Annotated in this window: 92 protein-coding genes, 1 other RNA gene and 1 pseudogene; 47 read left to right on the top strand and 47 right to left on the bottom strand. The window is 55.0% G+C overall.

The genetic code is table 11. From position 1 onward, the window contains the following. Positions 1–27: 27 nt before the first annotated feature. Positions 28–1326, top strand: a complete 1299-nt coding sequence (locus tag ABD920_RS10620) for an MFS transporter (RefSeq protein WP_345158876.1) — start codon at positions 28–30, stop codon at positions 1324–1326. A 449-nt stretch (positions 1327–1775) separates the two neighbouring features. On the opposite strand, the gene ABD920_RS10615 is transcribed toward ABD920_RS10620, so the two are convergent. The 11 genes from ABD920_RS10615 to ABD920_RS10565 form a co-directional block, all read right to left on the bottom strand. Further along, positions 1776–2873 (bottom strand): family 10 glycosylhydrolase, encoded by a 1098-nt coding sequence (locus ABD920_RS10615; RefSeq protein ID WP_345158875.1) that lies wholly within the window; start codon positions 2871–2873, stop codon positions 1776–1778. Continuing rightward, a complete protein-coding gene (locus ABD920_RS10610; RefSeq protein WP_345158874.1) occupies positions 2870–4006 on the bottom strand; it encodes a carbohydrate-binding family 9-like protein in 1137 nt (378 codons plus the stop codon). Before ABD920_RS10610 ends, ABD920_RS10615 begins: the two co-directional genes overlap by 4 nt. A 108-nt stretch (positions 4007–4114) precedes the next feature. Next, the gene (locus ABD920_RS10605) at positions 4115–5599 is read right to left on the bottom strand and encodes an alpha-L-fucosidase (protein WP_345158873.1); all 1485 of its coding nucleotides are present in this window, start codon (positions 5597–5599) and stop codon (positions 4115–4117) included. Between the two features lie 45 nt (positions 5600–5644). After that, a complete protein-coding gene (locus tag ABD920_RS10600) occupies positions 5645–7129 on the bottom strand; it encodes an alpha-L-fucosidase (RefSeq protein WP_345158872.1) in 1485 nt (494 codons plus the stop codon). A 54-nt stretch (positions 7130–7183) separates the two neighbouring features. Next, entirely contained in the window at positions 7184–9649 is a 2466-nt protein-coding gene (locus ABD920_RS10595; protein WP_345158871.1) for an alpha/beta hydrolase-fold protein, read from the bottom strand. 197 nt (positions 9650–9846) lie between these two features. After that, positions 9847–10353, bottom strand: coding sequence for a SusD/RagB family nutrient-binding outer membrane lipoprotein (locus ABD920_RS10590; protein WP_345158883.1), 507 nt, complete (start codon positions 10351–10353; stop codon positions 9847–9849). A 173-nt stretch (positions 10354–10526) separates the two neighbouring features. Next, a complete protein-coding gene (locus ABD920_RS10585; RefSeq protein ID WP_345158870.1) occupies positions 10527–11045 on the bottom strand; it encodes a TetR/AcrR family transcriptional regulator in 519 nt (172 codons plus the stop codon). Positions 11046–11485: 440 nt separating this feature from the next. After that, on the bottom strand, positions 11486–12304 hold the full coding sequence (locus ABD920_RS10580) for an HAD-IIA family hydrolase (RefSeq protein WP_345158869.1): 819 nt from the start codon (positions 12302–12304) through the stop codon (positions 11486–11488). Positions 12305–12594: 290 nt separating this feature from the next. Continuing rightward, complete coding sequence (locus ABD920_RS10575) at positions 12595–13035, bottom strand: hypothetical protein (protein ID WP_345158868.1); 441 nt, start codon at positions 13033–13035, stop codon at positions 12595–12597. A gap of 41 nt (positions 13036–13076) precedes the next feature. Continuing rightward, positions 13077–14549: a SusD/RagB family nutrient-binding outer membrane lipoprotein gene (locus ABD920_RS10570; protein WP_345158867.1), complete on the bottom strand. Its 1473-nt coding sequence runs from the start codon at positions 14547–14549 to the stop codon at positions 13077–13079. A gap of 33 nt (positions 14550–14582) precedes the next feature. Then, positions 14583–17741, bottom strand: coding sequence for a SusC/RagA family TonB-linked outer membrane protein (locus tag ABD920_RS10565; protein ID WP_345158866.1), 3159 nt, complete (start codon positions 17739–17741; stop codon positions 14583–14585). 461 nt (positions 17742–18202) lie between these two features. On the opposite strand from ABD920_RS10565, the gene ABD920_RS10560 reads away from it, so the two are divergent. Beyond that, positions 18203–19252: a Hint domain-containing protein gene (locus ABD920_RS10560; RefSeq protein ID WP_345158865.1), complete on the top strand. Its 1050-nt coding sequence runs from the start codon at positions 18203–18205 to the stop codon at positions 19250–19252. Positions 19253–19612: 360 nt separating this feature from the next. Here ABD920_RS10560 and ABD920_RS10555 read toward each other — a convergent pair whose 3' ends face one another. The 10 genes and pseudogenes from ABD920_RS10555 to ABD920_RS10510 form a co-directional block, all read right to left on the bottom strand. After that, positions 19613–20770, bottom strand: a complete 1158-nt coding sequence (locus ABD920_RS10555; RefSeq protein ID WP_345158864.1) for a pyridoxal phosphate-dependent aminotransferase — start codon at positions 20768–20770, stop codon at positions 19613–19615. A 114-nt stretch (positions 20771–20884) separates the two neighbouring features. After that, positions 20885–22474: a flavin monoamine oxidase family protein gene (locus tag ABD920_RS10550; protein ID WP_345158863.1), complete on the bottom strand. Its 1590-nt coding sequence runs from the start codon at positions 22472–22474 to the stop codon at positions 20885–20887. A gap of 988 nt (positions 22475–23462) precedes the next feature. Continuing rightward, a pseudogene (locus ABD920_RS10545) lies at positions 23463–23819 on the bottom strand (NADPH-dependent FMN reductase); the annotation flags it as partial. A gap of 83 nt (positions 23820–23902) precedes the next feature. Continuing rightward, a complete protein-coding gene (locus ABD920_RS10540; RefSeq protein ID WP_345158862.1) occupies positions 23903–24742 on the bottom strand; it encodes a VOC family protein in 840 nt (279 codons plus the stop codon). Positions 24743–24789: 47 nt separating this feature from the next. Next, on the bottom strand, positions 24790–25224 hold the full coding sequence (locus ABD920_RS10535) for a VOC family protein (RefSeq protein ID WP_345158861.1): 435 nt from the start codon (positions 25222–25224) through the stop codon (positions 24790–24792). A 39-nt stretch (positions 25225–25263) separates the two neighbouring features. Beyond that, on the bottom strand, positions 25264–26145 hold the full coding sequence (locus ABD920_RS10530; RefSeq protein ID WP_345158860.1) for an SRPBCC family protein: 882 nt from the start codon (positions 26143–26145) through the stop codon (positions 25264–25266). 281 nt (positions 26146–26426) lie between these two features. Then, positions 26427–27089, bottom strand: coding sequence for a trimeric intracellular cation channel family protein (locus ABD920_RS10525; RefSeq protein ID WP_345158859.1), 663 nt, complete (start codon positions 27087–27089; stop codon positions 26427–26429). 391 nt (positions 27090–27480) lie between these two features. Continuing rightward, complete coding sequence (locus ABD920_RS10520; RefSeq protein ID WP_345158857.1) at positions 27481–28728, bottom strand: PQQ-dependent sugar dehydrogenase; 1248 nt, start codon at positions 28726–28728, stop codon at positions 27481–27483. A gap of 429 nt (positions 28729–29157) precedes the next feature. After that, positions 29158–29529, bottom strand: a transfer-messenger RNA (tmRNA) gene (gene ssrA, locus ABD920_RS10515). A 255-nt stretch (positions 29530–29784) separates the two neighbouring features. Continuing rightward, on the bottom strand, positions 29785–32148 hold the full coding sequence (locus ABD920_RS10510) for an ABC transporter permease (protein WP_345158856.1): 2364 nt from the start codon (positions 32146–32148) through the stop codon (positions 29785–29787). A 340-nt stretch (positions 32149–32488) separates the two neighbouring features. Between ABD920_RS10510 and ABD920_RS10505 the strand changes: the two genes are divergently transcribed. The 5 genes from ABD920_RS10505 (at position 32489) to ABD920_RS10485 (ending at position 41908) form a co-directional block, all read left to right on the top strand. Then, positions 32489–33868, top strand: coding sequence for a sigma-54-dependent transcriptional regulator (locus ABD920_RS10505; protein WP_345158855.1), 1380 nt, complete (start codon positions 32489–32491; stop codon positions 33866–33868). Then, positions 33858–35222, top strand: coding sequence for a sensor histidine kinase (locus ABD920_RS10500; protein WP_345158854.1), 1365 nt, complete (start codon positions 33858–33860; stop codon positions 35220–35222). Before ABD920_RS10505 ends, ABD920_RS10500 begins: the two co-directional genes overlap by 11 nt. Before the next feature lie 238 nt (positions 35223–35460). Next, complete coding sequence (gene cfa / locus ABD920_RS10495) at positions 35461–36582, top strand: cyclopropane fatty acyl phospholipid synthase (protein ID WP_345158853.1); 1122 nt, start codon at positions 35461–35463, stop codon at positions 36580–36582. Positions 36583–36837: 255 nt separating this feature from the next. After that, entirely contained in the window at positions 36838–38772 is a 1935-nt protein-coding gene (locus ABD920_RS10490) for a DNA polymerase III subunit gamma/tau (RefSeq protein ID WP_345158852.1), read from the top strand. A 175-nt stretch (positions 38773–38947) separates the two neighbouring features. Continuing rightward, positions 38948–41908 carry a M16 family metallopeptidase gene (locus ABD920_RS10485; RefSeq protein WP_345158851.1) on the top strand — a complete coding sequence of 987 codons (2961 nt, stop codon included), beginning with the start codon at positions 38948–38950 and terminating at the stop codon, positions 41906–41908. Between the two features lie 494 nt (positions 41909–42402). On the opposite strand, the gene ABD920_RS10480 is transcribed toward ABD920_RS10485, so the two are convergent. Further along, complete coding sequence (locus ABD920_RS10480) at positions 42403–44631, bottom strand: NADP-dependent isocitrate dehydrogenase (protein ID WP_345158850.1); 2229 nt, start codon at positions 44629–44631, stop codon at positions 42403–42405. A 322-nt stretch (positions 44632–44953) separates the two neighbouring features. Between ABD920_RS10480 and ABD920_RS10475 the strand changes: the two genes are divergently transcribed. Next, complete coding sequence (locus ABD920_RS10475; protein ID WP_345158848.1) at positions 44954–46312, top strand: GDSL-type esterase/lipase family protein; 1359 nt, start codon at positions 44954–44956, stop codon at positions 46310–46312. Positions 46313–46656: 344 nt separating this feature from the next. Here ABD920_RS10475 and ABD920_RS10470 read toward each other — a convergent pair whose 3' ends face one another. Beyond that, positions 46657–47295 carry a phosphoribosyltransferase gene (locus ABD920_RS10470; protein WP_345158846.1) on the bottom strand — a complete coding sequence of 213 codons (639 nt, stop codon included), beginning with the start codon at positions 47293–47295 and terminating at the stop codon, positions 46657–46659. A gap of 215 nt (positions 47296–47510) precedes the next feature. After that, positions 47511–48194 carry a dienelactone hydrolase family protein gene (locus ABD920_RS10465; RefSeq protein WP_345158844.1) on the bottom strand — a complete coding sequence of 228 codons (684 nt, stop codon included), beginning with the start codon at positions 48192–48194 and terminating at the stop codon, positions 47511–47513. Positions 48195–48325: 131 nt separating this feature from the next. Here ABD920_RS10465 and ABD920_RS10460 point away from each other — a divergent pair, with 131 nt between their 5' ends. The 3 genes from ABD920_RS10460 (at position 48326) to clpB (ending at position 52621) form a co-directional block, all read left to right on the top strand. Then, the gene (locus tag ABD920_RS10460; RefSeq protein WP_345158843.1) at positions 48326–49000 is read left to right on the top strand and encodes a hypothetical protein; all 675 of its coding nucleotides are present in this window, start codon (positions 48326–48328) and stop codon (positions 48998–49000) included. A 156-nt stretch (positions 49001–49156) separates the two neighbouring features. Continuing rightward, the gene (gene nfi, locus ABD920_RS10455; protein ID WP_345158842.1) at positions 49157–49843 is read left to right on the top strand and encodes a deoxyribonuclease V; all 687 of its coding nucleotides are present in this window, start codon (positions 49157–49159) and stop codon (positions 49841–49843) included. Between the two features lie 153 nt (positions 49844–49996). Next, positions 49997–52621: an ATP-dependent chaperone ClpB gene (gene clpB, locus ABD920_RS10450; RefSeq protein WP_345158841.1), complete on the top strand. Its 2625-nt coding sequence runs from the start codon at positions 49997–49999 to the stop codon at positions 52619–52621. A 514-nt stretch (positions 52622–53135) separates the two neighbouring features. Here clpB and ABD920_RS10445 read toward each other — a convergent pair. Then, a complete protein-coding gene (locus tag ABD920_RS10445; protein WP_345158840.1) occupies positions 53136–54197 on the bottom strand; it encodes a Gfo/Idh/MocA family protein in 1062 nt (353 codons plus the stop codon). 318 nt (positions 54198–54515) lie between these two features. Between ABD920_RS10445 and ABD920_RS10440 the strand changes: the two genes are divergently transcribed. Further along, a complete protein-coding gene (locus ABD920_RS10440; protein ID WP_345158839.1) occupies positions 54516–55085 on the top strand; it encodes a hypothetical protein in 570 nt (189 codons plus the stop codon). 85 nt (positions 55086–55170) lie between these two features. Here ABD920_RS10440 and ABD920_RS10435 read toward each other — a convergent pair whose 3' ends face one another. Next, entirely contained in the window at positions 55171–56421 is a 1251-nt protein-coding gene (locus ABD920_RS10435; RefSeq protein ID WP_345158838.1) for a lactonase family protein, read from the bottom strand. 447 nt (positions 56422–56868) lie between these two features. On the opposite strand from ABD920_RS10435, the gene ABD920_RS10430 reads away from it, so the two are divergent. Both ABD920_RS10430 and ABD920_RS10425 read left to right on the top strand, forming a co-directional pair. Next, positions 56869–57462 carry a HupE/UreJ family protein gene (locus ABD920_RS10430; RefSeq protein WP_425568604.1) on the top strand — a complete coding sequence of 198 codons (594 nt, stop codon included), beginning with the start codon at positions 56869–56871 and terminating at the stop codon, positions 57460–57462. Between the two features lie 76 nt (positions 57463–57538). Then, on the top strand, positions 57539–59875 hold the full coding sequence (locus tag ABD920_RS10425) for a M1 family metallopeptidase (protein WP_345158836.1): 2337 nt from the start codon (positions 57539–57541) through the stop codon (positions 59873–59875). Positions 59876–59963: 88 nt separating this feature from the next. Here ABD920_RS10425 and ABD920_RS10420 read toward each other — a convergent pair whose 3' ends face one another. Both ABD920_RS10420 and ABD920_RS10415 read right to left on the bottom strand, forming a co-directional pair. Beyond that, complete coding sequence (locus ABD920_RS10420) at positions 59964–61313, bottom strand: NAD(P)/FAD-dependent oxidoreductase (RefSeq protein ID WP_345158835.1); 1350 nt, start codon at positions 61311–61313, stop codon at positions 59964–59966. Positions 61314–61584: 271 nt separating this feature from the next. Beyond that, positions 61585–62256 carry a peptidase associated/transthyretin-like domain-containing protein gene (locus ABD920_RS10415; protein WP_345158834.1) on the bottom strand — a complete coding sequence of 224 codons (672 nt, stop codon included), beginning with the start codon at positions 62254–62256 and terminating at the stop codon, positions 61585–61587. Positions 62257–62330: 74 nt separating this feature from the next. Between ABD920_RS10415 and ABD920_RS10410 the strand changes: the two genes are divergently transcribed. The 13 genes from ABD920_RS10410 (at position 62331) to ABD920_RS10350 (ending at position 74046) form a co-directional block, all read left to right on the top strand. After that, complete coding sequence (locus ABD920_RS10410) at positions 62331–62717, top strand: ArsR/SmtB family transcription factor (RefSeq protein WP_345158833.1); 387 nt, start codon at positions 62331–62333, stop codon at positions 62715–62717. Between the two features lie 148 nt (positions 62718–62865). After that, on the top strand, positions 62866–63567 hold the full coding sequence (locus ABD920_RS10405) for a YjjG family noncanonical pyrimidine nucleotidase (RefSeq protein WP_345158831.1): 702 nt from the start codon (positions 62866–62868) through the stop codon (positions 63565–63567). 291 nt (positions 63568–63858) lie between these two features. Further along, on the top strand, positions 63859–65493 hold the full coding sequence (gene pruA / locus ABD920_RS10400; protein ID WP_345158829.1) for an L-glutamate gamma-semialdehyde dehydrogenase: 1635 nt from the start codon (positions 63859–63861) through the stop codon (positions 65491–65493). A gap of 209 nt (positions 65494–65702) precedes the next feature. Beyond that, positions 65703–66083 carry an NADH-quinone oxidoreductase subunit A gene (locus ABD920_RS10395; protein WP_345158828.1) on the top strand — a complete coding sequence of 127 codons (381 nt, stop codon included), beginning with the start codon at positions 65703–65705 and terminating at the stop codon, positions 66081–66083. 81 nt (positions 66084–66164) lie between these two features. Beyond that, positions 66165–66719 carry an NADH-quinone oxidoreductase subunit B gene (locus ABD920_RS10390; protein ID WP_345158827.1) on the top strand — a complete coding sequence of 185 codons (555 nt, stop codon included), beginning with the start codon at positions 66165–66167 and terminating at the stop codon, positions 66717–66719. Between the two features lie 4 nt (positions 66720–66723). Further along, a complete protein-coding gene (locus ABD920_RS10385; RefSeq protein WP_345158826.1) occupies positions 66724–67230 on the top strand; it encodes an NADH-quinone oxidoreductase subunit C in 507 nt (168 codons plus the stop codon). Positions 67231–67296: 66 nt separating this feature from the next. Then, complete coding sequence (gene nuoD, locus ABD920_RS10380; protein ID WP_345158824.1) at positions 67297–68541, top strand: NADH dehydrogenase (quinone) subunit D; 1245 nt, start codon at positions 67297–67299, stop codon at positions 68539–68541. Positions 68542–68600: 59 nt separating this feature from the next. Next, the gene (locus tag ABD920_RS10375; protein WP_345158823.1) at positions 68601–69134 is read left to right on the top strand and encodes an NADH-quinone oxidoreductase subunit NuoE family protein; all 534 of its coding nucleotides are present in this window, start codon (positions 68601–68603) and stop codon (positions 69132–69134) included. Positions 69135–69353: 219 nt separating this feature from the next. After that, complete coding sequence (gene nuoF, locus ABD920_RS10370) at positions 69354–70700, top strand: NADH-quinone oxidoreductase subunit NuoF (RefSeq protein ID WP_345158822.1); 1347 nt, start codon at positions 69354–69356, stop codon at positions 70698–70700. A gap of 178 nt (positions 70701–70878) precedes the next feature. Further along, the gene (locus ABD920_RS10365; RefSeq protein ID WP_345158821.1) at positions 70879–71859 is read left to right on the top strand and encodes an NADH-quinone oxidoreductase subunit G; all 981 of its coding nucleotides are present in this window, start codon (positions 70879–70881) and stop codon (positions 71857–71859) included. Between the two features lie 3 nt (positions 71860–71862). Further along, positions 71863–72930, top strand: a complete 1068-nt coding sequence (gene nuoH, locus ABD920_RS10360; RefSeq protein WP_345158820.1) for an NADH-quinone oxidoreductase subunit NuoH — start codon at positions 71863–71865, stop codon at positions 72928–72930. A gap of 83 nt (positions 72931–73013) precedes the next feature. Beyond that, a complete protein-coding gene (locus tag ABD920_RS10355; protein ID WP_345158819.1) occupies positions 73014–73523 on the top strand; it encodes a NuoI/complex I 23 kDa subunit family protein in 510 nt (169 codons plus the stop codon). A gap of 4 nt (positions 73524–73527) precedes the next feature. Then, the gene (locus ABD920_RS10350; RefSeq protein ID WP_345158818.1) at positions 73528–74046 is read left to right on the top strand and encodes an NADH-quinone oxidoreductase subunit J family protein; all 519 of its coding nucleotides are present in this window, start codon (positions 73528–73530) and stop codon (positions 74044–74046) included. 89 nt (positions 74047–74135) lie between these two features. Here ABD920_RS10350 and ABD920_RS10345 read toward each other — a convergent pair whose 3' ends face one another. Next, positions 74136–75173 carry a DUF6929 family protein gene (locus ABD920_RS10345; protein WP_345158817.1) on the bottom strand — a complete coding sequence of 346 codons (1038 nt, stop codon included), beginning with the start codon at positions 75171–75173 and terminating at the stop codon, positions 74136–74138. A gap of 245 nt (positions 75174–75418) precedes the next feature. On the opposite strand from ABD920_RS10345, the gene nuoK reads away from it, so the two are divergent. The 5 genes from nuoK to ABD920_RS10320 all read left to right on the top strand — a co-directional run bounded on the left by nuoK (position 75419) and on the right by ABD920_RS10320 (position 81077). Continuing rightward, on the top strand, positions 75419–75748 hold the full coding sequence (gene nuoK, locus ABD920_RS10340; protein WP_345158815.1) for an NADH-quinone oxidoreductase subunit NuoK: 330 nt from the start codon (positions 75419–75421) through the stop codon (positions 75746–75748). Between the two features lie 83 nt (positions 75749–75831). Beyond that, the gene (gene nuoL / locus ABD920_RS10335) at positions 75832–77760 is read left to right on the top strand and encodes an NADH-quinone oxidoreductase subunit L (RefSeq protein ID WP_345158813.1); all 1929 of its coding nucleotides are present in this window, start codon (positions 75832–75834) and stop codon (positions 77758–77760) included. Between the two features lie 12 nt (positions 77761–77772). Continuing rightward, complete coding sequence (locus tag ABD920_RS10330; RefSeq protein ID WP_345158812.1) at positions 77773–79224, top strand: complex I subunit 4 family protein; 1452 nt, start codon at positions 77773–77775, stop codon at positions 79222–79224. Between the two features lie 43 nt (positions 79225–79267). Further along, entirely contained in the window at positions 79268–80650 is a 1383-nt protein-coding gene (locus tag ABD920_RS10325) for an NADH-quinone oxidoreductase subunit N (protein WP_345158810.1), read from the top strand. Positions 80651–80876: 226 nt separating this feature from the next. Further along, a complete protein-coding gene (locus ABD920_RS10320; protein ID WP_345158808.1) occupies positions 80877–81077 on the top strand; it encodes a hypothetical protein in 201 nt (66 codons plus the stop codon). 171 nt (positions 81078–81248) lie between these two features. On the opposite strand, the gene ABD920_RS10315 is transcribed toward ABD920_RS10320, so the two are convergent. The 9 genes from ABD920_RS10315 to ABD920_RS10275 all read right to left on the bottom strand — a co-directional run bounded on the left by ABD920_RS10315 (position 81249) and on the right by ABD920_RS10275 (position 90617). Then, positions 81249–82019: a 3-keto-disaccharide hydrolase gene (locus tag ABD920_RS10315; protein WP_345158807.1), complete on the bottom strand. Its 771-nt coding sequence runs from the start codon at positions 82017–82019 to the stop codon at positions 81249–81251. 97 nt (positions 82020–82116) lie between these two features. Then, a complete protein-coding gene (locus ABD920_RS10310) occupies positions 82117–82797 on the bottom strand; it encodes a gluconate 2-dehydrogenase subunit 3 family protein (protein WP_345158805.1) in 681 nt (226 codons plus the stop codon). A 22-nt stretch (positions 82798–82819) separates the two neighbouring features. Next, positions 82820–84559, bottom strand: coding sequence for a GMC oxidoreductase (locus tag ABD920_RS10305; RefSeq protein ID WP_345158803.1), 1740 nt, complete (start codon positions 84557–84559; stop codon positions 82820–82822). A 598-nt stretch (positions 84560–85157) separates the two neighbouring features. Beyond that, positions 85158–86246, bottom strand: a complete 1089-nt coding sequence (locus ABD920_RS10300) for a DUF1574 family protein (RefSeq protein ID WP_345158802.1) — start codon at positions 86244–86246, stop codon at positions 85158–85160. A 1-nt stretch (position 86247) separates the two neighbouring features. Continuing rightward, positions 86248–87735, bottom strand: a complete 1488-nt coding sequence (locus tag ABD920_RS10295) for an MBOAT family O-acyltransferase (RefSeq protein WP_345158800.1) — start codon at positions 87733–87735, stop codon at positions 86248–86250. A gap of 276 nt (positions 87736–88011) precedes the next feature. After that, positions 88012–88617, bottom strand: coding sequence for a superoxide dismutase (locus tag ABD920_RS10290; protein WP_345158799.1), 606 nt, complete (start codon positions 88615–88617; stop codon positions 88012–88014). Positions 88618–88693: 76 nt separating this feature from the next. Beyond that, positions 88694–89149 carry a nucleoside deaminase gene (locus ABD920_RS10285; RefSeq protein ID WP_345158797.1) on the bottom strand — a complete coding sequence of 152 codons (456 nt, stop codon included), beginning with the start codon at positions 89147–89149 and terminating at the stop codon, positions 88694–88696. Between the two features lie 186 nt (positions 89150–89335). Continuing rightward, positions 89336–89911 (bottom strand): energy transducer TonB, encoded by a 576-nt coding sequence (locus ABD920_RS10280; RefSeq protein ID WP_345158795.1) that lies wholly within the window; start codon positions 89909–89911, stop codon positions 89336–89338. Positions 89912–90062: 151 nt separating this feature from the next. Continuing rightward, complete coding sequence (locus tag ABD920_RS10275; protein ID WP_345158794.1) at positions 90063–90617, bottom strand: hypothetical protein; 555 nt, start codon at positions 90615–90617, stop codon at positions 90063–90065. 292 nt (positions 90618–90909) lie between these two features. On the opposite strand from ABD920_RS10275, the gene ABD920_RS10270 reads away from it, so the two are divergent. Further along, positions 90910–91356, top strand: a complete 447-nt coding sequence (locus ABD920_RS10270) for a hypothetical protein (protein ID WP_345158793.1) — start codon at positions 90910–90912, stop codon at positions 91354–91356. Between the two features lie 643 nt (positions 91357–91999). Continuing rightward, positions 92000–92395, top strand: a complete 396-nt coding sequence (locus ABD920_RS10265; protein ID WP_345158792.1) for a GtrA family protein — start codon at positions 92000–92002, stop codon at positions 92393–92395. A gap of 5 nt (positions 92396–92400) precedes the next feature. Here the strand turns inward: ABD920_RS10265 and ABD920_RS10260 are convergent, their stop codons facing one another. Further along, positions 92401–94029, bottom strand: a complete 1629-nt coding sequence (locus tag ABD920_RS10260) for a glycosyltransferase family 39 protein (protein ID WP_345158790.1) — start codon at positions 94027–94029, stop codon at positions 92401–92403. A gap of 94 nt (positions 94030–94123) precedes the next feature. Here ABD920_RS10260 and ABD920_RS10255 point away from each other — a divergent pair, with 94 nt between their 5' ends. The 3 genes from ABD920_RS10255 to ABD920_RS10245 all read left to right on the top strand — a co-directional run bounded on the left by ABD920_RS10255 (position 94124) and on the right by ABD920_RS10245 (position 97428). Beyond that, positions 94124–95011 carry a glycerophosphodiester phosphodiesterase gene (locus ABD920_RS10255; RefSeq protein ID WP_345158789.1) on the top strand — a complete coding sequence of 296 codons (888 nt, stop codon included), beginning with the start codon at positions 94124–94126 and terminating at the stop codon, positions 95009–95011. A 75-nt stretch (positions 95012–95086) separates the two neighbouring features. Further along, positions 95087–96844 carry an aspartate--tRNA ligase gene (gene aspS / locus ABD920_RS10250; RefSeq protein WP_345158788.1) on the top strand — a complete coding sequence of 586 codons (1758 nt, stop codon included), beginning with the start codon at positions 95087–95089 and terminating at the stop codon, positions 96842–96844. Between the two features lie 35 nt (positions 96845–96879). Continuing rightward, a complete protein-coding gene (locus ABD920_RS10245; protein WP_345158787.1) occupies positions 96880–97428 on the top strand; it encodes a GNAT family N-acetyltransferase in 549 nt (182 codons plus the stop codon). A gap of 358 nt (positions 97429–97786) precedes the next feature. Here the strand turns inward: ABD920_RS10245 and ABD920_RS10240 are convergent, their stop codons facing one another. Further along, positions 97787–100015 (bottom strand): cytochrome c biogenesis protein CcdA, encoded by a 2229-nt coding sequence (locus tag ABD920_RS10240; RefSeq protein ID WP_345158784.1) that lies wholly within the window; start codon positions 100013–100015, stop codon positions 97787–97789. Positions 100016–100593: 578 nt separating this feature from the next. Here ABD920_RS10240 and ABD920_RS10235 point away from each other — a divergent pair. The 3 genes from ABD920_RS10235 to ABD920_RS10225 all read left to right on the top strand — a co-directional run bounded on the left by ABD920_RS10235 (position 100594) and on the right by ABD920_RS10225 (position 102890). Further along, complete coding sequence (locus tag ABD920_RS10235) at positions 100594–100905, top strand: hypothetical protein (protein ID WP_345158783.1); 312 nt, start codon at positions 100594–100596, stop codon at positions 100903–100905. 210 nt (positions 100906–101115) lie between these two features. Then, complete coding sequence (locus ABD920_RS10230) at positions 101116–102432, top strand: hemolysin family protein (RefSeq protein WP_345158782.1); 1317 nt, start codon at positions 101116–101118, stop codon at positions 102430–102432. 2 nt (positions 102433–102434) lie between these two features. Beyond that, entirely contained in the window at positions 102435–102890 is a 456-nt protein-coding gene (locus ABD920_RS10225; protein WP_345158781.1) for a hemerythrin domain-containing protein, read from the top strand. A 3-nt stretch (positions 102891–102893) separates the two neighbouring features. On the opposite strand, the gene ABD920_RS10220 is transcribed toward ABD920_RS10225, so the two are convergent. Beyond that, complete coding sequence (locus ABD920_RS10220; protein ID WP_345158779.1) at positions 102894–103412, bottom strand: gamma carbonic anhydrase family protein; 519 nt, start codon at positions 103410–103412, stop codon at positions 102894–102896. Positions 103413–103616: 204 nt separating this feature from the next. Beyond that, a complete protein-coding gene (locus ABD920_RS10215; RefSeq protein ID WP_345158777.1) occupies positions 103617–104594 on the bottom strand; it encodes a radical SAM protein in 978 nt (325 codons plus the stop codon). Positions 104595–104698: 104 nt separating this feature from the next. Between ABD920_RS10215 and ABD920_RS10210 the strand changes: the two genes are divergently transcribed. The 4 genes from ABD920_RS10210 to ABD920_RS10195 all read left to right on the top strand — a co-directional run bounded on the left by ABD920_RS10210 (position 104699) and on the right by ABD920_RS10195 (position 107837). Next, entirely contained in the window at positions 104699–105091 is a 393-nt protein-coding gene (locus tag ABD920_RS10210; RefSeq protein WP_345158776.1) for a RidA family protein, read from the top strand. 172 nt (positions 105092–105263) lie between these two features. Continuing rightward, the gene (locus ABD920_RS10205; RefSeq protein WP_345158775.1) at positions 105264–105866 is read left to right on the top strand and encodes a porin family protein; all 603 of its coding nucleotides are present in this window, start codon (positions 105264–105266) and stop codon (positions 105864–105866) included. A 116-nt stretch (positions 105867–105982) separates the two neighbouring features. Then, positions 105983–106993 carry a S66 peptidase family protein gene (locus ABD920_RS10200; RefSeq protein WP_345158774.1) on the top strand — a complete coding sequence of 337 codons (1011 nt, stop codon included), beginning with the start codon at positions 105983–105985 and terminating at the stop codon, positions 106991–106993. Positions 106994–107105: 112 nt separating this feature from the next. Beyond that, entirely contained in the window at positions 107106–107837 is a 732-nt protein-coding gene (locus tag ABD920_RS10195; RefSeq protein ID WP_345158773.1) for a DUF4184 family protein, read from the top strand. Between the two features lie 131 nt (positions 107838–107968). On the opposite strand, the gene ABD920_RS10190 is transcribed toward ABD920_RS10195, so the two are convergent. Then, a complete protein-coding gene (locus ABD920_RS10190; RefSeq protein ID WP_345158771.1) occupies positions 107969–109393 on the bottom strand; it encodes a S8 family peptidase in 1425 nt (474 codons plus the stop codon). Positions 109394–109703: 310 nt separating this feature from the next. Here ABD920_RS10190 and ABD920_RS10185 point away from each other — a divergent pair, with 310 nt between their 5' ends. Further along, positions 109704–110450: a hypothetical protein gene (locus tag ABD920_RS10185; RefSeq protein ID WP_345158770.1), complete on the top strand. Its 747-nt coding sequence runs from the start codon at positions 109704–109706 to the stop codon at positions 110448–110450. 36 nt (positions 110451–110486) lie between these two features. Here the strand turns inward: ABD920_RS10185 and ABD920_RS10180 are convergent, their stop codons facing one another. Beyond that, entirely contained in the window at positions 110487–111194 is a 708-nt protein-coding gene (locus ABD920_RS10180) for an endonuclease III domain-containing protein (protein WP_345158769.1), read from the bottom strand. Between the two features lie 255 nt (positions 111195–111449). Between ABD920_RS10180 and ABD920_RS10175 the strand changes: the two genes are divergently transcribed. Both ABD920_RS10175 and ABD920_RS10170 read left to right on the top strand, forming a co-directional pair. Next, complete coding sequence (locus tag ABD920_RS10175) at positions 111450–112139, top strand: MBL fold metallo-hydrolase (RefSeq protein WP_345158767.1); 690 nt, start codon at positions 111450–111452, stop codon at positions 112137–112139. A gap of 167 nt (positions 112140–112306) precedes the next feature. Further along, positions 112307–112948, top strand: coding sequence for a DUF2238 domain-containing protein (locus tag ABD920_RS10170; protein ID WP_345158765.1), 642 nt, complete (start codon positions 112307–112309; stop codon positions 112946–112948). 235 nt (positions 112949–113183) lie between these two features. Here the strand turns inward: ABD920_RS10170 and ABD920_RS10165 are convergent, their stop codons facing one another. The 3 genes from ABD920_RS10165 to ABD920_RS10155 all read right to left on the bottom strand — a co-directional run bounded on the left by ABD920_RS10165 (position 113184) and on the right by ABD920_RS10155 (position 115222). Next, a complete protein-coding gene (locus ABD920_RS10165) occupies positions 113184–113315 on the bottom strand; it encodes a hypothetical protein (protein WP_345158764.1) in 132 nt (43 codons plus the stop codon). A 125-nt stretch (positions 113316–113440) separates the two neighbouring features. Then, a complete protein-coding gene (locus tag ABD920_RS10160; protein WP_345158763.1) occupies positions 113441–114151 on the bottom strand; it encodes a YiaD family glycine zipper/OmpA-like lipoprotein in 711 nt (236 codons plus the stop codon). 306 nt (positions 114152–114457) lie between these two features. Next, the gene (locus ABD920_RS10155; protein WP_345158762.1) at positions 114458–115222 is read right to left on the bottom strand and encodes a YiaD family glycine zipper/OmpA-like lipoprotein; all 765 of its coding nucleotides are present in this window, start codon (positions 115220–115222) and stop codon (positions 114458–114460) included. Positions 115223–115343: the final 121 nt, after the last annotated feature.

Raw genomic sequence — 115343 nt, 5'->3', positions numbered from 1 at the left:
TCTTATTATCTTAAAAGTATAAGTTCTATGGCCCAACTTGTAAAACAGCAGAAAACCGGCAACTACCGTTGGGTAGTCGTCGCCCTCCTTTTCTTCGCCACCACCATCAACTACCTCGACCGCCAGGTGATCGGCTTGCTCAAGCCTACCCTCGAAGTTGAGTTTGCCTGGACCGAGCAGGACTATAGCTTCGTGGTGATGGCTTTTTCTGCGGCGTATGCGCTGGGGCTCTTGTTCTTTGGCGGGCTCGTCGACAGGATAGGCACCAAAATGGGATACAGTATCTCTGTTTTTGGCTGGAGCATAGCAGCCATGGCGCACGCCGCGGCCAAGAGCACCTTCGGGTTCGGGGTGGCAAGGGCCGCATTGGGCCTGAGCGAGGCCGGTAACTTCCCGGCGGCCATCAAGGCGGTAGCCGAGTGGTTCCCTAAACGCGAGCGGGCATTGGCTACGGGTATCTTCAACTCTGGGGCTAACATTGGGGCAGTGGTAGCGCCGGTGATGGTACCCTGGATACTAGGCATATATGGCTGGGAGGAGGCTTTCCTGATCACAGGCGCGATCGGTTTCATATGGCTGATCTTCTGGTGGTTTCTCTACGAGATCCCGTCGCGGCACAAGCGTCTTACGGCTGAAGAGTATGAGTTTATCCACAGCGACAGCGAGCAGGTCGTGATAGGGGCAGCAGGTACTGTGAGTTGGAAGAAGCTGCTCAGCATCCGCCAGACCTGGACATTTGTGTTCGGCAAGTTGCTGACAGACCCCATCTGGTGGTTCTTCCTCTTCTGGCTGCCTTCTTATTTCTCCACTACCTTTAATATCGACCTATCGAAGCCAAGCCTGCACCTGGCAGCAGTATACACCGCTACCACCATCGGCAGCGTGGGCGGCGGCTACCTGTCTTCTTACTTCATCAGGAAGGGATGGCCCGTGTTCAAAGCAAGAAAAACGGCCATGTTTATCTTTGCCCTGTGTGTGGTGCCGATTATTGCAGCCCGGTACGCCACGGATGTCTGGGTTGCCGTGGGCCTCATCAGCCTCGCGGCAGCGGCACACCAGGCCTGGAGCGCCAACATCTTCACCACGGCCTCTGACATGTTCCCCAAGCGCGCCGTCAGCTCTGTGGTGGGGATTGGGGGAATGGCCGGCTCGCTGGGCGGGTTCCTGTTCCCGGCTTTGGTTGGTGTTATCCTGGATACTTACAAAGACGCAGGGAACCTTGTGGGAGGCTATAACGTGATCTTCACGATATGCGGCTTTGCCTATCTGCTGGCCTGGCTTGTCATGCACCTGCTTTCCCCGAAAATGAAACAAGTGGAGATATAATTCCAAGTCGCCTTAAGCCTCTTCCATATATGGCTTCCTTCTCTTCAATTCAAAGGGGATGCTAATCTTACGGTATATATGGAAGGATATATATATGATCTGGTATGAGGAGTAGTCAGCAACCCAGGCTTAATCTGCTTCAGTAGATTAAGCCTGGGCTTTTATATATAACATCTGACCCGGGCATCTCCCTGCCAACTTTACCATCATTATATATGCCTGCAAACTCAGAATCCGAGGAGACGGGTTTCCCCCGTGAGAATTATATAACTCAAGTTAATATATAAATCTGCTGACTGAAAACCCACCCCCGCCCCTCCCAAGCGGGGAATAAAAATACCTCTTCTGCAATTCTCCTCCAGGGGTTGGAGCCTTGGTCAACGGTGGGGCGGGGGTGGGTTAAGTTCAATATGATAAGTATACCGCAGCTTGGGTTATATAGAAGAAGCTTATGCTTTATACGCTTTCACAGCAGCAGACGCACGCGCTAGTGCGGCCAGCACCTCATCCGTCACATCCCCGAAAAGGGAAACGCCGCCCGCGCCGTTTTGCAGGGCATACGTAATGCCTTGCTGCAACTCCGCGTTGCTTTTGAAATCCGGCAGGTAGAGGCCGGCATATAAAGGGAAGCGACCGGCCAGGAAATGCACCCCTTCCGTTACGGCATCCCCGATCCAGCGCACATCCTCTTTGTAAAAGCCGTGGTAGATCATCGGGCAGACACCGTTCAGGTTCCAGTTCGTCCAGTCCTGCCGCACGATGCGCCGGGCAACTTCCGGCGTCGGAAACACGGCTGCCGTGATCGGTTTCTTCTTTTCCTTCGCCACCACGGCCAGTTTGTTCACCACGTTTGTGATGGCGTTGTAGCGGTACAGCCGCCACGACAAGCTCGCCTCCGGGTACTGTATATCGTCAATCGCCTGGCCGCGCCACGCTTTGAATTTTGTGCGGCACACGTCACAATAGCAGTAGTCGTACTCCGGCAGCTCTTTGGTCTGCTCGATTTTGTAGTTGTCCCACAGGTTCACCGGGAGGATCACATCGCAGAAACGCACGTAGTCCAGGTGAATGCCGTCTACGTAGTCTTTGCTCAGGATTTGGCGTACATCGTTTTCCAGGTACTGCTGCACCTCTGTTCTGGAAGGGCACAGCCAGCGGTAGTAGTTCACATAAGGAGGCTTGTCGGCGCAGGACTCCCCTTTCCGGTTGATGGCGTACCACTCCGGGTGCGCCTGCAGCAGCGCCTTTTCGCCCCGGTTCATCGTCCACATCCAGCGGTGCGCCTCCAGCTTCTGGGCTTTGGCGGCCCGGAAATGCTTCTCGCTGTCCTCCTCAAAAAAGATTCCCCTGATGCCAGCCTCATAATAGCGCTTGTACCTCTGCTGCAGCTCCGCCTCTTTATCCTCATGCTTTGGGTTGATCCAGACCCAGTGCTTCCAGCTTTTCCTTTTGCTGAAGCTGTTCTCTTCGGCCATAGCCGAAACGGGTAATCCTGCCGACAGGCCAGCCAGCATGCCGGCCTTCAGAAATGTTCTTCTTGTGCTCATAGGGTGTTGCGCATTTTTTGTATCAAACCATCCTGGTCAATGCTATATATAGAGTTACCTGCATCCTGAATGGTGGCCATAAACTGGCGGGTAGTTGCTTCCAGTTGCAGTCGGTTTTCCCGCTCCCCGATCAAGAGCGGCGTGTCGTTCCTGATGCCCAGTTCCTTCAGGTCAGCGGCGTACCGTTTATGCTTCTGGTAATGCGCCTTTTGCCGGTAATACACCAGCCAGAGGTAGTTCTTCTGTTTTTCGGCATAGGGCAGGCTGAAAGGTTTCGCACTGTTTCCGGCTTTTTGGCGGGTAAACTGCAGGTAGCCCCATCGCTCCGGGTAATGCATGTTCACCACCCCCTGCGGCGACCACACCCAGTTGTGCTCCGGAAGCGGACGGCCGTTGCTGCCTTTCCGCTTCACATAGTTACCGCCTTTTATATCGGTGTCCCACTGCACCCGGGAGAAGTTGATGCGCCAGAGGGTTCCCTCCGCCGGCACTTTCGTTTCGTTTCCGATGGTAACGGACCGGAAGGGAATGGCCATCTCCACGGTCCAGCCTTTGTCGGTGTCTTTTGGGTTATTGAGGCTGCCCTGCACCTGCACCGCCGACTGCAGTTTGTCCAGGTTCCAGGAAATCATCGCACCGCCACCGTTGCGGTAAGGCTTGGGCAGGAAAAGGTCGAAAATAGTGTTTAGCGCATTTACCTCCACCTCGTAATATTGATGCGTGCTATTTTCGGGTGAGATGAACACCTCAAAGTCGTTGTCATGGAAAACAACCTCATCCCGATGCTTCAGCGTAGCCCACACATGCGGCTCTTTCAACTCGGCAGCTATATATAAATGCGTGTCGTCCCACAGCATTTTCACACGCGTGTCCAGTGCAGGCTTCGGTTTGGCATCGCCTTCAATATCGATAAAACTTTCGCTCCATTTGGCAGCCTGCCAGGCAGCATCCGTGACATCCCCGTCAATAGCTGGTGCTGTATCTGTAAAGCAGGTCGTATAGTTTCTGGGGGCTGTAAACAGTGGCTCCAGCCCGGCAAAAGGCGACTGTGCTTTGCTTCCAAAAAACGGAAACAGCGCCAGCGCCAGACAAGCCAGCTTTCTACGCAGCTTAAAATGCACTACTTCAATCATTTATATATGTTTCACAACCGGTATTGAGGCTGCCTTCAGGAAAAGGAGGATTATATATAGCTGCACCTCATGAAGTTCTAAGCAGCTTCGTCATATATAAACTACCGCCTAATAAACCGCTACATTCGAGATCACTGGGCTGGCCTTGGAGGCGGTAATGTTGATCCTGATCTTGTCTGTGTTCACCGGGTCCAGTTGCAGGATGCGCTTGTAGCCAATGGTGGTGGCGTCTGCCACCGGCTGCCACGCACCATTCTGCCATATATCCACAGAGAAGGACTTTACCCGCTGCCCCAGTTTTATATACTCCTGCAGCAGCACGTATTTCACCGGCTGCACTTTGCCTAAGTCGATCTCCAGGGTGCCGGTGGTTACGGCATCGTCGGTAGCCCAATAGGTTTCCTTGTCACCGTCGGTTACCATCGAGGCGGCGTAGGCACCCGCATTTCCGCGATGGGAATCGGCTTTGGCTTTTGCCTTGGCAGCCAGGTTTGTCTTGAACTCCCGGTCCAGCAGTTGCCGCCACCCTTGCAGCGCCTTCAGATCCTCTTCGTGGATCAGGCCCCGCCGGTCGGGGGGCACGTTTAAAAGCAGCGTAGAGCCGCGTCCTACCGAGGTCATATAGATATCAAACAGCTTCTCCGGCGATTTCACCAGGGAGTCTTCTTTGGCATGGTAAAACCAGCCCGGCCGTATGGAAACGTCCACCTCTGCCGGGATCCATTTCGTTCCGTCTTCAGAGCCTGTCCCCAACAGGTCTTCGATGCCCGCCATGCCGGCATACAGGGTATCGTTGCTGATGGTGTTCCAGTTGGTCTCCGCCACAACACCGCGCTCGTTGCCAACCCACCGGATATCAGGGCCGGCATCACTGAAGAACAGCACCTCTGGCTTGGGCTGCAGTTTATCCACATAAGCGAGGGTGGTAGGCCAGTCGTAATATGTGGCGCGGTCGATCTTACGGACTTCCCTGGCGCCGCCGTAATAGCCGTCCCCGCCGTTGGCGCCGTCAAACCACATCTCGAAGGCCGGGCCGTAGTTGGTGAAGATCTCCTCAAGTTGGTTCCGGTAGTATTCTATATAGGAGGGCTGCCCGTAGTCTGCCCGGTTTCTGTCCCAGGGCGAAAGGTACACCCCGAACTTCAGACCATGGCGCTTGCAGGCATCGGACACTTCCTTTACCACGTCTCCCTGCCCGTTTTTATAAGGACTGTTGGCGACCGAGTGCTCGGTGTATTTGCTTGGCCACAGGGCAAAGCCGTCGTGGTGCTTGCAGGTAAGGATCACGCCTTTAAAGCCCGCCTCTTTCAGGGTTTTCACCCACTGGTCGGCGTCCAGCTGCGTGGGGTTGAAGATGGCAGGGCTTTCGTCGCCGTAGCCCCACTCGAGGTCGGTAAAGGTGTTGGTGGTAAAATGCACGAAGGCGTTCATCTCCATCTCGTGCCAGGCCAGCTGCGCCTCAGATGGCACCGGATATACCGGGGCCGGCGCAGCAACTTGTTGCGCTGCGGATGTGGTGGAATCGGTCGTGGAACAGGAAAAAAGGGTGCTAACCAAGGCCGCGGCAAGAACCAGCTGGCTGTATCTTCTCATGTATCTGTCTGTATAATATGATAAAAAATTAATCTAAAAGAGCTGCTATTCAGCGGTGAAAGCAAAGGCCAACGCAGGATAGGCTCCTGCAGTGTTCGATAAAGTCCCCGGCAGATACACTTTTACCTTCTCCCCTTCTTTCACCCACTTCACGGTTTTGCCGTTCTGCAACAGCTTCATCTTGCTTCCCCTCTTCGGCGCATTCCCGGACCACTCCAGCGTAGCCGGCACCGCTTCACCTTCCGGCAGGCAGGCGATGGCATAGCGTGTTCCTTTTTTCCCTTGCGTGAAGTAGGTGTCGCCGTCCTGATACTGCTCCGTAGCCCGGGTGTTATATATGGCATCGCCGTTCACCTCCAGCCACTTCCCGATTTCCGCCAGGCGCTGCACGGCCTCCTCCGGCAAGGTACCATCCGGCTTAGGGCCAACGCCCAGCAGCAAGCTACCGCCTTTGGCGACTATCTCTACAAGGGAATGAATGACTTTTGCCGGGGATTTAAACTGATCGTTCGGCACATAGCCCCAGTTGTTCCCCAAGGTCATGCAGCTTTCCCAGGGATTGTTGATTTTAGTATCCGGCACCCGTTGCTCCGGCGTCTGGTAGTTCTCATATGGCCCGTGCACAGTGCGGTCCACGATCAGCAGGCCCGGCTGCGCCTCCCGCGCCATCGAGGCAATGCGGGGCATATCCACTTCCTGGCTAAACTCCGGGATGGGAGCACCCCAGGCACGCACCTCGTCGTTCACGGTTTCCAGCGGCCGTACCCAGCCGCCGTCCAGCCACAGGATATCCATGGAACCGTAGTCGTGCATCAGCTCGCTGATCTGGTTGTAAGTAAACTGCTTGTACTGGTCCCAGCGCCAGGGATGTTTGCGAATATCGTAGTTCACGTTCCGGTTGGGGGTGGCGTATTTCGGCCACCAGAAGTACTCCGAGTGCCAGTCCGGCTTCGAGAAGTAAGCCCCGATCATGAAGCCTTCCTTGCGGAACGCCTCGAACACATGCTTGGCTACGTTGGCGCGCGGGTTATTCCCGAAGGGGCCGTTCGTGATCTTGAAGTCCGTTTGCTTGGTGTCGAACATGTTAAACCCGTCGTGGTGCTTGGTGGTGAACACCAGGTAGCGCATCCCCGCCGACTTGGCCGCGCTTGCCCACTGCTCCGGGTTAAAGTTTACTGGGTTAAACTCCTTGTTCAGCCCCCAGTACCAATTCTTAAAATCCGGGTAGGCGATGGTGCTGTCGCGCTCGATCCAGTCCTCGGAACAAAGCGCCCACGACTCGATCATGCCCGGCACGGCATACAAGCCCCAGTGGATGATCATCCCGAATTTCTGGTCCTGCCACTTGTCCAGCTTTTTAATGACAAGCGGATCGGTTGGCGCCTCATAGGTGGTGGATTGGCGGTGCAGGTTATCTGTTTGCGCCTGTACAGCTGTAGCGGCACTCACCGTGAAAAGCAGCGAAGCAAACGCCTTTGCCGCAGAAACTTTAATGAAAGTATTGAAAACCATATTAACCTGTAAGTCCATTATTTAATCAAGAAGATGGCCAATTTATATATGCTGCACCACCTCCATGGAAGATTAGGGCTGCGTAACGGATTGCCCTTTTTCAATGCTCCAGTCATTGCCATAGAAGCCTGCTGTCTTCACGCCCCTGTCTCCGTCTTTCAGCATGCTGAGGGAGAAGACCATATAATCCGGGAAACCGCTACCGCCGGCAAAGTATTGGTTCGCGTCTGCGGCATGCATGCCTTTTAAGCCTGTTCCGGTAACTACAGCCACAGAGGCAACCTCGCTGTCCGCGCGGGGCCACATGAAATAGGCGCCAAAATCATCGCCTTTATATTCCTTCGCACCAACCTTTATTTTACCGCGCTGAGCCTGTATCGGGCACTTCGCCAGCAGTTTCTTCCAGGCACTGTTCGAAGAAGCGTTGCCATATAGGATAACGCCTCTGTCCTTGTAAGCAGCCGGTTTAAAATCCTTATCAGCGACAATATCTACGGCTCCGTTGCCCCTGTAGTACCACACTTCCGCATCGTAGCGCGCCTTGTTGTACGACCACTCATTCTCTGCTCTGTTCCCATCCGTGCCATATATAAACACCATCCGGTGGTTGAAGGGCTCTTTGAAGGTGCCATTGCGGCTGGTGCCTTTCTGGGTCAGCGAAGGCTTCTGCCCTGGCTGCCACTGGCTGTTTTTTTGCAGGTATAAAACCTCCCCGGGCGATTGTACCTGATGATAGAAAGGCTCCTGGCCGTCCAGTGCTATCGCTACTTTATCTCCTTTCGCAAAATCCGTGAAGGCGAAGCTCAAGGCAGCGATATTTTCTGTTTTCCCCGTAATCGTTTTCAGCTTCTTGTTTCGGTCCAGTTGAACGCGGCTGTACTGAAGCGGCTGTTGCTGTTGCAGCACTGAAACCCAGTGGTAAGTGGAAGAGATGGCCGGGTTAGCCGTGCTGAAGTTAACCCTATGCACGGCACTGTCTTCCGGGATCGTGTGCCACTTAAAATAGTCAAAAAGCGGTTTCCAGTCTACGCTTTCATTGCCGAACCAGTGCGAGCCTCCCGGGTATTCGTAGTAGCTGAAGTCTTTGTGGAACGAGGCAAGCAAGGCCCTCATCTGCCGGGCATAATCCACAGACACGACTTTGTCACTATCTCCGTGGTGTATGTACACACCGCCTGCCCCGTAATTCTCAGCCAGTTCTAGCACATTACTCGGGTTACTGGCCTGCAGCAACAGGGTTTCCACACCGGACCTGCCTGCTTCCGGGATTTTGCCGTCGGCAGAACCGTAGGCTGATAGGGTGGGATAACCGGCACAGGGTGCAATGGCGGCCCATTTCCCCGGATAGGTGGCACCCAAATACCAGGTGCCGTGCCCGCCCATCGAGTGGCCGGTGAGGTAAATCTGCTTTGGATCCGGCTTGAATTTCTCCTTGGCAATTTCAAAAACCTCCAGGGCGTCCAGCCGGCCCCAGTCTTCCCAGTTAAAGCCCCTTGGCCGGCGGTTTGTTGGTGCAACCAGCGTGCCCCAGCTTTTTGGCTGATATGCCCGTGCCTGCCCGATGGCCTCTACGCCAGCGCCATGCACCGAAAGAAATAAGGCTGAGGCGTTGTTAGCAGCAGGTTGTGCCTGCGGCGCCACGCCATAGTACTGGATGCTGCCGTCGATGTTGCTGATGAATGTGCTGCTATAATGCTCGTTCGCCTCTACGGCACTCAGCTTTACTTCCTGCGCATCCAGCACTTTTCCCTTTTGCAGCAAGCTAACGGCACAGGCGTAGTCACCTTTTTGTTTTACACCGGCCGGATCCAGTTGAAAACCCACTTTACGGGTGGTCATGGGCGGAATGGCGGGCACTGAAGTCAAAAGCTCTTTGCCTTCGAGCTTTGTCCGGAAATGCAGGTTTTTGAGCGGTTGCGCAGAGGCATTGATGACAACGACAGCGCCCCAAAGCGGTTCACGCTGACTGCCAAGCACAATGTGTGGCAAAGTAGGGTCTTCTTTGTTGATGCTGACGGGTCTGGTAGTGGGGGACAATTTCGCTGTGATCCCGCCCCAGGCAGAAAACCTGGACCCTCTTATATATAGTTCGTTGATTCCCTTTTTAAGCTGTACGGGCAGGTATAACCACCCGTCGCTGTAGATGTCGCCTGTACGCGGCTGGCCGTTAAAGTACAGCATACTGTGGCCGGCGACATTCAATAAAGCCGTTTGCTCGCGGTCAGACGCATAGGTCAGGTATAAGTAGCCGTTCGCCAGCGCTCTTCCTCTGAATTTATTGGCGCTGTCTACCACAATTTCATTCCACACAATCGCTTTTCCACTATCTCCTATAGCGAACTCCTGCCCTGCAACAGGCTTTTCCAGGCTGCCGCTGTAGAGTTGATAAGCCAGCTGATCCGTATATAGCGCCTCCCTTCCGTACTGATGGCAATCTTCTACTACCAGCCCTTTTGTAAACTGATAAGCATCCTGCGCATTCGCATAAACCGAAAATGCTAAGCATAATAAAAGGAATATTCTTTTTACGTTTGCCATTGCTCTGATCTTTAGCACGCTTTACCCGATCTTCCTGGGTTGCACTTTGAAAGCACTACCAGCAGGAAATCAGAATAAATATAAATAATAACTTCCGAACCAACAGGTTTTCCACTTAGATGCATCCCAAGCCCGCCCAGATGGCTATAAAGAAGAGAGGTTACCAGAAGACTTCCGGTAACCTCTCTCATCATAAATTAATCAACATCCCAGAATATCTTTCCAGTGCGCACGTCACCAGACCGGACATTCTGATAGTTATCCGTGTTGTAGGCCACTTCGCTGCTTGGGTAAACCAGGCGGGAAGGAGGCAGCTCGTATCCCGGTAGGGTAGCCGGAGTAAAGGTCAGCATCGGGTAATCTGTTCTTCTGTACTCTGACCAGCTCTGCACAGACTGCAGGAAGCCGAAATGCACCCGCTTCTGCATCCAGATCTTCGTCAGCTTTTCCTCCTGAGATCCGCTATAGGCTACGGCCGGGTCTTCCAGAAAAGTGCTGATCTCTTCCGCCGTGGGCGGCGGCACTTTGCCGGCAGAATTGGAGCTGGAATTATTCAGGTTGTAGTAAAAGTCGATCGACTGTTGCAACGCCTTTTCGTAGGCTTCCGCCGGGTCTCCCCCGCCCCAGCGTTCATAGGCTTCCGCTTTCAGCAAGTTAACTTCTGCTGCCGTCATCACGATGCCGGGCAGGTTGCTGTTATTCAGGAAAGTGGCCGAGTCAAGAATGGCGTAGTCCTCCCTGCGCTATTTCAGCCCCGGTTCTGGATTGCGCCTCCGCCCAAGTCAGTATATATAGAACGGCACTTATCATGAGTGGCTTAACCGTGATAGGCGCCAGGCATAGGTTTGCAAAAAACAGCTCCCTGAAAACACCTCACCTACCCATTACCCCTATACTTTTTCTTTATCAGGTCCAGCATCTTCACGAAGTGGGCCTGGTCCTCGTTGGTCAGGTAGGCTCTCCACAGGCTCTCCACCAACAGCATCAGCACCTCCGCCTCCAGGTCCGGCTCCTTGTAGCCAAGTTGACGAAACGCCTCCACCAGCTTCTGCGTGACAGAGTGGGAGTAGCGGAGGTGGTGCTTCTGCGCGATTTCCTCGTCCACCAGGCGGAACTGCATCCGCCAAAACTTTGGCTCATCCTCCACCAGTTTCAGCGGCATATCCAGCACGTTGTATATAAACCTAACAGGGTCTTTCTCTTCCACCATGCTTTTGCTTTTGTCTGTGACGCGTCTGTACCCAGCTTTCACAATAGACTCCAGCAGGTTTTCCTTACTAATGTAGTGCTTGAACACCAAGCCTTCCGACACGCCTGCCGCCTTGGCGATAAGACTCGTCGGAGTAGCCTCATACCCCTTGTCTGCGAAGAGGGTCAGGGCAGTCTCTAATATCATTTCTTTTTTCGTCTTCAGCATGTAGGTACCTCTATTATGAATGATCGCCACTTAAATACAGGAACACATAAGGGGGCAAAACGGTGGTCCACGAAGGACAAGCCCGGGCAAAGTTTATAGCGCTTTGTCTTGTCCGATCAGGATAACCCTTACACGTTAAGTAATTACTAAATATAAAGCTTATTGATTGATAAATATACTAATTAATTAAAATATATTTGGCAAAATAACAATATATAAGCAAATAATAAATGAGATTCACATCTGTTTAATATCCTAACTAAAAGGATTTAGCTTATCTCATTTACAAGAATCGTAGTTCACAGGTCTAGCTGTGGATAATTTGACGCTGCCTTTACATTGCTTTATTGAAGAGGGCGGGTATTGAAGAGGCCGGGCATCCTCCGGTGAGCGAGACTACCTTACGGAATCTTAAGTTCTTACACACCAGAAGGCAAGTATTCATTCTGCCTGTGAAGCACACTATCAAACAACTCCTCTCCGAGCAGGTCACTCACTGAACTGATGATGAAATCCGGAGAATAGGCATACTGCACGAGGTCCGTTTCCTTTGTCACGCCTGACAGGGTAAGCACCGTAGTGAAACCCATTGAACCCGCCCCCAATATGTCTGTGCTCATGGTATCTCCAATCATGATGGTTTCGGCGGTCGTCAGCTGCAGCGTTTTCCTGGCCATGCGCATCATCACAGGGCTTGGCTTGCCCACACTGAACGCCTGCTTGCCTGTGGCAAACTCCAGCATGGCAACAAAGGCGCCGCAACCCGCCCGGTATTTTCCGTTTCCGACGGGGCAGTTCGGGTCAAGGTTGGTGGCAATCAGTTTGGCACCGTTCATCACCATGTTGATCGCCTTGTCCACCGACTCGAGCATGATGGTCCTGCCTTCGCCGATAATGACGTAGTCCGGGTGCTCATCGACGATGGAATAACCTGCTTTATGCAACTCGTTGAGCAGCCCGCCTTCCCCGATCACGTAGGCAGTGCCATGCGGCTTTTTGGATGCAAGGAACCTTGCAGTTGCCATGCCGCATGTAAAGATGTCTTCATCGACCACGTTAAACCCCATTTGCCGCAGCTTGTAACAAACATCCCTGCTCGTCCGCTGGCTGTTGTTGGTGAGAAACAGGAAAGGGTAATTTTCGCTCCGCAGCTTGTCAATGAATTCTACTGCGCCTGGTATTGGCTCCTTTCCCCTATATATCACCCCATCCATATCTATTAAGAATCCCTTTTTCATAGCCTTCGTTTTTAAGTTTTTTAATTGATAACGGCCTCGCAAAGTAACCCTGCTGATCAGAAAGATTGCTGATACAGGGCCTGGCAGGCGCTGGTTCCTGAGTGAGAAGCGCCCCCTGTTATACAGACTGCGCGACCATTGCAAGTGAGGCGTTGCTTTTGAGCAGCCGCGATTGGTTTTCCTGCAAACTTACCTTGCCAGGTAAGCATACCGACCATGGGGGCAGAACCTGGGCATCCCGGTGCTTTTGCAAAACGCCGCCCTGGCCCCGCCCGCTTGGTGCCGCCTTGTTACTTTACCTGTACCCGCGACTGTTTCACAAAAGCCTGCCCTTTGTAGCTCCCGGCCCACTCCAGGTTGACCACGTTTCCCTGTAAGGGCGAAGCAAGCCCCAACTCCGGCCAGGACCTGGCCAGGTTCACCTTCCCGGAAGCGTCTGTTGTGAGGTCAGCCACCGGCACACCCTGGGCTTTGAGCTGGATCGCCAGGTTGGCCAATGGTATGGAGTCAATGCCAACCGTGTGGTCTAAAATCCCGCTCTTGTCGAGCTCATACACAGTGGCAGTCACATTCACAGCCTCATCCTGCATAAAAGAGGTTCCTTCAATGGTCACGAGCACGGGGGCCTCTACCCTGTCCAGCACCATCCCGTCTTCCTTCTCGCACCCCGCCAGCGAGAAGCTCAGGAAGAAAAGCGCAGCAAGGATCCTGTGGTTATATATGATTTTCATGTTTTCTGATTTAAATTGTTAGAAGTCCTGATCTCTTGTTGTTATTCAACCCACCACATTTTTGTTTTCATGTTGTCGGGCCCGCCGTTAAGGGCAATCCCCGCATCCAGTTGCGCCTGGTTCAGGGAATACTCCGAGGAAGGGTACTGCAGCCGGGAGGGCAGCTCGCCGTCGTTCATGAATACCGCCCGCGAGTCGTGGGGCGGAAGCACAGGGAAGCCGGTTCTCCTGTACTCTGTCCAGGCCTCTACACCCTGCCCGAAAAGCGCGATCCACTTCTGCGTCATGATGCTCTCTTTCGTGGCCGGCCCCGCCGCCCCCAGGTAACCGGCGGGCACTTCAAGGCCGTACTGCCCGAAGGAGGCCGCAATGGCCTGCTCATAGTAAGCCTGCGCATCACCTGAAATGTCCCCATCCAGAGCGGCCTCGGTAAGCACGAACAGCAGCTCCGCATAGCTCATGATGACACTTGGCGTGGAGGGCTGCAGAAAAGCAGTACCCAGCACAGAACTGGAGCTCAGGTACGTGGTGGCGATGGCATCCGGCAGGCCGTTGGCATGCCCTGCGTATTCGCCCGCCTTGTTCGGCTGGGCAAAAACCGTCAGCCGGGTATCACCCAGGGCCTGCAGCTGATCCACGAGTGTGCTGCTCATGTTCCAGTCGGTGCGGCTGCCCTGTATCATCACCTGGTGCCACTCGTTGTTGCTAGGCAGGGCGGATGTGTGCTCCAGCACGGCATAATCCTCGTTGTTCGTAAAAACGGGGTACGTCGCCGGGTCGCCCAGGATCTCCGCCATCACAGCGCGCGATTCAGCCGGCTTCTTGGCCGCCTGCCGGTTCGCCAGCTTCAGGCGCAGGGAGTTGGCGAATTTCTTCCAGCGGAGAATATCGCCGTAGAACATGACGTCGCCGGACACTTTCGGCCCGCCAACCACTAATTTCTCGTTCGCCAGCCTCAGGTCCTCCAGCAGCCCGGCATACACCTGCTCCTGCGAGTCGTACTTCGGCGTGTAAACGGGGCTCTCCGCCGTGCCCTGCAGGGCCTCACTGTACGGTATGGCGCCATACAGGTCCGTCAGCAACGAGAAAACCCAGGAGCGCATCACAAGGCCGATGCCCTCGTAGTTCGTGTTCGGGTTCCGGCCACCCGGGCCGGACTGCACCACGATCCGCTGAAAATTGAGCGCGGCATCGTTGTAAAACCCCTTCCAGTTGTTGTTATGGAAAGAGGGGTTCACACTGTAGTTGTCTCCCTCGTTTGAGTAGATGTTACGGGACAGGTACTGCATCCACAGCATGCCCCCGTCCAGGTTCAGGCGCTCGTAGCGGGCATTGTGCCCCCAGTAGCGGTCCACGCTCGACTCTATGCCATTCGGCAGCAGCACCGCCGAACTCACCTCGACGGGGTTGTTGGGGCTGATGTTCATTTCTTCGAACTTGTCTGTGCAGGCGCCTGCCAGGAAAACCCCGGCCGTCAGAAAGACGGTTTTTTTTAGTTGCTTATATATATCCATGATAAAAGACAGATTAAGTGAGTGAGGAATACTTTAGAACGCCACGTTCAGGCCGGCCCCGATGCTTCTGCTGTTAGGTAACTGGCCATAGGTGAAGCCCTGGGCATTGCCTCCGTACGCGTCGATCTCCGGGTCAATGTGCGGCGTGTTCTTGAAGAGGATCGCCAGGTTGCGGCCCACCAGCGAAATGCTGGCCGACTGCGCCCTGATGCGGCTGACCAGGGAGGCCGGAATGCTGTAGCTGATGCTTACCTCGCGCAGCTTCACATAACTGGCGTCAAAAATGGCTGACTCATGGTACGTACGGGGGTTGTTATAGCCATAGAAGGCCTTGCCGTCCGCGATCACATCATTCGGCACATATACCGGCGCCTCCGCTGAACCGATGTTCCGAACGCCCTTGCCTATGACGCCTTCCTCACGGCCTACCGCCGTCTCCGCATACTGGCCGGTCCAGCGGGCAGTACCCGTGCCTTCGTCATATATGTCCCCACCCTTTTTAACATCAACCAGCGCGCTGAGGGTAATGCCCTTGAAGGTGAAAGCGTTGGAGACGCCGCCTAACCAGTCGGGCTGTATGTTTCCGAGCACCGCCTGCCCTTCGGCGATTTTCGGCAGTCCGTTTTCATATATAACCTGCCCGTCGGGCGAGCGCTTGAAGGCGTTGCCATAGAAAGTACCGTAGGGCTGCCCCACCCGCGCCTCCGAGGACACACCCTGCCGGGTATAAAGGGTGTAGGTTGTGAGGCCCTCCGCCAGTTCCTCCACCAGGTTTCGGTTGCGGGCAAAGTTTAAGGTCACGTCCCACTTAAAGCCATTGGGCATGTCCACGGGGCTGCCGAAAAGCATCAGTTCCACGCCTTTGTTCGATACCTTGCCGGCATTCAGGATGCGCTGGTGATACCCGCTGGCCTTGGAGATCTCCACCCCCAGGATCTGGTCTTTGGTCACCTGCTCATAATAGGTGGCGTCAAGCCCGATCCTGCCGTCCAGGAACCGCAGGTCCGCCCCGATCTCGGTTCCCGTAGTTGTCTCCGGCTTCAGCGTCGCGTTGGCGATGGTTGTGTTTTCCGCAAAGCTCGGGACAGAGGCGTTCCAGGGAGACCGCGCATTAAAGATCTGTGCCAGTTGGTAGGGGTCGGCATCGTTACCGACCTGTGCCCAACTACCGCGCACCTTCGCAAAAGGGAGCGTACTGCTGTTCAGATGGAGCATCTCCGTCAGCACGGCGCTCAGCGACACGGACGGGTAGAAGAACGAGTTGTTGTTTGCCGGCAGCGTGCTCGACCAGTCGTTCCGCCCCGTCACATCCAGGAACAGGTACTCGCGGAAGCCAAACTGGGCCGACCCGAAAAGGCTTTGCACCTGCTTCTCCTCTATCGCGCTGGCGTTGATGTTGGGGCTGGCGTTATTGTTGAGGGAGTACAACCCGTCGATCACCAGCTGCTCCACCTGGGCATAGTTTCGCTTGTAGTAGTTCGATCGAAAAGCGCCTCCCCCCTGTGCGGTCACCGAGATATCAGGGCTCAGAGTGCCAGCATACGTCAGGATCAGGTCGTGGTTCGTCTCCTGGTTGCGCAGCACCTCCTCGCTGTACTGCCCTGCCCGGAAGTTGCCGTTGGAAATCCTTTCAAAGCGGCTCACGTTGATGCGGGTGTCGCTCCACAGGTCGGTGCCGCTCCTGAGCAGCAGGCTGAGCTTATCGTTGAAGGCGTAGTTTAACGCCACGCTGCCCCGTATCCTGTCCTTGTCGTTTGCGTCAGTCAGGAACTCCTGCTCATAGAAGGGATTGGTGAAGAACGTGTGCTGCCAGTTCGGCGGAAGGTCGTCCCCCTCTCTCTGGATGTGCACGGCGGCATAGTCCCTCCAGTTCTTCAGCTGGTCCCAGGAAACGTGGCGGTGCGACCATATAAACTGCTGCCCGGACTGGAAGCCCCTGTTATCAGACCCGGACTCTATATACTCTCCGCTCACGACCGCCTTCAGCTTCTGCGTCAGGTTATAGGAGGTGTTCAGGCTGATGTTGTTTCGCTTGAAGTCGTTGTTGTACATGATGCCCTTCTGGTCGAGGCGGCCCACAGACAGGCGGAAGCCCCCCTTGTCGTTGCCCCCCGTCAGGGCGATGCTGTTCACGTAGGTCTGTCCGGTCTCCCAGAACTCGTCCCAGTTGTCGGACTGCGGAACCAAAGGCGCCACATCCGCGCCGGTCCACCATTGGCGCACCAGCCTTCCGTCCAGTGGGGCTCCCCAGCTTTCGTCGGTGCCGGCAGTGCCGGTCAGCGGCGCATTAGGGCCGTAGGCATCCTGGTACTGCGCTATTTCGAGCGGATCGGTGATGGTGGCGCTGCGGCCGTTGGAGTACCAGGTGCGGTAGCCGTGGCCACCCCCATAGGTGTTCTGAAAATCGGGCTTCACCAGCGGGCGCTCGAAGGTAGCGCTCGAGCTGATCGCCAACCCGATCCCTTTGGTCCCTGAGCCGTTCTTAGTCGTGACCAGGATGACGCCGTTGGCAGCACGGGCGCCATATAGGGCTGCCGCATTTGCGCCCTTCAGCACGGACATAGAGGCGATGTCTTCCGGGTTGATCTCAGAAATACCGCCCCCGTACTTGTTCGTGCTGGATTGCTGGATGGGCACCCCGTCCACCACCACCAGGGGCTGGTTGTTGCCCGACACGGAGCTGGAGCCTCTGATGACGATGTTGGAGCCGCTCCCCGGCCCCCCGTTGCTGGAGATCTGGACCCCGGCCACCCGCCCGGAAAGGCTGTTGACCACATTAGAGGTTTTCACCTCCGCCAGCTCTTCCCCGCTTACTTCCTGCACGGTATAGCCCAAGGCCTTCTTCTCCCGCTCGATCCCGAAGGCTGTCACGACAACTTCGGACAGTTGCTTCGAGTCAGGTGCCATCACAATAGTTATTTCCGTCCTGCCGCCAACAGGCACCTCCTGTTGCAGCATGCCGATAAAAGAGAAAATAAGCGTGTTGTTCTCTCCGGAAACGGGCAGGCTGAAGTCGCCTTCCATGCCCGTGACCGTCCCTATGGTGGTTCCTTTCAGTGCGACGCTTACCCCGGGCAGCGGCAACCCATCTTCCTCAGAGGAGACCTTCCCGGTAACCACCTGATTTTGCGCTATGGCATAGCTGCTATGCAATAGCCAGATAACCATTACAGCTAGTAAAGTTTTGTTCATGTCATGAAGATTAAGAGATGAAGGATAATTATTAAAGGAGCAACTGATATACAAGCGCAGGAGAGCCAGACAAATACTATTCATAATATCCAATTACAAATAGAAAAAAATTGCCGTTGTTGTTTTATCAATATTATGAGAAGCGTTTCATATTCGCAAATTTAATTTTGATTATTTTTCAACAAACATCTACAATATTTATAAATTCAATACTTATTAGCAAGATTATTTATAGTATTTTCAAATAAATGAATCTTTTTATAATAATCCGAGTGACTGCTCACAAAATAATAATGATTGCTTAATCACCCTCTTAAAACAGATACCTAATTATGTATTTTAAATAATAAATCTTTTCTATATTAATTTTTAATACTATAAAAGCTTTTTAAATATCATATTTATACCTATTATTGATTATTATTAAAAAATTAATAATTAAAACCTAAAACATTGTAACCATGTGCACAGAAATTCACAAACTCGTTTATGTTATATTTGACAAAATCAGGGAGTCTGTCCTGCTTCGCATCTGCGTTTTAGCAGTGGGGCTTGCGGCAGTTGCTGCACCCGATAGCTTCGGGCAGGAGGAAGCGGCCCCCCTTACGCTGGAGGACTACAAGAAATTCACCTCCTATAAAATGGAGAAGCCCGAGGAAGAAACCTATGCCAAGATCGAGGGCACCTATATACTGGACCGTGAGGCAAAGCCGTATGTCTTCAACTACAGCGATGGAATTGAACGGAAAATTTACTTCTACAAAATGCTGAAAGGAGCAGCCAGGGAAGAGGTGGGGACGATGGCCATATATGCCACCCCAAAAAGCGGAAAAATGATCAAAGTCTGCATTCCTGGCGCGAAGGCAGACAAGAAAGTGTGGGATTACTATATAGATGAGCTGAAGCTGAACGGGGAGCAGGAGAAAGGGTTCCTCTCTACGTTGGCGTTCGTGCTATCAAGGGAATATTCCCGGGAGCATGCCAACGCCGGCAAAGGCACAAGCACCGTGGCAAAGGAGGACGGTGACTACGACTTCTGCTTCCCGGCCGGCGCCCTCGTGGCATTGGCCGACGGCTCAGCCAGGCCAATCGAGCAGGTAAAGGCGGGCGATAAGGTAGTGGCTTTTGACGCAGCTTCCCAGTCGAGGCGCGGAACAACCGTTACTGCCGTGCAGGCGCATTATAAGGAAGCGGGTATCGGAATCACAAAACTGGTGCTGCTGCCCACAGAGGAGGTTTATGCTTCGGCCGGTGCATGGGCGCCAGCAGCCCCTATAGAAATAGAAGCCACGGGCAACCACCCGCTTTACACGAAAGAAGGCAGGAAGGAGATGCGGCAGATAGCGGAAGGGGACATCCTCTACCACTTCGACAGCTCCCGGCATGGCTTCAGGGAATATAAAGTAGTGGCGAAAATAGAACAGGACGGGCAACTGGTAAAGCGGGTATATAACCTGGAAACTGAGGCTGGCAGCTACCTGGTAAACGGCACGGTCGTGCTGGACAAATAAACCGCCTTTCTGAGCAGCAAGCGCCTAACAGAAACGGGCCCCGGGTAAACTCCCGGGGCCCGTTTCTGTTAGAGCCAGGCCAAATCCCGCTTACCTGGAGGCGCGGAAGGTAGCCCAGGCAAGAAAGTCTTTCCCCACCAGCCACGGATCCGGCTGTGCCTCTATATAAAACTCAGCCATATAGGGAAGTTAAGGCCTGCGCAGAAAACAGTACCGCGCCTGAACACTTGCCTTCTTCGCCCGGGATAGAAGCCCTGGTAACGAGAAAGCCCTTTCCATACAATGTGGAAAGGGCTTTGCATTTACTCCCAAAATAATTCCGTTGCTAGAGAACAGGTAAGGCTGCTTTTACCGGCTGTGCTACGACAGCTGCCTGAAAGCATCCGCGAACAGCTTCATGTCATCCATAGTGCCCATGCTCACGCGGCACCACTGCTGGTCGTAAAACTCCCAGCTTCGCAGCCCCACCCCGCGCTTGAGCATTTCCTCCGTAAATTTTTTGCCGTTCATCTTAAGCGGGAACATGACAAAGTTTGTGTGGGAGTCCAGCGGCGTGTAGCCTTCCTTTTTAAGCACGTCGTACGTAAAGTCTTTCGCCTCCTTGTTTTTCTGCACGCAATATTGCGTGAACTCCTTGTCGTGCAGGCTGGCGAGGGCAGCACTGGCGGAGGTGGCGCTGACGTTGAACCCGCCGTTGGTGTATTTTCCAAGCTCCTTTATCACCTCAGGCTGTGCAATGGCATAGCCCACCCGAAGCCCGGCAAAGCCGTGCACCTTGGAGAAGGTGCGCGCCACAATCACGTTCTGGCCTTTTCGCACGCAATCTACCATGGTCTGGCTCTTTGGGTCCGCCATATAGTCTATATAGGCCTCATCGATAAAAATGGGCTTTCGCTTCGAGACGGATTCACAGAAGGAGCGAAGCTTGTCGGCCGGCGTGATGGTGCCCGTGGGGTTATTCGGGTTCACGATATATACGAGGCTGGTGGAGTCGCTCACCTTTTTCGCCATGGCGTCCAGGTCATGGGCAAAGTCCTTGGTGAGCGGCACTTTCTCCCAACCGGCGCCCACATCCACGGCAGATCGCACCAAAGAAGCGTAGGTGGGGTCGGCCGACAAGATGGAGCCGCCCTTATCGGCGTACTTCAGCGCGGCCGCCAGCAACAGGTCGCTGGAACCGGCCCCCAAAAGCACGTGCTCCTCCGACACTCCCTCCTCTTTGGCGATGGCAGCCCGCAAGGCCATGATGCGCTCCCGCGGGTAGCGGCAGCTCTCGTTCACAGCCTCCATCAGCGCCTTTTTTGCTTTTTCGGAGGGCCCGAACGGGTTCTCGTTCGAGGTAAGCCTGGCCTGCATCTTCGGCAGGTCTGCCAGTATCTTTTTCAGGTCCGCCCTCGGAGGGACGAGAAAAGAGGGCGGGGCCGCTTTCGCCAGGTTAGACACACCAGCCACATATAAGCCGGCCGTGATCAGCGCACTAGACCTGATCCAATCCCTTCTGTTCATTTCTGTTGCCATTTTAGTAAAGTTTAAAGGTTCATATTGAATAGTTAAGTTGATAGAAAGCATATGAAATCGCTCCTCGTACTGCGAGGGAGCAGCGCACGGCTGGATTGGGGCGGGCCAGGCCTCTTAGCCTTTCACCTCCGCCTGGGCCTGCTGCGTGCTCATCACGCGCGCATGCAGGTCCCGCACCGAGCGCCTCGCCGACTCGAACGCACCGGCCATCCAGGCCGTTAGATAGGACGTGTGCTCGCCGGCAAAGTAAACCGGCCCGTCGGGCTGCAGCAGCGCCGGGTAAAAGCGCTCCCTGCTGTCTGAGGTATAGGTGGCAAAGGCGCCCTGGCTGTACCGGGTCTTGTGCCAGGCCAGGGAGAAGGAGGCTTCGAACTCCTCCCAGTACTGCGGGTGTATCCTGCCCCCCTGCTCCAGGGCCAGCTTCTCGCGCGCCGCAAGCGACAGGTCGCCCACCTTCACCGCCTTCTCCCCGAAGTTATAGTAGCCGACCAGCACCCCCTTTTTGGACAGGAAGTCGTTGGAGGGATAGAATATCTGGTGAATGTCCATGTTGGTGCGGGAGATACCGCCATATATATGCTCGTCCTCCTCCCAGAACCGCCGCTTGAACTGCAACCCGATTTTGCCTGCCTCATAATAAGCGACGCTGTCGATGGCGCGCAGCACTGGGGAGGAGAAGTCGGAGGCGATGCCGGAGAGCACTGGCAGCGGGATGGTGCAGATGCAGTAGTCGCCCATTATTTCTTTCACCTTGCCAGAGCCGTTGGCATATATAACACGGGCGCCCGCGGTTGTTTTCCGGATCTCGCGCACCTCGGCCCCGTACTCGATGTCCTTCCCCACCTGGCGCTCAAAGGCATCTGATATCCTGTCCATACCGCCCACGGGCTGCATCATGGTCATTTGCTGCTCATATATATAGTCGCCGATGTTATAGAAGGAGTGCCCGATCAATCCGGACCTGATGATCTCTGACAGTTCGTAGGGGTCAGCGAGTTTGCCGGGCGCGTTGCCGGCCCCCGGCGGGGTAGTATATCCCCGGCGGGGAGTTCCCTTGTAGAGTTTATCGGGGTCCAGTTCCCCTTCCGCCCGCAGGTATTCGATCAGGACCTCCTTGTCCTCCACGGTCATGGGCCTATCCAGCGCATCCTGGTCAATGGCCTTGGCAAGCAGCTCGCTGGTATAGCCCCGCATGTCGTTGTGGATCTCCCGTATCCGGACGCGCTTGTTGGCAAGAGCGCCTTCCCCGTCGTTATATATAAAGCCGGCCTCGTTGATGTTGTTGTAGGTCTCCAGCGGCACCTTCAGTTCCCGGCAGTAGTGGAGGGAGATCTCATGCTGATGCGGTATCCGGGCGGCGCCCGCGTTAAAGTACAGGCCCTGCTCCAGCTTTGCCGTCTGTTCCTCGCCTCCTATCTCCGTTTCGCGGGTGCCTTTCCTGACGGTCCAGACGCGCCCCCCGGCGCGGCTCCTGGCTTCCAGGATGGTGCACTTATAGCCCAGCTTTTTCAGCTCGTAGGCGGCTGTCATGCCGGCAAGCCCAGCCCCCAGGATGATGATGTGCTTCCCGGTCCCTTTCCCCTCCAGGTTGAACGCCTCTGCAGGCGCAGTTTTGAGAAGCCCCAAGGCCAGCATCGCCGGGTAACTGGAGCCGGCCAACAGAGATGCCTTTGATATAAAGTCGCGACGTGATATACCTGTCATGAGCGATTATTTTGAGAGTTGAACAAATGTGTAGGTTTATGAAAAACAACGTAAATCTCAAAAGTGATTAACAACTTACTAATAATTAAGCTTATATATTGTAATATATGTAATTATGTTGGCTTATTATAAATAAATTATCATTTTTTTATTCACGAAAATAACGTGCTTGAAGCGACAGCTAAGCAATAGGACACCCCGCTCTCTGGACCTCCTGGCACAGAAAGCGTGGGTTGGTATAGGAAGCTTGTTCTGGAAGGTGACCTTCTGCGTTCACCAGTAAACTGCATGGCTTTTTACAGGCGGGTTCTGAAGCGCTTGCCGGGATGGCGCGCTGCGCAGGAAATCTATTTAAATGAATAGATTATTTTGAGTAGTCCGTATTTCCCCCGAGACATAAGAGAGGTTCGGTGACATACAGCCATGCCAGTTGATTGTAGGGTTGGGGCTGGCAATCTGAGTAACCCTGCTGGAGAAAATAGTCTCCTTTGAGACGCATTTGCAACAAGGAATAGATAGCGCTTGTGGAGCAGGTGAGGGTATGCTTCTCCTCAGAAAGAGTTAGCACCAGTTGGCTTCCGAAGAGCTTTCACGGCCCAGTGTTACTTCATGCCAGTAAAACAGCTGCGGGGGGGTAATGCAATAAGCTTTAAAATGCCTCATTCCCCACCGTTGCCTATCTCTCCAACTTATCCCGAAGCTACCGGACATATTCTCTCCTACTTTCATATAAAAGTGCTGCGTGGCACAGTGTTTTGTGGCTCTGAGATACGTATGCGCAAACTTTTTGAAATGCCACAAAAAAGGCACCCCATTCAGGAGTGTGGCCGTTGTAGCGAAGGGGCGGCGGGAAATGTGTAAAGTGAGTGGCTTTTGGATGCCGCGCAAGCAGCCTAAGGAGGCATTACCCTTCCGGTGACCCGGCACGGGGAGCAGTTTTAGGGGTAAAGCCATGGAAGGATGATATATCAAACAATAAAAAGCTACATCAGGCCAGAGCAAGTACCCGATGTTCATGTTTGAGCATTTTTTCTCCGTGCACTCGCTTCAAAGCCGCTCCCCAGCTCACCACCTGGTCCAGCATGAAATTCACCTTCTTCTCATGGAAAGCAGCAGGCTTAAAAACACTGTAGTTCTCGAAGCCTGTGAACGACGAGAGCCGCACGTCGGCAGTCTGGAACTCGGCCATCGTGTTGCGCAGGTGCTCCACAGAGCGGGAGCCGCCGGTGTTGCCGTACCTCACAAAGCCAGTAGCTTTGTTGTTCCACTCTTTGTAAAAGAAGTTGGGTGCATTCTTCAGCGCCGCCGGCACGCCGTGGTTATATTCCGGGGTAACGAACACAAAGGCGTCAAATGAGCCTGTCGGCGTAGCGTGTAATGACTATCATTGGCTACGCCATAGCGTTTGTACCTACCATTTAATCCCCTTTAGGCATTCCTTAATTGCGCTATATCCAACTTGGTCATCTTCATAAATGCTTCAACTACGCGGGGCGCTTTTTCAGGGTCACTCATCAGTTCGCCTAAAACAGCCGGAACAACTTGCCAGGACAGGCCATATCTATCCTTCAGCCAACCGCACCTGCTTTCTTGGCCTCCTTCCGTGAGCCTGCTCCAGTAATAATCGATCTCTTCCTGGGTTTCGCATGTAACGACCAGGGACACGCCCTCTGTAAAGCCGAACGAATGGGACAGCGAACTGTCCATGGCCATGAAGACTTGCTGCCCCAGTTTAAACTGGGCATGCTTTACTGTTCCCTCCACGTCGCCGTCCAGGGCATCATATCTTGATACCCCAACCACCGAAGAACCAGGGAAGATGCCTGTATAAAAAGTGATGGCTTCCTCGGCTTTACCCGCCTGTTGGTTGGTGAACATAAGAGAGGGGGTAAACTTTTGCCCCACATCTTCCAGTTTCCCCAACGATAACTGCCAGCTAACCCCAAACTTATCCTGCACCCACCCGTATTGCTCGCTCCACGGGTATTTATCCAGCGGCATCAGCACCTCGCCTCCTGCTGATAGCCTTCCCCAGGCACGCTCCATTTCAGCCGTTGTGTCACATACTGCAAAAAAAGAAACGGCGGGAGTAGGCGCAAACATAGGCCCTCCGTTCAGGGCCATGAATTTCTGTCCGGCCAACTCGAAGCTCACCACCATCGGGGACTCAGAGGTAATTCTGGAATCGTTAAAGGCGGACAGGTAAAGCCCGGCTGCTTCCTTTGCCCTGCCGTCAAACCAAAGGCAGGGGTATATCTTGTTTTTCATGGCTGATTTTTACAAGCTTACAGTGTTACTCTTTGGTCAGGCATTGCTTATTTTTGGTCACAGTTAAACATCCAGCACACCCCGAATTTGTCCCGGCAGCTGCCATAGTAGTCGCCCCAGAACATGTCCTGCAACTCCTGTTCTACTTCGCCTCCGGCCGAAAGCGCCTTGAACAGTCGCTCCGTCTCCTCCCGGGTGTCGGGTTGCAGGGTGATATAGACGTTGTTGCCCATGGTCAACCGAAATCCCATCGACTCGGGTGCGTCCGTTCCCATGATCACATGGCCGCCCAGAATAGGCAAGGCCACATTCATGACCAGGTTTTTGTCGGACTCGGCGACAGGAGGCATGCCGTCGGACGGGGGAATGTCCCCGAAGCGGGCAATCTCCCCGATGAACTCAGTGCCAAAAACAGATTTGTAGAAATGAAACGCCTCCTCGGTCTGGTTAGCGAAGTTAAGATATGTGCTTACTTTTGCCATGCTCGTAAGGTTAAGGTTGGTTAGAACTGTTTTATGCGCTCAGGCTTCGCAGATTGCTTTTAGCTTTTGCAGCGCTTTCGGCCAGGCTTCCAGAAAATATGCCTTGTGTTCCTGGTTAGCCTCCATGTCCACCGAGAGCAGCGTGTTCCCGTTTACTTCGGAAAACGTATAGTTCTCCATTGCTCCCGCCCAGCCTTCCACCTCCGCACCACTGGTAACCTCGATCCCGTTCTGTACCAGCCCCAGGTGCTCGATGCTGATAAACCGGTGCGGGATGTTCTCTTTTATCCTGCTCACCATGCCTTCTGTATGTCCGTCTTTGTCTTCTCCCAAAAACAGGATCTTGCTCCCCTTTTCCCAGGAGCCTCTGTAATGGGAAGCCGGGCTGAATGCAGCAGTCCAGGCGGCATAATGTTGCTCGTCCAGCATGGTCTGGTACACTTTCTCGGGTTTGGCGTGGATGCTTATTTCAAAGTGCAGGGACTCGAGCCGGCCTGACGCTTCCACATAGTTTTTAAAATTATCCAGAATCGCCTGCCATCCCGCCCGCTGCATTTCGGCAGGGTGGGATGGCTCCGCCTCAAAGGTTTCGGTAACGCTGGTTTCGTTACCCCGAGGCGTGAACAGCACCTGCACTTTTCTTCCGTCCTCCAGGGCATATGCTATTAGCCCGTGCGCTCTGATGTTGGTGTAGGTGCCTGTAAAATCAAACCCCATACTGCCGTCTCTGGCCTCCATCCGGGAGAGAAACTTGCCACCGACGCGTAGGTCGTTCTCCGCCCTTGGGGTGTGCCAGTTGTCAGATGCGTTATTCCATTGCGTGATGTGCCGGGGCTCCGTCCAGTATTTCCATACCTTCTCTACCGGGGCCTGAATAGTAGTTTCTAATGTGATGCTGGTAATTCCTGCTGTTGTTTCCATGTCTTAAGCGTTAATGTTTGATTATTCCCATATGGATATAACAAATATAACAGGACGAGGCCATACACAGGAGGTGCATATGTGACAAAAGAAGGGGTATATGCGACAAATTAACTGCTTGCGTAATAACTGTTTTCAAAACGGCTTCAGCGTACTGTACACCTACCCCGGTCAAAGGCAGCAGCCCCAATGAATTCCCTACGGGACGTAAGTCGATTTGGCTTCCTAAACCCTCGTAACTAATTGTATTTCGCGCACTTGGCAGCCATCGCCGGTGGTAGTCATTCCTTATCTTCCTTATTGTCGGGATCAGGATGGAGGGGCTTTAAAAACGGCAGCTGGACATGATACCTCACCGCGATAATCCTGATTGAGATCACGGTCAAGGCAGCAAGCAGTTCAGTTAAGGAGGCTGACAGGCCGGATCGGTAGCATATCATATAGACAATGCCGCCCGCAATACATGCCAGGGCATATATATCCTTCCGGAACAGCAGCGGAATCTCGTTGAGCAGGACATCCCGGATAACGCCCCCCACGGAGCCGGTGATGGCCCCCATCATGATGCACACCCAGAAGGGAAACCCGGCCTCCAGGCTTTTCCCGATCCCTACCACCGTAAACAAACCGAGCCCGATGGAGTCGAACAGAAACAAGGCCCGGCCCCATCGGAAAAGCCCGTTCCGGAACAGCAGCGTCGCCAGCAGGGCCACTCCCGTGATGATCAGATAAGTGGCGTCCTGCATCCAGAACGGGGTTACGTTGAGCAGCAGATCCCTGGTTGTCCCGCCGCCGATTGCTGTCACCAGGCCAATGACATAGGCGCCGAACCAGTCAAACTTCTTGGTTGAAGCCCACCTGATGCCGCTCACCGCAAAAGCGAAAGTCCCTAAGAGGTCTAAAATGGTTGTGAAGCCCAACGCCGAGGAGTATAGCATGATCATACCTGCCTAAAAGAATGCAGCCGTGTTGCCTGCCGCTGCCCGGGGCAGCAGCAGGCAGTCCTATTCTGCGCCGTGAAGATAAGGCAGTTGGGGCTACATAGCTAACAAACCTCCTCCGGCTGTTTCTCCTTCTCCCGCAAGCACCGGAACAAGGCCCCTGAAAGCAGGTTGCGGGTACCGCTACGTTGATAATCAATGTAATGGCCACAAAACCTGCTAAATGGTTGCAGCGTTCCTAGTTCTTCGGCGGCGCAGCTACCGAAAAGGAACAGTTTGATGCCAATCTCCTGATAAGGCTTATAAACATAGTTACACACCAAGCATATATAGCCGTGCGCCAAGCATCTCAAAGGTCAAGCGTTCCGAAGACGCGACGTAGGCATTGGTCACCCTATTTTTTATATATTCGGTATAACCTCCCCTGGTCAGTAACTGTGTACAAGGCGCCGTCTTTTCCCTGGGCGATATCACGGAACCGCTGGTTCTCGCCTGCCAGCAGTCTTTCTTCGCCCACCACTTTGTTATCCTCTAGCACAAGCCTGACAACATGCATTCCGCTGAGTCCACCAATGAAAAGGTTGTTTTTCCATTCCGGAATACTATCGCTGCTGTAGAAAGTCATCCCGCTGGGAGAGACACTGGGATCCCAGTAATAAACTGGCTGTTCAAGCCCTTCTTTCTGCTGGATGCCCTCTCCCACTTTCCCACCGGCGTACTCAATCCCATACGTGATGGTTGGCCATCCATAATTTTTGCCCGGTTCAATCCTGTTGAGTTCGTCGCCGCCTCTGGGTCCAAATTCATTCTCCCAGAGATCCCCTGTTTCCGGATGAAAGGCAAGCCCCTGGACATTCCGATGACCATAGGAATAGATTTCAGGTTTTGCCCCTGCTTTGCCTTCAAACGGGTTGCCGCCAACGGGTTTCCCGTCTTTGGTGATCCGGACTATTTTCCCCAAACCGGAATCGAGTTGCTGCGCCTGCGGACGGGTGACGGTATCCGAGCGCTCTCCGGTACTGACAATGAGATTTTCATCCTTGTCAAAGAGGATCCGTCCCCCATAATGCAGCGTGCCATTGTAGGCCGGGGTGGCCCGGTAAATGACAGTTGCTCCTTCCATCTTTTTTTCATCCGCTGAAAGCCTTCCTTTGGCTACGGCAGTGAGGTTGCCCTCAGGAAGCGGCTCAGAAAAAACCCAGTAAACCATCCTGTTCTGCTCAAAATCCGGATCAAGCCTGACACCGAGCAGGCCGCCCTGACCCTCCGCGTTTACTTTCGGAATGCCGGTGATGGGGGCACTCAACTCCCCCGACAAAGAGGCTATGCGCATGGTACCGGCTTTCTCGGTGATTAGCAGCCTGCCATCGGGCATAACGGCCAGCCCCCATGGTTTTTCAAGGCCGCTTGTCAGCACCTTTCCTTCATAGGCGGTGGTTGATTTTACCCCGGCAGCCCTGGTTTGGCCCGGAAAGGCCGGCTGGTAGACTGTGTTGGGTTCTTTGGTTTCTACCGGTGGGGCCGCTGCCGGTGGAGTTGTAGGCGCGCTTTCAGCAGCCTGGGATTGCTCAGAGGCATTCTCTCCGCAGGAAGCCAAACCAAGCAGCACTCCTGTCAAAATTGTCAGTGTCGTTTTCGTCATTAAAGTTTTCTCTATGTTTTATAAAAATACTTTTAAAGGCTATAACTATCTAGTAAAATAGAAAAATAGCTGCTTCAACCCGTGTCTTTTTATTTTCGGTAATCTTACAAAAGTAACAATAAGGTAGATCATAGAAGACGATATTAGGGTTAAATAAGCGGATTGGGATGTTATACTGCACTATCAGTTTGATGAATTGATAACCTTATCTACTGTCATTATTACTTTTGCAGGATTACCCAAGATGCACACCTTCTTTACATCGTAACTATCAATTAGTTACTACTGTTTCGTTTAGTTATTTTTCCCTCCAGCGTTACTTACCGAATCACTTACCTTTTTTATGCGAAAAAGTGAATAAACTGGCCGTTCCGATAAAATAAAAAAAGCCCATAAATCAGTGATTTATGGGCTTTTTACAATAGTTAATAGTGGAGATGCAGGGATTCGAACCCTGGTCCAGACAAGGAAACCGTCGTGCCTTCTACATGCTTAGGCTTATTCAGATTGTCGGGAGCTTGCAAGTATAAGCCAGGCTTATGCGCACTCCTTAGATGCTTTAGTTTCGCCTGTGCATCACATCGCTACACAGACTAGTAAAACGGATCGAAGCCTCATATGTGCAAGCAGTTTCACGAAACCTGCACGAGACTATGGCTTAATACTTAATACCTAGATTAAGCAGCCATGGCGTAGTTAGATTCGCCATTTATTGTTTGAACGAATTTTTAACAGGTGGCACGTTCATCACCCGGCATGCTTACACGCAATCTGCGCAAGCTGTCAATTCCAGTCATCCCCATAAGTTAAAGAACGTCTTCCTGCAGTATATTCTTCAAGAAGCATGCCACAAAGATAAGAAACTAATCGGTAATCCTGTCCCGTGGCCTGTTATAAAACAGCATTTGTCGGCGTAAGGTTTCACCCGGAGTATATACCCCCACTGTTTCACCGGCTATATATAGCCGCTGACCCAACTTTATCCGGGCTGCTATTTACGGCATATATGAATGGAAGGCAGGGGCATATACTAAATTCCCTGCCTGCCATTTTAGCCTACTCGGTGCGGAGCGAGGTGACCGGATTGGCAAGGGCCGTCCGGATGGCGTGGAAGCTGAGCGTGACCGTGGCGATCAGCACCGTTGACACAAACGCCACCACGAAAATCCACCAGCTCATCTCTGTCCGGTCAGCGTAGTCGTTCAGCCAGCCGCTCATAAAGTACCAGCCCAGCGGCAAGGCAATCAGGTTGGCGAAGAACACCAGTTTCAGGAAATCTTTGCTTAGCATAAACACGATGCCCGATACCGACGCTCCCAGCACCTTCCGCACCCCGATCTCCTTGGTGCGCTGCTCGGCCGTGAACAGGGCCAGCCCAAACAAGCCCAGGCAGGAGATGAAGATGGCAATGCCGGCAAAGTATTTGGTGAGCTGCCCCATGATTGCCTCCGTTTTGTACATCATCTCGAAGTCCTGGTCCATGAAGCGGTATTCAAACGGGAAGACCGGGTTGTGCCGCTTCAGAATCTGCTCCATGGCGGTGAGCACCTCCGTCGTTTTTCCGGGGGCCACCCGTGCGAAAACTAGGTTTTCGGATTCGGGCCTCAGGCGCAGCACAAGCGGCTGAGTAGGAATGTGCATGGAGGTAGAGTGGAAGTTTCGCATCACCCCCACGATATGACCCTCCACATCCCATTGCAGCCACTCGCCTACCGGGTCCTGCATTTGCATCAGGCGGGCGGCTTCCTCATTCACTAAAAAAGCGGCGGTGTCGGTGCCATATTCCCTGGAGAAGTCACGCCCCTCTTTCAGCGTCACGCCCATGGTCTCGGCAAAGTCATAATCCACCGTCATCACGCTGAACAGAATACCGGCATCAGGGTCTTTGCCCCGCCAGTTCACGTCGCCGGTCGAGTTGCCGATCATCAGCGGGTTTTGGTTAGCCGACGTGACCGACAGGATGCCCGGCACATCCTCCAGTTCGCGCTTCACCACCTCGTAGCGGTTTTGCAGTTCCCCTTCCATGGGCACATAAATCAGGTTTTCCCGGTTCATGCCTATGTTCTTGGTGCGGATATAATGCAACTGCATATACACCACCAGCGTGCTGATGATGAGCAGCGCCGACAGGATAAACTGAAACACCACCAGGCCTTTGCGAAGCAACACACCGCCGGTGCCCATCCGCACAGTGCTCTTCAAAACGACCGCCGGCTTAAACGACGACAGAAAAAAGGCCGGGTAGCTGCCGGATAAGAGGCCCGCTAACACGGCTATGCCCAGGAGCAAGGCCATCATCGAGGGGTCTGTCAGGTCCAGTTGGATAAACTTACCGGTCAGGTCGTTGAACTGCGGCAGGAGCATCCCCGCCAGGTTAAGCGACAGGAACAACGCCAGGAAAGAAACCAGCATCGACTCTACCAGGAACTGACGGATCAGTTCGGGCTTACTGGCACCGATCACCTTGCGTACGCCCACTTCTTTCGCGCGCTTCGCGGAGCGTGCCGTGGCCAGGTTCATGAAGTTGATGCAGGCGATAACCAGTATGAACACAGCCACGACAGCGAACAGCCGCACATTTTCGATCCTGCCGCTTGCCACTTCGCCACCCCGGAAGTCGTCGTAGAGGTACATGTCGCCGAACGGCTGCACGAACAGCTCTTTTTTATAGCCGTCGTGGTGGTCCTGCACCACGGGTCGTATCTTCTTGTTGAATGCGGCGATGTCGGAGCCCGGCTTCAGCAGCAGAAAAGTCCGCAGCGCGTTGCTTCCCCAATCCTTCAGCCATTCGTTCCCGGGGCTTTTGATCCAGTCATCCACCGGCATCACGTAGTCAAACTGCATGGAAGAGTTCTTGGGCACGTCCTGCATCACGCCGGTCACTTTATAGCTCTTGCTGTTATCGATCCTGAACATCTGGCCCATCGCCTCCTCAGGAGCGTCGAAGAACTGCCTGGCCACTTTCTCCGATATCACCACCGAATTCGGCTGCCGCAGCACCTGCGCCGGATCACCGTACAGCAACGGGAAAGAGAACACCTCGAAAAATTCCGGGTCTGTGTAGCGCCCGCTCACTTTAAGCGACTTGTCGTGGTAGGCGAAAAGCTGTTTCCACTCCCAGGTAGTGCTGCGGACCGCATACTTCACCTCCGGAAACTCCTGCTCCAGTACTTCCGCCAGCGGCCCCGGAGTTGCTGACACGGTCAGGTTATCGCCTCCGGGGTAGTGCTGGAGTTGCATCACCCGGTACAGTTCCGGCTGGTGCTTATGGAAACGGTCAAAGCTCAGCTCGTCCTTCACCCACAGCAGGATCAGGATGCTGCAGGTCATACCCAGCGCCAGGCCTGCGATGTTGATGAGGGAGAAGATCTTGTGCCGCATCAGGTTGCGGAAAGCCATTTTAAGATAGTTCTTATACATAGTTTTAGGCGTTGTGCTGTGCTATAGAAATTTGTTCCCTGTCCGGTTGTCACGGTTCAGGTGCGTATCGGGAAAGCTTTAAGAAATTTAAATGCCAAAATAATAACTGATTGAATCACAGTGTTATATATAATTAATCAGGGTTGGGAGTGTTCGCTTCTGATACACTTTCCGGCGCTACACGTGTGCGCTTCTGTTACACTGCAGCGGCGGGCATAGCCCGGCAGCAGCGTGGAAATGAACAGCACATATAGGCCGCGCGCGATTTCCATATACCCGGATTTCACGATATTCCGGAGGATTTTATATCTTGGAAGTATAAAATGCACTTAAAGCACCTATGGCCGCAGTAAAGAACGCCCGGATACTGGTAGTAGATGACGAGAGCGATGTGCTCTTTGCCATCAAGATGCTACTCAAGACAGAAGTGAAGCAGGTGGTGACGGAGAAAAACCCAGAAAACCTGCTCCCGCTGCTCGACAAAGAGCGGTTTGATGCCATCTTCCTGGACATGAACTTTAAAAGCGCCCTGAACACGGGCAACGAGGGCATCTTCTGGTTGAAGAAAATACTGGCCAAAGACCCTGAGGCGACAGTGGTGCTGATTACCGCCTACGGCGACGTGGAACTGGCGGTGCGGTCGCTGAAAGAGGGCGCGTTTGATTTTATCGTGAAGCCCTGGCACAACGACAAGCTCATCGAGACGCTGCACAACGCGCTGGAGGCCCGGCAACAGAAGGCCAAAGGCGGCAAAGCAGCGGCTGCCCCGGCAAAAGCGGGCGCCGGTGCTATTTTAGGCGAGTCGGAGGCGATCAAAGACATCCTCTACAAGATCGAGAAGATCGCCCCGACCGAGGCGAACGTGCTGATCCTCGGGGAAAACGGGACCGGCAAGGAGCTGGTGGCACAGGCATTGCATCAGAAATCGTTCCGGGCAGGCAAGCCCTTTGTCAGCGTGGACATTGCCGCCCTCACCGACTCGCTATTCGAGAGCGAGCTGTTCGGCTATAAGAAAGGCGCTTTTACCGACGCCAAAGAAGACCGCACCGGCCGCTTTGAGGCGGCGAACGGCGGCACGCTGTTCCTTGATGAGATCGGGAACATCTCGCCCGCCATGCAGGCCAAGCTGCTGACGGTGCTGCAGAACCGGCAGGTCATCCCACTGGGCTCCAACACGCCCGTGCCGGTAGATATCCGGCTGATATCGGCCACCAACGAGCCTATATATGACCTGGCGGCCAGAAACCAGTTCCGGAAAGACCTGATCTACCGTATCAACACGGTGGAGATCACGCTGCCGCCCCTGCGCGAGCGCCACGGCGATGTAGAGTTGCTGGCCCGGCATTTCGCCGCCCATTATGCCGCCAAAAACCACAAGCCGGTGCCCACCTTCGCGGAGGCCACGCTGCGGAAGCTGAACCAGCACAGTTGGCCGGGCAACATCCGGGAGCTGCAGCACGCTGTGGAGCGGGCCATCATCATGGCCGAGGGCGATGTGCTGCAACCGCAGGACTTCAGTTTCTCGAAGATGGAGATGCCGGCCGCGCAGGACGCCACCGCTGTCGCGATGCCCGCCGTGTCGCTGCCGCTGCACGAGATAGAGCGGGAGACGATCCGGCGCGTCATCGAAAAGAACAAAGGCAACATCTCCCGGTCGGCCAAGGAGCTTGGCCTGACGCGCACCGCCCTCTACCGCCGCCTGAACAAGCATGATATTTAAACGATTAGAGATCGGGCTGTTCGTCCGCTTCCTTCTTTTGCTGGGCATGATGTACGTCACGCTGCACTACCTGGCGCAGTTCACGTGGCTGCAGGTGGCCTCGGGCATACTGGTGATGCTGGCACAGGTATGGGAACTGGCGCGGTACGTGACGCGCAGCAACAACGAGCTGGCGAAGTTCCTGCACGCCGTGAAGCAGCGCGATTTCTCGCAGCGCTTTAACGAGCAAACCACCAACAGTTCGCTGCAGCAGCTGCACCGGGCCTTCAACCTGATCAACGACACGTTTAAGCAGCTGCACATCGAGAAGGAGGCGCAGTTCCAGTACATGCAGACCATTTTGCAGCTCATCGACACAGGCATCATGGCGGTGGAAGAGGAAACCGGTGAGGTGGAATGGGTAAACGAGGCGCTGAAGAAGACCCTGAGCCTGCCCTATCTCAAAAGCCTCCACAGCCTGGAGCCCCGCTACCCCGCACTGTACGAGGCGGTGCAGCAGCTACACCCCGGCGAGAACAGGCTCCTGAAGCTGAAGCTCCCCAACGGCACCTCCCAACTGTTGCTCTCGGCCTCGTCCTTCACGATGCAGCACCGCCACCTGCTCCTGATCGCGGTAAAGAACGTGAGCACTACCGTAGACGAAACCGAGACGGAGGCCTGGCAGAAGCTGCTGCGCGTGATGACGCACGAAATCATGAACTCGGTGGCCCCCATCGCCTCGCTGGCCGATACCATGGGCAGGCACCTGCAGCAGGAGCGCGAGCGCTATGAGCGGGAGCCTAACATAGCCCCGGACCCGGAGCTGCTGGAGGACACCGAGGAGGGAATCGCCATTATCAAAAAGCGGAGCGAGGGGCTGTTGCGCTTCACGCACTTTTACCGCAACCTGAACAAGTCGCAGCAGCTGCTGCTGACCACGGTGTATGTGCAGGAGCTGTTCAACAGCATCGACGGGCTGATGCGCCCGCAGCTGGAGGCGCAGGGCATCCTGTTTATATGCCACCTCCAGCCAAAGGACCTGACCCTGAGCGCCGACGTGACGCTGCTGGAGCAGGTGCTCATCAACCTCCTCCTCAATGCGAAAAGGGCGGTAGAGGGCCGGCCCCAGCCGCGCATCATCCTGGCGGCGCAGCAGGCGGACGGGAAAACAGTGATTGAGGTGGAGGACAACGGCAGCGGCATTCCGGAGGAGCTTCTCGAAAGCATTTTCATCCCGTTCTTCACCTCCCACAAGGACGGCTCCGGCATCGGCCTCAGCCTCGCCAAGCACATCATGCTGCTGCACAAGGGCCATATCCAGGTGGAGAGCCAGGAAGGGGTAGGCACCGTGTTCCGGCTGACGTTCAACAGCTAAAGCGCCTGCACATCCTGTGGGCGTCTCGGGTTAGCTTCGCTACACCTCACTCGCGGAGGGCCGGAGGGCACTGCAAAGTAACACTGGCGGGCATTCCGTTTATATATACTGCAGCTTATATATGGCAGCCCGCAGCCTGCTATTTACCTTCTTCTTTCACCGCACTTAACTATTGCGTGCTGCTCCCGTTGAGAGGTAAATAAAAGCACACACCTATATACCAGCAACATATATCTCTATGAAGAGCCAGAGCCTGCAACAAAGCGTGACGGATATCTTAGCCACAGCGGATATTAAAATAAACGGGCCGGACCCGTGGGACCTGCACGTGCATGACGACAGGTTCTATAAGCGGGTGCTGAGCCAGGGAACGCTGGGTTTGGGTGAATCCTATATGGACGGCTGGTGGGACTGCGACAGCATTGATGAGTTTGTAAACAAGGCATTCCGGGCGGACCTGTACCGGAAGGCCCGGTTTGGCTGGAAAACGGTTATGGAGATTTTGCTGGCCAAGGTGACGAACCTGCAGACAAAGCGGAAAGCCGTGGACAACATCCAGCGGCACTACGACCTGGGCAACCACCTCTACCAACTGATGCTGGACAAGCGCATGACCTACACCTGCGGCTACTGGAAGAACGCAGACAACCTGGACCAGGCGCAGGAAAACAAAATGGACCTGATCTGCCGCAAGATCGGGCTGCAGCCGGGGCAGCGGGTGCTCGACATCGGCTGTGGCTGGGGCAGCTTCGCGAAGTTTGCGGCAGAGCGCTACGGGGCGACGGTGGTAGGCATCACCATCTCGCAGGAGCAACTGAAGCTGGGGAGGGAAATGTGCGCGGGGCTACCGGTGGAGCTCCGGTTCCAGGACTACCGCGACGTGAACGAGAAGTTTGACCACATCGTCTCCATCGGCATGGCCGAGGCGGTGGGATACCGTAACCTGCGCACCTATATGCAGGTGGCCGCCCGCTGCCTCAGCGACGAGGGCTTCTTCCTGCTGCACACCATCGGGCACCCTTTTTCTAAAACCTCCCCCGACCCGTTCATCGACAAATATATATTCCCGAACTGCCTCATCCCCTCCCTGAAACAACTGGGGGCTGCCATGGAGCATTTGTTCATAGTAGAAGACCTGCACAACTTTGGCGCCTATTATGATCCTACGCTGATGGCCTGGTTCCATAACTTCGACCACAATTGGGAGCAGTTAAAGGGCGAATACGACGAGCGGTTTTACCGGATGTGGAAGTACTACCTGCTTTCCAGCGCCGGCTCGATGCGGTCCCGCAACAACCAGCTCTGGCAAATGGTATTATCGAAAAAGGGCGTTGTGGGAGGATATGAGTCGGTGCGGTAGCAACACGAATTTCCCTTGTCGCTTCATCACCTCTTACTAATCTGAAAGCAGCCTCTTTCCTGCTGCCATTTGCCGGACGGGCAACTACTCCACTTTATATACCTCCCTCTTAGTGTGGCTTAGCCTGCAGAAGTTCACTATTTTGGAGGCGATAGAAGTTACGCTGTGGGGCTGGCTGACGGGTGGATAAGTAGCTGGAAAACTACTCACTCTATCCTCTCCCATCTATGCTTCAGTTTGATTATCTTTGTCCTAATGGAAAATTTTGTAGTATCAGCGCGCAAATACCGGCCGACCACGTTCGACAGCGTGGTGGGGCAGCACCATATCACCAACACCCTCAAAAACGCCATCAGCAGCCAGCACCTGGCGCAGGCATTTCTTTTCTGCGGTCCGCGCGGCGTGGGCAAAACCACCTGTGCCCGCATCCTGGCGAAAACCATTAACTGCCAGAACATCACCCCGGAGGTGGAAGCCTGCAACGTGTGCGAGTCGTGCCGCAGCTTTAACAGCAACAGCTCCTTCAATATTCATGAGCTCGATGCCGCCTCCAACAACTCGGTGGAGGATATCCGGAACCTGGTGGAGCAGGTGCGCTATGCGCCGCAAACCGGCAAGTACAAGATCTATATCATAGACGAGGTGCACATGCTCTCGAACCAGGCCTTCAACGCGTTCCTGAAGACGCTGGAAGAGCCGCCTGCCTATGCCATTTTCATCCTGGCCACCACCGAGCGCCACAAGATCATCCCGACCATCCTGTCGCGCTGCCAGATCTTCGACTTTAACCGCATCCGCATCGAGGACATGGTGCGCCACCTGGGCAGCATCGCCACCAAGGAGCAGATACAGGCGGAGCCGGATGCCCTGCACCTGATCTCGCAGAAAGCAGACGGCGCCCTGCGCGACGCGCTATCGATCTTCGACCAGATGGTGACCTTCTCGGGCAGCAACGTGACCTATAAGGCCACCGTTGAGAACCTGCACATCCTGGACTACGATTACTACTTCCGGCTGACGGACTACCTGCTGGGGCAGAACCTGTCGGGCTCCCTGCTGCTGTTCGACGAGATCCTGAAGAACGGCTTCGACGCGCACAACTTTCTGGTTGGCGTGGGCGAGCACTTCCGCAGCCTGCTGGTGTGCAAAGACCAGGCGACAGTGCAGTTGCTGGAGGTATCGGACAATATAAAGGCGAAGTACGCGGAGCAGTCGCAGAAGGCAAGCGTGTCGTTTTTGCTTTCGGGGCTGAACCTGGTGAGCACCTGCGACACGCACTACAAGAGCAGCAAAAACCAGCGTCTGCACGTGGAGCTGTGCCTGATGAAGATGGCGCACCTGAACGCCGCGCTGAGCTTTGCCCAAAACGGGGAAGCAGTAAAAAAAGCTAAGGTAGCAGCGCCGGCACCAGCCGCTACCGGTTCAGCAGGTGCCACTGCCACGCCTGCGGCAGCCATGCAGCCGCCGCAAAGGCAAGGCGGCCATATACCGTCGGAGGGGCTGCAGCAGCCAGCAGCGCCAGGCAGCGTGCCGTCAGAGCGCCTGCAGCAGCCGCACGCCCCGAATCATATACCTTCCGAAGACCTGCAGCAGCCACCCGCGCCGCAGCAGGTAACCCCGGATGCCCATATAGCCCCAGCCAATCCGCAGACCCCTCCCGGCTCAAGCCCGATCCCGAGCGCCCACACGCCGCGCGCCGGCGTGCAGTTGCCGCCGCCTAAAAAGCTGGGCAAGCTGCCCAGCCTGAAGGACCTGCAGCAGGCTCCGGCCGTCGCCCCTGAAACAGCCGTGGCCGAGGAAGAGGAGGAGACAAGCTACGGCACGGTGGTGCCCGTAGACGCCGCCCGCCTGAAAACGGTGTGGCACAGCGTGCTGCGCCGCAAGCGGGAGGAGAACATGATGGAGTACACGCTCCTGAACCGCCAGTACCACGTGAGCGACCAGAATGAGATCACGCTGCACCTCGAGAACCACGTGATGCTGGACCAGTTCACGTCCCTGCGCCCCGCGCTGCTGGCGGAGCTCAAGAAAGAACTCGGCAACCGCAGCATCAAGCTCAAGGCAGAGGTGATGGAGCTGCAGGAAGGGAACAAAATGTACACCTCGCAGGATAAATTCAACTACCTGGCCGATAAATATCCCATGCTCGTCGATATGAAGCAGCGGTTGGGCCTAGACATGGACTTTTAGTCTTAAATGTTCCTATCTTTATAAACAAGTAACGGGGTATATAGCAGAAAGCCTCCACACTTCTTTGTGGTCGTTTTAAACACACAGGCAGGCAGCGATATATAAAGCCTGCCTGCCTGTGCTGGTGGCCGTATGTCCTGATACTTTTTTCACGTTGATATATCGCAAACAAACTATGGCTACTAAAAGAGGTTCCGCTCTGTTGCTGCTGGCGCTGGGCTTAACGTTCACGCAGTGTAAGAACGAGGCGTACCAAACGCAATCGACAACCGACGCGACGGCAACAGCCCCCGCGGCTCCCGCTGAGAAAGAATACACCTATGAAACGGCGGAAAATGACCCGCTGAACGCCCGCATCTACACCCTGGACAACGGCCTGAAGGTGTACCTGACGGACTACGAGGATGCTCCGCGCATCCAGACCTATATAGCCGTGCGCGCGGGCAGCAAAAACGACCCGGCCGACGCCACGGGCCTGGCCCACTACCTGGAGCACATGGTGTTTAAGGGCACCACGGAACTGGGCACCGCCGACTGGGAGAAAGAGAAGGCTGAGCTGGCGAAGGTCGAGCAGCTATATGAGCAGTACCGCAAGACCACCGATGCGGCGATGCGCAAAAAGATCTACCACCAGATAGACAGCGTGTCCGGGGTGGCGGCCACCTATGCCATTGCCAACGAGTACGACAAAGCGACTACCGCCATCGGTGCCAAGGGCACGAACGCCTATACCTGGGTTGACCAGACGGTGTATGTGAACGACATCCCGAGCAACCAGCTGGAGCGCTGGCTCGAGCTGGAGGCCGACCGTTTCCGGGAAATGGTGCCGCGCCTGTTCCACACCGAGCTGGAGGCGGTATACGAGGAGAAGAACCGCACCCTCGACAGCGACGGCCGCAAAGTGGCGGAGGTGATCAACACCGAGCTGTTCCCGACGCACCAGTACGGCACGCAAACTACCATCGGCACCATCGAGCACCTGAAGAACCCGTCCATCACGGCGATCAAAAACTACTTTAACAAATACTATGTGCCGAACAACATGGCCATTGCCATGTCCGGCGACATCGACTTCGATGAAACTATTCGCCTGATCGACCAGTATTGGGGCGGGCTGCAGCAGCAGCAGGTGCCAGGCTTCACGGTGGCGCAGGAACAGCCCATCCAAAAGCCCATCGTGAAGGAGGTGCTGGGGCCTGATGCGGAGAACGTGTCGATCGCTTACCGCACGCCGGGCATCAACACCCGCGACGCGTTGGTGGTGCAGATGATCAGCAACCTGCTCTACAACGGTTCTGCCGGTTTGATCGACCTGAACCTGAACCAGCAGCAGAAGGTGCTGCAATCCTATGCCTACGACACGCCGATGAAAGATTACGGCACGTTCCGGATGACGGGCATGCCGCGCGAGGGCCAGTCGCTGGACCAGGTGCGCGACCTCCTGCTGGCGCAGCTGGACATGATCAAGAAAGGCCAGTTTGAGGACGAGCTGATCACGGCCGTGGTGAACAATGATAAGATCAACACCGTGCAGGCGTACGAAGACAATCAAAACCGCGCCGATGCCTTTGTCTCCGCGTTTATATATGACATGCCGTGGCAGAAGTACGTGAGCCGCCCGAGCGAGTTTGCCCAGATCACGAAGCAGGACGTGATGGAAGTCGCCAACAAGTACTTCAACAACAACTACGTGCTGGTATATAAGCGCACCGGCAAAGACCCGAACGCCCAGAAAGTGGAGAAGCCCACCATCACGCCGGTTGCCGTAAACCGCGATGCGCAGTCGGAGTACTACAAGGCTTTCCTGGCGAAGGAGGCAGCGCCGCTGCAGCCCGTGTTCATCGACTACAGCAAGGACCTGGTGGAGACGAAGCTGAAGCAGGATATCCCGCTCATCTATACTAAAAACAAAGACAACGGCCTGTTCCAGCTATACTACATCCTGGATATGGGCACCAACAACGACCAGAAACTGGGCATGGCGGTGAACTACCTGAAGTACCTGGGCACCGACAAGTACTCGGCCGAGGAGCTGCAGAAGGAGTTTTACAAGCTGGGCACCTCGTTTGACGTGTTCTCCTCCGGCGACCAGGTATATGTGAGCCTCACCGGCCTGGATGAGAACTTTGAGCAGGGCCTGAACCTGTTCGAAAGCGTACTGGCCAATCCGAAACCAGACCAGCAGGCCCTGAACGACATGGTGGCCGGCACGCTGAAAGCCCGTGAGGACGCTAAGAAGAACAAGGGCGTAATCCTGCAGCAGGCCATGGTGAACTTCGCCAAGTACGGCAAGAAGAACCCCTTCAACACGCTGCTAAGCGAGAAGGAGCTGAAGGCCGTGAAGCCGCAGGAGCTGGTGAGCATCATCAAGAGCATCCCCACATACGAGCACCGCGTGCTGTATTACGGCCCCCGTGAGACAGACGCCCTGGCTGCCGTGCTGAACGAGAGCCACAGGACGCCCGCCACGCTGAAACCCGTGCCCGCCGAAAAAGTATATGCCGAGCTCGACTTTAAGGAGCCAACCGTGTATTGGGCCGATTATGACATGGTGCAGGCCGAGATGCTGTTCCTGAGCAAATCGGTGCCCTATACCAAAGACATCGTTCCGGTGGTTCGGCTCTACAACGAGTATATGGGCGGCATCGTGTTCCAGGACCTCCGCGAGTCGAAGGCGCTGGCTTACTCTACGTACTCTTTCTACTCCCCCGCCGCCAAGAAAGGCCGCGCCAATTACCTGCTGTCCTATATAGGCGCGCAGGCCGACAAGCTGTCGGAGGCGATGGCCGGGATGCAGGCGCTGCTGACGGAGATGCCGCTGGCGGACGCGAACTTCCAGAACGCCCAAGCCTCGCTGCGCAACAGCATCTCGACGGAGCGCATCACCAAGTCCGGCATCCTGTTCGACTATGAGCGGGCCAAGCGCCTCGGCCTTAACTACGACATCCGGCAGGATGTGTACCAGAGCGCCAACACCATGACCTTCGACCAGCTGAAGGAGTTCCAGCAGAAGTACATCAAAGCCCAGCCGCAGGCCATCCTGGTGATCGGGTCTAAAGACAAGCTGAACTTCAAGGAACTGGAAAAGTACGGCAAAGTGAAGCAGCTGAGCCTGAAGGAGCTGTTTGGGTACTAACCTCCCGCTGTAGAAGGACCTCCCCCTGCCCCCTCCTTCTAAATAGGAGGGGGTATTTTTTTCCTGTAGTCTTTTATGCCGCAAGTTTAGCGCCAGCGTAACTTGTGGCTGCCCATGAGCGCAAGTTTTCAACTTGCTTTCTGCGGAGCAGAAAAGGGTACGTTGGCTGATGAGTTTTTGCTGAAGCTTATGGTATAGCTTCGGTTACTACAACCCTTGCTTTTTCAAAGCAAAGAAGTCACAGACTTCTGCCCTATATAACCACATGTTGCGCTGCGCTAAACTTGCGGCAGGGAGACCGACTTCGCGAGCCGCTATTTAAAACCTCGCTCTGCCTGATTTGGCTTTACCTGAACTCACGTTATTTATATATAAAATCCTAACGGCTACAGCCCCGCCGGTGCAGTCTCAACCCAACAAATAAGTCATATATAGAAACAAAAAAGGCTGCCCGATCTCCCCGGCAGCCTTTTTATATATAGCATAACCTCTTCTTAGAAATTCGCCAGGATGCGGTTCAGCGTTTCGCTGGGGCGCATGGCTTTTTCTGTTTTCTCTATATCCGGATGGTAGTAGCCGCCTATATCCACGGGCTTGCCCTGTGCGGCGATCAGCTCGTCCACGATTCTGGTTTCGTTCTCGCTCAGCTCCTTCGCCAGTTTAGAGAACCGTTCCTGCAGTTCCTTGTTCTCGGATTGCTCGGCCAGCGCCTGCGCCCAGTACAGCGCCAGGTAGAAGTGGCTGCCCCGGTTATCGATCTCCCCTACTTTGCGCGCAGGCGATTTGTCTTTCTCCAGGAACTCCGCGTTTGCCTTGTTCAGGGCCGCCGCCAGCACCTCCGCCTTTTCGTTTTTGGTCTTAAAAGCGAGGTCTTCCAGCGAAACCGCCAATGCCAGGAACTCCCCAAGCGAATCCCAGCGCAGGTAGTTCTCCTCTGTGAACTGCTGCACGTGCTTCGGGGCAGAGCCACCGGCACCTGTCTCGAACAGGCCGCCGCCGTCCAGCAGCGGAACGATGGAAAGCATTTTGGCGCTTGTGCCCAGCTCCAGGATCGGGAACAGGTCGGTGAGGTAGTCGCGCAGCACGTTGCCGGTTACCGAAATAGTGTCTTTGCCTTCTTTGGCGCGCTTCAGGGTATAGCGCATCGCCTCCACCGGCGACATGATCTGAATGTCCAGGCCGTTGGTGTCGTGGTCTTTCAGGTAGCGCTCCACTTTCTTGATTAGGTTGGCGTCGTGCGCCCGCTGCGGGTCCAGCCAGAAAATAGCCGGCGTGTTGGTGATGCGCGCCCGCGTCACCGCCAGTTTCACCCAGTCCTGGATCGGCAGGTCCTTGGTCTGCGTCATCCGGAAGATATCGCCTTCCTCTACTGTCTGCTCCAGCAACGTATTGCCCGCCGCATCCACTACCCGCACGGTGCCGCTTTCCGTCATCTCGAACGTCTTGTCGTGCGAGCCGTACTCCTCCGCTTTCTGGGCCATCAAACCGATGTTGGGAACGGTGCCCATGGTCGTGACATCAAACGCGCCGTTTTCCTTGTGGAAGTCAATCACCTCCTGGTAGATGCCGGCGTAGCTGCGGTCCGGGATGATGGCTTTGGTGTCGTGCAGTTTGCCATCGGGTCCCCACATTTTTCCGGACGAGCGAATGGCGGCCGGCATCGAGGCATCGATGATCACGTCGCTCGGCACGTGCAGGTTGGTGATGCCCTTGTCGGAGTTCACCATGGCCAGCGCAGGGCCTTTTTGTGAGGCGGCTTTGAGGTCAGCTTCTATCTCAGCCCGCTTCTCTTCCGGCAGGTTTTTGATCTTGGCGTATACATCGCCCAGGCCGTTTTTCGGGTCCACGCCTATCTCCTCGAAAGTGGCGGCGTGCTTGTCAAACACATCCTTGAAGAAAACCGTAACGGCGTGCCCGAACATAATTGGGTCCGACACTTTCATCATGGTCGCTTTCAGGTGCAGCGACAGCAGCACGTCCTTTTCTTTGGCGTCCTTTATCTCCTTCTCCAGGAACGAGCGCAACGCCTTCCGGCTCATCACGGCCGCATCAATCACCTCGCCTTCCTTCAGGGAAGTCTTTTCCTTCAGCGTTTTCGTCGTTCCGTCAGCAGCCACAAACTCTATCTTCACATCCCCTGCCTTCTCCACGACAACGGATTTCTCGCTGCCGTAAAAGTCGCCTTCGCGCATATGCGCCACGTGCGTTTTAGAGTCGGCTGTCCAGTCGCCCATTGAGTGCGGGTTCTTCTTCGCGTATTGCTTCACGGCGTCTGCCACACGGCGGTCGGAGTTTCCCTCGCGCAACACCGGGTTCACGGCGCTGCCCAGTATTTTGGCGTAACGCGCCTTGGCTTCTTTCTCAGCGTCGTTCTTCGGCTCCGCCGGATAATCCGGGATGTTGTAGCCCTGCGCCTGCAGCTCCTTGATCGCCGCCGTTAGCTGCGGGATAGAGGCGCTGATATTGGGCAGCTTGATGATATTGGCTTCCGGCGTCTTGGCCAGGTCACCCAGGTAAGCCAGTTCGTCGGCTTTTTTCTGCTCCTCGGAAAGATGCTCGGGGAAGGCCGCCAGGATGCGTCCGGCAAGCGAGATATCCCGGGTCTCCACCTCGATGCCCGCGGCCTTGGTGAAGGTCTTTACAATCGGCAATAGAGAGTATGTCGCCAGCGCTGGCGCTTCATCGGTTATGGTGTAAACAATCTTCGCTGTTTTTGTCGTCATTTTATCTTGTTAGTTTAAGGTTATACTACCACCAACGAGGGGGCGGCACTCAGGTTATAAACGGTACTGACACGCCAGGTTGCCTCGCTAAAATGCTGCTGCTGCATGGCCGTTAGCCGGGCAATCGGTTTCATAGCAAATATAATAGACTTTTTGATATAGGTCAGGCAAAGTCTGGCTTTACTGCCATATGTAGCAGCCAAATTTGGTTTACATACAGCCAGTTGCCCTACCACAAGGCACCTCTCTTCTAAAAAACCGCGTAACAGCACTTAAAATACTTTCTCTTGCAGAGGTTAAACACCTATATATAACTACCTATATGTTACAACTTTACGCTTTCATCAACTTTTACCTGTTTCGCTACCTGCTGGTATTCTTCTTTGCCACCACCGCCACTCCTTCCATCGCACAATACAAGCTGATGGTTTTGGGGAACTCTATCACACAGGGAAACGCGACGCACCCGGGCTACCGCTATGAGCTCTGGAAAATGCTGGTGGATGCGCAAATAGACGTAGAATTGGTCGGCTCGCATGATGTGAATGAAGGAGGTTTATCCCCGGTGCAGGGTACTGTATATAACGGAAAGACCTACACGAACCGGAATGAAGGGCACTGGGGCTGGAGCGCGGATGAAATCCTGGACGGAAGGGACGGGAAGGGCAACCTGGCGGCGTGGCTGCAAGGCTATACCCCGGACATTGTGCTGCTCCACCTCGGCACCAACGACATGTTCAGGCAGTGCGGCACGGCCGAGTCTCCGAGGCGCGCGTGTTACCAGGAAACAATCAACGAGTTGAAAGAGGTAATAAAGCTGATCCGGGGGAAGAACCCCGCCACCACGTTCTATGTGGCGAAGCTCATTCCGGCCTACGAGCAGGTAGCAGGCCCCTGGGCGGCAGGCAACATTCAGGAGCTGAATGACAGGATCCCGGGATTCGTGCAGCAGATGAACTCCGCTGCGTCGCCGGTGATACTTGTCGACCAGTACGCAGGCTTCAATGCTACCACCGGGGCAGACACCCACGACGGCATACACCCGAACGCGAGCGGAGAACTGAAAATGGCGCAGAAGTGGTTCGCCGCCATCGAACCTGCCATCACCCCCTTTCCCGTAGAACTCACCTCTTTCAGTGCCAGGAGCACTTCTCAGGGATCGATACAACTCACCTGGCATACAGCCTCGGAAGACGACAACGCTTATTTCGAAGTACAACGCTCCAAGGATGCTGCCGATTTCGCACCTCTAGGCCGGGTAAGCGGGGCAGGCACCTCCCATATACCCCGAACATATAGTTTCGAGGACACCACGGCCACAGCCGGAGCGCTCTATTACAGGCTGAAGCAGGTGGACGGGGATGGCGGCGACAGTTATTCGAAGGTGGTGTTTGCGGAAAGGGAGTTGCAAAACCAAAAACTGCAGGTATACCCGACCAGCAGCGGCGGCGGGCGACACGTCACCGTGCACTTACAGCACCATCAGCCCGGTTCAGAAGTCGGGATAAAGGTTTTCACTTCCTCGGGGCAACTGGTGAAGGAATTCAGGAAGCGGGTTAGCAGTGGAGGTAGCCTGGTTGAACATGTAAAGGTGCATGACCTGCAAGGGGCGGGCCTCTATCTGGTGAAGGTTCACTCGGAAGGCCGGCAGCTGGAGGGTAAGTTTGTATTGGAGGAGTAGCGATTTCACTTTGTCAGACAGCCTTTTATATATAATACCACTATCAGTTGGTTCATGCGCATTGCAATTTGCCTGTCTGCAAACTCCCCTCCTCGGAGGGGCAGGGGTGGGTTCTATAGAACAGCTGCGTGCGCAGTATTCAGTTGATAATGGTATAAGATTATATATAAATCCCTGAAAGGAGAGCAGCTATTGACCGTGGCGGCTTTGCAGCACCAGCGAAAAACTTAGCTCCGCCTCGAGGATATAAGGGACAGGGTCGAAATACATGTGGCGGAAGTAAAAGGCCTTTCCCACTTCCAAGATCAAGATGACACTGAAGAAAATGCGGACCAAACATCGTCTTAAGCCTTGGAGCTCTCCTGGTCCTGCAGCAGTTTAATCACCAGTTCATCGCTTACCTGCGAGAACTCCTCGTAAAACTGCCCCACCGCCTGAAAGCTCATCGGCACCAGCAGGCACACCACCTCATCCACCAGGCTGCTGATGGTATCGTAGGCGGAAGGAGACGCCACCGGCACGGCCACCACAATTGCGCGCGGCTGCTCTTTCTTTACCAGCTCTATGGTGGCCAGCAGGGTTTTACCAGTGGCAATGCCGTCGTCCACCAGTATCACCACCTTGTCCCGAAGCGGCACGTGCTCGCGCTTCCCCATATAGAGGCTGTACTTCTGGCGCAGGCCCTCCCGGATGCGTTTCACCTCGGCCGCGATGTACTCCTCGGGCACATCCGCCCGCTCGTCTACCAGCACCGAGTCGAGGCTGACGGAGCCAATGGCAAACTCCGGGTTAGCCGGGTGGCCTATCTTCTTGGAAAGCGTAACCTCCAGCGGCATGCCCAGGTGTTTGGCGATGGGCGCCGCCACGGGCACACCGCCACGCGGGATGGCCAGCACGACACCCGGTTCGCCCCGGTACTTTTCCAGCCGCTCCGCCAGCAGCCAGGCAGCTACTTTCCTGTTTCGAATAAGGTTATAGTTCATGGTTTTGTCTTGCGTTAAGTGCGTGGAGCTGAAACAGGCGACTGTCCCCCCGTCAGCGGTGCCTATATATCCGAATGAGTGGCTGGCTATATATAAACGCTGGGCATATATATACCGGCATGAAGGCGCGCGCTGGTTTCAGGTTATATGCTCTCGGCTTCCCGACCCAATACTCCCCGTGTTTCATCTGCCCGATCACATATGCGAACCCACCCCTACGGCCGGTTTTGATGCAGGGGCTGCTGCTTGTCGGGTGCGAGGTACTTCCGGAACCAGTCAGTGGCCAGCTGCGCGACCATCTCCAGCGCACCGGGCTCCTCGAAAAGGTGCGTGGCATCCGGCACGATCTCCACATCCTTGATGCATTGCATCTGGTTCTGGGCCTGTATGTTCATTTCCAGCACACTTTCGTCCCTGCCGCCCACGATCAGCAGGGTGGGCACCTGCAGGTCCGGCAGCACGGCATCTGCCAGGTCGGGGCGGCCACCGCGGCTCACCACGGCCTTAACGATATCCGGGCCCTCGGCGGCGGCGGCACCGATGGCAGCGGCCGCTCCGGTGCTGGCCCCGAAAAAGCCGATGTTCATATCCTGCGTCCTGGGGTCTCGCTCTATCCAGTAAGTGGTGTCAATCAGGCGCCGGGTAAGTTTTGGTATGTCGAAGCGGCTCCTGGTGTCCCTGTCCTCCTCCTCCGTCAGCAGGTCGAAGAGCAGCGTGCCGAAGCCGGAGCGCTGCAGGTGTTCGGCCACGAAGCGGTTGCGCTTGCTGAGACGGCTGCTGCCACTGCCATGCGCAAAAATCACCAACCCCTTCGCCCCCTCCGGAATCGCAAGGTCTCCGATCAGTGACACGCCCTGCACATCGATTCTGACAGTGTCGTTGAATTTGTAGTTTGCCATAGCTTCAGTATATAAGATGGAACAGCCGTTTTGCATACAGCTACTCTTTAATTTACGACCACCCTCCTTCAAAGTTGAGGAACGGCGACACCCGCCGCATTTTCCTGCGTACTTTCTGTATCCACTTCTATATGAGCATGCTACATCACCTCTTCCACCTCCTGCTGCTTGCGCTTTTGCTGTGTTCCTGCACATCCGAAAAGCGGCAATCCCCCGGCTCCGGCATCACCTCAAAAAGCGGCGGAGCGGACTCGCCGGAGACCGTACAGGAGGAACCGGTGCGGAATGACACCACTGACTTCCGGGCTGCCTTCAGGCGGTTTTTCACGGCATTACAGGCTGCGGACACAGCAGCGCTGAACCGGTTCATCCACCCGGAACTGGGCATCTGGCTGATAGAGCAGCCGGGGGCCTTGCCCAAAATGACACATGTGCATGATATCAGCGCATTCAAGAGAGAATATCAGGATCGCGCTTTTTTTACTGTTGCAGAAGAGGTGAAGCAGTGCGATCTATCGGAGGAGCCATTCCCGACATTCGACTGTGCTGACATGAATTATGAGGCCGGAGAAACCGGATACAGCAAAGACGGTTGCTTTGTCTGGAAGTCCGATAAGTTCCGAAGAAGCGGCTACTGGGACTACGCCAACCTCACCCCATCTCAGATCGGGCAGATCAAAGCCACGCTTCCGCTGGTCCGGCGCTCGGTGCTGCACACCAATACCTCCTTCGAATTCCATTTCGGGTTTGTAGACCAACAGTGGCGGCTGCTTTTTGCAAAGCTCATATATCCCTGCAGCGCTTGACTTTAATTTTGGAGGAGTGATTGGGAAGAGGGGTGGATAGGAATCTTGAATACCTGCATTTGAATACCTGCATTTGAATACCTGAATATAAACTGCTACAGCACCGTGTTAGTCGTAAACCATGTCTGTTGTAACTCATAATTCGTAATTCAAAACATGGCCTATTATAGAAATTTCGACACGCCTCCACCAGACCCGAAGGTGCTGCAGGCGCTTACAGAGCAGCAGCGGCAGATGCAGCAGCGGATCATCCTCCAGAAACCTGATTTCGAGTTGAAGCTGATTGCGGGCTGCGACTCCTCCTTTATCGGGGAGGACACGATATTGTCAGCGTTTGTGCTGTTGTCTTACCCCGGTTTGGAAGTGCTGGAGAAAGTCTGGCACCACGGGCCAGTGGAGTTGCCCTATATCCCCGGCTTCCTGGCTTTCCGGGAAGCGCCCAACCTGCTGAAAGCCTATGAGAAACTGCAGCAGAAGCCCGACCTGATCATGGTAGACGGGCACGGCATATCACACCCGCGCCGCCTGGGCATTGCCACCCACCTGGGCCTGCACCTGAACAAACCCACCATGGGCGTGGCCAAGAAGGTACTGGTGGGCAAGTATACCGAACCGGATGCGGCCAAAGGCTCCGTGGCGCCGCTTATATATAAAGAGGAGGTAATCGCCAACATACTCCGCACCAAGGACAACGTGAAGCCGGTGTTCATATCGCCCGGACACCTGATGGACCTGGAGTCTGCCACTGAGATTGCTCTGGCCTGCGCCACAAGGTACAAACTGCCTGAGCCGACAAGGCTAGCGGATCATTACGCGGCGGTGTTCAAGAGTGAGGTGCTTTAACCAGCAGGTACCTGCCATACTGTCTCCTTAGTAAAATACAATGTTGCCAAAACCTGACATAATTACATTATATATACCTCAAAATACCATTGGTGTACCCTTTGCTATACTGCTCGTAGAAATTAGACTGAACCAAAGGAAACAAACAAAGACATGAATTTTAACAATTATACCATCAAAGCGCAGGAGGCCATCCAAAAGGCCACGGAGATAGCGGGCGGCAATCAGCAGCAGGCGATTGAGACTGGGCATATACTAAAAGCGATTCTCCAGACAGACGAGAACGTGACCACCTTCCTGCTACAGAAGCTGAACATCAACGGCAATATTCTCAACAGCAAGTTAGACGATATTGTAGCCGGTTATCCGAAGGTAACCGGAGGTGGCGGTCCCTATCTCGCAAATGATGCCAATGCGGCGCTGCAAAAAGCCACTTCTTACCTGAAAGAGTTTGGGGATGAGTATGTCGCCATCGAGCACATGCTGCTGGGCCTGCTGGCGGGCCGCGACAAAGTTGCCGGCCTGATGAAGGACGTCGGGTTCAATGAGAAAGACCTGAAGAAGGCCATTAAGGAACTGCGCGGCGGCACCAAGGTGACCGACCAGAACGCGGAGGCCAAATACAACTCGCTGAAGCGCTACGCCAAGGACCTGAACGAGCTGGCCCGCGCTGGTAAGATAGACCCGGTGATCGGCCGCGACGAAGAGATTCGGCGCGTGCTGCAGATCCTGAGCCGGCGCACCAAGAACAACCCCGTGTTGCTGGGAGAGCCAGGCGTGGGTAAAACCGCCATCGTGGAGGGACTGGCGCAGCGTATCGTGGCGGGCGACGTGCCGGAGAACTTGAAATCGAAGACGCTGATGAGCCTGGACATGGGCCTGCTGGTGGCAGGCGCCAAGTATAAGGGCGAGTTTGAGGAGCGCCTGAAAGCGGTGATCAAGGAAGTGGTGGACGCGGAAGGCCAGATTGTTCTCTTTATTGACGAAATCCATACCCTGATTGGCGCGGGTGCCGGCGGCGAGAGCGCCATGGACGCGGCCAACCTGCTGAAGCCTGCCCTGGCGCGGGGCGAGCTACATGCCATCGGCGCCACCACGCTGAAAGAGTACCAGAAGTACATCGAGAAAGACAAGGCGCTGGAGCGACGTTTTCAGGCGGTGATGGTGGACGAGCCGAACGTGCCGGATGCCATATCCATCCTGCGCGGCATCAAAGACAAGTACGAGGTGCACCACGGGGTGCGCATCAAGGACGATGCCATCATCGCTGCTGTGGAGCTCTCTAACCGTTACATTACCGATCGTTTCCTGCCGGACAAGGCCATTGACCTGATGGACGAAGCGGCCTCGAAACTGCGCATCGAGATAGACTCGCTGCCGGTGGAGCTGGACGAACTGCAGCGCCGCATCATGCAGCTGGAGATAGAGCGCGAGGCGATCCGCCGTGAAAACGACAAAGACAAGGAAACGATACTATCCAAGGAAATCGCAGAGCTTTCCGGCAAGCGCGATGACCTGAAAGCGAAGTGGCAAAACGAGAAACAGATCATTGAAGGGCTGCAGAAAGAGAAAGAGAACATTGAGCAGTACAAACTCGAGGCCGACCAGGCTGAGCGTAGCGGGGATTACGGCCGCGTGGCGGAATTGCGCTACGGCAAGATTCAGGAGGCCGAGGCCAAGCTGAAGCAACTGCAGGACCAGGTACGCGAAATGCAGGGCGAGAACCCGATGCTGAAGGAGGAAGTGAACGCCGAAGACATTGCCGAGATCGTGGCCAAGTGGACCGGCATCCCGGTGAGCAAGATGCTGCAGAGCGACCGCGAGAAGCTGTTGCACCTGGAGCAGGAGCTGGGCAGGCGCGTGGCCGGGCAGGAAGAAGCCATTGAGGCCATCTCTGACGCCGTGCGCCGAAGCCGTGCCGGCATGCAGGACCCGAAACGCCCGATCGGCTCGTTCATTTTCCTGGGTACCACGGGTGTCGGTAAAACGGAGCTCGCCAAAGCGCTGGCCGATTACCTGTTCAACGACGAGAACGCGATGGTGCGCATCGACATGAGCGAGTACCAGGAGCGGCATGCCGTAAGCCGCATGGTCGGCGCGCCTCCGGGATACGTGGGTTATGATGAAGGCGGCCAGCTGACGGAGGCCGTGCGCCGCAAGCCATACTCCGTGGTGCTGCTGGATGAGATTGAGAAGGCGCACCCGGATGTGTTCAACATCCTGCTGCAGGTGCTCGACGATGGCCGCCTGACAGACAGCAAAGGCCGCGTGGTGAACTTCAAGAACACCATCATCATCATGACCTCAAACATCGGCTCACACATCATTCAGAGTAATTTTGAGACAATGGATGAGTCTAACCACGACGAGGTGATTGAGCGCACCAAGGATGAAGTGTTCGAGCTGCTGAAAAAGTCGGTGAGACCGGAGTTCCTGAACCGGATCGACGAGCTGGTGATGTTCCGTCCGCTGAGCCGTGGCGACATCAGAAAGATTGTCAACATCCAGTTCCGCCATATACAGGAGCGACTGGAAGAATCCGGCATCCAGCTCATTGCCACCGACGAGGTGCTTGATTACCTGGGAGAGCAGGGCTACGATCCGCAGTTCGGTGCGCGTCCGCTGAAGCGCGTGATCCAGCGCCAGGTGCTGAATGAGCTGTCAAAGGAGATCCTGTCCGGAAAGATCAGCAAGGACTCCGTGGTAGAGGCCGTGCTGGAAAAAGGGAAGATCCGGTTCAACAACGTGGATGTGGTCATACCCACGGGAGAAGAGTAAGTTTAGCGTTTAGTTGTAGAAAAGGCCACCCGGTTGGGTGGCCTTTTTGTTTTATATGCCGCCGCTACAATAGCCATATATACCCAACCCCGTGCTGGTTCCCTAAGCCTGACGGCCGCGCATGTAAGGCGGGATAGGCTGCAGCTTCGTGGTTCAGACGCTCGCGGGACCTTCGGACAACGCGAGGTCTTCCGGTTTATTTGCTTGTCCTCCTATTTAGCTCGTGGGCTAATTTATATATGGGCACAGCTTCTGGTGGGTTATGCTTATGGGAAATCCACGCTGCGGCCAATCTAAAAAATATGAGGCGTGGGCAGCTCCTGCAAGTGGCTGGGTCTCTGGCAGCAGTTGTCGCAGGCCTTGATAATCTGGCGGGCTTTTAGCACGAATTTGTATCATATCATACTTAAGCCTCCCATCGTAAAAGCTCCTGCTCGTAATAAAGCTCTTCTATACTCTTCTATATAAAGAGAGGTTTAACGATGGAAAGAGGTTCAGGCAAGTTGGCCATATATCATGTCAGCGCCACCCGCTTCCCGCTCCGCGCCGACTGCCGGGCAGCGTCCAGGATCTTCACCACTGTCAGGTTGTTCTCCAGCGACGACAGGTCCTGCGTTGGTTCGATATCGCCTTTCACCACGGCGGCGAGGTAGGATATAGGGTCCTGGTATGGGGTGGCCAGCGGCTCCACATGGTATAGGTGAAAGGCCCCGCCGGCTTCCTTTGTGGTGCGCAGCGTGTTCCCGTTCACTGCCTGCAGGTAGCCGGTCTGGCCGAAGATCTCGAGGTCTTTTATATTGAAGGGCCAGTTCCAGGAGGCTTCGATGATGCCCGTGGCCTGCGGGTACTCCAGCACAATAACAGCGTCGTCATCTACCCTGGGGTATATAGCCGGCTTTAGCTGGCGGGTGACGGCCGTCACGGCGATCGGCTCCTTCCCCTGCATCAGCCACGTCATCAGGTTAGCGCCGTAGCAGCCGAAATCCATGATCGCCCCGCCCCCGTTCCTGACCGGGTCTGTCAGCCAGTCCAGAAACTCCTTGGAGCAGCCGAGCTCCCTGGGCCCGATGTTGCCGTCGTGCACCGCCATTTTCCTGATTTCACCTACGGCTATCTGATGCGCCGCCATGATATATAGTTGCTGGTTGCTCGGGTACCAGGTGGTCTCGTAGTTGGTGAGCAGGTGAACCTGGTGCCGGCGTGCCAGCGCTGCCATGCGTTCCGCGTCTTTCAGGGTGGTTGCCAGGGGCTTCTCCACCATCACATGCACGCCCAGCGGGGCGCAGGCTTCCACCACTTCTATATGTTCGGAGATGGCATTGTAGGCCAGCACCGCATCCGGTTTTTCATATTCCAGGAGCGCGGGCAGGCTTTTGTAGAACAGCGCTTCCGGCAACTGGTAGAGCCGTCGGTAGCGGTTAACCAGTTCCTGGTTCTCTTCCGCAATCCCTACTACCAGCACATCCGCCTCTGCCAGCCGGTCGAGGGCTCCCTGCACGTGGTCGTGCGTCAGGCCCGCCAAAGCCACCTTCAGGGGCTGTTTCAACTTAGAGGAGTAGTTGTGTTTATATACCATCTGTACCTTGATACTTTCTATGTCACTATAAGGAAAGTATATATAAAGGTTTGCTCTAAAGGATAAAGTCAATGCGTTAGAGTAATATCCACTTCAACAGGCTCTTGCTAACCTGTCTTATAAGGAACTGCCTGGACCCGAATAATATGTGGTTCCTGTAAGCCCACCCGTGTACAAACCTTACTATACGCTACAATTTAATAATCCGACCGCTCTTATTATCATACAAATAAATATTATAATCGTATAACACCCATAAAGTTGCTATTCTGTAGCTCGTTAAACCATCGAATCAACCATCTCTGAAGAAAAGGCTGTATGAGAAATACCGCAATTTTTTTATTATCAGCCAGTTGCTTACTACTCCTTAACTCCTGCACAGCTGTGCAGGCACAGAGCCCGGATAAACAAAAGACCATGTACAGATGCTGGGTGTATTTTGAGGGGCCTACTCCAGTATATAAAGGAGTACTGCTTAGCACCAGCGATTCAACAATACAGGTACTGCCGAACGCAAAAAGGTACAACCTTCCTCTCACAGCTACTCAGACACCCATATCCATTCCGGCGACAGCTATCAAAGAAATCAGGTTCAGGTCAAAGGGCCGCCCGGGCCGCGGGGCGCTTTTTGGCGCCTTAATTGGTGTAGCTACCGGCGCGATTATAGGTTTTGCTGACGGTGATGATGAAGGCACTTTCTTTGCATTTAGTGCCGAAGATAAAGCACTTATAGGTAGCACATTGTTGCTACTCCCGGGAATTGGCATCGGTACACTGGTAGGTAGCGGCAAAAAGAAAATCAACATACAGGGCAACCCAATTACTTACCAGAACGCACGGAGTAGTTTACAAAAATATGCTTTGCAACCTGCTCCTCAATACGAGTGAGTTAAACTTGTAAGGTATAGAGAAGAGTAAACCAGCCACTCCGGCTGGCGCTTTGCCCAAGATGCTCAGGATTCGGACACGCAACTTACTCAAAGTCCGGCACCACCTGCAGGCACACCGGCTTGCTTACCTCGGAAGTATGGCCCGTGGCTGTCAGTTTGCCGGTTGCCTTGTCTCTTTTGAAGGCGACGATGCTGTTCGAGCGCTCGTTGGCCACCAGCAGCAGGTTTCCGCTCAGGTCAATGGTCATGTCACGGGGCCAGTCGCCGCCGCAGGGCACATTCTCCACATACGTCATGTTGCCGGTGCTGTCATCAAGGCTGTAGACCACGATGCTGTTGTGCCCGCGGTTGGACCCATAGAGGAATTTCCCGTCCGGCGATACCCTGACAGCGGCAGGATAGTTGTTTTCCGTAATGTCAGCGGGGACGGTAGGCAGGGTCTGCACCTCTGTAAACGTGCCGTTGCCGCTGTCATAGGCAAGGGCCGTCATGGTGGAGTTGAGCTCGTTGATCACATAGGCATATTTCCCGCCCGGGTGAAAAGCCATCTGGCGCGGGCCGGCACCGGGGCTGGCAACGAAGGCTACGGCCGGCTCGGCCGGCGTCAGCGCGCCGGTGCCGGAGTCGAGGCGGTAGCTGTAGATTTTGTCTACCCCTAAGTCAACAGCGTACACATACTGGTTGTCCGGGCTGGGGGCTATGTAGTGGGCGTGGGCAGCTTCCTGGCGGTCTTCGTTGGGGCCGGTGCCCTCGTGCTGTTCCACGTCAGCGGCGCTCTCCAACTGCCCGTTGTCCTTTATCGGGAAGGCGGCCACGTTGCCGCCCGAGTAGTTGGCCACCAGCACGGTTTTGCCGCCCTCCCCGAGGGATATATAACAGGGGGAGCCCCCCATGGAAGCCTTTCGGTTCATCAGCGTCAGGTTGCCGTTTTGCGGGTCTACGGAGAAGGCACTAACTGCCCCGCTTTCCTGCCCCTCGTAATTGCCGATTTCGTTTACGGCATATAGATGTTTGCGGGGCTCGTCCAGGGTCAGGAACGAAGGGTTCGCGCCAGCCCTGAAGCCGCTCACGCGGGTCAGCTCCCCGGTCTCGTGGTTCAGCTGATATAAAAAGATGCTCTCGCTGCCGGCGTCGGCGTAGGTGCCTATATATACCATAGATGTCGCTTCTTTTGCTGTCTCGGTTGCTTCTTCATTCTCCGTGGCTGCCTCTTCTGGCACGTCCGTCTCTGAGGTGTTGGAGCTGCAGGCAGAGAGCGCCACAGAAAAACTCATCACACTTGCAGCTGCTACTTGTACAAACTTGCGCCGGGTATGGTTGCGGAATTGCTTCATGTTCTTGGGTTGGTGGTTTATATACGGTGGCCGCATGCAGCGGGTAAAGCACTCCAAAGCATACGCAGCGGCCAAAAACAGGGCATCGCTGAGGAGCCGGGCAAAGCATGATCAAGGGGCCCGGAAATCAGTTTATCAACATAAAAACCCCGGTCGCCCATGCCTGCACGCGCATGCCCCTTTACCTATATAGGGTTACGCCTACTCAAAGTAAGAAATATTGTTGTATTGCCATCAAAGCACCCGCTTATTTTCATCGTCTATATAGGCTCATACCGGAACAGCCCTCCCCGAAGCAATAGGAAGGCGCTGCTGGGTGCAAAGCGCCTTAGACCACAGGGGACAAAGCGGGCCGGAGCAAGTGCGCAAGCCCTGTGCAGTTGCAAGTCTGTGGGCAAAGGCTTAATTTGCCTGCCTGAACTGCATCACCCTGACCTGACCCGAACCGTGTCTTCTGTTCTCTCGACCTATATACAGTTGGGCTTCCACCATATCTTCGATTTCAAAGCCTACGACCATATGCTGTTCCTGGTGGCCCTGAGCGCCATCTACACCCTCAGCGACTGGCGCAAGGTCATTGCGCTGGTTACCTCCTTCACCATCGGCCACTCCATCACGCTGGCGCTCGCCACCTTCAACATCATCAGGTTCGACACAAACCTGGTCGAGTTCCTGATCCCGGTCACCATTCTGCTCACCTGCGTCACCAACTTCTTCAAACTGAAGGGGGCTGCGGGCCAGCAGGCTACTATCCTGTCGCTGCACAACCTGCTGGCCGTGTTGTTTGGCCTGATCCATGGCATGGGCTTCTCCAATTTCCTGAAGGCGATGCTGGGGCGCAACGGCAGCATATGGCAGCAGCTGCTGGCCTTTAACATCGGCATTGAGCTGGGGCAGCTGCTGATTGTGGCGATACTGCTGCTGATCGGTGCGGTGGTGCTGAACGTGTTCCACGCCAAAAAGCGCGACTGGATTATGGTGCTGTCGAGCGCGGCGGCGGGCGTTGCCCTTGTTTTGATGATGGAAACTAATATATTTTAGCGTTCAAACAATTATATTTGAACTTTATACCTGAGCTTACTCCTTAAATTACATAACCTTACCAAACACCTGATTCATGAGAAACCTTTTAGCAGGTTTGGCGCTGATGGGTCTGGCAGCAGGGCCGCTGACGGCGCTGGCGCAGGACACCAAATTTGCCCAGCTGGGGCAAGAGTTGCCAACCCCTAATACCTACCGCACGGCATCCGGCGCACCCGGCCACCAATACTGGCAGCAACAGGCCGATTACAACATCAAAGTGGAGCTCGATGACAAGAACCAGTCGCTGACCGGCTCCGAGACCATTACCTACACCAACAACTCGCCCGATGTGCTGAGCTACCTCTGGGTGCAGCTCGACCAGAACATCTTCGAGCCGAACTCGATGAGCAACCTGACGAAGACCGGGGAGCTGAAAGACAAGATGACGCTGCAGGCGGTGGAGTACCTGACCCGCGAGGAGTTCGACGGCGGCTTTAAGATCAGCAAGGTGACGGACCGCGGCGGCAAGGCGCTGCAGCACACCATCAACAACACCATGATGCGCATTGACCTGCCCGCACCGCTGAAGCCCAACCAGAGCTTCACGTTTAACGTGGACTGGAAGAACAACATCAACAACCAGAAAACCCTGGGCGGCCGCTCCGGCTACGAGTATTTCCCCAAAGACGACAACTACCTCTACGAGATCGCGCAGTGGTTCCCGCGCATGGCCGTGTACGACGACGTGAACGGCTGGCAGCACAAGCAGTTCCTGGGCAGCGGGGAGTTCGCGCTGCCCTTCGGCGACTATAAAGTGAGCATCACAGTGCCCGCCGACCACGTGGTGGCCGGTACCGGCGAGCTGCAGAACGCCAGCCAGGTGCTTAGCTCCACGCAGCAGAAGCGCTGGGCAGAGGCCGCCAAAAGCGAGAAGCCCGTGGTGATCGTGACGCAGGAAGAGGCGACCAACGCCGAGAAAACCAAGGCCACAGATAAAAAAACGTGGGTATATACTGCCAAAAACGTGCGTGACTTTGCCTGGGCAAGCTCCCGAAAGTTTATCTGGGACGCGATGAACGTGAACGTGGGCGGCAAGAAGGTGCTGGCCATGTCGTACTACCCTAAAGAGGCAAACCCGCTCTGGGGCCAGTACTCGACCGAGGCCGTGGGCCACACGCTCAGAACCTACTCTAAGCGCACCATCGACTACCCTTACCCGGTGGCCATATCGGTGCACGGCCCGGTGGGCGGCATGGAGTACCCAATGCTTTCCTTCAACGGCTACCGCCCGGAGGAAGACGGCACCTACACTGACCGCACCAAGTACGGCCTTATCTCGGTGATCATCCACGAAGTGGGCCACAACTTCTTCCCGATGATCATCAACTCCGACGAGCGGCAGTGGACGTGGATGGACGAGGGACTGAACACCTTCATGCAGTACCTGTCGGAGCAGGAGTGGGAGCGCAACTACCCTTCGCGCCGCGGCGAGCCGAAGGACATCGTGGAGTATATGAAAAGCGCCAAGAACACGCAGGTGCCGATCATGACCAACTCGGAGTCGGTGCTGCAGTTTGGCCCGAACGCCTACGGCAAGCCGGCCACCGGCCTCAACATACTGCGCGAAACCATCATGGGCCGCGAGCTGTTCGACTACGCCTTTAAAGAGTACGCCACCCGCTGGGCTTTCAAGCACCCGATGCCCGCCGACTTCTTCCGAACCATGGAGGATGCCTCAGGCGTGGACCTCGACTGGTTCTGGAGAGGCTGGTTCTATACCACCGACCACACCGACATCGCCCTGACAGACGTGAAATGGTATACCGTGGACTCCCAGAACCCGGAACTGGTGAACGCGCAGCGAAGGGAGCAGCTCAACAGCGAGCCGAAAACACTCTCGCAGCAGCGCAACCTGCAGGACATCTCCAAAACGCTGGTGGAGCGCAAGCCGGAGCTGAAGGACTTCTACAACTCCTACGACCCGCTGGCCACCACGGCCGCCGACCAGCAGCGCTACCAGAGCTTTGTGAAGAACCTGTCGGCGGAGCAGAAGAAGACCCTGGAGGCAGGACTCAACTTCTACGAAGTGGGCTTCCGGAACGAAGGCGGTTTGGTGATGCCGCTCGTTGTGAAAATGACGTATGAGGATGGTGCCGAGGAAGTGGTGAACATCCCGGCGGAGATCTGGCGCTACAACAACGACGAGATCACGAAGGTGTTTGTGACGGAGAAGCCCGTGGTGAGCTTTGCGCTGGACCCGTACCTGCAAACCGCCGACACCGACCTGTCTGACAACAGTTACCCGCGCCAGCTGGCACCTTCCCGTTTCGAGCTATACCAGCAGCAAAGGCAGCAGCAGCCCAACCCGATGCAGCAGCAACGCTCCACCAGCCGCACCAGCGGCAGCGGCGCCGGCAGCTCGGCACAATAGGCAAGCGCACCCTACAGCCCTATATATAAAAAGCGCCTTCTGACTCTGGTCAGAAGGCGCTTTTTATATATAGGGTATATCCCCTGGCTCAGCTCTCTGTGTTATACTGGTCGAAGAACTTGCGCCGCTGCCGGTCGCCTTTCCGCACGAAAGGCCTGATGATCAGGCGGGTGCCGCGCTCGTAGGTAAAGAGGCGGTAGGTCCAGTTGCTGAGCACCACCAGCTTGTTCCGGAAGCCCACGAGGTAGGTGATATGCACAAAAAGCCAGATCAGCCAGGCAAAAAACCCGCTGATGTGCCTGTTGCCGGGCAGGTCGGCCACGGCACGGCTGCGGCCGATAATGGCCAGCGACCCTTTATCAAAGTACTTGAAGGGCTCCAGCTGCTCGTTCCGGATCAGCCTGTTCAGGTTTTTGGATAGTAGCTGCCCCTGCTGAATAGCCGGCTGCGCCACCCCCGGGTGCCCCTTCGGGAACTCATCGGATTTCATGAAGGCGATATCGCCGATGGCAAAAATGTCACTGAAGCCCAGCACCTGGTTAAACTGGTTCACCAGGATGCGGCCCCGCTCCACAGATTCGGCCGGAAGGCCGTCTATCAGCGCGCCGGCCACCCCCGCTGCCCATACCAGCGTATGCGTGCGGATCTGTTCCCCTCCTTTCAGGGTGGCCACGTTGCCGTCATACGACTCCACCAGCGTGTTTAGCTTAATGGAGATGTCCATCTCCTCGAGGTACTTCTTGGTTTTGGCGCTTGCCTCCGGCGACATCGGCGGCAGCACCCGGTCAAGGCCCTCCACCAGGTAAATGTTCATCTGGCTGAAGTCCAGCCCCGGGTAATCGGTGGGGAGGACGTGCCGCCGCATCTCTGCCAGCGCCCCCGCCAGCTCGACACCCGTCGGGCCGGCCCCCACGATCACGATGTTGAGCAGGCTTTGCCTGATCTCCTCGTTCTTCGTCATGCTGGCCTGCTCAAACGACTGCAGCAGCTGGCTGCGCAGGTTCAAGGCATCGGGGATCTGTTTGAGCGGGAAGGAGTACTTCTTGATCTGGTCGTTGCCGAAGTAGTTCGACTTGGTGCCGGTGGCCACCACCAGGTAATCGTAGGGCAGGTCGCCGATGAGCGTAGATACGGTTTTGGAGGTAGGGTTGATGCCCGTCACCTTCACCAGCCGGAAGTGGAAATCCTTGTAATCATCGCTCCCGAACATCTTGCGGAGTGGCTCGGCAATGGCATCCGGCTCCAGACCGGCCGTGGCCACCTGGTACAGCAGCGGCCAGAACCCGTGGTAGTTCTGCCTGTCGAACATCACCACCTGGAATTTCTCATTGTCAAGTTTCTTGGCCAGGTTGATTCCGCCAAATCCCCCGCCGATGATGACAACGCGGGGTTTGGTGGTGGCAGGTATATTAAGGGATAACAGGTCCGTTTCGAGCATAGTTTTTTCTTTAGCATGTTGGCAACCGCAGCCCCATCTACAGGAGGCCGCCCTGTGGCTGCTTTTGGCAATGCACATGGTTCCTCTCGGAAATAACGAAACCGGCACCGCTTAGTTACCAGCCGCCGGCTTTGCTTGCCGGCAATTCGGAAATAAGGCATGGGCCAAAGGCATATAATGCCCCCGGAACCTGCCATGCGCAGCAAAGCCGGCTGTGCTGTAGTGTTACGAAGGGAAATCGGAATAAGGGTAGGAAGAGGGAAAAGCGCTGTTACTTCTGCTTGAAGTCGCCGTTGATCAGCGACTTGATAAGCGCCGGTATGGCAAAGGGGCTGATGCCCGTCTGGATCATGTGGCGGTTTTGCTGTTGTAGCCGCTGTTGCTCCATGCCATACTTGAAATTGCCGGACCCGTCCATGGGTGTGGTCTTAAAAAGCTCCGCCAGGCGCTCGGGGTCCAGGTTGCGCATGGCGATGGTCCGGCCCTCATCGGGCAGCTTCACGTTGGCCACGGCCTCCCTGAACTCACGCTCGGTAGCCCATGGGAACACATCCACCGTCGGGAGCTCGGTGGGGTCTTCTATCATTTGCATGATAATGGAGTAGCTTTCGCTGCTGTATGTTTTCGGGATGATCAGGTACTGCCGCTTAAAGCCAATGGCGCTGAACAGCACGCTGTCACCGGCCAGCACGGGCACCGAGAAGAAGCCATACTCGTTGGACTGCGTGCCGCGGCCGGTGCCCGGCACAAAAATACTGACACCGGTTACGCCGTACAAGCTGTCGCCGGTGGCCACAAAGCCCGAGAGCTGCACCACGCGCGCCTGTCGCTGCGCTGCCGCCTGCTCCGGGGTGCAGAGGAAAAGCAGCAGGCCCAGAAGTGGCAGCAAGAGCCTTTTAAAAGGCTTTGCATTGAAAAGAAACGGGTGTTCAGAAAAATCCATGTGCTACAATTATACTATATTTATCTTTTATACTAGCTGCTTTTACCTAAATTTGTTCTGCGCCCGACCTATTTATGAGACTTAAGCATTTCAGTCTTTCTTTTGGCGAGCAGGTCCTGAAGGCCCTCGCCGACGAATCACGTATCCGCATCCTCCACCTGCTACTGCACCACAAGGAAATGTGCACCTCAGATCTGGAGCAGGTGCTCGATTTCACACAGACCAAGACCTCCCGCCACCTCTCCTACCTGCGCAACGCCGGCATTGTGTCGCCACGCAAGATGGACCAGTGGGTGTTTTACACCGTGAAAGACGAGGCCGTGGACTTTATCAACCAGATCTTCTCCTATATGGAGCGCGACGCGGTGCTGCAGAAAGATGCCGAGGTGTACCAGATTCTGTTCTCAAACCGCGAGCTGGCTGTGAACAAACTGCAAACCCGTCGCTGGACTGCCCAGTAGCTTTAACCTGCCCCCACATAACCCGCAAACCGGGATTATATTGCCTTCAACCAGGTGTGGTACCGCCGTGTTCTGCACTTAAATAATGCAATTCTCAAAACATCCGTTCCACCAGCGCGTTTTACCTACTCTTACGCTGCTTTTCCGCATGAAAACATACGCCCACATTTTATTCGACCTTGACCACACCCTCTGGGACTTTGAGAAAAACTCCGAGGAAACCCTGTATGCCTTATATGACCAGTTTGCGCTTGGCAGCTTTGGCAAGTTCGACTGCAGCTCCTTTTACAGAAAGTACAAATTTGTGAACATGCGCCTCTGGGACCTCTACAACAAGGGCCGCATCAAGCAGGCGGAGCTGCGCGAGAGCCGCTTCGTGAAAACCCTGACGGGGCTTGGGCTGGAGCCGCACGAGGTGCCAGCGGGCATATCGGAGGCCTATATACAACTGTGCCCTACCAAAACCGCCGTGTTCCCATTCGCATACGAAGTGCTGGAGTACCTCAAGCCCAGGTACGGCCTGCACATCATCACCAACGGGTTTAAAGAGGTGCAGCACATCAAAATGAGCTCCTCAAACCTGCACCCCTACTTCCGGGAGATCGTGACGTCGGAGTGCTGCGGCTACAAAAAGCCGGACCGCCGCATGTTCGAGCACCTGCTGGGCCGCATCGGGGTGGCGCCGGAAGCGTGCCTGATGATCGGCGACAACTACGAATGCGACATTGCCGGAGCCCGCGATGCCGGCATCGACCAGGTGTTTTTTAACCCCGAGAAGACCAGCCACAGGCGCAGCCCCCGGCCCACCTACGAAATCAGCTGCCTGAGCGAGCTGAAGCAACTGCTGTAACAACAACCGCTCCTATATATACCCCCGTCACCACCCTGGTTTACACAGGAACCTCGGCACGGCCATATAGTTGCACCCCGCCCTCTCCTTCCATATAGGGCCGTATGCAGCAAGCGCCGGCAGGACTGCTTTTTTCACTTCTGAAGCGCCTGTATGGCCGGGTTAAGGGCAGAACTGCGGCCTGAATGGCGCTTTTCCGGGCAAAAAGCCGTACCTTTGCGCCGCAAGGCAGCTGTTGTGCAGCGCCGGAAGGAATACTTTACTTATACTTTAAATCTTACGCACATACGCATGGCAACCGGATTCTTCAAAGTACCAACTCCCGTTAACGAACCCGTAAAATCATATGCTCCCGGCTCCCCTGAAAGGGAGGAACTGCAGCGCACTTACAAAGAGCTGAAGTCGAAGCAGCTGGATGTGCCGATGTACATTGGCGGCGACCGGGTATATACCGACAACAAGCAACCCATGGTGCAGCCGCACGACCACCGGCATATCCTGGGCCATTTCAGCGAAGGCGACGCGTCCCACGTGGAACAAGCCATCAACGCGGCCCTGGCTGCGCGCGAGATGTGGTCGAACATGGCCTGGGAGCACCGCGCCAGCATTTTCCTGAAAGCCGCCGAGCTGCTGGCCGGGCCGTGGAGAGCAAGGTTGAATGCGGCCACTATGCTGGGCCAGTCGAAGAATGCCTACCAGGCCGAGATCGACTCTGCCTGCGAACTGATCGACTTCCTGCGCTTCAACGTGCAGTACGCCACGGATATATACCGCATGCAGCCGGAGTCATCGCCGGGCGTTTGGAACCGCATGGAGCACCGTCCGCTGGAGGGTTTCGTGTTTGCCCTGACGCCTTTCAACTTCACCGCCATCGCCGGCAACCTGCCGACCTCCGTAGCCCTGATGGGCAACGTGGTGGTATGGAAGCCCGCGCACACCCAGGTATATGCCGCGCACATGATCATGGAGCTGCTGCAGGAGGCGGGCCTGCCGGATGGCGTGATCAACCTGATCTATGTAGACGGGCCTACGACGGGCGACGTGGTGTTCAGCCACGCCGACTTTGCCGGTATCCACTTCACAGGCAGCACCGGCGTTTTCCAGAACATCTGGAAGACCATCGGCAACAACATCCACAAGTACAAAACCTACCCGCGAATCGTGGGCGAGACAGGGGGCAAAGACTTTATCGTAGCCCATCGGACTGCTGAAGCAAAGCAGGTGGCCACGGCCATTACCCGCGGCGCCTTTGAGTTCCAGGGCCAGAAATGCTCTGCGGCTTCGCGCGCTTATATACCCAGCAACCTGTGGGACGAGGTGCGGGAGTACGTGATCGAAGACCTGAAGTCCTTCAAGATGGGGCCGCCGGAGGATTTTTCCAACTTCATCAACGCCGTGATCGACGAGAAGTCGTTTGACAAAATCGCCCGGTATATAGACAATGCGAAGGAGAGCAACGAGGCGGAGGTGATCGCGGGCGGCAAAACTGACAAGTCGAAGGGCTACTTCATTGAGCCGACGGTGCTGCTGGCGCACAACCCGCAGTACATCACCATGTGCGAGGAGATCTTCGGCCCGGTGATCACGCTCTATGTGTATGACGAGAATAACTGGGAAGACACGCTGGAGCTGGTAAACGCCACGTCGCCCTATGCCCTGACAGGCGCTATTTTCAGCAAGGACCGCTATGCCATCGAGTACGCCACCAAGAAGCTCAGCGACGCCGCCGGCAACTTCTACATCAACGACAAGCCGACGGGCGCCGTGGTGGGGCAGCAGCCGTTCGGCGGCGCCCGCGCCTCCGGCACCAACGACAAGGCCGGCTCTATGCTGAACCTGCTGCGCTGGGTATCGGCTCGCTCCGTAAAGGAAACGCTGAACCCGGCCACCGATTACCGCTACCCGTTCCTGGGCGAGGATAAGTAACCGAAGACCAGCTTATATATACCAGCGGCCATGTTCTGAAAGGAGCATGGCCGCTGTGTTGTCGGGGCCGTCCCGGTGCGGCTTTTATATATGCCTGAGACGGCCACGCTCCCAATATTTTTTGCACAATCTACGATGGATATATGCTTTTGATTGTTGGCTATTTATACCTAATTTTGCTGCCAACTTAAAAAAAGGATTACCGCCTTATGGAACCAACTGTGGATCAGTATGTACCGTCTGACTACCTGCCCATTCTCATACAGTTTGCAGCCGCCCTTGGCTTTGTGATTTTCGCGCTCACGCTCACGCACCTGCTGGGGCCCAAGCGAAGCAGCGCCGTGAAAGACGCCGCCTGGGAAAGTGGCATTGAGTCGGTAGGCGACGCCCGCACGCCCATTTCCTACAAATACTTCATGACCGCCATCCTGTTTGTACTTTTCGATGTGGAGATCATTTTCCTTTACCCCTGGGCCGTTAACTTCAAAGAGTTCGGGATGGAGGGTTTTCTGCAGATGATCGTGTTCATGTCGCTGCTGATGGCGGGCTTCTTCTACGTGATCAAAAAAGGCATCCTGAAGTGGGAATAGGACATTAAACTTTTACAAGTGCATGTGTGTTGAAACATGGGGCATCGAAGCCCACACTTGTAAGATCAAATTATCCTTCAAATGAGCGATTCAAATAACGATATCAAATTAGTGGACGCGCCGGATGGTGTGTCGGGTGCCGGCTTTTTCGCCACCTCTTTCGAGAAAGTAATCGGCCTGGCCCGCAAGCACTCGCTGTGGCCGCTGCCCTTTGCCACCTCCTGCTGCGGCATTGAGTTCATGGCCACCATGGGCTCCAACTACGACATTTCCCGCTTCGGCTCGGAGCGCCCGAGCTTCTCCCCGCGCCAGGCAGACATCCTGATGGTGATGGGCACGATCGCCAAGAAAATGGGCCCCGTGGTGAAGCAGGTGTACGAGCAGATGTCGGAGCCGCGCTGGGTGATCGCCGTGGGGGCGTGCGCCTCCTCCGGCGGTATATTCGACACCTACTCCGTGCTGCAGGGCATCGACCGTGTGGTGCCGGTGGATGTGTACGTGCCGGGCTGCCCGCCCCGCCCGGAGCAGATACTGGACGGCCTGATGCGCGTGCAGGACCTGGCAGCCAATGAGTCGCTGCGCCGCCGCAACTCTCCGGAGTACCAGGCACTTTTGGCCTCTTATAACATTAAATAAGCAAATGGAGCTTACGAACGAAAACGTACTCGGTAAAATCATAAGCAAGTTTGGGGAAGACAACATCCGGGACCCCTACAGCCCGGATGGCATCATGACGATCACCACGAACCGTGAGTCGATCATCGACCTGATAAAATACCTGTACGAAGACGAGGAGCTGCAAATCCGCTTCCTCACCACCCTGTGCGGTGTCCATTACCCCGACCAGAAAGACAGGGAACTGTGCGTGATGTACCAGCTGCACAGCCTGCGCCACAACTACCGCCTCCGTATCAAGGTGTTCTTCCCGAGCGCAGAGCCTATCATGCCGACGCTGACCAACATCTACGCCTCCTCTAACTGGATGGAGCGCGAGACGTTCGACTTCTACGGCATCATCTTCACCGGCCACCCGAACCTGACGCGGATACTCAACATCGACGAGATGGAGTACCACCCGATGCTGAAGCAGTACCCGCTGGAGGACCTGACCAGAGAAGATAAGATAGACACGTTTTTCGGGCGTTAAGTCAACCGCTGCTATATGCCCGGCACACCCGGGCAGGTAACAGCAGACAACCAAAGTATATATAGCATGGCTACTGAAAATAAAACCGCAGTGCTCACCGAACTGGAGCAGTTCCGCCAAGACCACGGGCTTGCCCTGAAGGAGGAGCGGCCCCTTACCACGCTGAACCTGGGCCCCACGCACCCGGCCACGCACGGTATTTTCCAGAATATCCTGCAGATGGACGGCGAGAAGATCGTGGACGCAGTGCCCACCATCGGCTACATTCACCGCGCCTTCGAGAAAATAGCGGAGCGCCGGCCGTTCTACCAGATCACGCCGCTCACAGACCGCATGAACTACTGCTCGTCCCCGATCAACAACATGGGGTACCACATGACGGTGGAGAAGCTGCTCGGCATCACCATCCCGAAGCGGGCGCAGTACATCCGCGTGATCATGATGGAGCTGGCCCGTATCTCGGATCACCTGATCTGCAATTCGATCCTGGGTGTGGACTCCGGCGCCTTTACCGGCTTCCTCTACGTGATGCAGGAGCGCGAGCACATCTACGATATATATGAGGAAATGTGCGGTGCCCGCCTCACGACGAACATGGGCCGCATCGGGGGCATGGAGCGCGACCTTTCTCCGAAGGCCCTGCACCTGATTGAGGAGTTCCTGAAGCGCTTCCCGAAAGTATGGGCGGAGTTTGAGAAAATGCTGACCCGCAACCGCATCTTCATCGACCGGACAACAGACGTAGGCGCTATCTCAGCGGAGCGTGCGCTCAACTACGGCTTTACCGGTCCTAACCTGCGCGCCACGGGGGTGGATTACGACGTGCGCGTGATGAACCCGTACTCGTCTTACGAGGACTTCGAGTTCGAAATCCCGGTTGGCTCCAAAGGCGACACTTACGACCGCTTCCTGGTGCGCAACGAGGAAGTGTGGCAGAGCCTGAAGATTATCGAGCAGGCCTACAAAAACCTGCCGGAGGGCTCGTATCACGCTGATGCGCCGCACTATTACCTGCCGCCAAAGCAGGAGGTATATACCAGCATGGAGGCGCTGATCTATCACTTCAAGATTGTGATGGGCGAGGCCGATATTCCGGTGGGCGAGGTGTACCACAGTGTGGAGGGCGGCAACGGCGAGTTGGGCTTCTACCTGCTCAGCGACGGAGGCCGCACGCCTTACAGGCTGCACTTCCGCCGGCCATGCTTTATCTATTACCAGGCCTACACCGAGATGATCAAAGGCGGCCAGCTGGCGGACGCGATCCTGACGCTGAGCAGCCTGAACGTGATTGCCGGAGAGCTGGACGCTTAACATTTATCAATTATCATTTTAACATTGATCATTGATAAAGGATCAATGACACCTGAAAAATGGCAGAGACTATAAACAAAGTAAAGTTTTCTGAGGCGGCTTTGGCCGAGATGCAGCGCTACATCAGCCACTACCCGGAAGGCCGTCAGAAGTCGGCCCTGCTGCCGATGCTGCACATTGCGCAGGCCGAGCTGGGCGGTTGGGTGAGTCCCGAGGCGATGGACAAGATCGCGGAGATCCTGGGCATCCAGCCGATTGAGGTATATGAGGTGGCCACTTTCTACACCATGTTCAACCTGAAGCCGGTGGGCAAGCACGTGCTGGAAGTGTGCCGCACCGGCCCCTGCTGCCTGCGCGGCGCCGATGAGCTCATCGACACGCTGAAGCGCAAGCTCAACATCGAGGAAGGCGAAACATCCGCCGACGGCATGTTCACGCTCAAGCCGGTGGAGTGCCTCGCTTCCTGCGGAACGGGCCCGATGCTGCAGGTGCGCGAGCTCTACTACGAGAACCTCGACAGCGAGGCGCGCGTGGACGAGTTCCTTGCGATGATGCGCCAGAAAGAGCACGAAGTACCAACCTGGGCGAAGTAAGAGTAGACAAAAGACCAGAAAAAACCCTGTGCCGTTGTTGGTGTTTTCGCCAACAACCAAAACGTCAGCGGCCAAACTGCTTGCTGGTGAAAACACCAGCAAGGGCGTAAGAATCAAGTTGCTCGCCTTTCGTTAGAGAGCCTTACATATATAAAACAAACAGAAAAACAGCCAGTGTGCCTATATATAAGCCACTGCTAAGTTATATATCCTGCTGAAATGGGACTGAAGATATTAACCGAACATATAAACGTACCCGGCATCGAGAAGATGGAGGTTTACCGGAAGCACGGCGGCTACAGATCGGTAGAGAAAGCCCTGAAAACGATGACCCCGGCCGAGGTGGTGGAAGAGGTGAAAACCTCCGGCCTCCGTGGCCGCGGGGGTGCCGGCTTCCCGGCGGGTATGAAGTGGAGCTTCCTGGCCAAACCCGAGGGCGTTCCGCGTTATCTCGTTTGCAACGCCGACGAGTCTGAGCCAGGCACCTTCAAAGACCGCTGGTACATGGAGAAAAACCCGCACGGGTTGATCGAGGGGATGATCACGTCGAGCTATGCGCTGGGTGCCAACACCTCCTATATCTATATCCGCGGTGAGTTGATGTTTATCCTGCGCATCCTGGAGAAAGCGATTGCCGAGGCATACGCGGCCGGTTTGCTGGGCAAGAACATCCTCGGCTCCGGCTACGACCTCGACCTGCACGTGGCGCCCGGTGGCGGCGCTTATATATGCGGCGAGGAGACAGCCCTGCTGGAATCATTGGAGGGCAAGCGCGGCAACCCGCGTAACAAGCCCCCTTTCCCGGCGGTGAAGGGTCTCTTCCAGAGCCCGACGGTGGTGAACAACGTGGAGACGATCTCTTCCGTGCCGTGGATCGTGAACAACAGCGGCGCCGAGTACGCCAAAGTGGGCATCGGCCGCAGCACCGGCACCAAGCTGATCTCTGCGAGCGGCAACATCAACAACCCGGGGGTATATGAAATTGAGCTGGGCGTGCCAGTGGAGGAGTTCATCTACTCCGACGAGTACTGCGGCGGCATCTGGAAAGGGAGGCAACTGAAGGCCGTGGTGCCGGGAGGTTCTTCCGTGCCGATTCTGCCTGCCAACCTGATCCTGAAAACGGCAGCCGGTGAAGACCGCCTGATGTCTTACGAATCTTTGTCTGACGGTGGCTTTGTAACGGGCTCCATGCTGGGCTCCGGCGCCTTTATCGTGTTTGATGAGGAGCAGTGTATCGTGCGCAACACGTGGAACTACGCCCGCTTCTATCACCACGAGTCGTGTGGCCAGTGCAGCCCGTGCCGCGAAGGAACCGGCTGGATGGAGAAAGTGCTGCACCGCATCGAGTACGGCCACGGCCATCAGCAGGATATCGACCTGCTGGTAAGCGTGGCCAAGCAGATAGAAGGCAACACCATCTGCCCGCTGGGCGATGCCGCGGCATGGCCGGTGGCCGCCGCTATCCGCCACTTCCGCGATGAGTTTGAGTGGCATATAAAATACCCGAAAGAGGCCACGGCCACGGGCGCGGTATACAGAGGCCAGTTAGACACTGTAACAGCGTAAGTATATAACAAATTTTCCTGTCATTCTGAAAGCGCCTGGTTTACGAGAAGGAGCGGCGAAATTTCCCTCCTGCCAGGACCATACAGGAAGGCAAAAGGATATATAACAAGTAAAGCTAAAATCGTTCGTTGTTCTGCTTCTCACCAAAAACGGACAACGATAAACGAACCACGAAATAATGGCTAAAGTAACAATTGACGGCATTGAGATAGAGGTAGAAGACGGAACTACCATTCTGCAGGCCGCAAGAAAGATCGGGGGCAAAATAGTGCCGCCTGCCATGTGTTATTATACCCCGTTGAAAGGCAGCGGAGGCAAGTGCCGCGTGTGCCTGGTAAAGGTAACGCAGGGCTCCGCCAAAGACACCCGCCCCATGCCCAAGCTAGTTGCCTCGTGCATCACGCAGGTGCAGGACGGCATGGTGGTAGAGAACACGACAAACGAGGAAGTGCTGAATGCCCGCAAGAGCATTGTGGAGATGCTGCTCATCAACCACCCGCTGGATTGCCCGATCTGCGACCAGGCCGGGGAGTGCAGCCTCCAGGACCTCTCCTACGAGCACGGCGTGAGCGCCACCCGCTACGAGGAAGAGCGCCGCACCTTCAACAAAGTAGACCTCGGCCCCTATATACAGCTGCACATGACGCGCTGCATCCTGTGCTACCGCTGCGTATATACGGCCGACCAGATTACGGAGAAGCGCGTGCACGGGGTACTGGGCCGGGGCGACGCCGCCGAGATCGGCACCTATATAGAGAACGTGGTCGACAACGACTTCTCCGGCAACGTGATTGACGTATGCCCGGTAGGCGCCCTCACGGACAAAACCTGGCGCTTCAAGAACCGTGTGTGGTTCACGAAGCCGCTGGACGCGCACCGCGACTGCCCTACCTGCTCCGGCAAGGTAACGCTCTGGACCCGTGGCGAGGAAGTACTGCGCGTAACGGCCCGCAAAGACCAGTACAATGAGGTGGAGGAGTTTATCTGCAACACCTGCCGCTTCGATAAGAAAGAGACGAAAGACTGGACGATCGAAGGCCCGCGCCACATCGACCGCCACTCCGTGATCTCGGCGAACCATTACGAGCTGCCGGTGCTCAACGTGCCGATCGTACCAAACCTACCAGTGTCCACGAAGAAAAACCTGCCGCAGGAATAACATATGGAGTCAGTAGACCTAATATATAAAGGCATTTACATTCTGGTGATTTTCAGTATCACGCTGCTGATAGCGACGTACTCCACCTACTTCGAGCGTAAGATCGCCGCGTTTATCCAGGACCGGGTGGGCCCGAACCGCGCGGGCCCGATGGGCTTGCTGCAGCCGCTGGCCGACGCAGGCAAGCTGTTCTTCAAAGAGGACTTTATCCCTGCCCGGTCGAGCAAGGCGCTGTTCATCCTTGGTCCCGGCATCGCAATGATCGTGGCCACCATGTCGAGCGCTGTTATCCCGTTTGGAGATATGCTGCTGGTGGGTGGGCGCGAGGTGTTTCTACAGGCAATCGAGGTAAACATCGGCGTGCTGTACGTGTTCGGGGTTGTGTCGCTGGGCGTATATGGCCTGATGATCGGGGGCTGGGCTTCCAACAACAAGTTCTCTTTGCTGGGCGCCATCCGCGCGGCATCGCAGAACATCAGCTACGAACTGGCCATGGGACTTTCGCTGATCGCGATCCTAATGATGACCGGCTCCCTCTCGTTGCGTGAGATCGCGGCGCAGCAGGCGGGCTTTAACTGGAACATATGGTACCAGCCGCTGGGCTTCATCATCTTCCTGGTGTGCGCCTTTGCCGAGACCAACCGCACGCCCTTCGACTTACCGGAGAGTGAGGCCGAGCTGATCGGTGGTTACCACACCGAGTACGGCTCCATGAAGCTGGGCATGTACCTGTTCGCGGAGTATATCAACATTTTCGTGGCCTCTGCCGTGATGGCGACGCTGTATTTCGGCGCCTACAACTTCCCGTTCATGCTGGAGTTGGAGGCGTGGCTGGCCGATGCCACGGAGAGCGCGGTAACGGCCAATAACATTGTGACCCTGCTTGGCGTGGGAGTGATGTTCGCGAAGATATTCCTGTTCATCTTCTTCTTCATGTGGGTGCGCTGGACGCTTCCGCGCTTCCGCTACGACCAGTTGATGAAGCTGGGCTGGCAGATCCTGATCCCGCTCGCCATCCTGAACATCGTGCTGACAGGCGGGGCTATCGTCCTGAAAGATTACCTGTTTTAAATTAAAGTACCTAAACTTGAATGTTGCCGGCGCCTCCCCTGTTAAGGCAGGAGACACACGACGACAATCACAAGCTGACATAAATGGAACCACTTACCAATAGAAGAAAGAACGTAGAGAAGCTGCCGATGACGTTCGCGGAGCGCGCGTACCTGCCTGCTATTGCGCAGGGGCTCGGCATTACCATTAAGCACTTCTTCAAAAAGAAAGCTACGGTTATGTACCCGGAGCAGACGCGTGAGCGCAGCGAGATTTGGCGCGGCCTGCACGTGCTGAAGCGCGATGAGAAAGGCGCCGAGCGCTGCACCGCCTGCGGACTTTGTGCCGTGGCCTGCCCTGCCGAAGCCATCACCATGACGGCCGGCGAGCGCAAGGCAGGCGAAGAGCACCTGTACCGCGAAGAGAAGTACGCCGTGACCTACGAGGTGAACATGCTGCGCTGCATTTTCTGCGGCCTCTGCGAGGAAGCCTGCCCCAAAGCGGCGATCTTCCTGCAGGACGACAAACTGGCCCCCGCCCGCTTCGAGCGCGATGAATTTATATATGGCAAAGACCGTTTGGTGGAGCCATTAAAGACTACTGAAACGAAATAATCCGATGACAGAGAACCTGTTCTATTTTCTTTCCTCGCTCACGCTGCTGTGCGCCCTGATGGTGGTGATTTCCAAGAACCCGGTGCACAGCGTGCTGTTCCTGATTATCACCTTTTTCACCATCTCCGGCCATTATATCCTGCTGAATGCGCAGTTCCTGGCTGCCGTTAACATCATCGTATATGCCGGGGCCATCATGGTGCTGTTCCTGTTCGTGATTATGTTCCTGAACGTGAGCAAGCAAACGGAGAGCCATGCCAAGGTATCGGTGCTGAGCAAGGTGGCCGGTGTAATAGCAGGCGGCCTGCTGTTTGTGGTGATGATCGCGGCACTGAAAGACTCGGTGATAGAAGGCTACAACCCCGATACCTATAACTCACAGGTGGGCATGGTAGAAAACTTAGGCCAGGTGCTGTTTACTGAGTACCTCCTGCCCTTCGAACTGGCCTCTGTGCTGTTCCTGGTAGCCATGGTGGGAGCCGTGATGCTCGGTAAGAAAGAGGCAGGCGAGCAGCACTTCTAAGAAACCAGCAAATCCATATATAACAAAAGAGCCAGCGCTGTCATAGCGCTGGCTCTTTTGTTATATATCCTGACAGGTCGCCATAAGCCCTACTGCTCCACCTCTAACTGAATCTGCAGCAGCTCGGAGCCGCCCTGGTCGTCATCCGACACCACGATCAGGTTATAGACACCGCCTTCTCCCGCCTGCACCACCAACGACTCTGCCTTGCCCTTGTAAACGGAACCGTCGGGGTTCTTAAGCTGCACCGCCGGCACCTGCATCGGGTTGGCGGCGTCGGAGGCATAGGGCAAGGCGTTCAGGTCGATCATCCCCACCAGGCTCCCCAGCACCTCCCCGTCTTCCACGGCATTGGGCGTGTTCTCCACAGAAGCCGTGAAGAAGAGCCGGTCGTTGAGCGCGTAGGCCCCGGAGAGGCCGGCCGTATAGCCCTCTACCTGCGGAAGCGCAAAGTGATACACCGCCGCAACCGGGATATCACCGTCGTTTATCACAAAGTCTTTGAAGTTACTCGAGTTAAACCTGAACAGCACATTGGTGCCCGAGCCGATAGCCCGCTGCATGATATAAGTATAAGTGTCGTCCATGGCAAAGCCCTCCAGGTTCAACTCGCCCTCCGCCTCTATCCGCAGCACCCGCCTCATAAACAGATACAGGCGGCTGAAATCCAGCTCCTTTACCGCCATTCCCTCCGTGAGGTTCACCACAAAGGCCCGGTTACGCATCTCGCTAGAGCCGGAGCCGAGCAGCAGCAGCATGTGGTCGCGGCCATAGGTGAAGTGCGCCATGCTCTCCAGATCAGGCTTGAGGGGTTTCGGGATGCGGCCCGAGGCAAACGCTGCCGTGTCGAACAGCACGTGCCGCTCCGTCAGGTTAAACTGCGCGTCCAGCTGGTACAGAAACGGGGAGTCGTCCCCCACGACGTAATAAGTGCTGTCGACCAGCTCGATGCCGGAGGCGGAGGGCAGCTGCTCATACTTCTGCGCTTGCTGCACGGTGGCTTTTAATTGGACTTCTTTCATAAGGGTTTCGGCAGAGGCCAGCCTTGAGGTGGCGGGTTGTTCGGTTTTACAGGCCGTCAGGGCCAGGATGGCAAGAGAAACAGGCAGGATACACTTCAAGTTCATATAGGGAGATCAGGTCAAAATTAACCTTAACTACGGAAACCTGCCCCGTTGGTATATAACCGGCTCCCAAACCGCGCCACGCGGGTGGCAGCAAGGGTGAAAATGCCCAAATCAGGGGGTAAAACCACTCGCTGCGCCTTCAAAGAAGATTCAAATTAAGTTATGTTTATTTGAAAATAGGGGATAACTTTGCGCCTTAGTTTTAGCAGAGTATTTAACCAGCAATACGTTCAGGCCCACAGAAAATGAACCAGATACCTGAGGTTATCAGAACCATTCCACTTGAATATTACCTGTTTTTCAGCACAGCGCTTTTTGCCATCGGAGTGATCGGGGTTCTGACCCGCCGCAATGCCATCGTGATTTTTATGTGCGTGGAGCTGATGCTGAATGCTGTGAACGTCCTGCTGACCTCCCTTTCCGCTTACCGCGCTGACGCAAGCGCACAGGCATTCGTGTTTTTTATCATGGCCGTGGCGGCCGCAGAGGTCTGTGTGGGCCTCGCCATTATCGTGATGACCTACCGTAACATCCGCTCCACGGACGTGCAACTGCTTAACTACCTGAAGTGGTAGCAGCTTCATCCCTGATCACTCAACAGCATATATAACCGACTATACAAATGCAAGAGATTGTAATGCCGAGTAATAACCAAGCCATGGCACTGCTCTGTCTGCTCGTTCCGATGCTGCCTTTCCTGGGCTTTGTCCTGAACGGTTTGGGCAACAGGAAGCTGGCCAACGGGCTGGTGAGCCTGATCGGCTGCGGCACCGTGCTGGCGGCCTTCCTCATTTCCATCTATCTTTTCCTGGATTTTACCGCCAACGGCAGCCGCGCCTACACCGTCGATTTCTACAACTGGATCTCGGTGGGCGACATGCGCATCGGCTTCTCTTTCCTCATCGACCAGCTGACGCTGCTCATGATGCTGATGGTGACGGGCATCGGCTTCTTCATCCACCTGTACTCGGCCGGGTATATGAGCCACGACGAGAACTTCGGCAAGTTCTTCTCCTTCATCAACCTGTTCATGTTCTCGATGCTGCTGCTGGTGATGGGCTCCAACTACGTGATGATGTTCGTGGGCTGGGAAGGCGTAGGGCTCTGCTCCTACCTGCTCATCGGTTTCTGGAACAAGAACACCAACTACAACAACGCCGCCAAGAAAGCCTTTATCATGAACCGCATCGGGGATTTGGGCTTCCTGCTGGGCATTTTCCTGATCTTCATCACCTTCGGCAGCGTGAGCTATCCGCAGGTGTTCGCTGAGGCGGCCCGCTACGCCGGTGGCGTCGATTCAGGGGTGATGATCGCGATTACGATGCTGCTCTTTGTGGGGGCGATGGGTAAGAGCGCGCAGATTCCGCTGTTTACCTGGCTACCGGACGCGATGGCGGGCCCGACGCCGGTTTCGGCCCTGATCCACGCCGCGACCATGGTAACGGCGGGTATTTACATGGTGGTGCGCTCCAACGTGCTGTATGTACTGGCCCCGACTACCCTGGAGGTGATCGCGATTGTGGGCGTGGTGACGGCTGTCGTGGCCGCCACCATCGGTCTGGCGCAAAACGACATCAAGAAGGTGCTGGCTTACTCCACTGTTTCGCAGCTGGGCTATATGTTCCTGGCACTGGGCGTGATGGCCTTTTCCTCTTCGCTGTTCCACGTGCTCACGCACGCCTTCTTCAAGGCACTGCTGTTCCTGGGCGCCGGTTCTGTGATCCACGCCATGAGCAACGAGCAGGACATCCGCAGCATGGGCGGCCTGCGCAAGTACCTGCCCATCACGTTCCTCACCTTCCTGATCGGCACACTGGCCATTGCCGGTATCCCGCCGTTTGCCGGCTTCTTCTCCAAAGACGAGCTGCTGGCACATGTATATGAGCACAGCAAACTGATGTGGGCGCTTGGCCTGCTGGCTTCCTTTATGACGTCTTTCTATATGTTCCGCCTCGTGTTCCTGACCTTTTTCGGCACCTTCCGGGGCACCGAGGAGCAGCGCCATCACCTGCACGAGTCCCCGGCTTCTATGACCATCCCGTTAATCGTGCTGGCCGTGCTGTCCACGGTGGGTGGTTTCCTTGGTATTCCGGCCGTGTTTGCCGAGAACAGCCATGTGCTGCAGAACTACCTGTCGCCTATATATGGCTTCGCCCGCGTAGCCAATGCAGCTGCTGTGGCGCCGCTGCACATCGACCATGCCACTGAATGGATGCTGATGGGGATATCGGTAGCCGTGGCCGTGATAGCCGCCATCATTGCCTACGTAATGTACGTGAGCAAAAAGACGGTGCCGGTGCCGGAGGGCGAGCGCCTGTCCCCTGTCCACAACCTCATTTACAACAAATACTATATCGACGAGCTTTACAACACGGTCATTGTGCGGCCGGTGATGTGGCTCTCCACTGTTCTGTACCGCTTCGTGGATACGGTGCTGGTGGACGGCGTGGTGAACGGCTTTGGCAAATTCGCGACGCAAAGCGGTCGCACGCTGCGTTACGCGCAAAGCGGGACCATCAGTTTCTACGTGCTCATGATGGTGTTCAGCATCGTGCTGATCCTATTTTTAAACTTCTTTATCGGATAAGATTCTTAGAAGATGATTACAGCTCTATTACTTTTCTGGCCTGCCTTAGCTGCACTGCTGGTGTTGCTCCTGAAAGGGCAAGCTGCCAGAACGGTGGCTTTTGTGGCGGCACTTATTGAATTCGCCATTTCCCTGGTTGCGTTGGTGGGCTTTAATTCAGCCAGCGGCAGCATGCAGATGGCGCTTTCCTTCCCCTGGATCGAGAGTCTGGGCATCGGTTTCACCATCGGCATGGACGGCATCAGCCTCCTGATGGTGCTGCTCACCACCTTCCTGGTGCCGCTCATCGTGCTTTCCTCCTTCAGGCACCCCGTTAAAAACCCGAATGCCTTTTACGCTCTTATCCTGTTCATGCAGACCGGCCTGATCGGGGTTTTCGTGTCGCTGGATGCGTTCCTGTTCTACTTTTTCTGGGAGCTGGCGCTTATCCCCGTGTACTTTATAGCCGCAATATGGGGTGGGGCCAGAAGGGTGCCGGTTACGATCAAGTTCTTCGTGTACACCATCTTCGGCTCGCTGTTCATGCTGGCGGCTTTCGTGTACCTGTACCTGCAGACGCCGGGCAACCACTCTTCCGAGGTGTTCGCCTTCTATAACCTGAACCTGTCGAGCGAGTCGCAGAGCTGGATCTTCTGGTTCCTGTTCATCGCGTTCGCCATCAAAATGCCGGTGTTCCCGTTCCACACCTGGCAGCCCGACACCTACACCGAGTCGCCGACGCAGGCCACCATGCTGCTGTCGGGCATCATGCTGAAGATGGGTATATATGGGGTGCTGCGCTGGCTGCTGCCCGTGGTGCCGTACGGCGTGAGCCAATGGGCGGACGTGGTACTGGTGCTCTCGATCATCGGGATTATATATGCCTCCATCATCGCCATCCGCCAGCGCGACCTGAAGCGCCTGATCGCCTATTCCTCCATTGCGCACGTGGGCCTGATTGCGGCCGGTATCTTCACTTTAAACGAGCAGGGTTTGCAGGGCGGCGTGATCCAGATGCTGAGCCACGGCATTAACGTGGTGGGCCTGTTCTTTATCATCGACATCATCTTCAGCCGCACCAACACGCGGGAGATCACAAGCCTGGGCGGTATCACGCAGCACGCGAAGGCCCTTTCGATCTGCTTTATGATCCTGCTGCTGGGCTCGGTGGCGCTGCCGCTCACCAACGGGTTCGTGGGTGAGTTCCTGCTGCTGTCGGGCGTGTTCCAGTACAACTACTGGTTCGGAGGGGTGGCTGGCTTAACCATCATCCTAGGTGCGGTTTATATGCTGCGCATGTTCCAGGGCGTGATGTTCGGCCCGAAGTCTGTGGCCACAGAGGTATTCACGGACCTGACCCTGAACGAGAAGGCGGTGCTGATCCCGCTCGTGATCATGGTGTTCTGGATCGGCTTGTTCCCGAACACGTTCCTGAGCATCTCAGAGCCTGCCGTGGGCAACCTGCTGAACATCATCAACCGCTAGCGGCCACGAAACAGATAAAGAAATTTACAGGAAACACGACGACATGACTTCGATCATACTTCTTTCCCTCTTTGGCATCGTGAACCTCTTTGTTGGCTTCGCGAACTCCAAGAAAATCCTGCTGCCACTGGCACTGCTTTTTCTGGCGGTGGTGTTTGGCGCCAACCTGTTTAGCTGGAACGACACCCAGAGTTACTTCAGCAACATGCTCACCATCGACAATTATTCGGTGGCCTTTACGGGCATTATGGTGCTCACCACCCTGCTGATGCTGCCCTTTTCGCAGCGCTACGTGGACGACCGGGACGAGAACCTGGCGGAGTTCTACTCTTTGCTGCTCTTCTCGCTGGTAGGCGCCGTGATGATGGTGAGCTACGAGAACATGCTGATGCTGTTTGTGGGCGTTGAGATCCTCTCCATTGCCATGTACGTGCTGGCGGGAAGCGACAAAAAGAGCCTCCGCTCGAACGAAGCCGCTCTGAAGTACTTCCTGATGGGTTCTTTTTTCACCGGCATCCTGTTGTTCGGCATCGTGCTGATATATGGCGCGACCGGCACGTTCAACATCACCGAGATCGGTGCCGCGCAGGCAGCCACCGACGGGGTGATCAACGCGATGTTCCTGCTGGGCCTGCTGATGGTCATCATCGGTATCTCCTTTAAAATATCGGCTGCACCGTTCCATTTCTGGGCACCGGATGTGTACGAGGGCTCCCCTACCTTTTTTACCTCCTTTATGTCCACGGTGGTGAAGACGGCGGGCGTTGCGGCGTTCTACAAATTAATGGCAGCTGCTTTCGGTGCCTCGTACGCCAGTTGGTTCCCGACGCTGGTCGCTATCACGACCCTGACGCTGGTGGTGGGGAACGTGGGTGCCCTGGTGCAGACAAGCGTGAAGCGCATGCTGGCTTACTCCAGTATCTCGCATGCGGGTTACCTGCTGATGGCGCTGATAGCATTTAACCAACACTCTGATTCCTCTATTCTGTTCTACTCGCTGGCTTACTCTACGGCAACGGTGGCGGCATTCGGGGTGATGGGCATGGTGAAGAACCAGCGCGGCGGCGAGGTATATGAGTCGTTCAACGGGCTGGGCAGGACAAACCCGCTGCTGGCGTTTGCCATGACGGTTGCTATGTGCTCTTTGGGAGGAATCCCGCTGACGGCCGGATTCTTCGCCAAGTTCTTCGTGTTCGCGGCGGTGCTGCAGGATGCCAATATGATGTGGCTGGTGGTAATTGCCGTGTTGCTGGCAGCCGTGGGCATCTACTACTACTTCCGGGTCGTGATCGCCATGTACCTGCACCCGGCGGAGGAACAGGAGCCTATCCAGGTAAACAGCTTTTCCTCGTTTATGCTCATCTTCATCACCGTGCTTACAATCCTGTTAGGCATAGCCCCGGCACTTGTCAGCGATATGATCTAAGGCTAAGTTTATATATCCATATATCAAAACGAAGCGGCTGCCCCAGATGGGGCAGCCGCTTCGTTTTTCATCACATATAGAGGATTGCTCTGCTTGGCTACCTGGACGATATATAAACTCACCATGATATATAACTGCTTCTGTAAAATCATTCTCCCAAAAAGTCCCAAACTGCGTACCATCCTATATAGCAAATTACTTAATTGGATAAGAAAGCAGCCTGGATATGAAAAAGAAAACGATGATAGCCTTCATGGCGTTTGCCTTTACCGCCTGTGGCGGGGAGGGCGCGAACACTGCGGCAGAGGAGATGGATACAATGGAAACAGAGGCGGAAACGCCAACGGACGTTCGGCCGGGTATAGAAGATGACTCAGCCGAAACCCTGGATCCGGATACCGCTGTGTACCACGATATGACGCTGTAGTGTTATCCGTAGCAACAATAGCCGTCTGTCGGTTTTAATAACACGTTTCCATATATGCCTCACCCACCGGCTACAGGTATACTCTTCCTGCTGCGGGTGGGTGAAGTTAATTTTTGTATTAGACTGTGTTGAAGCCAGGTTTTATATATGACCTGACTTATGCATAATCCGTTACAGTTCCCTGATCCAGATATTCCGGAAGCTGATCGGCACGCTCTTGTCGCCATGCGCCTGTAGCTTGATGGGAGCGGGACCGTGCTGCTTGTAGGATGGCTTGCCGATATACTGCGTCGGGCCCAGCAACTCCACATTGTTCTGCACCAGTACCCCGTTCAACAGCACCGTTACCCGCGCCGGCGTCTCCACGGAGCCATCCGCTTTAAAAGTGGGGGCTTTCCAGAACACATCATAGCTTTGCCATTCGCCCGGTTTTTTGGTGGGGTTCGCCAGCGGCACAAATTGCTTGTAGATGCTGCCAGCCATGCCGTTCACGTAGGTTTTGTTATCGTACGAGTCGAGCACCTGCAGCTCGTAGCCCGCATCGCCTTTGCCCGTAGAGGCCAGGAAGATGCCGCTGTTGCCGCGTGCCTGCCCCTCCAGATTAATGTTCTCAGGGATTTTCCACTCGATATGCAGTTGGTAATCCTCAAACTCCTTCTTGGTTTCGATGTTGCCGACCGCTTTGTTCACGGTCATCACACCGTCCGCCACTTTCCACTGCGCCGGCTTGCTCCTGTCCTCCACCGACACCCACTGGTCCAGGTTCTTCCCGTCGAACAGGATGGTTGCATCCGAAGGGGCTTCGATGCGCACCTCTCCCGGTGTTACCTTTTCAGGTATCGGCTCCCAAACTTCAGTGTCTTCCGGTTTTGCCTTTTGCTGTGCCTGTGCCATAAAAAAGCTGCCGGCCAGCAGCGTAGTCATTAGTATTTTAGATGTCATTTTGTGGTTGTTTATATATAATCTGTGTTTCCCCGTTTATATATAAGCTATATATAAACGGCGTCTTTTTTTGTTGAACTTAGTGGCTATAGATAGCCTACACGTTCCGCCCGTTTGTCACGCACTGGCGCAGTTGTTCCTCGGTATAAGCCAGGTTGTGCTCCTTCAGCACCTCCTCCGGCACGCCCTGCCATTGGTTTGGGCGGTTGCCTACGTACCCGATGTCTTCCACGCCCATTTCGGAGGTAAAGAAGCCGGTGGCCGTCAGGTTGCGCATCAGGCTGAAGAAGGCAACCCCTTTCTTCATTTCCGGCGCTGCCTTTTCGGGGTAGGCGATGGCATCCACTATCTCCAGTTGCTGCTTTTCGCTGCACTCCCGGAACGGGTTTTCGTAGCGGTCCTGGCACTGTATATCCAGCCACTTAAGTCCGCTGCGCATCGGCGTCTGGAACTCCGGCTTATCCTTTACGATAAATTCGATAAAGTCAGGCACGCCGGCATCAGACGCATTGCCGCTTACTTCATCCTCCGGAATGATGATGTTGGCCAGTATGGTGATGGTGGCCATTTCCGGTTCTGTGAAGAAGGTCCTGGAGGTGATCTCCTTTAAATGGGCGATCTCCTCCGGCATGCGGCCTGGCAGTGGCGCAGTCTCCGGTGGCGTGTCGAGTACTTGTGCCGCCTGCTCTTCGGTTTTGGTGTCGCCGCAGGACTCCAGCAGAAACGCCGAGGAAACAGTGCCCAGCACAATGGCCTTAAGTGATTCTCTTCTGTCCATATAGTTCAGCTTTAACCTGTGCTTAGATGTTTTGCTTTTTCATTTGATCGACAATGTACTCCGATGCCCGCATGGACAGCGCCAGGATGGTCCAGGTGATGTTCTTGTCGCCCTGCGACACGAACTGCCCTCCGTCTACGCAGAAGAGCGTCTTGCTGTCGTGGGCCTGGCTCCATTTGTTCAGCGCCGACTTCTTCGGGTCGTTGCCCATGCGCACAGTGCCTGCCTCGTGTATGATCTTTCCCGGTGCGGCAAGGCCCCAATTATTATGCGGACCGGCATCGCCGCCCGATGTGATGATGGCACCCATCTCGTGCAGGATCTCCTTGAAGGTGGTGTTCATGTGCTTGGCCTGGTTTATCTCATAGTCAGAGTACTTCACGTTGAAGCGCAGCACCGGAATGCCGTATTTATCCACCACGTTCGGGTCGATCTCGCAGTAATTGCTCTCAAACGCAATGGCCTCCCCGCGACCGGCCATCCCGACGCCCGCGCCATACATGAAACGGTAATCCGCCTTAAGCGATTTGCCGTAGCCGCCCGCCTCTTTGGTGCTGCCGTTTACCTGCAGTTTACCATTCAAACTCTCAATGCCCCAGCCAAAGCCGTAGGCCGGCTGCTGCATGCCTCCCCAATACTCTATATGATACCCTCTCGGGAAATCAAGCTTCTTGTTGTCCAGCCACCAGGGTGTGTACACGTGCATGCCGCCTACACCGTCTTCGTTGTAGCGCTTGCGGCCCATCAGTTCGGGCAGCACGCCGCTGACGGAGGCGCCGGTGGAGTCGTGCAGGTACTTGCCCACCACGTCGCTGGAGTTGGCCAGGCCGTTCGGGTGGCGGCGGGAGACGGAGTTGAGCAGCAGGCGCGCGCTCTCGCACGCGCTGGCGGCCAGTATCACCACGCGCCCGTTCACCTGATAGTCCAGCATATCCTCCTTGTTCACGTAAGACACGCCCGTTGCCAAGCCTTCCGAGTTCGTGATTACCTCCCGCGCCATCGCATTGGGCACAACATCCACGTTCCCGGTGGCTACGGCAGGCTTTACCAAACAGGAGCCAGCGGAGAAATCAGCGTATACTTTGCAGCTGCGCCCGCACTGCGCGCAGTAAAAGCACTGCCCGCGCTCCTCGTTTATTTTTTTGGTGAGGATGGACAAGCGGGAGGGGATAACCGGGATGCCAATGCCCTGGGCGGCTTTCTTTATCTTCAGCTCGTGCAGGCGCGGCAGGGGCGGCGGCAGGAAAATACCGTCCGGCTCATTCTCCAGCCCTTCGTTGGTGCCGAACACGCCGATCAATCTGTCTACCTTGTCATAGTAGGGCTTGACATCTTCGTAGCCGATGGGCCAGTCTTCGCCCAGCCCGTCAATGCTTCTGTGCTTAAAGTCCTTCGGCCCGAAACGGAGCGATATACGACCCCAGTGGTTGGTCCTTCCACCCAACATCCGGGCGCGCCACCAGTCCCATTCGGTTCCGTCTACCTTGGTATAGGGCTCGCCGTCTATCTCCCAGCCCCAGTAGCAGCCGTCAAAATCACCGAAGGGCCTGAACTTGGTGCTGGCCCCTCTCCTCGGGGATTCCCACGGGTTCTTCAGCTGTGCGGAGTCCGTGGCGGGGTCGAACATAGCGCCCGCTTCGAGCAGGCATACTTTTAAACCCGCGTTAGCCAGTACATAGGCAGCCATACCGCCACCGGCTCCAGAACCTACGATCACAGCATCGTATTTCTTAGGTTCTTCTTTGATCTGATAATCTGCCATATAAACGTATACAAGTCAGAGGTTAGAATTTGAACCCATAGCATGCCGGGGCTGAGGTCAGCAATGCCGGCTTCAGGTACAACTGCCCGCGCTGCTACAGAGTTTGCCTCTGCTATGATACAAATTTACAGCGTGAAGTGCAACGCATCAGCCATAAATGACACTTAAAGCAGGCTTAAACGCACAGTACATTCAGGTCATGGCTAACCACCTGTCATAGGGCCTGAAGGCGGAGGGGCCGCTGCAGGCACTCAGGATGGCTATCGTAAACAGAAACTATGACCGGGCAGTACGCCACCTGCCAGAATGTGGAAGGCAAGCGCGTAAACGGCTTTTAAAGGATGAGTTCTACTTGGAGCGGGACTTTGCCCTCCACCTGGAAGCCTTGGAGGTGATCGGTGAGTCAGTGGGCATCTATAGCAGTCAGCGCCCCCACCCCTCGTGTGATTGCCTGAGCGGGTGCACTTCTAGCGGGAGCAGGAGGTAAAACATTGAGAAAAAACCTCCAGCACAAACGCATCGGAGGTCTCAGATTGAAAAGTAGTTTTGTTTTAAACAAATCGACCTACTTCAGGACTCAACTTTATATATGCCGCTGTCAATTACTCGGCCTCATAACGGCGGTATGTTGCCTTTTTCTGGCTTGCCACGACTTAGAAGGCTGAGAGGGACCCTTGTGCTTGTGAAGGGTCAAGCTTGGGTTAAGAACTCCTGAAGTATATAAATCATATATAAATAGCCCGTTGAATTTTTCTACCCCGCTCTGCGAAAGGTGGTTCATATCTGAAAAGTCGGCAGAGGATATAAGTGATAACCCTTTCCTTTCGTTATAATCAAAATAAGGGATATTGTTCTCTTTGGCAATCTTGGCGATAGTGTTTGTATAATTGGCGTAATTGATGACTTTACGCTTATACTCCTTTGTGACAGGAGTCATAACCAGTATCAGTTTCTTGTTGCGGGACTCACACAAGGCAATAATCTTTTGCAGGTATTCTAGCTGCAAATCGTGAAGCGTGGCGTTCTGAGGCTCTATCTCACCAAGTTTTTTAGGATCTAACTTATTCTTTGTTATTAGCGATTCCGAAAAACCGCCTGGAATATACCTGGCGTCTTTAAATTCTTTTTGCCTGATCTCGTGAAGCGGGGTCCGCAGCCTTGTGATGCACGCTGCAAACAGGGTGCCATATACGGGCGCGTTTTTCAGATCGAACACCATCTCAAGCGTGTTCTCGTCCAGATCCGAATTAGAGACGATATCTATGGAGGGCTCCACCCCATCATTCTTGCCTACCCCCCAGTACAGATCCAGTACGATATACTCAGGATTGAGTGTTGGCAGGTATTCCTCTAATAAGTAGTATGTGTTAAAAAGCGTTTGGGCGGAAGTGCCCAGGTTGAAAGCTTTCAATCCGGAGCTTTCAAAAATCCTGACATCAAAACCCCTGTATACCTGAGACGATCCAACAAACAGAATGTCCACATCGGACACCCTTTCTGCTTCTTTCAACCGTAGCAAAGTGTACCCCCGGCCCCCAGGGATGTACAAAGCATTAGGAAGCCAGCTCCTGAAATTATTGGCCCCTACAGAAGGCACAAAGCTTGAGTAGAGAAATATAATAAATGAATAGAAGAGGAGAGTTGTTACAACTACCACCAAGCCTCTCAAAAAGAATAGCTTCTGCATCCTAGAACTGGAAGTATATAAACTCAGACTCGGAGAAACTGCCAAACAGCAAAATAGAGGCAAGCAAAAAGTTATAAGCTGCCACCCGAACGGGAAAGGGGTATCTTGAGATTCTCAGGCGCAGGCTTCCGCTCCTCTGTGAAAGTTCTATAACAACAAGCACAAGAATAGCCGCCACCCCGAGCACAAATACTTCTCTGTTTTGCCCTAGGTAAAGCAGAACGCCCCTTTCTGCGTGTTTATTTAGCACGATGGCTTGGGCGGTTTCAGTTAAGCTGCTGAAAAGATGCGTGGTAATATACAACGCATCGCCTATTGTGTTGGCCCTGAAAAATATCCAGGCTAGGCACACTAAGGCGAAAGTAGTACCAGTTTGTACGGCCTTGCAGTACGGTGCCTGCTGAACCAACCCGATGGCATCCATGGCTGCGTTGCGCCGTTCCTTTGTCAACTCCGCGATTACCAGGTAAAATCCGTGGAGTCCCCCCCACACCAGGAAGGTCCAGTTGGCCCCGTGCCACAACCCGCTCACCAGGAACACGATGAACAGGTTATAATACCAGCGCCATTTCACCACACGGTTGCCCCCCAGCGGGATATAGACGTAATCACGGAACCAAGTGGACAGGGAGATGTGCCAGCGAGCCCAAAATTCCTGAATCGACTTTGAAAAGTACGGCCTGCGGAAATTATCCATCAGTCTAAAACCCATCACTTGCGCTGAACCAATGGCAATATCGGAGTAACCAGAAAAGTCGCAGTAGATTTGGAAGGCGAAGAAAACCGTGGCCAGAATAAGCGGGATGCCCTCGTAATCTGTCGGGTTGTTGTACACCTGGTTTACCATCACCGCCAACCGGTCGGCAATCACTATCTTCTTGAACAGGCCCCACGCCATCAGCTTGAGGCCATTGGCCGCATTCTGATAATTGAAGTCGTGCCTCTCCTTCAACTGGTTTAGCAGGTTGCCTGCGCGCTCAATGGGGCCTGCTACAAGCTGCGGGAAGAAAGTTACGAACAGAGCAAAGATGCCAAAGTGTTTCTCCGCTTTGATCCTTCCATGGTACACATCTATGGAGTAGCTCATTGTCTGGAAGGTATAGAACGAAATGCCCATTGGCAGCAGTAATTCAAAGGCCGGGGCAGCGTATTCCATCCCTAAGAGGTGCGCCAGGTCGGCTGCAGCCCCATTGAAAAAGTTATAGTATTTAAAGATAAATAGGATGCCCAGGTTCGAAAAAAGGCTGAGCCAAAGCCACGGCTTTCGCTTGGATTTCTCACTGTCCATATACCGGTCCATCATCCGGCTGCATACGTAGTCAATGGAGGTGGATATAACCAGTATGATGGCATAGTCCACACGCCAGAACATGTAGAATGTATAACTGGCAATAAGCAGCAGTAACCACCGGAAGCGATAAGGCAACAGGAAATAGAGCCCTGCCACGGCCGGGAAAAAGACAAGAAACTCAATGGAGTTAAACAGCATATGAAGCCTGATTAAGTCTTGATGGTGTTACAACTACCTATCAGCGCTTATTACAAGTACCTATAGATACTAATTAGACTATTGATGAGTTGCGCACAAATTACTACTTTTTCTTTAAATAAGCATGTGCCCCGGAAATCAGATTAAAAGTACCTGAGCCGAACTGTCTTGAGTCGCGAAAACAGAAAGGCCCGAGCCATACATGGTTCGGGCCTTTCATTAAAATGTTCATAGGAGGAAATGCTCCTATGACTAAAGCTTTTTGCCTGATAAGGATTACTTCGCCTCGTTATAGCGGCGTGTCACCTCTTCCCAGTTCACTACGTTCCAGAAGGCGCTGATATAATCGGGGCGTCGGTTCTGGTAGTTCAGGTAATACGCGTGCTCCCACACGTCGAGGCCAAGGATAGGCTGTCCGCCGCAAGCCTGATCCACGTTCATGATGGGAGAGTCCTGGTTAGCGGTGGAGCATATGGTCAGTTTGCCGCCGTCCACGCAGAGCCAGGCCCAGCCAGAGCCGAAGCGCGTAGCCGCAGCTTTATTGAATTCTTCTTTGAAAGCATCAAAAGAACCGAAAGCGCTTTTGATGGCATCTGCCAGTTCGCCGGATGGCTGGCCGCCGCCGTTTGGAGACAGGACTGTCCAGAACAGGTTGTGGTTGTAGTAGCCGCCGCCGTTGTTGCGTACAGCTGTGTTGCCATTTACATTCTTCAGAATCTCTTCTATGGATTTGTTCTCCATGTCAGTTCCCTGAATCGCATTGTTCAGGTTGGTTGTATAGGCCTGATGGTGCTTTGTATGGTGGATCTCCATGGTGCGCGCGTCGATGTGCGGCTCCAGGGCGTCGTAAGCATAAGGTAGTTTCGGAAGTTCGAAAGCCATAGTTTTATGTGGTTTATAGGTTGAAAAATGATGTTCATACACTTGTTATAGGTGTACGTCTTGGTTTCAAAGTTAGTTAATTTCTTTTAGCCGCAAAGAAAGCGGCCATCAGGTCGGCGCACTCCTGCGCCATAATGCCACTGACCATTTCGGTTTTGGGGTGCAGCAGATTCCCCACCCGTCTATAACCGCGCTTGGGCTCCGATGTTCCGAACACCACCCGCTTCAGCTGCGCCCAGTAGCTGGCGCCGGCACACATCACGCAGGGCTCCACGGTTACAAACAAGGTGCAGTCGTGGAGGTACTTATTGCCCAGGTACTCGGATGCGGCGGTGAAGGCCAGCATTTCGGCGTGCGCCGTTACGTCATTCAGTTTCTCGGTCTGGTTATAGGCTTTGGCGATGATGCGGTTGTTCGCCACGATCACAGCACCGATCGGCACCTCGCCCTCCGCATAAGCCTGTTTGGCCTGCGTGTAAGCCTGCTGCATAAAGCTCTCGTCGCTGTAGATGGATAGAAAGTCTGTGGCCATGGGTTTGAGTTTAAGTGGAGCCGGCTTTTGCCGACCGCCTTATATATAGATGGGGCATACCCTGCAGGCTTTGCCCCTGAAGGCCCGGGCAGCTCGCGTACAGGTGGCATCCCCGCAAAATTAAGAGATAAGCACGGCGAATCAAAAGCCAGGCGCAGCGGCTTCGCTGGAATCTGAAACGGCTGCTTACCTGGCCTTCACCACTCCCAAACCGACGATGACAATCTCCTCCGCCAGGTAAACGGGCTGGTGGGGAGCATCGGCTAAAAGTTTCTCGTGTACTTCCGTCAGATGATCCTTCGGTAAAGGCAGTTCGTTTCCGTCTGCCCCACGCATCTGAAATGTGAAGGGGAACAGGTACGTGGAAGAAACAGGGCTTCCGTTGATTTCAGCAGGCTTCCACCGGGTCATTAACCTCAACACGCGCGCACCTTCCTTCTCAAAGTATGGGCTATCCGTGTGCGCCGCTTTTATATCACGCACTCTGCCTTCCGCATCAATGGTTACCTGCATGATGGCACGGCCAACGTTTTTGGCTATATGTGCCTGCGAAGGATACCGGGCATTCTGGGCCAGTAACTTCAACAGCCCTTCTTCTCCGCCCGGGTACTCAGGTGCTGTCACTTCATCAGCCGGTACAGAGGTGTTTTGCTGTGCCGGGGCCTGCGCGGAGGATGGTAGGGAGCTTTGGCCCTGAACGAAAGAGGGTGTTCCTGACGACAGGAAAAGCAGGAAGGCGATGAAAAGGAGAGTTGTTGGCATTTGGCTCAGTTGGCTTGGTAGTCCTGTTTAATAGAGGAGCTTACGGGGTATGAATATAGCGCTATTTAAAGACTTTGCACCGCCTGTTGCGTTTTAGCGCGAAAAAGCCCCTCCTGAAAGGAGAGGCTTTGGAATGTATAGGCCATGAACTTTACTTGATGTTGATGGAGCCCATGATCTCGCGGGCCGGCTGTTGCCAGTCGTTCTTCATCATAAAGGGCACATGCAGCGTGAAGATCATCAGTTGATTTCCGGTGATGGTGTACTGCACGATGCTGTACTTCTGCATCGGCGCCAGGTTCGTGGTGCCGCGCTCATCCTCCACCGACGATACAAACTCAAACACGATAAAGTCCTTGCCTTTGATCTGAGTCACTTCCTGCCGTATAAAGTCCACCTTGCTGAAGGTCTCCAGCAGGTTTGCCTTGTAAAACTCGCGCAGCATGTCCAGGTCCTTTTCCCTGAACTGCGACTTTTTCTGCGTCACGCTGAAGTCAACCTGGCCGTTCGGGCTCGTATATACGGCCAGCGGCTTGGTAGCGGCCGGGTATTTGCGGGCGATGCCATCGTCCGGCAGCGGCGTGAAATCCTGCGGCAGCATTACGCTAAGCTCCTTGCTGATCTGTACTTTCTTCAGCTTGGGTTGGGCAAAGGCAACACCGGCCAAAAAAATAACGGCTAAAAAAGCTATATATCTTAAGTTCATGTGTTTCGGTAGGCAAAGCTGTTAACGAGCGGGCAAGATTACCCAGAGTGTTTTTATGCAATTACTCTGCCAAAGTCTCTAACGATTTACATACCCTGCACATTGCGTAGGCAATATCTTCTGCGGCTGGATGCCGTTAATAGAAGACGTGAGACTTCGGGCGCAGCACACACTCCCATATATATAGAGGCGCTGCCATGGCAACATGGCTGCTTTGCACTGCGCGTAGCTTTAGCCTCAGGCAAAGTCTGGCAGGGGCTGTTTTATAACCAATCACTAAAACCATACAATCATGCTTGAAAACATCATCAACAATATGAAAGGGCAGCTGACAGGTGAGCTGCAGAGCAAATACAACCTGGAGCCTGAGAAGGCCAACAAGTCAGTGGACCTGGCCAAAGACAACCTGATGGACGAGATGAAGGCCCGCGCCGGCAGCGGCGATTTCGGCGGCATTATGGATGTGCTGAAAGGTAACAAAGGGGCCACTGAAAGCCCGGCCATCAACAACGCTATCCAGAAATATGTTGGCGACCTGACAACCAAATTAGGAATCCCGGCATCAGTCGCCAGCCAGGTGGCGCCGTTTGTGATGACGTTTATCATGAACAGGTTTGCGAGTAAAGTCACCTCTGAGGGCATGGGGCAATCCGACATTATGAGCAGTTTGCTGGGCGGCGGCATCAAAGACGCCGTTACCAAAGGCATCGGCGGAAAACTGGGCGGCCTGTTTAAGTAACAGGGCGTTGCTTTAGCTTTATGGTGTTATAAATTAAAGAAGCCATCCCCATGGGGGGTGGCTTCTTTGGTAACGTCATTTAGGTTGCTTGGGTCGGAAAGGCGTTTCCCCCTTGAAAAACAAGAACGCCTTATTGCCAGGACATGTATTTGCCTTCCTGCAATGCTTTTATATATAAGTTATATGCCGCGTCCTTACACGGCGCATATTGTCTCGTTCTACGCTGGCCTTGGCAGGTTTCCCGCCTGGCAAACACCACGGTATATGCCGTTCCTGTGCCCGCTTTGTACCTGCTGCATACCGCATACACGCCAGCTATTATAGAAAGCTTTTTAGGCCATATCATTATTCTGCGGGCTACAGCTACGGGGTTTCCGGGATGCGATTCCTTACTCTTTACCCCTTATAACGAGGTATTACAGCGTCTCTGATAGGTTTATGGGTTGTATTTAAAATAAATTATACCAACCAAGGGCCTTTATCTACCAACCCTAAGCACAGGTTGATATAGCACCGAAACCCATATACCAACAACATGCCTGTGGTTTAAAATTGGTTGCATGGCCGAAGTCTGCTACTTTTGCAGCTTCTGCTGAAAAGTACCTTGCGTTCAGGGCCGGCAGTAAGCGTAACGCCGGATTCGATGACTGAAAGTGTACCAAACCTTTTCTTTAAGTTCCTGAAGTTTGGACTGGTGGGTTTCTCCGGCCTGCTGCTTGATTTCGGGGTGACCTATATAGCCAAGGAAAAACTGCGCTGGAACAAGTACATCGCCAACAGCCTGGGTTTCCTGTTGGCCAGCGGCAGTAACTATTACCTCAACCGCGTCTGGACCTTTCACAGCCTGGACCCTGAGATTGGCTGGCAGTTCTCGAAGTTCCTGTTTGTGGCGGTGGTCGGGCTGCTGCTCAACAACCTGATCGTATACCTGCTCACGGACCGCGCCAGGCTCAACTTTTATATCGCCAAGTTCGGCGCCATCGTGCTGGTGTTCTTCTGGAATTTTTCGGTTAACTATATCTATACCTTCACGAGGTAGGGCGGTTAGGGTAGCACCCGGTAGATCTGCACATGCTCGTCTTTGTGCACGCGCGGGTTCAGCAGGTGCAGCAACTGGTCATACAGGGAGGGGGTGATGGTATGCTCCATCTTTAGGTTCGGGAACAGGCTGTGCAGGCGCGCCATGCGCTCTTCCAGGTCGTCGGTGCCCACCACTACCACATAATCCGGCTTGTAGGCCGAGGCGGTTATTTCCTGCTGCAGTTCCTGCGGCGTCTTGTCTTCGTTCAGGGTGTAAGCCATCACAAAATCCGCTGGGAGTTGCTTCCGGCCCTGCAGGTACTCCTCCCACACCATGTCTTCATCCAGTATATACTTGTCATACTCGGCGCTCATGTGGCCCAGGTAAAAGAGCGGTGGCTTTTTTACGCTGTGGTTACCGAACTCCAGTACCACGCCGTCCAGGTCTGGCTTCTCCGACAGGTACACCAACGGAGCCACGCGGCTCTTTTTGGTATAGGTAAAGGCCATTCCTACCGTGGCCAGAATGTTCAGCGCCCAGAAAAAGCCCCAACTCCAGGCCAGCAGCCTGCGCCGGCGGTGCCAGAATGCGGAGGTCTTCACAAACTGCTGCCACCCGATCACGCCCAGGATCATGATCAGCGGGAGCAGCGGAAGGATAAACCGCTCCTGCTTGTTCGGGAAAAGCGAGTGCGCCACAAAAAAGAGCAGACCGCCCCAGAAAAGCTTCGGTGCCAGTCTGGCGGTGCGGGCGTAGCCCAGCACCAGAAACACACTAACGGGCGGCACCAGGAAACCAAGTATCGTGAGGGCAAAGCGGTACACCGGGCCGGTGCTGAAGTTCTCCGCGTTCTCGGTGTTATACAGGAAATAGGCCACAATGGAGTGGAAGGGGTAGTCGAAGAAGATGAGGTCGATCACGCCCTGCACCAGGAAGGCGGCCACGGCGAAACCCACCAGCATCGCACCCGCCTCGCGCCACTGGCTGCGGTAGAGCAGCACCAGCCCGGCCCCGGCGCCGAACAGCACCGTGTGGTAGCGGATGGTAAAAGCGATGGCAAACAGGGCGCCTGCCCAGAAGTAGGGCATCACCCGCTTGCGAGCGGCCTGATCCTGCTTCACCATCAGGTAAAAAGCAGCCAGGTAAGGCGGTATGCACACCATCTCGACCAGGTTGCGCACGCTCATAAAGGGCATAAACCACACCAGCGCCAGCATCAGCCCCACCAGCCGCGCCTGCTGGGTGCCAGCGAGCCGCTCCGTGATCTTGTAGCCAAAGTACACCACCAGCAACGAGTACAGGCCGTGCAGCACCCGCACCACCGTCATCTTCACCTCCGGACTATAAACCCCCAGGGCCTCGAGTATATAGAGAATAACATAGTGAGCCAGCACGTACAGCATGCTGTGGCGGGGCGGCATCGGCTCGTTCAGCCACAGCGGCAGCCCGTCCAGCCAGCCCTGCGCAATCGTGATCACGTCGAAATGATCGTCGCTGAAGGCAAACCCCTTGGAGAAGAAGGCCGCGAGCAGGCGGATGACCAGGGCGAGCAGCAGGATGAAGGAGAGCGGGACCAGGTAACGGGTATGGACGGTGCCCGGGGCGGCTTTTCCGGCAGAAACCCCTGTGGTTGTTTTCGTAGAACTTTGCATGTGGCGGACGTAGTACTGCACAAATTTAAGGGGAATTAAAAAGAATTGGTGTTACCTTCGGCTTTTAAATTGAATAAAGAGCATGCTGACTCCTGTGAAGCCAAGACGAAAACGGCGGTTGCAGTTCATTCCGAAGTTGCTGCTGGCGTTAGGCGGAATGGGGCTGCTCCTATATGCAGCGCGCGAATTCTACTACGCCTCCCGCTACTCGGGTGCCGACGTGCTGGTGCTGGGCCATGCCGGCTCCGGCTTCTTTTCCCCACTGAACCCCTTCAACCCGTTGCCCCCCAACAGCAAGGCCTCCTTCTTAAAGGCGATGGCGCACGGGGCAGATGGCCTGGAAGTAGACGTGCAACTGAGCAAAGACGGCGTGCCCATCCTGTACCATGACGTGACGCTCGCCTCGTCGACCGTGTGGCAGGAGCCGGATACCATTGAGAACCTGCATGCGTCCGAGGTGGTGGGGCTGGCCTACAAGGGCGGTTTTATATATGACCTTTTCCATCAGGAAAAAATCATCACGCTGGAGGAGCTGCTGCAGCAACTCAGCGCCTACCCGGAGCAACCGTACCTGCACATCGACCTGCGCAACCACGACGACTCGCGCCACGGCTATTATGCCCGCACCCTGATGGCCCTGCTACGGCAATATGACTACCCGCTGCAGAGGCTCGCCTTTATTTCCCCGAACGCTGATTTCCTGGATGCCTTCCGCCACGAGGAGCCAAAGGCCACCTTGATGATCGACACGGGCGGCAATTTTGAGCAGGCCATGCAGACTATCCTGGCTCGCGGGTTCCAGGGGATTTGCGCCAACGGCCGCGACGTGAGTGCCGAGCAGGTGCAGGAGGCGAAGCAGCAGGGGCTGCAAGTGGTGCTGTTCGGGGGCAAGTCCAACTCCCGCATCGCGAAGATGATTGCCATGGAGCCAGACGCCATCCAGGTGAACGACGTGGCGGCCATGCGCCGGATGCTGGACTAACATCTTTTCCTGAACCAACCCATCAAAACTTACAAATCATTACATTTGCATTATACAGACACATTGATTGAAGCTATGCTCAGAACACACACTTGCGGCGAACTCCGCATATATAACAAGAATGAGGATGTTATCTTAACCGGCTGGGTGCAGCGCCTCCGCGACAAGGGCGGCATGGTGTGGGTGGATCTCCGCGACCGCTATGGCATTACGCAGCTTTCTTTCGAGGAAGGCATCACGCCGCCGGCCATCATCGAGCAGGCGCGTAACCTGGGTCGCGAGTTTGTGGTTCGGGCAACAGGCAAAGTAATCGAGCGTTTCTCCAAGAATGACAAAATACCGACCGGTGAGGTAGAAGTGAAGGTCTCGAAGCTGGAGATCCTCAATCCCTCCAAGCTTCCGCCGTTCATGATCGAGGACGAGACTGACGGCGGCGACGACCTGCGCATGCGGTACCGCTACCTCGACCTGCGCCGCGCCCCGGTGCGCCACAACCTGGAACTCCGCCACCGCATGATGCGCGAAGCCCGCCACTACCTCGACAGCCACTATTTCATCGAGGTGGAGACGCCGGTCCTGATCAAGTCCACGCCGGAGGGGGCCCGCGACTTTGTGGTGCCAAGCCGCATGAACCCGGGGGAGTTTTACGCCCTGCCGCAGTCGCCGCAAACGTTTAAGCAGCTGCTGATGGTGGCCGGTTTCGACAAGTATTTCCAGATCGTGAAATGCTTTCGCGATGAAGACCTGCGCGCCGACCGCCAGCCGGAATTCACGCAGATCGACTGCGAGATGTCGTTTGTGACGCAGGAAGACATTCTGAGCACCTTCGAAGGCTTCATCAAGCATATGTTTGCAGCGGTAAAAGGCATCGTGATCGACAAGCTGCCGCGCATGACCTACGCCGATGCCATGAAATTCTACGGCTCTGACAAGCCGGACACCCGCTTCGGCATGCGCTTCGTGGAGCTGAACGAGCTGGCCAAGCACAAAGGCTTCCCGGTGTTTGATCAGGCGGAGCTGGTGGTCGGCATCAATGCGAAAGGCGCGGCCGGCTACACCCGCAAACAACTCGACGAGCTGACCGATTTTGTGAAGCGCCCGCAGATCGGGGCCACCGGCCTGGTATATGCGCGCGTGGCGGAGGATGGCAGCATCAAATCGTCGGTGGATAAATTCTATACGGCAGAGGACCTGGCGGCATGGGGCATGGCCCTGGATGCGCAGCCCGGCGACCTGCTGCTGATCATGGCCGGTGCCGCCGAAAAAACCCGCAAGGCCCTGAATGAGCTTCGCCTCGAGATGGGCGAGCGCCTCGGCCTGCGCGACAAGAACGTGTTCTCGCCGCTGTGGGTCGTGGACTTCCCGCTGCTGGAGTGGGACGAGGCCACGCAGCGCTACCATGCCATGCACCATCCGTTCACCTCTCCGAAGCCAGAAGACCTGCACCTGATTAATTACCGGCCAGGCGATATCCGTGCCAACGCCTACGACATGGTGATCAACGGGGTGGAAGTTGGCGGCGGTTCGATCCGTATCCACGACCGGAAGTTGCAGGAGCAGATGTTCCACCTGCTGGGCTTCTCCAACGCAGAGGCAGAGGCGCAGTTCGGCTTCCTGATGAGCGCGTTTGAGTACGGGGCGCCGCCGCACGGGGGCATCGCCTTCGGCTTCGACAGACTTTGCTCGCTGTTTGGCGGCGCAGACTCTATCCGGGACTTCATCGCTTTCCCGAAGAACAACTCGGGCCGCGACGTGATGATCGACGCCCCGTCGCCGATCTCGGACGTGCAGTTAGACGAGCTTCATATCCGTCTGAAGCACCTGCACCGCTAAGCGGGGCCGGATTATATATAAATTCCACTACCAAGGTGAAAATAGCCGCGCAGGAGCACGAGTTAAAGACAGGGGAAAAGGTCCTGATCCGGGAGGGGAACGTGGCCGATTCAGGAGCGTTGCTGGAAACCGTGCGGGAATATGTGCTTACGAGCCGCTACCTGATCATCGCCCCCGAAGAGCTGGAGCAAACGGTGGCGGATGAGGCAAAGTGGATCCGGGAACTGCGCCTGAACCCGAACTCTTTGCTGCTGCTGGCCCTGCACAACGGAGAGGTGATCGGCAACCTCGACCTGACCGGAAGCGAGGAGGAGTTCGAAGACCAGTCAGGCTTGATCACCATGGGCATGCTGCAGGAGTACCAGAACAAGGGCCTGGGCTCTATTTTGTTGCGCGAGGCGGTGGCGTGGGCCCGGCAGAACCACAAGCTGCAGGTACTCTGCCTGCAGGTGGAGCGGGCCAACAAAAGCGCGGTGCGGCTATATCAGAAAGCAGGCTTCAAGATGGAGGGAAAGCAGCCGGATGTAGCGCCCGAGGACCAGGTGGACTATGGCGAGCGCATCATCATGACGCTGAACCTTTAATATGGGGCGACATTGGGTTTGATATGCCTCGGAACATTGATCTGTTAGCGGCCTATCAGGTGGGGAATGCCTTTATAGCTCCGAAACCAGTTTGCCGCCGAGGAAATGCGTTAAAGTATCAAGAGTCAGTGCCAGTGGCTGCTACCACTGGCTTCACCACCCGCTTCTACAACCGGAAAAGGAGGCATTCGGCGCTAAAATTCTTGACGCCTTGCCCATAGGAAAACCTGCTGCGCAACCAGGCTTTGGCTGCCTGAGAAAAGCCTTCGATAAAATACTGCAATTTCAAGCGCATGGTTGACCAAACACTCGCAGGAGCTGCGCACGCTCCGAGGTTTTGGCAACAGCCTATATATGTTTACTTCGCCTGCGCTGTAGGGTCATGCCTTGCCTTGTACGAGGCAACGCCGGCATCCAGAAAGCGAACGAAATTCTCTACGCTCAGGTCGTAGGCGATGGATTTTACCAGCACGTTCTCCTGCGCGTCCATCAGCACGTAATAAGGCTGCGCGTTCACATTAAATTTCGTAATCTGATAATCGGCGTTTTGCTTCCCAATGCTGGTCTTCTCTTTGTTGTCGTAGCTGCTGGTATACCATTCCACCTCGGGCAGTTCTGTTTTATCATCCACGTAGAGCGCAACAATCACGTAATTCTCCTGCAGGCGCTGTAGCACCGCCGGATCGGACCAGACATTGGCCTCCATCTCACGGCAGTTCACGCAGCCGTGGCCGGTAAAGTCAATAAAGATAGGTTTCCCTTGCTCTGCCGCGCATTCTTTCGCCTGCTCCAGGTCGAAGTACCCTTGCAGCCCGTGCGGGAGTTCGAATATATCGCCGTACTTTGGCTGACCGCACAACTGGTCGGTCACCGCGGTTGCGCCCCCGCTGCTGCTCCGGCGGAACATGCTGTTCAGGTCAAAATCGTGGGTAGACTGCGGCGGCAGGTAACCGGCCAGCGCCTTCAAAGGGGCACCGAACAAGCCTGGTACCAGGTACACCACAAAGCCAAAGGTGGCGATCGCCAGGAAGAGGCGCGGCACGCTTATATAGGGCAAGTCAGAATCATGTGAGAACTTGAGCTTGCCCAGCAGGTAAAAGCCCATCAGCGTGAAGATCACAATCCAGAGGGCGATATATACCTCCCGGTCCAGAATCCCCCAGTGGTACACCTGGTCGGCCACGCTCAGGAATTTCAGGGCCAGGGCCAGCTCAATGAAACCAAGTACTACTTTCACGGAGTTCAGCCAACCGCCGGACCTGGGCAGACTGCTGAGCCACGACGGGAAAACGGCAAATAAAGTAAAGGGGAGCGCAAAGGCCAGTGAGAAGCCGAACATGCCGGCAACCGGCCGTATGGTTTCGCCGCCGGCTGAGGCCACGAGTATACTTCCCACGATGGGGCCGGTGCAGGAAAATGAAACCAGCGCCAACGTGAATGCCATAAAAAAGACCCCCAGCCAGCCTCCTTTATCCGCCTGCGCGTCCACTTTCGTGAGCCACGAACTGGGCAGCGTAATCTCGAACATGCCGAAGAACGACATGGCAAAGAGCAGGAAGATAGCGAAGAACAGCAGGTTGGGCAACCAGTGCGTGCTGATAAAGTTAGCCCCGTCTGCCCCGAAGAGCTTGGCTACTACCGTACCGATGAGGGTGTAGATGGCAATAATCGACAGCCCGTATACCAGCGCTTTCAGTACGGCCTGCCCCCTGCTGCCGCTGCTGCCAGTGAAAAAACTCACTGTCATGGGCACCATCGGGAATACGCACGGCGTCAGGAGCGCCACCAGCCCGGAGCCGAAAGCGATGAGCATAAAGGCCCACAGCCCCTCCTCCCCGCCTACCGGCTCCGGTACGGGCGCCGTGAGATCAGCAGCAAGCGCCTCAACGGCCGGATTTTCGGGTGTGCCTGCGCCCAGCGCGAAGGCAGGCGGTGCTTCGGCCTCGCTGCTGTCGGGTATATCCTGCAGAGAGGCCGTTTCTGATTTGGATTCCTGAGGGGCCGGACGGGCCGGTACCTGCGCTGGCACGCGCTGCGCTGCTTCTCCCGCCTCCTTGCCTGCTGCGGGCCGTGAAGCTGGTGTGGCAGCGGCCGTTACGTTTATCTGCTTGTTTGTGAAGGCGAAGGTGTCGTCGAATGGGATACACTGCCCGGTGACATCGGTGCATACCTGGTACTCGTAGCTGCCTTTCACCTCCAGATCGGGCTGCAATACGCGTATCTTCTGCCGGAACTGTGCCGTGCCCGTAAAGTAGGTGTACTCCCCTTCCCATATGTCGTCGTACTTTTTTTTGGGGTTGACAGGCTTCACTTTGCCCACCAGTTCGAAGGAAGGGTGTTTCTGAAAAGTGAATTCGGTTACCATCGGCCCCAGGTCCGGGTCAAAGTCCGAGGAATACAGGTACCAGTCCTTGTCAATCTTCACATTAAAGACAAGCTCCACTTCCTCCCCCACGGCCACCTGTTTATCAGAAACATCGTAGCTCCAGGTAGCGGGTTTCAGCACTTGAGCCTGCGTCAGCAGTGCCACCAGGCAGAGCAGCCAGGTAGCCACTAACTTTATTCCTGCTTTATTCTCGAATCTCATAAAATCTGGTTCATCTGTATATCCGGCGGCGGCAGTTGCAGCCGCCGCAGTTCCCTTTGCCAATCGTGCTGCAAAAATAGGTATTTTTGTACTGATCCTGCGCCTTCGTCCGCTGTGTCCGGATAAACAACAACTATCTTGCCCTTAACGTTGCCTGCCCTGCCACATATTACCCGGTCCAAATGCGATTAATCTCTTTTCAGCGCCTGAAACCAACCTTGTAATTTAATATCTCTTTATTATTTCCCTGCCACAGTACAATTAGCAGTCGCTGCACATCCTCCTGTTTCCGTTTAAAGGGCATTTAAGCGATAATCAGAATTTTTAATACAATAAAGGGGCTTATTCTAATGCAATATTTCATAAGTATTTAACAATTATTATATAAGAAAACAACTATAGTTAAACATTTTCCGTATTAGGTTATATATACAAATGTTTCACCAGTTAAAGAAGAAGCTACACCCTCTGATGCAGGACATTCACGGAGAAAGAGCAGAAACAGCCAAACCTTTAGAATTTAATATCAAATTTCCTTGTAATATTTACATCGCTCAAAGCCCTTAACGCATCGGAATATGGATACAACTTTACACAGCTATGTTGACTTTACCCTCCAGACAGAGTGTGGCAAAACCTTCGAAAATGTTTTCAAGGTGATAAAGTTGGTGCGCGATGAGAAGCATAACTTCCATGTAGTTTACAAGACTTTTTCGGATGAATATATCTATTCCTTCTGCAATCCCTTTCAGGACGAGTTAATCTCCAATGTCTACAGAATAATCTCTGAGCCGGAGGCGAAGCAGATTTTTCTGCACCACCTGTCTCAGGACAACGCCCGCGAGTTGTTCACTACCGCCAAGGCGATCCCTGCGCAGTTGCGCTCCTGATTTACATTGCAAGTCTGAGACAAAAAGGTGCTTTGCGGCACCTTTTTGTTTTTCCGGCATCTGATAAAATCTATATATAAAATGCCCGTTTGGCGCGTGTCAGGGCAGTTTATAGAATGTTTCAGCAGCAGCGCGCCGTCCTCTTGTAGCAAAAGCACGTATTTTACTTAATTTTACACCTTTGCTGCTACATAACAGCAGACACTCCCTATGGCGTTAGATATTCTTTTAACCATATTCCTGGTCCTTCTGAACGGTTTCTTTGTTGCGGCTGAGTTTGCCATCGTCAAGGTGCGCTCCTCGCAGATCGAGCTTCGGGCGCAGGCTGGTAACACCATGGCCAAAATGGCGCAGAACATGCTCACCCACCTCGATGCTTACCTCTCGGCCACGCAGCTGGGCATCACGCTTGCCTCGCTTGGTTTGGGTTGGATCGGGGAAAGCGTCGTGTCGCAGATTGTGATCAACGTGATGGAGTTTTTCGGCTTCGGGGGAAGTGAGGAACTGGCGCACCAGATCGCCCTGCCTATCTCCTTTGCCATTATCACGGTGCTGCACATTGTGTTCGGTGAGCTTGCCCCAAAGTCGCTGGCTATCCAGCGCTCTGAGTCCACGGCGTTGGCCATTGCCTTCCCGCTCCGGTTCTTCTACATTGTGTTCAAGCCGTTTATATGGCTGCTGAACGGTTTCGCCAACTTAGTGCTGCGCGCAATGGGCATACACGCGGTGCACGGCGCCGAGGTACACTCTGCCGAGGAACTCCGGCTCCTGTTTGAGCAGAGCGTGGAGAGCGGCGCCATCCAGGATGCGCACCACCAGCTGATTGAGAACGTGTTTGAGTTTAATGAGCGCATGGTGAAGCAGATTCTGGTGCCGCGCACCAAGATGGTGGCTGTGGATGTGAACATCTCCGAGCACGAGCTGATGGAGTTGATCTTTAACGAGGGCTACTCGCGCCTCCCCGTTTACAACGGCAACATCGACAACATTGTCGGCATCCTGTATGTGAAAGACATCCTGAGCATCGTGCGCCGCGGTGAGCCCATCGTGATTGAGCAACTGATGCGGCCCGCCTACTTTGTGCCGGAGACCAAGAAAATCAACCTCCTGCTGAAGCAATTCCAGCGCCGCCATATGCACATGGCCGTCGCCACCGATGAGTTCGGGGGCGTCTCGGGCATCGTCACCATCGAGGACATCATAGAGGAGCTGGTGGGCGAGATACAGGACGAGTACGACGAGGAAGTGCCGATTGTGGAGAAGATCGGCGACTTCGACTACAAGGTGAGCGGCGCCGCCACCATCTCCGATGCCAACGACTACCTGCCCTACCCGCTGCCCGAGGGCGAAGACTACGAGACGGTGGGCGGCCTGCTCAACGTGATCTACGGCCAGATTCCCGAGAACCTGAACGAGGTGACTGACTTTAACGAGTACGAGGTGCGGGTGCTGGAGAAGTCGGAGCGGCGTGTGGAGTGGGTGCTTTTGAAAGTGCGCCAGGAAGTACTGCAGGGAAACGAAGACTAACAATGAAGCGTCACGAAAGCATTGCCCCGATCTCCCGCCAGCACCACGAAGGACTGCTGGCGGCCCGGCTGCTGCAACACGGCGCGCCGCCTTACAAAGGCATGCCCACCACGGCCGCTGCCAAGCGTGACTATATCCTGGACCTGCTGCAGCGGCACCTGAGGCTGCATTTCACGCTGGAGGAGGCAACTGTTTTTGCGCTGGCCGCCGCCTTTTCTGAGGACCTGCGCCGGCAAACCGAGGAACTGCAGGCAGAGCACCGGCAACTGGAGGCGCTGATACTAGCGCTGCCCCAAATTACTGAAGACCTGCTGCCCGACAAGCTGCACGAGGTGGGGAAACTCCTGGAGCGGCACATCCGGAAAGAGGAGCGCGTGTTTTTTGAGCAGGTGCAGGGCGATATGACAGAGCAGGAACTACAGCAGTTGCAGGAAATGGTAGCCCGGCATATGCATTAATCCTTACGCTTTGCCCGTAAACCACCCGCTGTACAGCACGTAGTTGTTTGCTGTTTTCGCCAATCCTTCCACCTGCTCCGGGCTCAGCTGCTTCACTTTCCGGGCCGGAATGCCCGCATATATATAACCTGACTCGCAGACGGTGTTTTCCAGCACGATGGCGCCGGCCGCCACGATGCAGTTTTGCTGCACCAACGCATTATCCATTACAATGGCCCCCATCCCGATCAGCACGTTATCTTCCACAGTGCAGCCGTGCACAATGGCATTATGGCCCACCGACACGTTACTGCCAATGATAGTGGCGGCCCGCTGGTAGGTGCAATGAATGACGGCGCCGTCCTGTATGTTGGACCTGTTGCCGATGCGGATGCTGTTCACATCGCCGCGTATCACAGCGTTGAACCACACCGAGCACTCATTGCCTAAAATCACATCGCCTACAATCGTAGCGTTTTCGGCTATATAGCAATCGTGCCCCATTTGCGGCTTCACGCCTTTTACCGGTAGTATAACTGGCATATTTTTAATTTTGAATAAGTTTGAATGGCTTAATTGTTGATTGTTAGTTGTTGATTGTTGTTGGTTGTTTATATATAAGATGCTCCAAACGGCTCCTGCAGCTGCCATATTCTTCTATCCAATTCATGAATCAACAATTTAACAATTAAGCCATAAAGCCATTTAACAATCAACAACTAACAATCAGCAGCCAACAACCAACCATCAAATCAGCCGCTTCCAGGTGCCTTTCATATAGTTGTACTTGAGGGTGCTGGGCAGGGCCTTCCAGAAGTATTTGTTTACCTCCACCGCGAAGCTGGGTTGCATATAGCAGTTGATGGTGCAGCCTTCGCAGGCGGGCAGCCGCCCCTCCAGCCGCTTCAGTTCCTCCACCTCCCCAGATTTATATAGTTCAAATAGCTTCCCGTTGACGGGGTAGCTTTTGGTGCCCAGGTGATAGCAGGGCAGCACCAGCTCGTTTTCGGGGGAGATAACCAGCGTGGTGCTGGCGGCCTTGCAAACCGGGTCGGCTATATGGTTGCCACCGTCGCGGCGCAGTTGCAGAAAGCCCTCGTTCATATACACGCTCCTGCGTTTACCAAACGCTGTGAGGTAATCCAGTTCCTCCTCCGTCAGCTGCTCGCCGGTTTCCACGGTGTTGTATTCAAAGGCTGGGTTGATGATGAGCAGCAGCTTGTTCGGGAGAATAATCTTTTGATACACCTCCTCCAACTGGTGCAGGTTGCTCCGGAACACCGTGAACAGGATATCGGGCCGCTCCCCCAGCGCCTTCGCCACCGCAATCGACTCCATCACAAAATCATAGCAGGCCACCCCACGGCCTTTGTCGTGCTCGTCCTTGTCCGAGGAGTCCAGGGAGAAGTGCAGCATATCGACTTTGCCCTTCAGCCGCTCGGCCAGCTTGGGGTACAGCATGCCGTTGGTGGTGAGCGTGGTGATAAAGCCCATGTCGTGCGCCAGGCCCAGCATCTGGTCTATTTGGCGGTGCAGCAGCGGCTCGCCGCCCGTAAAGTCTATTACCTGCACCCCCAGGCGCTTCAGGTCGCGGAGGTTCTGGGCCACGTCCTCCAGGGTGATATAGGGCGATGGCTTTTCCCAGATATCGCAGAACGAGCACTTTGCGTTACAGCGGTAGGTAACGTAGTAGTTGCAAAGCACAGGTTTGGAGGTCAGGCGCATGTTCAGGTGTTGTCAGCTCAAAATTAGGGATTATGATCGGGAAATAAAGCAGACGCATGCCGCTGCCGTGCGTTATATAGGAATACGAAACAGAGCCGCAAAAAATGAAAAGACAGAACATCTCCTCCGGAGCCGTGTGGGAAGGCCAGGTGGGCTATAGCCGCGCTGTGCGCATGGGCAATATGGTAGAAGTGTCCGGCACCACCGCCACCGACGGCGACGGCGTGATCGGCATTGGCAACCCATATGAGCAGACCATATATGCGCTACGGAAAATAGAGCAGGCGCTGGCGCAGGCCGGGGCCTCGCTGGCCGATGTGGTGCGCACGCGCATTTACCTCACCGACATCAGCCAGTGGCAGGACGTGGGGCGAGCGCACGGGGAGTTCTTCCGGGATATAAAACCAGCCTCCACCATGGTGCAGGTCAGTGCGCTCATCCACCCCGACCACCTCGTTGAAATCGAAGCCACCGCCATCCTGCCGACATCCGCTTAAACGCACTGTAGCTATATATAAACGCTGCCCGGGCAACCGGTGGCAGGACTCCCCTCTCTTTGAAACTTTAAAAACCACCATCCCCTTGGGTACGGCTTTTGTCGTATAATACCAATTCTTGCCTGCAGCCGTTATAGGTAGGCAAATAACATTGACTTTAACTTAAAGGGATATGAAGAGAATCTTGCTATTGCTAGCATTTGTGGCGACAAGCGTGGCCGCCAATGCACAGATACAGGCAGGTGTGAAAGCAGGTTTGAGCACCGCCAACGTGAAAATACAGGAAGTACGCAACGACCCGTGGCAATACGCCAAAGCCGAGAACGTGACCGGCTACCATGCCGGCGCCTTTGTGCGGCTGCAGTTCGGCGGCCTGTTTCTGCAACCGGAGGCTGTCCTGACCTCCACGGGGGGCAAAGTGGAGATTTCGAGCGCAGACGACACCATGCCCGTGCATGTGGAGGACATCAAGTTCAACCGCCTGGATGTGCCGCTGCTGGTAGGATATAATTTCGGCAACGTATTCCGCGTGCAGGCCGGGCCGGTTGCCTCCTCCCTGCTCAGCGCCCGGCGCGAGGGGCAGAACATAAAAGAGTATATGAACAACTCGGACTGGGGCCTGCAGGCAGGCGTGGGCATAGACATCGGCAGCATTACCGCCGATGTGCGCTACGAGCGCATCAACCGCCAACTAACCAACCCCGACCAGCAAACGGGCATGGAGTTCAACAACCAGCAGTTTATCGTGAGCTTGGGTTATAAGCTGCTCAGGTAGCCCCGGAAGTGTCATAAGCCGAAGGCCGCTGGGTTATATTCCCCGGCGGCCTTCGGCTATATATGGTATATATGACGCGAATTTAAGGCGCCACCCATATATAAACAGTAGCCTTTTTGCCTCCGACGATAGAACTCCCCGCCGGACTTTACCTGAAAAGCCATACCTTCGCCTTTCGCCCATTCGCTTGCCATATGATGATACCAGCCTTACGCCCAGGCGATCGCATCGCCATCGTTGCCACTGCCCGAAGAATAACGCTCCCTGAAATAGAACTGGCGGTACGCACTTTCGAAAGCTGGGGGCTGGAGGTGGTGCTGGGCGAGACGATTGGCGCCAGCTACAACTATTTTTCCGGCGATGATGCCCTCCGCCTGCAGGACCTGCAACGGGCGCTGGACGACGAGCACATCAAAGCCATCGTGTGCGCGCGCGGCGGCTACGGCACCACCCGTATCATCGACCAGGTTGATTTCACGCAATTCAGGGAACACCCGAAGTGGCTCGTGGGCTTCAGCGACGTGACCACCCTGCACAGCCATATCCATACCCTGGGCATCGAGAGCGTACACGCTATCATGCCGCTCCTTTTCCCGCAGGCGGGCGCCACGGACTCCATTGAAACGCTTCGCAAGGTGTTGTTTGGAGAGGAAGTTATATATACCGTTGCTCCCCACAGCTTCAACCGCACCGGCACGGCCCAGGGGCAGCTGATCGGCGGAAACCTTTCGATCCTCGGCTCCCTCACCGGCACCCGATCCGATAGCAGCACCGCCGGCAAGATCCTTTTCCTTGAAGACCTGGACGAGTACCTCTACCACATCGACCGCATGCTGGTGCACCTCGACCGCAGCGGCAAGCTGGAGAACCTGGCGGGCTTGATCGTGGGCGATATGAGCGACATGAAAGACACCACTGTCCCGTTCGGGAAAACGGCCTATGAGATCATCCTGGAGCACACCGGCAAATACAACTACCCCGTGTGCTATGGCTTCCCGGTGGGGCACGAGCCGCTGAACCTGGCGCTGATCTGTGGCCGCGAGGCGGAACTGGAGGTGCAGCAGGAGGGGGTTAAAATGGCGTATATGCCTTCGGGCGGTGTCGTTCTGCGGCAAGGAAGCATCTGACACAAACCCGGTAGAGCGTACCCCGGTTCTTATACCATGCAACCACATCAACCGCTTTTCCGGTATATGGCCTGAAAGTTGCAGCAGAGGCTAATCCCAATCATTCCAACAAATGCCCTTTACTTTTTCGCACCCTGCTCTTATTTTGCCTGTGCATGCCGTTTCCAGGCGGTGGACATCTTTGACAGGGTTGGTAGCAGGCAGCATGGCTCCTGACTTCGAGAAATTTATAACCATGTCAGCGCATGACCCCCACAGCCATACCTGGCGCAGCATTTTCTACTTTAACCTGCCCATCGGGCTGCTGATCGCCTTTATCTTTCACCTGATCGTGCGGGACGCGCTGATTGATAACCTGCCGGTGTTTATGTCCAGGCGCCTGCGCAGGTTCAAGCACACCGACTGGGTGGGTTATTTCAAGCAGCATTACCCGGTCGTTATCGGCTCGGTGCTACTAGGCGCCGCCTCCCACATTTTCTGGGACAGCTTCACGCACAAGGGCGGCCGCGCGGACGACTGGCTGCCCTTTATGCTCAACAGCATATACATCGGAGGTGAGGAAGTATCCGCTTTCTATATCATGCAACGGGTAAGCTCCCTGGTGGGTGCCTATGTCATATTATATGCGATCCTCAAATTGCCCCCGGCGCCTGTAATGCCCGGGCAAGACAGCATACTTCCTTTTTGGCTTACTGTAGTAGCCGTGGCCATAGCTGTTGCCGGCCTTAAGTTCTGGCTCGGGGAGCATGCGGACCGGGACTTGGTCTATATCTATATAGCAGCTTTGCTTGTAGGTCTGGTGGGAGCTTCACTCATTCTGAAAAGGCGCAGGATTCGGACATAAGACGGCGGGCGGGGCATATTATCGCCTGATCAGCACTGCCCGCTCTTTCCTTTGCACGAGGCGCCAAATAGCAGAAGCGCCACCCTTAAAACCATAAGGGTGGCGCTTCTGCTTAATATATCTCTTACAACTTACTGCACTGTGCCCAGGGCAGCATCCGCAGTAATAAAGCCAGCCCCTGCTTCCTCAGCTTTCCAATCGGGCAAAAGAACAGCAGCGGCCTCTAAAACACTCTCTGCCTGGTCTGCTCTCAGGGCCGGGTTCTCCTGTGCCATCAGTGCCACAATGCCGGCTACGTGTGGGCTCGCCATCGAGGTGCCGGACAGGTAATAGTAGGACAGGTTGCCACTGTTGTTTTGATAGGGGCCTACTATGTTAGAACCGGGGGCCGTTACATCCAGGTCTTGTCCTGATCGTGCAATGCTGGAGTAGGAGGCGATATAGTAGGGGTTCGGATCCAGTGTCTCTGGCACATCCAGGGCATACCACCAGGCGGGAACGCTGAACTCTGCTTTAAGACCCGCGCTTGCCACGCTGATGACAGGGGCGTACGCGCCCGGGTAACCCATCCCCGCTTTGCCGCTGTTACCGGCAGAGGCGACAATGATCACACCTTGCGCGATGGCATAATCAACCGCAGCTTTCTCGACAGCATCCAGCGCGCCGCCTCCCAGGCTCATGTTCACCACCACAGGAGAATCCTTCAATGGACCTGCTTTCAGGTTAGCCATATACACGATGCCGCGTGCGATTACCGAAGACCAGCCGGAGCCGTTCTGGTTCAACACCTTCACCGGAATGATCGTTGCTTTAGGCGCAACGCCGTTGATGGCCGTGCCTCTGAGGTTAAAGCCAATAATGGTGCTGGTTACGTGCGTGCCGTGCGAATTCTGATCATGCTCCCACTTATTTGGCTGCTCCGCCACATTACCAACATTCACTGCACCGCCCCCTCCAAACGATTTCGCGTATTGCGTGGCAATCCGCTCCTCAGGAAAGTACTGCCGCCACGAATCGAGCAGGCCGGTATCCAGCACGCCGACATACACACCGGTTGCATCCTGCTGCACCGTGCGGCCCTCGCCGAGCTCCGTCACGTTCACGGCATCCAGGTTCCAGGTATTCAGGCCGCCCGTGAAATCGGCAACAGACACGGCATCCACGGGGGCGCCCTTTCTCTCGGCGTCCGGGTTAGCCATATCCACATACGCTAAACTCTGGATAATCTCCAGCTTATCGGCTGCCACGAGCATTGTCAATGCGTTGATCTCAGGAATGACTTCCTTCACAGTGCCGTATCGCTTCAGCTCGCTCAGGATATTTTCCGTAACAGGCGCTTTGAGCAGGATGTTAACTCCCAGCATTCCTTTTGCCTGCTGCACATCCGCCAGTTGCCCCAGTTCCGTCGCAGGGGCCACTGATTCATCCGGGGCGCTTTCACAAGCCGATAGCAAAGCAACGGAGGAAGCAACCGCCAGCACAGACAGTGACCTTCTGAACAGACTGCGCTTGCCTGCATGCACGAGGTGCGATAACAATAAAGTATTTTTCTTCATAACCTTCTTTTATGTTTAGATATGAATATAAGGAAATATATCCTACTATGCATACAATATATTGCAATAATTTATTATTATAATATTATTTTTAATATATATAGAATTGCGATTTTACGACAACAAACTCAGCCGTTAATCCGGCAATTGCCTTGTCGCGGTGTGCCCGCACCCCGCTAAGCACAAAATCAGCGTAGCTTTAAATTACAAGCTTGTCTGACCGGCGAGCTGCCGCGGGTGGTTAGCCGGTTTCAGTTCAGTAGCGTAAATAAAATGCAGGGCGTGCATCAGAAAGAAGCTTGTATGACAGATGTACCCAAGAGAGCTATTTGATAAGGTAGAAGCCGAGAAGTCACTCCCGCCCGGAGATGAGGAGCGGTTTAACGGCATGGGCGTGATGGGGCTTCCGTTTGAGTCGGGGCATGTGCTGGCGCTTCGCCATTTTGTAGCCTCGTCTGTTGGGAAAGGCTACACGTCGGTTTGGCACAGAAACCCGGCAAAGGAGTGGTCCTTTTATGCTGACCACGACCCCAGGCTAACCTGCACCAGGTATTTCGGTAAAGAGGCGAAGCATACCTATATAGAACCCGTTGTGATCGAGTGGCTCGACGACTTCAGTTTTCAGGTCAGCATCCGGCGTGTAGACCTCACCTGGTTTGTGAGAGCGTCCTCCACTCCTGCCACCATCCTCCTGAACGGGATCGGCAGCCTGTTACCTGACAGTGCCTGGAAAAACGGCTTTATCCTCGGGCTGATGGGGAAGGTAGCAAGCGCGACGCTGGGCGTGGCGAAAATCGGCCTAACCGGCATTGTGCCAAACGGGCAGCACTTTACAGCAAACCCCAAAACGATTTGGACAATCAAAGAGAGCCATGCCTCCATGAACGGCATCGACTTCGGGAAACCGGCACCACTGAAAGAACAAGCCGGGCTGGCTGACTTCTGGATTCCCCAAAAGGGCATACTCGCCTTCGGCCAGGCTTATTTTGATCCATATAACCCGCAAAAGCATTCTGCTGACACCACCAAGAGTTCTTCGCAAAGCAGTGCGGCATGACAGTGCTTACAAGCATGCTGTTAACCGGGCTTACTCTCAGGCCGCCTGGTCTATCCCCTTCTCCCGCACATCGTGGAAGTAGTTGCAGATGCCGCGAAGCACACACGCCTCACATTTGGGGCTGAAGAAGGTGCAAACCCGCTGGCCGTGCCAGAACAGGTGCTTGTGGAAGTTGAAGAGTTCGACGGCGTCTTTGGGCAGCATCTGGAGCAGCAGGTTGTGGGCTTTGTTGGCCGTTACCTTCGCCCCGATTAGCCCCACGCGCTGGCTTACCCGGAAAACGTGGGTATCGACGGGTAGCAAGGGTTTTTTAAAGTTGAAGAGCAGGAGCAGCGTCGCGGTCTTTAGCCCTACGCCCGGCAGGCGCGTAAGCCAGGCCATCGCCTCATCCTCCGGCATGTCTTTCAGAAAATCGATGCTGATCTCGCCTTGTTCCTCCTTTATAATTCGCAATGTCTGTTGTATCTGAGGCGCTTTCTGGCCGGGATAGCGGGTGGTTTTGATGGCATCCGCCAGCTCGCCCGGGTCAGCATTCAGCACTCCTTCCCAATCGCCGAAGCGTTCCAGCATGGTGTGGTACGCCTTTTCCTCGTCGGCATGGGTGGTGCGGTGGGAGAGCATGGTCGAGATGAGCTCGTGCATGGGGCTGCGGCGGCTGTCGAGGGTCAGTCGCTTATATGCCCCGTTCAGAAGTTGGTGGGTCAGCAGCGTCTTTTCGGGCGGCGTCAGTGTGTGAGCATCCATGGGCAGCGTGTTTTCAGACCCCTGTTTACGGGTGCGGTGGCGCTTCTGTTAAAGCCGCTCCGGTATTAAAGCCGCTCTGGGCGAACCTAAATAATCCCAATTCCATCAACTTTTGCATCTTTGAGGCTTCGACTTTGCCATATGTGTATTAATCAGAAGAATATTATAACTATATACACAACCATTTTACATCTTTAGCGCTATACGTTTTAATCTTTATGGTATTGTCCCGATGACACTTTCTATAACACTCCTATGCAGATTAAATTTTTAGGGACAGGCGGCGCATTCGACACCGATTACCGCAACTCAGCCGCTCTGCTGGAGTTCAGAGGCATCCATATACTAATTGATTGTGGCTTTACTGTGTTCCCGACACTGGTAGAGAAGAACCTGATTGGGAAAGTAGAGTATATCCTGCTCACGCACCTGCACAACGACCACTGCGGCAGCCTCGCCAACCTGCTTTTATATAAGCGGATCATAGAGAAAAGCCCGCGGCCTGTTTTACTTTACCCTTCGGAGCAATTCAGGCAGCAGTTGTACCAGTTTCTGCAGATACAGGTAAAAGACCCGGAGAAGTATGCTGAGTTTGTGCCGCTTGACCAGGTAGAGGGTATCATCCCCATCGACACGTATGGGCAGCACGCGGAGGGCATGCAAAGCTACGCCTACATTTTCGACAACGAGACCCGCATCGTGTACTCCGGTGACCTGGGCAGGCCGGAGAGCCTGTTTGAGCGCCTGGAGCGACTCCCCGAGAAAAGAACCTGTGTTTTCCACGACATCACTTTTTCGGCCGACAACACCGGCCACACCTATTACAAAAAGCTGCTGCCCTATATGAACGGCATCAGTATGTTCGGCTATCACTGCGACCCCACCAAAAACCCGCACGACAACCCCATCCGGCTGGTATTTTACGAGAAGGCCCTGATGGCCTGACCGATATTCCCATATATGGCCGGGCCTCGAAAGCCTTGCTGCTGCGGCCGCAACAGCATTTGAGTACCTACCTATGGGGGGCAGGCGCGGCACGCCTCAAAACTATATCCTGTTGCAGGGGTTAATGCTGCGGAACAAAAAGCTTCGACAAGAGGTACCATGTAAGCATGACCGCGAATCCCGCCCTCAAACCTTCCTTCCTGCACCAGCCGCTGCACCTGCTATACAGTGCGTTGTTTACCGCTTTCTGGATTTATACCGGGCTTACTACGCCAGATATGAAGAACTGGCTGATGGAGAACACGCTCACGCTTTCAATGGTCATCTTCCTGGTGGCTTTTTACAACATCTTCCGCTTCTCCGACACCAGCTACACGCTCATCTTCCTTTTCCTGCTGCTGCACGTATATGGCAGCCAATACCAGTATGCTGAAAACCCGTTTGGGGAGTGGCTGAAAGCGCAACTGGACCAACAGCGAAACAACTACGACAGGATGGTGCACTTCGGGTTCGGGCTGTTGCTGGCTTACCCCATGCACGAGGTGCTGGCCGGCGCCTTAAAGGTGAGGAAATTCCTGAGCTACCTGCTGCCTGTGGAGTTCATCCTGTCGCTTAGCTCCATATATGAGGTGGTGGAGTGGCTTGTCGCTGATGTGGCTTACAGCGGCGCAGAGCAGGGCATGACTTTTTTAGGGATGCAGGGCGATATATGGGATGCGCAGAAAGACATTGCCCTGGCGTTTGCCGGCGGGCTGATCGCCATGAGTGTGGCATTCGCGCTGCGGAAAAATCAGGCAAGGCAACCGTAACGGGCGTACCGCCCGGCCTTGGATTATTGGGTAAGTTTATTCAGCCCACATCCGCCTAATTCGTGCAAGACATTTCTCTGCTGCGCTGCGTGGTCAAGCTGGATTAAACCGCCTTCTCTTTCTGCACGCAGTAAGCCCTAAACGGTCCCGGCTTAATTTGGCCTATATACACCTATACACACAGCATAAACTGCACGGCCTTTGTCCTGCTATAGGCACATATATAAAGTCAATTTTATTTCGATTCTGCGGCCACGCCCTTGCTGGTGAGCACCTCCACAGACGACTGGTCGAGGATGCGTTCGCAGGCGCTAAAGAAAGCCGTAATTAACACGCTGAGCAGGGCGATGTATATAACCTTTTTCATTTTAATAATAGCCTGTCCTGCCTACTGCAGCCACAGGAGTTCGATTTTGTGGGTAAATATAGTTGGCACAAAAAACCAGCCGCACCAAAGGGCGCGGCTGGCTTATAGTCAATATATACGTTTTGTTACAAGTCGCCTCTCTCAGCGGCCTTTTTCATTTTCTCGTTGGCGAAGATGGCGATTTCCACACGGCGGTTCTGACGTCGGCCGTCTTCAGTTGAGTTATCGGCAATCGGCTGCTCGGCGGCATAGCCCTGTGTCGTCATACGGCTACGGTCTACCCCCATAGAGGCGGCATAGTCGGCTACTGCCTGCGCACGGCGCTCAGAAAGCGGCTGGTTGATGGCAGGGGAACCCGTGTTGTCGGTATGCCCTTCAATCACAATGTTGGTGTCCGGGTACTTCTTCAGCGTTTCGGCCAGCTTAGCGATTTCGGTTTGCGCCCCGCTCTGCAGCTGTGCAGAGTTCGTATTGAAGAGGATACCCGAATCAAACGTGATTTTGATACCTTCCCCTACGCGTTCTACCTCGGCATTCTCCAGGTCTCGGCGCAGTTCCTCGGCCTGCTTGTCCATTCTACGGCCAATAATGGCACCGGTGGTACCGCCCACAGCGGCACCGATAATGGCACCCGCGGCCGTGTTACCGGCCACCCGGCCGATTACGCCGCCTACCACGGCACCAGAGCCTGCACCAATAATACCGCCTTTCGCGGTTTTACTCATGCCACCGCGGTCGTTGCCGGTGCTTGTGCCGGCTTGCTGGCTTGATGAACACGAGGTGGATAACAGGCCAAGAATGGCGAATATTGAGAGGTAAATCCTTAGGTTTTTCATGGTTTCCATTTTGTCTTTTGTTACGAGCCCGAAAGCTCAGTGGTAATTACTCCTTTAATTTTAAAATGTTTTCGTTAGAGGAGCTGCCTGATACGGTTTTCATGTTGCTGTCAGCTAACGCATCAGCACTGCACCCTGATCGTTAGCGCGTTATATAACCATTATTGCATACTTAAACGTCAGCAATGTTTTCAGGTTATCCTCCGTTACCGCTGCCAACTTATGATTAGCTGTGCAGCACCTGTAAAAAACAGCGCCCGCCGGTTTGCACCAGCAGACGCCGCCCTATAAAAACAGGAAAGTCCTTTATTCTTTTATCTCGCCGCTTTCAGCCGCCTGCTTCAGCTCTTCGTTCGCCACGATGATGATCTCCACGCGTCGGTTCTCCTGGCGGCCCTGTGCCGTGCTGTTGTCAGCTATCGGCTGGTCGTAGCTATAGCCTTTGGCCTGCAGGCGCGAGCCCTCCACACCCAGGCTACGGGCATAGGCAGCCACCGCCTCTGCACGGCGCTCCGACAGTTTCTGGTTCAGCTCGTAAGAGCCGGTGTTGTCGGTATGGCCCTCTATAATCACGTTGGTGCCGTCGTAGTCTTTCAGGGTGGTGGCCAGTTTCTCTACATCACGCTTGGCGGCGGCGCTCAGTTCTGCGGAGTTTACCGGGAAAAGGATACCGGAGTCGAAGTTCACGCGGATCGCCTCGCCCACGCGCTCTACTTTAGCGCCTTCCATTGATTTCTCCAGTTCCTCGGCCTGCTTGTCCATGCGCCGGCCGATAATGGCCCCCGTGGCCCCGCCTACGGCGGCTCCCACAATGGCACCGGCCGCTGTGTTGCCCAGCCTGTTACCGATCAAGCCCCCAATCACGGCGCCGCCACCAGCCCCGATCAGGCCGCCTTTGGTCGTTTTCTTCATGCCGGGCTTCGCTGCTTCCTGTTCTGCAGGGTCGGCGGTTTTGGCTTGTGTCGTTGTTTCTGTATTGCCCGAGCCTGCCACAGGTGCCGTTGTCTGGCACGAAGAGAAAAGTACAGTAGCGGCTAAAAGCGTGCTCAGGGATAGGTTTCTTAGTTTCATGATCTTAATCTGTAAATTTTGGCAATATAAGTGAATGTGGTTACGGTTAGGTGTTGATTGCGTCAAGAGGATGCATGCATGACTCACTGTTTACAACTCTTATGCCAAAACGCGCTTTACC

The sequence above is a fragment of the Pontibacter saemangeumensis genome (assembly GCF_039541895.1).
Lineage (GTDB): Bacteria > Bacteroidota > Bacteroidia > Cytophagales > Hymenobacteraceae > Pontibacter > Pontibacter saemangeumensis.
The sequence above is the reverse complement of the archived record's forward strand: the minus strand, read 5'-3'. Positions and strand labels throughout refer to the sequence as shown.

What these genes read in the sequence shown, in the direction of transcription:
- ABD920_RS10620 (WP_345158876.1), top strand. Translation starts at nt 28, where the DNA reads ATGGCCCAACTTGTAAAACAGCAGAAAACCGGCAACTACCGTTGGGTA.
- ABD920_RS10615 (WP_345158875.1), bottom strand. Translation starts at nt 2,873, where the DNA reads ATGAGCACAAGAAGAACATTTCTGAAGGCCGGCATGCTGGCTGGCCTG.
- ABD920_RS10610 (WP_345158874.1), bottom strand. Translation starts at nt 4,006, where the DNA reads ATGATTGAAGTAGTGCATTTTAAGCTGCGTAGAAAGCTGGCTTGTCTG.
- ABD920_RS10605 (WP_345158873.1), bottom strand. Translation starts at nt 5,599, where the DNA reads ATGAGAAGATACAGCCAGCTGGTTCTTGCCGCGGCCTTGGTTAGCACC.
- ABD920_RS10600 (WP_345158872.1), bottom strand. Translation starts at nt 7,129, where the DNA reads ATGGACTTACAGGTTAATATGGTTTTCAATACTTTCATTAAAGTTTCT.
- ABD920_RS10595 (WP_345158871.1), bottom strand. Translation starts at nt 9,649, where the DNA reads ATGGCAAACGTAAAAAGAATATTCCTTTTATTATGCTTAGCATTTTCG.
- ABD920_RS10585 (WP_345158870.1), bottom strand. Translation starts at nt 11,045, where the DNA reads ATGATATTAGAGACTGCCCTGACCCTCTTCGCAGACAAGGGGTATGAG.
- ABD920_RS10580 (WP_345158869.1), bottom strand. Translation starts at nt 12,304, where the DNA reads ATGAAAAAGGGATTCTTAATAGATATGGATGGGGTGATATATAGGGGA.
- ABD920_RS10575 (WP_345158868.1), bottom strand. Translation starts at nt 13,035, where the DNA reads ATGAAAATCATATATAACCACAGGATCCTTGCTGCGCTTTTCTTCCTG.
- ABD920_RS10570 (WP_345158867.1), bottom strand. Translation starts at nt 14,549, where the DNA reads ATGGATATATATAAGCAACTAAAAAAAACCGTCTTTCTGACGGCCGGG.
- ABD920_RS10565 (WP_345158866.1), bottom strand. Translation starts at nt 17,741, where the DNA reads ATGAACAAAACTTTACTAGCTGTAATGGTTATCTGGCTATTGCATAGC.
- ABD920_RS10560 (WP_345158865.1), top strand. Translation starts at nt 18,203, where the DNA reads ATGTGCACAGAAATTCACAAACTCGTTTATGTTATATTTGACAAAATC.
- ABD920_RS10555 (WP_345158864.1), bottom strand. Translation starts at nt 20,770, where the DNA reads ATGGCAACAGAAATGAACAGAAGGGATTGGATCAGGTCTAGTGCGCTG.
- ABD920_RS10550 (WP_345158863.1), bottom strand. Translation starts at nt 22,474, where the DNA reads ATGACAGGTATATCACGTCGCGACTTTATATCAAAGGCATCTCTGTTG.
- ABD920_RS10540 (WP_345158862.1), bottom strand. Translation starts at nt 24,742, where the DNA reads ATGAAAAACAAGATATACCCCTGCCTTTGGTTTGACGGCAGGGCAAAG.
- ABD920_RS10535 (WP_345158861.1), bottom strand. Translation starts at nt 25,224, where the DNA reads ATGGCAAAAGTAAGCACATATCTTAACTTCGCTAACCAGACCGAGGAG.
- ABD920_RS10530 (WP_345158860.1), bottom strand. Translation starts at nt 26,145, where the DNA reads ATGGAAACAACAGCAGGAATTACCAGCATCACATTAGAAACTACTATT.
- ABD920_RS10525 (WP_345158859.1), bottom strand. Translation starts at nt 27,089, where the DNA reads ATGATCATGCTATACTCCTCGGCGTTGGGCTTCACAACCATTTTAGAC.
- ABD920_RS10520 (WP_345158857.1), bottom strand. Translation starts at nt 28,728, where the DNA reads ATGACGAAAACGACACTGACAATTTTGACAGGAGTGCTGCTTGGTTTG.
- ABD920_RS10510 (WP_345158856.1), bottom strand. Translation starts at nt 32,148, where the DNA reads ATGTATAAGAACTATCTTAAAATGGCTTTCCGCAACCTGATGCGGCAC.
- ABD920_RS10505 (WP_345158855.1), top strand. Translation starts at nt 32,489, where the DNA reads ATGGCCGCAGTAAAGAACGCCCGGATACTGGTAGTAGATGACGAGAGC.
- ABD920_RS10500 (WP_345158854.1), top strand. Translation starts at nt 33,858, where the DNA reads ATGATATTTAAACGATTAGAGATCGGGCTGTTCGTCCGCTTCCTTCTT.
- cfa (WP_345158853.1), top strand. Translation starts at nt 35,461, where the DNA reads ATGAAGAGCCAGAGCCTGCAACAAAGCGTGACGGATATCTTAGCCACA.
- ABD920_RS10490 (WP_345158852.1), top strand. Translation starts at nt 36,838, where the DNA reads ATGGAAAATTTTGTAGTATCAGCGCGCAAATACCGGCCGACCACGTTC.
- ABD920_RS10485 (WP_345158851.1), top strand. Translation starts at nt 38,948, where the DNA reads ATGGCTACTAAAAGAGGTTCCGCTCTGTTGCTGCTGGCGCTGGGCTTA.
- ABD920_RS10480 (WP_345158850.1), bottom strand. Translation starts at nt 44,631, where the DNA reads ATGACGACAAAAACAGCGAAGATTGTTTACACCATAACCGATGAAGCG.
- ABD920_RS10475 (WP_345158848.1), top strand. Translation starts at nt 44,954, where the DNA reads ATGTTACAACTTTACGCTTTCATCAACTTTTACCTGTTTCGCTACCTG.
- ABD920_RS10470 (WP_345158846.1), bottom strand. Translation starts at nt 47,295, where the DNA reads ATGAACTATAACCTTATTCGAAACAGGAAAGTAGCTGCCTGGCTGCTG.
- ABD920_RS10465 (WP_345158844.1), bottom strand. Translation starts at nt 48,194, where the DNA reads ATGGCAAACTACAAATTCAACGACACTGTCAGAATCGATGTGCAGGGC.
- ABD920_RS10460 (WP_345158843.1), top strand. Translation starts at nt 48,326, where the DNA reads ATGAGCATGCTACATCACCTCTTCCACCTCCTGCTGCTTGCGCTTTTG.
- nfi (WP_345158842.1), top strand. Translation starts at nt 49,157, where the DNA reads ATGGCCTATTATAGAAATTTCGACACGCCTCCACCAGACCCGAAGGTG.
- clpB (WP_345158841.1), top strand. Translation starts at nt 49,997, where the DNA reads ATGAATTTTAACAATTATACCATCAAAGCGCAGGAGGCCATCCAAAAG.
- ABD920_RS10445 (WP_345158840.1), bottom strand. Translation starts at nt 54,197, where the DNA reads ATGGTATATAAACACAACTACTCCTCTAAGTTGAAACAGCCCCTGAAG.
- ABD920_RS10440 (WP_345158839.1), top strand. Translation starts at nt 54,516, where the DNA reads ATGAGAAATACCGCAATTTTTTTATTATCAGCCAGTTGCTTACTACTC.
- ABD920_RS10435 (WP_345158838.1), bottom strand. Translation starts at nt 56,421, where the DNA reads ATGAAGCAATTCCGCAACCATACCCGGCGCAAGTTTGTACAAGTAGCA.
- ABD920_RS10425 (WP_345158836.1), top strand. Translation starts at nt 57,539, where the DNA reads ATGAGAAACCTTTTAGCAGGTTTGGCGCTGATGGGTCTGGCAGCAGGG.
- ABD920_RS10420 (WP_345158835.1), bottom strand. Translation starts at nt 61,313, where the DNA reads ATGCTCGAAACGGACCTGTTATCCCTTAATATACCTGCCACCACCAAA.
- ABD920_RS10415 (WP_345158834.1), bottom strand. Translation starts at nt 62,256, where the DNA reads ATGGATTTTTCTGAACACCCGTTTCTTTTCAATGCAAAGCCTTTTAAA.
- ABD920_RS10410 (WP_345158833.1), top strand. Translation starts at nt 62,331, where the DNA reads ATGAGACTTAAGCATTTCAGTCTTTCTTTTGGCGAGCAGGTCCTGAAG.
- ABD920_RS10405 (WP_345158831.1), top strand. Translation starts at nt 62,866, where the DNA reads ATGAAAACATACGCCCACATTTTATTCGACCTTGACCACACCCTCTGG.
- pruA (WP_345158829.1), top strand. Translation starts at nt 63,859, where the DNA reads ATGGCAACCGGATTCTTCAAAGTACCAACTCCCGTTAACGAACCCGTA.
- ABD920_RS10395 (WP_345158828.1), top strand. Translation starts at nt 65,703, where the DNA reads ATGGAACCAACTGTGGATCAGTATGTACCGTCTGACTACCTGCCCATT.
- ABD920_RS10390 (WP_345158827.1), top strand. Translation starts at nt 66,165, where the DNA reads ATGAGCGATTCAAATAACGATATCAAATTAGTGGACGCGCCGGATGGT.
- ABD920_RS10385 (WP_345158826.1), top strand. Translation starts at nt 66,724, where the DNA reads ATGGAGCTTACGAACGAAAACGTACTCGGTAAAATCATAAGCAAGTTT.
- nuoD (WP_345158824.1), top strand. Translation starts at nt 67,297, where the DNA reads ATGGCTACTGAAAATAAAACCGCAGTGCTCACCGAACTGGAGCAGTTC.
- ABD920_RS10375 (WP_345158823.1), top strand. Translation starts at nt 68,601, where the DNA reads ATGGCAGAGACTATAAACAAAGTAAAGTTTTCTGAGGCGGCTTTGGCC.
- nuoF (WP_345158822.1), top strand. Translation starts at nt 69,354, where the DNA reads ATGGGACTGAAGATATTAACCGAACATATAAACGTACCCGGCATCGAG.
- ABD920_RS10365 (WP_345158821.1), top strand. Translation starts at nt 70,879, where the DNA reads ATGGCTAAAGTAACAATTGACGGCATTGAGATAGAGGTAGAAGACGGA.
- nuoH (WP_345158820.1), top strand. Translation starts at nt 71,863, where the DNA reads ATGGAGTCAGTAGACCTAATATATAAAGGCATTTACATTCTGGTGATT.
- ABD920_RS10355 (WP_345158819.1), top strand. Translation starts at nt 73,014, where the DNA reads ATGGAACCACTTACCAATAGAAGAAAGAACGTAGAGAAGCTGCCGATG.
- ABD920_RS10350 (WP_345158818.1), top strand. Translation starts at nt 73,528, where the DNA reads ATGACAGAGAACCTGTTCTATTTTCTTTCCTCGCTCACGCTGCTGTGC.
- ABD920_RS10345 (WP_345158817.1), bottom strand. Translation starts at nt 75,173, where the DNA reads ATGAACTTGAAGTGTATCCTGCCTGTTTCTCTTGCCATCCTGGCCCTG.
- nuoK (WP_345158815.1), top strand. Translation starts at nt 75,419, where the DNA reads ATGAACCAGATACCTGAGGTTATCAGAACCATTCCACTTGAATATTAC.
- nuoL (WP_345158813.1), top strand. Translation starts at nt 75,832, where the DNA reads ATGGCACTGCTCTGTCTGCTCGTTCCGATGCTGCCTTTCCTGGGCTTT.
- ABD920_RS10330 (WP_345158812.1), top strand. Translation starts at nt 77,773, where the DNA reads ATGATTACAGCTCTATTACTTTTCTGGCCTGCCTTAGCTGCACTGCTG.
- ABD920_RS10325 (WP_345158810.1), top strand. Translation starts at nt 79,268, where the DNA reads ATGACTTCGATCATACTTCTTTCCCTCTTTGGCATCGTGAACCTCTTT.
- ABD920_RS10320 (WP_345158808.1), top strand. Translation starts at nt 80,877, where the DNA reads ATGAAAAAGAAAACGATGATAGCCTTCATGGCGTTTGCCTTTACCGCC.
- ABD920_RS10315 (WP_345158807.1), bottom strand. Translation starts at nt 82,019, where the DNA reads ATGACATCTAAAATACTAATGACTACGCTGCTGGCCGGCAGCTTTTTT.
- ABD920_RS10310 (WP_345158805.1), bottom strand. Translation starts at nt 82,797, where the DNA reads ATGGACAGAAGAGAATCACTTAAGGCCATTGTGCTGGGCACTGTTTCC.
- ABD920_RS10305 (WP_345158803.1), bottom strand. Translation starts at nt 84,559, where the DNA reads ATGGCAGATTATCAGATCAAAGAAGAACCTAAGAAATACGATGCTGTG.
- ABD920_RS10300 (WP_345158802.1), bottom strand. Translation starts at nt 86,246, where the DNA reads ATGCAGAAGCTATTCTTTTTGAGAGGCTTGGTGGTAGTTGTAACAACT.
- ABD920_RS10295 (WP_345158800.1), bottom strand. Translation starts at nt 87,735, where the DNA reads ATGCTGTTTAACTCCATTGAGTTTCTTGTCTTTTTCCCGGCCGTGGCA.
- ABD920_RS10290 (WP_345158799.1), bottom strand. Translation starts at nt 88,617, where the DNA reads ATGGCTTTCGAACTTCCGAAACTACCTTATGCTTACGACGCCCTGGAG.
- ABD920_RS10285 (WP_345158797.1), bottom strand. Translation starts at nt 89,149, where the DNA reads ATGGCCACAGACTTTCTATCCATCTACAGCGACGAGAGCTTTATGCAG.
- ABD920_RS10280 (WP_345158795.1), bottom strand. Translation starts at nt 89,911, where the DNA reads ATGCCAACAACTCTCCTTTTCATCGCCTTCCTGCTTTTCCTGTCGTCA.
- ABD920_RS10275 (WP_345158794.1), bottom strand. Translation starts at nt 90,617, where the DNA reads ATGAACTTAAGATATATAGCTTTTTTAGCCGTTATTTTTTTGGCCGGT.
- ABD920_RS10270 (WP_345158793.1), top strand. Translation starts at nt 90,910, where the DNA reads ATGCTTGAAAACATCATCAACAATATGAAAGGGCAGCTGACAGGTGAG.
- ABD920_RS10265 (WP_345158792.1), top strand. Translation starts at nt 92,000, where the DNA reads ATGACTGAAAGTGTACCAAACCTTTTCTTTAAGTTCCTGAAGTTTGGA.
- ABD920_RS10260 (WP_345158790.1), bottom strand. Translation starts at nt 94,029, where the DNA reads ATGCAAAGTTCTACGAAAACAACCACAGGGGTTTCTGCCGGAAAAGCC.
- aspS (WP_345158788.1), top strand. Translation starts at nt 95,087, where the DNA reads ATGCTCAGAACACACACTTGCGGCGAACTCCGCATATATAACAAGAAT.
- ABD920_RS10240 (WP_345158784.1), bottom strand. Translation starts at nt 100,015, where the DNA reads ATGAGATTCGAGAATAAAGCAGGAATAAAGTTAGTGGCTACCTGGCTG.
- ABD920_RS10235 (WP_345158783.1), top strand. Translation starts at nt 100,594, where the DNA reads ATGGATACAACTTTACACAGCTATGTTGACTTTACCCTCCAGACAGAG.
- ABD920_RS10230 (WP_345158782.1), top strand. Translation starts at nt 101,116, where the DNA reads ATGGCGTTAGATATTCTTTTAACCATATTCCTGGTCCTTCTGAACGGT.
- ABD920_RS10225 (WP_345158781.1), top strand. Translation starts at nt 102,435, where the DNA reads ATGAAGCGTCACGAAAGCATTGCCCCGATCTCCCGCCAGCACCACGAA.
- ABD920_RS10220 (WP_345158779.1), bottom strand. Translation starts at nt 103,412, where the DNA reads ATGCCAGTTATACTACCGGTAAAAGGCGTGAAGCCGCAAATGGGGCAC.
- ABD920_RS10215 (WP_345158777.1), bottom strand. Translation starts at nt 104,594, where the DNA reads ATGCGCCTGACCTCCAAACCTGTGCTTTGCAACTACTACGTTACCTAC.
- ABD920_RS10210 (WP_345158776.1), top strand. Translation starts at nt 104,699, where the DNA reads ATGAAAAGACAGAACATCTCCTCCGGAGCCGTGTGGGAAGGCCAGGTG.
- ABD920_RS10205 (WP_345158775.1), top strand. Translation starts at nt 105,264, where the DNA reads ATGAAGAGAATCTTGCTATTGCTAGCATTTGTGGCGACAAGCGTGGCC.
- ABD920_RS10195 (WP_345158773.1), top strand. Translation starts at nt 107,106, where the DNA reads ATGCCCTTTACTTTTTCGCACCCTGCTCTTATTTTGCCTGTGCATGCC.
- ABD920_RS10190 (WP_345158771.1), bottom strand. Translation starts at nt 109,393, where the DNA reads ATGAAGAAAAATACTTTATTGTTATCGCACCTCGTGCATGCAGGCAAG.
- ABD920_RS10185 (WP_345158770.1), top strand. Translation starts at nt 109,704, where the DNA reads ATGTACCCAAGAGAGCTATTTGATAAGGTAGAAGCCGAGAAGTCACTC.
- ABD920_RS10180 (WP_345158769.1), bottom strand. Translation starts at nt 111,194, where the DNA reads ATGGATGCTCACACACTGACGCCGCCCGAAAAGACGCTGCTGACCCAC.
- ABD920_RS10175 (WP_345158767.1), top strand. Translation starts at nt 111,450, where the DNA reads ATGCAGATTAAATTTTTAGGGACAGGCGGCGCATTCGACACCGATTAC.
- ABD920_RS10170 (WP_345158765.1), top strand. Translation starts at nt 112,307, where the DNA reads ATGACCGCGAATCCCGCCCTCAAACCTTCCTTCCTGCACCAGCCGCTG.
- ABD920_RS10165 (WP_345158764.1), bottom strand. Translation starts at nt 113,315, where the DNA reads ATGAAAAAGGTTATATACATCGCCCTGCTCAGCGTGTTAATTACGGCT.
- ABD920_RS10160 (WP_345158763.1), bottom strand. Translation starts at nt 114,151, where the DNA reads ATGAAAAACCTAAGGATTTACCTCTCAATATTCGCCATTCTTGGCCTG.
- ABD920_RS10155 (WP_345158762.1), bottom strand. Translation starts at nt 115,222, where the DNA reads ATGAAACTAAGAAACCTATCCCTGAGCACGCTTTTAGCCGCTACTGTA.